This is a genomic window from Flavobacterium procerum (assembly GCF_042431625.1).
Taxonomy (GTDB): Bacteria; Bacteroidota; Bacteroidia; order Flavobacteriales; family Flavobacteriaceae; genus Flavobacterium; species Flavobacterium procerum.
In genome coordinates this window covers 1-115,343 of sequence record NZ_JBHLYW010000001.1, presented here as the reverse complement: position 1 = coordinate 115,343, position 115,343 = coordinate 1, and the positions used below count along the sequence as shown (strand labels likewise).

General features: G+C 34.6%; 92 protein-coding genes (1 of these 92 running past the window's edge). 46 read left to right on the top strand and 46 right to left on the bottom strand.

Features of this window, described 5'->3' with window-relative positions; genetic code table 11:
* From uvrC to ACFFLS_RS00370, 19 genes are all read left to right on the top strand, one after another.
* A protein-coding gene (gene uvrC / locus ACFFLS_RS00460; protein ID WP_379683843.1) for an excinuclease ABC subunit UvrC crosses the window boundary here: on the top strand, window positions 1-792 show its 3' end. 1,014 nt of this gene lie to the left of the window's left edge; only the last 792 of its 1,806 coding nucleotides appear in the window; the start codon falls outside the window, past its left edge; the stop codon is at window positions 790-792.
* Window positions 789-1,295 carry an XAC2610-related protein gene (locus ACFFLS_RS00455; RefSeq protein ID WP_379683844.1) on the top strand — a complete coding sequence of 169 codons (507 nt, stop codon included), beginning with the start codon at window positions 789-791 and terminating at the stop codon, window positions 1,293-1,295. Before uvrC ends, ACFFLS_RS00455 begins: the two co-directional genes overlap by 4 nt.
* A gap of 75 nt (window positions 1,296-1,370) precedes the next feature.
* Window positions 1,371-3,728 carry a patatin-like phospholipase family protein gene (locus tag ACFFLS_RS00450; RefSeq protein ID WP_379683845.1) on the top strand — a complete coding sequence of 786 codons (2,358 nt, stop codon included), beginning with the start codon at window positions 1,371-1,373 and terminating at the stop codon, window positions 3,726-3,728.
* A gap of 286 nt (window positions 3,729-4,014) precedes the next feature.
* A complete protein-coding gene (locus ACFFLS_RS00445; protein ID WP_379683846.1) occupies window positions 4,015-5,172 on the top strand; it encodes a homogentisate 1,2-dioxygenase in 1,158 nt (385 codons plus the stop codon).
* A gap of 161 nt (window positions 5,173-5,333) precedes the next feature.
* Window positions 5,334-6,494 (top strand): 4-hydroxyphenylpyruvate dioxygenase, encoded by a 1,161-nt coding sequence (hppD, locus tag ACFFLS_RS00440; protein ID WP_379689071.1) that lies wholly within the window; start codon window positions 5,334-5,336, stop codon window positions 6,492-6,494.
* Window positions 6,495-6,785: 291 nt separating this feature from the next.
* Window positions 6,786-7,556: a DUF3108 domain-containing protein gene (locus tag ACFFLS_RS00435; RefSeq protein ID WP_379683847.1), complete on the top strand. Its 771-nt coding sequence runs from the start codon at window positions 6,786-6,788 to the stop codon at window positions 7,554-7,556.
* Window positions 7,556-8,497 (top strand): tryptophan 2,3-dioxygenase family protein, encoded by a 942-nt coding sequence (locus ACFFLS_RS00430; RefSeq protein ID WP_379683848.1) that lies wholly within the window; start codon window positions 7,556-7,558, stop codon window positions 8,495-8,497. The genes ACFFLS_RS00435 and ACFFLS_RS00430 overlap by 1 nt, the downstream gene beginning before the upstream one ends.
* 25 nt (window positions 8,498-8,522) lie before the next feature.
* A complete protein-coding gene (locus tag ACFFLS_RS00425; RefSeq protein WP_379683849.1) occupies window positions 8,523-9,746 on the top strand; it encodes a M23 family metallopeptidase in 1,224 nt (407 codons plus the stop codon).
* Between the two features lie 38 nt (window positions 9,747-9,784).
* Window positions 9,785-10,405: a hypothetical protein gene (locus ACFFLS_RS00420; RefSeq protein ID WP_379689069.1), complete on the top strand. Its 621-nt coding sequence runs from the start codon at window positions 9,785-9,787 to the stop codon at window positions 10,403-10,405.
* 92 nt (window positions 10,406-10,497) lie between these two features.
* The gene (locus ACFFLS_RS00415; RefSeq protein WP_379683852.1) at window positions 10,498-11,166 is read left to right on the top strand and encodes a hypothetical protein; all 669 of its coding nucleotides are present in this window, start codon (window positions 10,498-10,500) and stop codon (window positions 11,164-11,166) included.
* Window positions 11,167-11,327: 161 nt separating this feature from the next.
* On the top strand, window positions 11,328-12,971 hold the full coding sequence (gene pgi, locus ACFFLS_RS00410) for a glucose-6-phosphate isomerase (protein ID WP_379683853.1): 1,644 nt from the start codon (window positions 11,328-11,330) through the stop codon (window positions 12,969-12,971).
* A gap of 330 nt (window positions 12,972-13,301) precedes the next feature.
* Window positions 13,302-15,956 carry a TonB-dependent receptor gene (locus ACFFLS_RS00405; protein ID WP_379683854.1) on the top strand — a complete coding sequence of 885 codons (2,655 nt, stop codon included), beginning with the start codon at window positions 13,302-13,304 and terminating at the stop codon, window positions 15,954-15,956.
* A gap of 108 nt (window positions 15,957-16,064) precedes the next feature.
* Window positions 16,065-16,496: a hypothetical protein gene (locus ACFFLS_RS00400; RefSeq protein WP_379683855.1), complete on the top strand. Its 432-nt coding sequence runs from the start codon at window positions 16,065-16,067 to the stop codon at window positions 16,494-16,496.
* Window positions 16,497-16,574: 78 nt separating this feature from the next.
* Window positions 16,575-17,060, top strand: coding sequence for a septal ring lytic transglycosylase RlpA family protein (locus ACFFLS_RS00395; protein WP_379683856.1), 486 nt, complete (start codon window positions 16,575-16,577; stop codon window positions 17,058-17,060).
* Between the two features lie 201 nt (window positions 17,061-17,261).
* Window positions 17,262-18,008 carry a nucleotidyltransferase domain-containing protein gene (locus ACFFLS_RS00390; protein ID WP_379683857.1) on the top strand — a complete coding sequence of 249 codons (747 nt, stop codon included), beginning with the start codon at window positions 17,262-17,264 and terminating at the stop codon, window positions 18,006-18,008.
* A gap of 45 nt (window positions 18,009-18,053) precedes the next feature.
* Window positions 18,054-18,353, top strand: coding sequence for a hypothetical protein (locus tag ACFFLS_RS00385; RefSeq protein WP_379683858.1), 300 nt, complete (start codon window positions 18,054-18,056; stop codon window positions 18,351-18,353).
* Between the two features lie 74 nt (window positions 18,354-18,427).
* Window positions 18,428-19,582 (top strand): lanthionine synthetase LanC family protein, encoded by a 1,155-nt coding sequence (locus tag ACFFLS_RS00380; protein ID WP_379683859.1) that lies wholly within the window; start codon window positions 18,428-18,430, stop codon window positions 19,580-19,582.
* 54 nt (window positions 19,583-19,636) lie between these two features.
* Window positions 19,637-21,868, top strand: coding sequence for a lantibiotic dehydratase family protein (locus ACFFLS_RS00375; RefSeq protein WP_379683860.1), 2,232 nt, complete (start codon window positions 19,637-19,639; stop codon window positions 21,866-21,868).
* 5 nt (window positions 21,869-21,873) lie between these two features.
* Entirely contained in the window at window positions 21,874-22,743 is an 870-nt protein-coding gene (locus tag ACFFLS_RS00370) for a thiopeptide-type bacteriocin biosynthesis protein (RefSeq protein WP_379683861.1), read from the top strand.
* A gap of 66 nt (window positions 22,744-22,809) precedes the next feature.
* Here the strand turns inward: ACFFLS_RS00370 and ACFFLS_RS00365 are convergent, their stop codons facing one another.
* A complete protein-coding gene (locus tag ACFFLS_RS00365) occupies window positions 22,810-23,265 on the bottom strand; it encodes a DinB family protein (RefSeq protein WP_379683862.1) in 456 nt (151 codons plus the stop codon).
* A gap of 77 nt (window positions 23,266-23,342) precedes the next feature.
* Between ACFFLS_RS00365 and ACFFLS_RS00360 the strand changes: the two genes are divergently transcribed.
* The 5 genes from ACFFLS_RS00360 (at window position 23,343) to nadD (ending at window position 26,490) form a co-directional block, all read left to right on the top strand.
* Window positions 23,343-23,693 carry an arsenate reductase family protein gene (locus tag ACFFLS_RS00360; RefSeq protein WP_379683863.1) on the top strand — a complete coding sequence of 117 codons (351 nt, stop codon included), beginning with the start codon at window positions 23,343-23,345 and terminating at the stop codon, window positions 23,691-23,693.
* Window positions 23,694-23,900: 207 nt separating this feature from the next.
* Entirely contained in the window at window positions 23,901-24,761 is an 861-nt protein-coding gene (locus tag ACFFLS_RS00355; protein ID WP_379683864.1) for a YicC/YloC family endoribonuclease, read from the top strand.
* Window positions 24,762-24,816: 55 nt separating this feature from the next.
* Window positions 24,817-25,389, top strand: coding sequence for a guanylate kinase (gene gmk, locus ACFFLS_RS00350; protein ID WP_379683865.1), 573 nt, complete (start codon window positions 24,817-24,819; stop codon window positions 25,387-25,389).
* Between the two features lie 70 nt (window positions 25,390-25,459).
* Window positions 25,460-25,825, top strand: coding sequence for a four helix bundle protein (locus ACFFLS_RS00345; protein WP_379683866.1), 366 nt, complete (start codon window positions 25,460-25,462; stop codon window positions 25,823-25,825).
* An 83-nt stretch (window positions 25,826-25,908) separates the two neighbouring features.
* On the top strand, window positions 25,909-26,490 hold the full coding sequence (gene nadD / locus ACFFLS_RS00340; RefSeq protein WP_379683867.1) for a nicotinate (nicotinamide) nucleotide adenylyltransferase: 582 nt from the start codon (window positions 25,909-25,911) through the stop codon (window positions 26,488-26,490).
* Window positions 26,491-26,713: 223 nt separating this feature from the next.
* Here nadD and ACFFLS_RS00335 read toward each other — a convergent pair whose 3' ends face one another.
* The 19 genes from ACFFLS_RS00335 to ACFFLS_RS00245 all read right to left on the bottom strand — a co-directional run bounded on the left by ACFFLS_RS00335 (window position 26,714) and on the right by ACFFLS_RS00245 (window position 41,707).
* Window positions 26,714-28,183: a nicotinate phosphoribosyltransferase gene (locus ACFFLS_RS00335; protein WP_379683868.1), complete on the bottom strand. Its 1,470-nt coding sequence runs from the start codon at window positions 28,181-28,183 to the stop codon at window positions 26,714-26,716.
* Between the two features lie 9 nt (window positions 28,184-28,192).
* Window positions 28,193-28,504: a hypothetical protein gene (locus tag ACFFLS_RS00330; protein WP_379683869.1), complete on the bottom strand. Its 312-nt coding sequence runs from the start codon at window positions 28,502-28,504 to the stop codon at window positions 28,193-28,195.
* Window positions 28,505-29,446 carry an ADP-ribosylglycohydrolase family protein gene (locus ACFFLS_RS00325; RefSeq protein ID WP_379683870.1) on the bottom strand — a complete coding sequence of 314 codons (942 nt, stop codon included), beginning with the start codon at window positions 29,444-29,446 and terminating at the stop codon, window positions 28,505-28,507.
* Entirely contained in the window at window positions 29,443-30,174 is a 732-nt protein-coding gene (locus ACFFLS_RS00320) for a metallophosphoesterase family protein (protein ID WP_379683871.1), read from the bottom strand. Before ACFFLS_RS00320 ends, ACFFLS_RS00325 begins: the two co-directional genes overlap by 4 nt.
* A 3-nt stretch (window positions 30,175-30,177) precedes the next feature.
* Entirely contained in the window at window positions 30,178-30,738 is a 561-nt protein-coding gene (locus ACFFLS_RS00315) for a 2OG-Fe(II) oxygenase (RefSeq protein ID WP_379683872.1), read from the bottom strand.
* A gap of 152 nt (window positions 30,739-30,890) precedes the next feature.
* Window positions 30,891-31,493, bottom strand: a complete 603-nt coding sequence (locus tag ACFFLS_RS00310) for a macro domain-containing protein (protein ID WP_379683873.1) — start codon at window positions 31,491-31,493, stop codon at window positions 30,891-30,893.
* 8 nt (window positions 31,494-31,501) lie between these two features.
* Entirely contained in the window at window positions 31,502-32,044 is a 543-nt protein-coding gene (locus tag ACFFLS_RS00305) for an RNA 2'-phosphotransferase (protein WP_379683874.1), read from the bottom strand.
* Window positions 32,037-32,684: a DUF4291 domain-containing protein gene (locus tag ACFFLS_RS00300; RefSeq protein WP_379683875.1), complete on the bottom strand. Its 648-nt coding sequence runs from the start codon at window positions 32,682-32,684 to the stop codon at window positions 32,037-32,039. Before ACFFLS_RS00300 ends, ACFFLS_RS00305 begins: the two co-directional genes overlap by 8 nt.
* A 56-nt stretch (window positions 32,685-32,740) precedes the next feature.
* Complete coding sequence (locus ACFFLS_RS00295) at window positions 32,741-33,211, bottom strand: macro domain-containing protein (RefSeq protein ID WP_379683876.1); 471 nt, start codon at window positions 33,209-33,211, stop codon at window positions 32,741-32,743.
* An 89-nt stretch (window positions 33,212-33,300) separates the two neighbouring features.
* Window positions 33,301-34,338, bottom strand: a complete 1,038-nt coding sequence (locus tag ACFFLS_RS00290) for a DUF2971 domain-containing protein (RefSeq protein WP_379683877.1) — start codon at window positions 34,336-34,338, stop codon at window positions 33,301-33,303.
* A 45-nt stretch (window positions 34,339-34,383) separates the two neighbouring features.
* A complete protein-coding gene (gene ybiA, locus ACFFLS_RS00285) occupies window positions 34,384-34,911 on the bottom strand; it encodes a riboflavin biosynthesis intermediates N-glycosidase (RefSeq protein WP_379683878.1) in 528 nt (175 codons plus the stop codon).
* A gap of 9 nt (window positions 34,912-34,920) precedes the next feature.
* A complete protein-coding gene (locus ACFFLS_RS00280) occupies window positions 34,921-36,003 on the bottom strand; it encodes an adenylosuccinate synthetase (RefSeq protein WP_379683879.1) in 1,083 nt (360 codons plus the stop codon).
* A gap of 450 nt (window positions 36,004-36,453) precedes the next feature.
* A complete protein-coding gene (locus ACFFLS_RS00275) occupies window positions 36,454-37,329 on the bottom strand; it encodes a hypothetical protein (protein ID WP_379683880.1) in 876 nt (291 codons plus the stop codon).
* 2 nt (window positions 37,330-37,331) lie between these two features.
* Window positions 37,332-37,667, bottom strand: a complete 336-nt coding sequence (locus ACFFLS_RS00270; RefSeq protein WP_163395432.1) for a hypothetical protein — start codon at window positions 37,665-37,667, stop codon at window positions 37,332-37,334.
* A 169-nt stretch (window positions 37,668-37,836) separates the two neighbouring features.
* Complete coding sequence (locus ACFFLS_RS00265; protein ID WP_379683882.1) at window positions 37,837-38,649, bottom strand: TIGR02452 family protein; 813 nt, start codon at window positions 38,647-38,649, stop codon at window positions 37,837-37,839.
* The gene (gene prs / locus ACFFLS_RS00260) at window positions 38,646-39,473 is read right to left on the bottom strand and encodes a ribose-phosphate diphosphokinase (protein ID WP_379683883.1); all 828 of its coding nucleotides are present in this window, start codon (window positions 39,471-39,473) and stop codon (window positions 38,646-38,648) included. Before prs ends, ACFFLS_RS00265 begins: the two co-directional genes overlap by 4 nt.
* 74 nt (window positions 39,474-39,547) lie before the next feature.
* Window positions 39,548-40,240, bottom strand: a complete 693-nt coding sequence (locus tag ACFFLS_RS00255; RefSeq protein ID WP_379683884.1) for an NUDIX hydrolase — start codon at window positions 40,238-40,240, stop codon at window positions 39,548-39,550.
* Window positions 40,241-40,353: 113 nt separating this feature from the next.
* A complete protein-coding gene (locus ACFFLS_RS00250) occupies window positions 40,354-40,707 on the bottom strand; it encodes a PKD domain-containing protein (RefSeq protein WP_379683885.1) in 354 nt (117 codons plus the stop codon).
* Window positions 40,708-40,801: 94 nt separating this feature from the next.
* Complete coding sequence (locus ACFFLS_RS00245) at window positions 40,802-41,707, bottom strand: LysR family transcriptional regulator (RefSeq protein WP_379683886.1); 906 nt, start codon at window positions 41,705-41,707, stop codon at window positions 40,802-40,804.
* A gap of 85 nt (window positions 41,708-41,792) precedes the next feature.
* Between ACFFLS_RS00245 and ACFFLS_RS00240 the strand changes: the two genes are divergently transcribed.
* Together ACFFLS_RS00240 and ACFFLS_RS00235 are read left to right on the top strand one after the other, a co-directional pair.
* The gene (locus ACFFLS_RS00240; protein ID WP_379683887.1) at window positions 41,793-42,554 is read left to right on the top strand and encodes a type 1 glutamine amidotransferase domain-containing protein; all 762 of its coding nucleotides are present in this window, start codon (window positions 41,793-41,795) and stop codon (window positions 42,552-42,554) included.
* Between the two features lie 143 nt (window positions 42,555-42,697).
* Window positions 42,698-43,855 carry an iron-containing alcohol dehydrogenase gene (locus ACFFLS_RS00235; protein ID WP_379683888.1) on the top strand — a complete coding sequence of 386 codons (1,158 nt, stop codon included), beginning with the start codon at window positions 42,698-42,700 and terminating at the stop codon, window positions 43,853-43,855.
* Between the two features lie 254 nt (window positions 43,856-44,109).
* On the opposite strand, the gene ACFFLS_RS00230 is transcribed toward ACFFLS_RS00235, so the two are convergent.
* A complete protein-coding gene (locus ACFFLS_RS00230; protein WP_379683889.1) occupies window positions 44,110-46,602 on the bottom strand; it encodes a toxin-antitoxin system YwqK family antitoxin in 2,493 nt (830 codons plus the stop codon).
* Window positions 46,603-46,781: 179 nt separating this feature from the next.
* Here ACFFLS_RS00230 and ACFFLS_RS00225 point away from each other — a divergent pair, with 179 nt between their 5' ends.
* From ACFFLS_RS00225 to ACFFLS_RS00205, 5 genes are all read left to right on the top strand, one after another.
* The gene (locus tag ACFFLS_RS00225) at window positions 46,782-47,777 is read left to right on the top strand and encodes an NAD(P)H-dependent glycerol-3-phosphate dehydrogenase (protein WP_379683890.1); all 996 of its coding nucleotides are present in this window, start codon (window positions 46,782-46,784) and stop codon (window positions 47,775-47,777) included.
* Between the two features lie 409 nt (window positions 47,778-48,186).
* The gene (locus ACFFLS_RS00220; protein ID WP_379683891.1) at window positions 48,187-50,859 is read left to right on the top strand and encodes a TonB-dependent receptor; all 2,673 of its coding nucleotides are present in this window, start codon (window positions 48,187-48,189) and stop codon (window positions 50,857-50,859) included.
* A gap of 12 nt (window positions 50,860-50,871) precedes the next feature.
* Window positions 50,872-52,182: a DUF4876 domain-containing protein gene (locus tag ACFFLS_RS00215; protein WP_379683892.1), complete on the top strand. Its 1,311-nt coding sequence runs from the start codon at window positions 50,872-50,874 to the stop codon at window positions 52,180-52,182.
* Between the two features lie 11 nt (window positions 52,183-52,193).
* Window positions 52,194-53,783, top strand: coding sequence for a DUF6850 family outer membrane beta-barrel protein (locus ACFFLS_RS00210; protein WP_379683893.1), 1,590 nt, complete (start codon window positions 52,194-52,196; stop codon window positions 53,781-53,783).
* Window positions 53,784-53,786: 3 nt separating this feature from the next.
* Window positions 53,787-54,926, top strand: a complete 1,140-nt coding sequence (locus ACFFLS_RS00205) for a cytochrome-c peroxidase (RefSeq protein ID WP_379683894.1) — start codon at window positions 53,787-53,789, stop codon at window positions 54,924-54,926.
* A gap of 131 nt (window positions 54,927-55,057) precedes the next feature.
* Here the strand turns inward: ACFFLS_RS00205 and ACFFLS_RS00200 are convergent, their stop codons facing one another.
* The 4 genes from ACFFLS_RS00200 to ACFFLS_RS00185 all read right to left on the bottom strand — a co-directional run bounded on the left by ACFFLS_RS00200 (window position 55,058) and on the right by ACFFLS_RS00185 (window position 57,735).
* A complete protein-coding gene (locus tag ACFFLS_RS00200; RefSeq protein WP_379683895.1) occupies window positions 55,058-55,465 on the bottom strand; it encodes a hypothetical protein in 408 nt (135 codons plus the stop codon).
* Window positions 55,466-55,578: 113 nt separating this feature from the next.
* Window positions 55,579-56,598, bottom strand: a complete 1,020-nt coding sequence (gene pheS / locus ACFFLS_RS00195) for a phenylalanine--tRNA ligase subunit alpha (RefSeq protein ID WP_379683896.1) — start codon at window positions 56,596-56,598, stop codon at window positions 55,579-55,581.
* A 153-nt stretch (window positions 56,599-56,751) separates the two neighbouring features.
* A complete protein-coding gene (locus tag ACFFLS_RS00190) occupies window positions 56,752-57,276 on the bottom strand; it encodes a hypothetical protein (protein WP_379683897.1) in 525 nt (174 codons plus the stop codon).
* Between the two features lie 102 nt (window positions 57,277-57,378).
* A complete protein-coding gene (locus tag ACFFLS_RS00185) occupies window positions 57,379-57,735 on the bottom strand; it encodes a hypothetical protein (RefSeq protein ID WP_379683898.1) in 357 nt (118 codons plus the stop codon).
* Window positions 57,736-57,978: 243 nt separating this feature from the next.
* On the opposite strand from ACFFLS_RS00185, the gene ACFFLS_RS00180 reads away from it, so the two are divergent.
* The 4 genes from ACFFLS_RS00180 to ACFFLS_RS00165 all read left to right on the top strand — a co-directional run bounded on the left by ACFFLS_RS00180 (window position 57,979) and on the right by ACFFLS_RS00165 (window position 61,838).
* Entirely contained in the window at window positions 57,979-58,524 is a 546-nt protein-coding gene (locus ACFFLS_RS00180) for a CvpA family protein (RefSeq protein WP_379683899.1), read from the top strand.
* A gap of 284 nt (window positions 58,525-58,808) precedes the next feature.
* On the top strand, window positions 58,809-59,909 hold the full coding sequence (locus ACFFLS_RS00175) for an AraC family transcriptional regulator (RefSeq protein ID WP_379683900.1): 1,101 nt from the start codon (window positions 58,809-58,811) through the stop codon (window positions 59,907-59,909).
* A gap of 255 nt (window positions 59,910-60,164) precedes the next feature.
* Window positions 60,165-61,157 carry an alpha/beta hydrolase gene (locus tag ACFFLS_RS00170; RefSeq protein WP_379683901.1) on the top strand — a complete coding sequence of 331 codons (993 nt, stop codon included), beginning with the start codon at window positions 60,165-60,167 and terminating at the stop codon, window positions 61,155-61,157.
* A 6-nt stretch (window positions 61,158-61,163) separates the two neighbouring features.
* Entirely contained in the window at window positions 61,164-61,838 is a 675-nt protein-coding gene (locus tag ACFFLS_RS00165) for a hypothetical protein (RefSeq protein WP_379683902.1), read from the top strand.
* A 402-nt stretch (window positions 61,839-62,240) separates the two neighbouring features.
* Here ACFFLS_RS00165 and ACFFLS_RS00160 read toward each other — a convergent pair whose 3' ends face one another.
* The 11 genes from ACFFLS_RS00160 to ACFFLS_RS00110 form a co-directional block, all read right to left on the bottom strand.
* On the bottom strand, window positions 62,241-64,649 hold the full coding sequence (locus ACFFLS_RS00160) for a glycoside hydrolase family 95 protein (RefSeq protein ID WP_379683903.1): 2,409 nt from the start codon (window positions 64,647-64,649) through the stop codon (window positions 62,241-62,243).
* Between the two features lie 196 nt (window positions 64,650-64,845).
* Window positions 64,846-66,792, bottom strand: a complete 1,947-nt coding sequence (locus tag ACFFLS_RS00155) for a sialate O-acetylesterase (protein WP_379683904.1) — start codon at window positions 66,790-66,792, stop codon at window positions 64,846-64,848.
* 114 nt (window positions 66,793-66,906) lie between these two features.
* On the bottom strand, window positions 66,907-68,412 hold the full coding sequence (locus ACFFLS_RS00150; protein WP_379683905.1) for a cellulase family glycosylhydrolase: 1,506 nt from the start codon (window positions 68,410-68,412) through the stop codon (window positions 66,907-66,909).
* 89 nt (window positions 68,413-68,501) lie between these two features.
* Complete coding sequence (locus ACFFLS_RS00145; RefSeq protein WP_379683906.1) at window positions 68,502-70,739, bottom strand: glycoside hydrolase family 3 C-terminal domain-containing protein; 2,238 nt, start codon at window positions 70,737-70,739, stop codon at window positions 68,502-68,504.
* An 86-nt stretch (window positions 70,740-70,825) separates the two neighbouring features.
* A complete protein-coding gene (locus tag ACFFLS_RS00140) occupies window positions 70,826-72,391 on the bottom strand; it encodes a GH39 family glycosyl hydrolase (protein ID WP_379683907.1) in 1,566 nt (521 codons plus the stop codon).
* 324 nt (window positions 72,392-72,715) lie between these two features.
* On the bottom strand, window positions 72,716-74,722 hold the full coding sequence (locus ACFFLS_RS00135; RefSeq protein WP_379683908.1) for a glycoside hydrolase family 97 protein: 2,007 nt from the start codon (window positions 74,720-74,722) through the stop codon (window positions 72,716-72,718).
* 368 nt (window positions 74,723-75,090) lie between these two features.
* Complete coding sequence (locus tag ACFFLS_RS00130; RefSeq protein ID WP_379683909.1) at window positions 75,091-77,490, bottom strand: glycoside hydrolase family 31 protein; 2,400 nt, start codon at window positions 77,488-77,490, stop codon at window positions 75,091-75,093.
* 233 nt (window positions 77,491-77,723) lie between these two features.
* Window positions 77,724-80,150: a glycoside hydrolase family 2 TIM barrel-domain containing protein gene (locus ACFFLS_RS00125; protein WP_379683910.1), complete on the bottom strand. Its 2,427-nt coding sequence runs from the start codon at window positions 80,148-80,150 to the stop codon at window positions 77,724-77,726.
* A 132-nt stretch (window positions 80,151-80,282) separates the two neighbouring features.
* Complete coding sequence (locus tag ACFFLS_RS00120; protein WP_379683911.1) at window positions 80,283-81,650, bottom strand: hypothetical protein; 1,368 nt, start codon at window positions 81,648-81,650, stop codon at window positions 80,283-80,285.
* A 23-nt stretch (window positions 81,651-81,673) separates the two neighbouring features.
* Window positions 81,674-83,248, bottom strand: coding sequence for a RagB/SusD family nutrient uptake outer membrane protein (locus tag ACFFLS_RS00115; protein WP_379683912.1), 1,575 nt, complete (start codon window positions 83,246-83,248; stop codon window positions 81,674-81,676).
* A gap of 13 nt (window positions 83,249-83,261) precedes the next feature.
* On the bottom strand, window positions 83,262-86,393 hold the full coding sequence (locus tag ACFFLS_RS00110) for a SusC/RagA family TonB-linked outer membrane protein (protein ID WP_379683913.1): 3,132 nt from the start codon (window positions 86,391-86,393) through the stop codon (window positions 83,262-83,264).
* Window positions 86,394-87,005: 612 nt separating this feature from the next.
* On the opposite strand from ACFFLS_RS00110, the gene ACFFLS_RS00105 reads away from it, so the two are divergent.
* The 3 genes from ACFFLS_RS00105 to lepA all read left to right on the top strand — a co-directional run bounded on the left by ACFFLS_RS00105 (window position 87,006) and on the right by lepA (window position 90,415).
* A complete protein-coding gene (locus ACFFLS_RS00105) occupies window positions 87,006-87,722 on the top strand; it encodes an NUDIX hydrolase (protein WP_379689066.1) in 717 nt (238 codons plus the stop codon).
* A 44-nt stretch (window positions 87,723-87,766) separates the two neighbouring features.
* Window positions 87,767-88,456, top strand: a complete 690-nt coding sequence (locus ACFFLS_RS00100) for an NUDIX hydrolase (RefSeq protein ID WP_379689065.1) — start codon at window positions 87,767-87,769, stop codon at window positions 88,454-88,456.
* A gap of 162 nt (window positions 88,457-88,618) precedes the next feature.
* On the top strand, window positions 88,619-90,415 hold the full coding sequence (lepA, locus tag ACFFLS_RS00095) for a translation elongation factor 4 (RefSeq protein WP_379689064.1): 1,797 nt from the start codon (window positions 88,619-88,621) through the stop codon (window positions 90,413-90,415).
* A gap of 92 nt (window positions 90,416-90,507) precedes the next feature.
* Here lepA and ACFFLS_RS00090 read toward each other — a convergent pair whose 3' ends face one another.
* Window positions 90,508-91,002: a hypothetical protein gene (locus ACFFLS_RS00090; protein ID WP_379683916.1), complete on the bottom strand. Its 495-nt coding sequence runs from the start codon at window positions 91,000-91,002 to the stop codon at window positions 90,508-90,510.
* A gap of 6 nt (window positions 91,003-91,008) precedes the next feature.
* Window positions 91,009-91,530 carry a hypothetical protein gene (locus tag ACFFLS_RS00085; RefSeq protein ID WP_379683917.1) on the bottom strand — a complete coding sequence of 174 codons (522 nt, stop codon included), beginning with the start codon at window positions 91,528-91,530 and terminating at the stop codon, window positions 91,009-91,011.
* Between the two features lie 149 nt (window positions 91,531-91,679).
* On the opposite strand from ACFFLS_RS00085, the gene ACFFLS_RS00080 reads away from it, so the two are divergent.
* The gene (locus ACFFLS_RS00080; RefSeq protein ID WP_379683918.1) at window positions 91,680-92,639 is read left to right on the top strand and encodes a helix-turn-helix transcriptional regulator; all 960 of its coding nucleotides are present in this window, start codon (window positions 91,680-91,682) and stop codon (window positions 92,637-92,639) included.
* A 56-nt stretch (window positions 92,640-92,695) separates the two neighbouring features.
* On the opposite strand, the gene ACFFLS_RS00075 is transcribed toward ACFFLS_RS00080, so the two are convergent.
* On the bottom strand, window positions 92,696-93,175 hold the full coding sequence (locus tag ACFFLS_RS00075; RefSeq protein ID WP_379683919.1) for a DinB family protein: 480 nt from the start codon (window positions 93,173-93,175) through the stop codon (window positions 92,696-92,698).
* Window positions 93,176-93,491: 316 nt separating this feature from the next.
* On the opposite strand from ACFFLS_RS00075, the gene ACFFLS_RS00070 reads away from it, so the two are divergent.
* Entirely contained in the window at window positions 93,492-97,547 is a 4,056-nt protein-coding gene (locus tag ACFFLS_RS00070; protein ID WP_379683920.1) for a T9SS type B sorting domain-containing protein, read from the top strand.
* Window positions 97,548-97,867: 320 nt separating this feature from the next.
* On the top strand, window positions 97,868-98,914 hold the full coding sequence (thiL, locus tag ACFFLS_RS00065; protein ID WP_379683921.1) for a thiamine-phosphate kinase: 1,047 nt from the start codon (window positions 97,868-97,870) through the stop codon (window positions 98,912-98,914).
* A gap of 83 nt (window positions 98,915-98,997) precedes the next feature.
* On the opposite strand, the gene ACFFLS_RS00060 is transcribed toward thiL, so the two are convergent.
* The 5 genes from ACFFLS_RS00060 to ACFFLS_RS00040 form a co-directional block, all read right to left on the bottom strand.
* On the bottom strand, window positions 98,998-99,696 hold the full coding sequence (locus tag ACFFLS_RS00060; RefSeq protein WP_379689062.1) for a response regulator: 699 nt from the start codon (window positions 99,694-99,696) through the stop codon (window positions 98,998-99,000).
* Complete coding sequence (locus ACFFLS_RS00055; protein ID WP_379683923.1) at window positions 99,686-101,743, bottom strand: tetratricopeptide repeat-containing sensor histidine kinase; 2,058 nt, start codon at window positions 101,741-101,743, stop codon at window positions 99,686-99,688. The genes ACFFLS_RS00060 and ACFFLS_RS00055 overlap by 11 nt, the downstream gene beginning before the upstream one ends.
* Before the next feature lie 93 nt (window positions 101,744-101,836).
* Window positions 101,837-102,088, bottom strand: a complete 252-nt coding sequence (locus ACFFLS_RS00050; protein ID WP_379683924.1) for a hypothetical protein — start codon at window positions 102,086-102,088, stop codon at window positions 101,837-101,839.
* A 176-nt stretch (window positions 102,089-102,264) separates the two neighbouring features.
* A complete protein-coding gene (locus tag ACFFLS_RS00045; protein ID WP_379683925.1) occupies window positions 102,265-103,074 on the bottom strand; it encodes a LytR/AlgR family response regulator transcription factor in 810 nt (269 codons plus the stop codon).
* A 286-nt stretch (window positions 103,075-103,360) separates the two neighbouring features.
* Complete coding sequence (locus tag ACFFLS_RS00040; RefSeq protein WP_379683926.1) at window positions 103,361-104,902, bottom strand: glycine--tRNA ligase; 1,542 nt, start codon at window positions 104,900-104,902, stop codon at window positions 103,361-103,363.
* 161 nt (window positions 104,903-105,063) lie between these two features.
* On the opposite strand from ACFFLS_RS00040, the gene ACFFLS_RS00035 reads away from it, so the two are divergent.
* Window positions 105,064-105,681 carry a ComF family protein gene (locus ACFFLS_RS00035; RefSeq protein WP_379683927.1) on the top strand — a complete coding sequence of 206 codons (618 nt, stop codon included), beginning with the start codon at window positions 105,064-105,066 and terminating at the stop codon, window positions 105,679-105,681.
* 63 nt (window positions 105,682-105,744) lie between these two features.
* Here the strand turns inward: ACFFLS_RS00035 and ACFFLS_RS00030 are convergent, their stop codons facing one another.
* Window positions 105,745-108,429, bottom strand: coding sequence for a zinc-dependent metalloprotease (locus tag ACFFLS_RS00030; RefSeq protein WP_379683928.1), 2,685 nt, complete (start codon window positions 108,427-108,429; stop codon window positions 105,745-105,747).
* A gap of 196 nt (window positions 108,430-108,625) precedes the next feature.
* On the opposite strand from ACFFLS_RS00030, the gene ACFFLS_RS00025 reads away from it, so the two are divergent.
* The 4 genes from ACFFLS_RS00025 (at window position 108,626) to ACFFLS_RS00010 (ending at window position 112,319) form a co-directional block, all read left to right on the top strand.
* Window positions 108,626-109,558 (top strand): bifunctional riboflavin kinase/FAD synthetase, encoded by a 933-nt coding sequence (locus ACFFLS_RS00025; RefSeq protein ID WP_379683929.1) that lies wholly within the window; start codon window positions 108,626-108,628, stop codon window positions 109,556-109,558.
* Window positions 109,559-109,673: 115 nt separating this feature from the next.
* The gene (locus ACFFLS_RS00020) at window positions 109,674-110,111 is read left to right on the top strand and encodes a hypothetical protein (RefSeq protein ID WP_133526082.1); all 438 of its coding nucleotides are present in this window, start codon (window positions 109,674-109,676) and stop codon (window positions 110,109-110,111) included.
* Between the two features lie 169 nt (window positions 110,112-110,280).
* Complete coding sequence (gene bioB, locus ACFFLS_RS00015; RefSeq protein ID WP_379683931.1) at window positions 110,281-111,369, top strand: biotin synthase BioB; 1,089 nt, start codon at window positions 110,281-110,283, stop codon at window positions 111,367-111,369.
* Window positions 111,370-111,452: 83 nt separating this feature from the next.
* A complete protein-coding gene (locus ACFFLS_RS00010) occupies window positions 111,453-112,319 on the top strand; it encodes a cupin-like domain-containing protein (RefSeq protein ID WP_379683933.1) in 867 nt (288 codons plus the stop codon).
* A gap of 56 nt (window positions 112,320-112,375) precedes the next feature.
* Here the strand turns inward: ACFFLS_RS00010 and ACFFLS_RS00005 are convergent.
* Window positions 112,376-115,343, bottom strand: a 2,968-nt coding sequence (locus ACFFLS_RS00005; protein WP_379689059.1) for a RemA C-terminal-like gliding motility protein, incomplete at its 5' end; no start/stop codon positions are given.

Here is a 115,343-nt window from a genome sequence, read left to right as displayed (position 1 = left end):
GATAAAAAACAGATTTTAGATTTATCGATTCGAAATGCCAAATTTTATCGTATCGAACAATTGAAGCAATTACAAATTGTAGATCCTGATCGTCATGTTAAACGAATTATGGCACAGATGCAGAAAGATTTACGTCTTCCTTCTGAGCCAAGGCATATAGAATGTTTTGATAACTCGAACATTCAGGGAACCAATCCGGTTGCGGCTTGCGTAGTTTTTAAAGACGGAAAACCGAGCAAAAAAGATTACCGCCATTTTAATGTAAAAACCGTTGAAGGTCCGAACGACTTTGCTTCGATGACCGAAATTGTGTACCGTCGTTACAAGAGATTATTAGACGAAAACGAACCGTTACCGCAATTAATTATTATTGACGGTGGAAAAGGACAGCTTTCGGCAGCCTTAAAAAGTATTGACGATTTAGGATTACGCGGAAAAGTTGCCATTATCGGAATTGCAAAACGTTTGGAAGAATTGTTTTATCCAGGCGATTCGATCCCCCTTTATTTAGACAAAAAATCAGAAACTCTAAAAGTAATCCAGCATCTGCGAAACGAAGCACACCGATTCGGAATCACTTTTCATCGTGACAAACGAAGCAAATCGGCGCTCAATTCTTCTGTAGAAAGCATTCCCGGAATCGGAGAAAAAACAATGCTCTCACTGATTCAGCATTTCAAAAGTGTCAAAAGATTAAAATTGGCAACCGAAAAAGAAATTTCAGAAGTTGTAGGAGTTTCTAAAGCCAAAAAAATAGTAAATTTTTATCACAATAATCAGTCACAAGAATGAAAATAGCTGTATGGAACATTCTTATATTATTTGCGGTAAACTGTTTTGGCCAAAACAATGTTGAATTTTATCAAAAAGATAAAACCAAAATAAGACTAAAACTGCTTGTTGATTCAGAAAAATTAGAAGTATACACTTCCAAGAATAACAAATCACAGGTTTTACACAACATCGAAATTTCGACTTCGATTACGGACAACCGTACAAATATTGAAGTAGAAGATTATAACTTTGACGGCTATAAAGATTTCAGCGTGTATCATACAGATGACGGAATGGGAGTTTACACAGTTTATCAAATCTTTATTTACAACCCGGCAACCGCTCAGTTTAAAGAAGTAAAAATGCCTTCAGACTCTGCTGCTAAATGTGGCGAATTTTCTGATGTCGAAATAAATAAAAAGAATAAAACATTTGAATCCACCTGTAGAGGTGCTGCACAATGGCACACCGACAAATGGAAATTTAATAAAAACAATAAGTTGGTATTATTGAAAAACTAAAGTGATTTAATCCAAAATCGAAATAGTTAAGTTCAATAATATTTCCGACTTTTACAAAAACGAATTAAAGTATTTATGCGCCTAATCCAGCTGTACATTTCAAATACTCGGTCAAAAGGATTTTTTTCCAATCCCAAAAAAGGATCTTCTTGGGTCGCTCTTTTTTGGCAGGAAAAAATAACCTTTTGCCTCTCGCAGTTTTCCATTTCCATCTGGGGCGTGTCGACACTCTTTTTCATAACCACTTTTTTATTTTCGCAGCAAGCATTTTCGCAAGAAATAAAAAAAGACAGCATCAAAAGACCCAAAATCGGATTGGTTCTAAGCGGCGGAGGCGCCAAAGGATTTGCGCATATCGGAGTTTTAAAAGTACTGGAAGAAGCCGGAATCAAAATCGATTATATTGGCGGAACCAGCATGGGCTCTATAATCGGAGGTCTTTATGCTTCGGGATACAATGCCTCACAAATTGATTCTATTTTCAAAAAAACCAATTTTGACGAATTAATAAACGATTATATTCCACGTTCGTCTAAAAACTTTTATGGCAAAAAAAATGACGAATTGTACGCCATCGTTTTGCCTTTCAGCAATTTGAGAGTAGGAATTCCAGAAGCGCTTTCTAAAGGAATGTACAACTATAATTTATTAAGCGATCTAACTCGAAATGTTCGTCATGTACGTGATTTCAATAAACTTCCGACACCTTTTCTATGCATCGGAACCAATATTGAAACCGGAGAAGAAGTTTTGCTCAACAAAGGAAATCTGGTTCAGGCCATGATGGCAAGTGCGGCTTTTCCTTCGTTGTTTACTCCTGTAGAAATAGACGGTAATTTATTAGTAGACGGTGGTGTTGTAAACAATTATCCGATAAAAGAAGTACGCAATCTTGGAGCCGACATTATTATTGGCGTTGATGTTCAGGATGATTTGATGAAACGAAAAAACCTTAAAAATGCCACTAGGATTTTGGTTCAGATTACGAACCTTCAGTCTATTGACAAAATGAAAAACAAAATCAAAAACACCGATGTATATATCAAACCGGATATTCGCGATTATGGTGTTATTTCGTTTGACAAAGGAGAAGAAATCATTCGAAAAGGAGAAGAAGCCGCTTTTGCAGTTTATGAAAAAATCAAAGCGCTGGTTCCTGAAACCGAGTATTACAAAAAGCCGAAACTCAAATTAGCTACAGATACTTTACAAATCAAAAAAATAAACACCGACCAGCTTGATAATTATACAAAAGAGTACATTCGCGGAAAACTGCGATTCAAGCCCGGAAGCACTATTACCTATGATGATTTAAAAACTGGAATCAATAATCTGAATGCAACACAGAACTTCAGTGCGATTTCGTATTGTCTGCAACCAGATGAAGGTCAGGATGATTTGGATTTGGTTTTAAAAGAAAATCCGACACAAACTCATTTAAAACTTGGACTTCATTACGACGGACTTTATAAAAGTGCTGTTTTACTTAATCTTACGCATAAAAAAACATTCTTGAAAAATGATGTCACTTCACTTGATATTATTTTAGGAGATAATTTCAGATACGATTTTAATTATTATGTTGAAAACGGATTCAACATCAGTTTTGGTTTTCGATCTAGATTAAATCAGTTTAACAGAAATGTGACCACAAGCTTAAGCAATATTATTTCGCAAAATCCAAATTTTGGCCTTATCAATGTAGATTTTATGGATTTGAGCAATCAAGCCTATTTTCAGACCATTTTTGTACAGAAGTTTTTAATGGGCGGTGGTCTGGAATACAAGTATTTAAAAATAAACTCGCCAACGCTTATCAACGAAGAAAACATAATAGACAAAAGCAGCTATGTAAGCGCTTTCGGTTATCTAAAATACGACTCTTTTGACGATAAATATTATCCAAGTTCTGGTGTGTATTTTTCTACAGATTTGCAGACTTATTTGGCTTCTTCGGATTATACCAAAAAATTCCAACCGTTTTCTATTGCCAAAGCAGAACTGGGTTTTGTAAGAACCTTATTTAGAAAAGCAACTGTAAAAATTGGAGCAGATGCCGGATTTAATATAGGAAGTGACAGCGTGCCTTATTTCGATTTTATATTTGGAGGTTACGGATACAACAAAATCAATAATTTCAATTATTTCTACGGGTATGACTTTTTAAGTATTTCTGGAAACAGTTTTATAAAAACAGACATTACCTTGGATTATGAAATTTTTAAAAAGAATCATATTAATTTTTCTGCCAATTTTGCCAATTTAGGAGACGATATTTTCACCTCTGTAGATTGGATATCCATGCCAAAATATACAGGTTATGCTTTGGGTTACGGATTAGAAACTATCATCGGACCAATAGAAATCAAGCAGTCATGGTCGCCAGAAATGTCAAAAAGTTTTACGTGGTTCAGTATCGGTTTCTTATTTTAGCAATAAACATTTTTCCCATATATTTGGCTGAATAAAAAAGCATCTTGAATTAATTTAATGCTAAAAAAATGTAATTTGTAATTTCAATTAATAAAAATTACGATATTTGCTGTGATGAAAACTAAATGGACAGGTTTATTAGAGTATCTTCAATTCTTAATCAAGAGAAATCCTGAATAATGACTCTATCGAATTGAGATAAATTAGTCAATTAAAAATTGGCTATAGACTCTGCAATTCCAATTTTCGATTTATCTAATTTACAAATTATCTAATTGAAAAAGCCATGCCACTATATCACAAACTTGGGGATTTCCCTCAAAAAAGACACACCCAATTCGAAAAACCAAACGGCGGATTTTACTACGAACAGTTATTTGGAACAGAAGGTTTCCATGGACATTCGTCATTATCTTATCATGTTCACAGACCAACTCAGGTTAAAGAAATTCTAAATTCTTATTCGGTTGAGCCAAAAATTGCAATCGGAAAAAACATAAAATCACTTCTTTTTAAAGGTTTTGAATTGAAACCAGAAAACGACTTTTTAGATAGCCGAAAAGCAATGTTAGTAAATAAAGACTGTATTATTGGTTTGGCTGCGCCGAAAGAATCACTTCGAAATTATTTCTACAAAAATGCCGATGCCGATGAAATGCTTTTCATCCATAAAGGAAAAGGAAAATTAAGAACCATGTTAGGAAATATTCCGTTTGAATATGGCGATTATTTAATTATTCCGCGTGGCATTATTTACCAAATTGAATTTGAAACAGAAGAAAACAGACTGTTTTATGTAGAATCGTATTCTCCATTTTATACTCCAAAACGTTATAAAAACCAATCTGGACAACATTTAGAGCATTCTCCATTTTGTGAGCGTGATTTTATTTTGCCAAACGAATTGGAAACACACGACGAAAAAGGTGACTTTTTAATTAAAATCAAAAAAGAAGGCATGATTCACGAAGTGGTTTATGCAACGCATCCTTTTGATGTTGTGGGTTGGGATGGATATAATTTCCCATACGGATTTTCAATTCACAATTTCGAACCTATAACGGGACGTGTTCACCAACCGCCTCCGGTACACCAAACTTTTGAAACGGCCACTTTTGTCGTTTGTTCTTTCTGCCCTAGACTTTACGATTATCATCCGAAAGCAATTCCGGCGCCATACAATCACAGCAATATAGATTCTGACGAAGTACTCTATTATGTAGATGGCGATTTTATGAGTCGTAACAATATTGAGCAAGGTCATATTACTTTACATCCAAAAGGAATTCCACACGGTCCCGCGCCAGGTGCAATGGAACGTAGTATTGGTCATAAAGAAACTCAGGAATTAGCTGTAATGGTTGATACTTTCAGACCTTTGATGGTTACGGAAGAAGCAATGGGATTAGATGACGGTCAGTATTACAAATCTTGGTGTGAATAAACTTCACTTTCGATCTAACCGCAAAGTTCGCAAGGATTTTACGCAAAGATCGCTATAAAAAAACTTTGCGAACTTTGCGATTTTCTTAGCGCCTTTGCGGTTAAAAAAAACAAACACAACACTTCGGTTTTATCAAATAACCGATTAAACAAATAAACATCATGTCAAAAGAAGTAAAATCAGTAGAATACGGATTAGAGAAAATATTTGAAGGAGCACAAGATTTCCTTCCATTATTAGGTACAGATTATGTAGAATTTTACGTAGGGAATGCAAAACAATCTGCACATTATTACAAAACAGCTTTCGGATATCAGTCATTGGCTTACGCCGGATTAGAAACTGGAGTAAAAGACAGAGCCTCTTACGTTATCAAACAAGATAAAATCAGAATTGTTTTGACAACGCCATTAACTGCTGATTCTCCAATCAACGAACATTTGAAAAAACACGGCGACGGAGTAAAAGTGGCCGCACTTTGGGTTGAAGATGCTACAAAATCTTACGAAGAAACAATGAAACGTGGTGCGCGTTCTTTTATGGAACCAACTGTTGAGGAAGATGAGTTTGGACAAGTTGTTCGTTCTGGAATTTACACTTACGGAGAAACGGTTCATATTTTCGTAGAAAGAAAAAACTATAACGGAGTTTTCTTGCCAGGTTATAAAGAATGGAAATCAGACTACAATCCAGAACCAACCGGATTAAAATACATCGATCACATGGTTGGAAATGTAGGCTGGAATGAAATGAATACTTGGGTAAAATTTTACGAAGACGTAATGGGATTTGTGAATTTCCTTTCTTTTGATGACAAACAAATTACTACAGAATATTCTGCTTTGATGAGTAAAGTAATGTCAAATGGAAACGGAAGAATCAAATTCCCAATCAACGAACCGGCCGAAGGAAAGAAAAAATCACAAATTGAAGAATATTTAGATTTCTACGGTGGACCTGGAATTCAGCATATCGCTATTGCGACAGATGATATTATTAAAACAGTATCTCAATTAAGAGCACGTGGCGTTGAATTTTTGTCAGCTCCTCCTCATACATATTACGAAGCAATCCCAGAAAGATTAGGTGTTCACATGGATATGATGAAAGAAGATTTAAACGAAATCGAAAAATTGGCCATCATGGTTGATGCCGATGAAGATGGTTACCTTTTACAAATATTTACCAAGCCAGTTCAGGACCGACCGACGCTTTTCTTCGAAATTATTCAAAGAATGGGTGCAAAAGGGTTCGGTGCAGGTAACTTTAAAGCCCTTTTTGAGTCGATTGAAAGAGAGCAAGAATTGCGAGGAACACTGTAAAATGTTAATTTTCACTCACAAAACCGTATAATTCTCCAAAAAACGATGCTTTTTTTGCAAATGTTATGTTAAACTTGACTTTTGCTATTTGATTTTTGAACTTTCTATCTATCTTTGCACCGCAAAACAAGAAGGGGTGGTTTCCTTCTTAATTGATATAAATTTCATAATTTATAGTTTTTTGGTTAGTTAATAGCATAAAAACTCAGTCAGTACTTGACTGAGTTTTTTTGTTTTGGTAAATTTGGAATAGAATTTGCCTTTAATACAAATAAACAGACAAATGTAATTATGAAAAAACTCATTCTCATTATATTAATCCTTACAACATTTAGTTTCGATTCTCAAAAAGAAGATGCTTTTAACACAGGAGAATATTTTAAATTCCGAATTCATTACGGAATAGTAAATGCCGGCTACGCCACTCTCGAGATTAAAGACGCCACCATCAGTAATAAAAAAGTTCATCACGCCGTGGGTAAAGGTTACACAACCGGTATGTCTAAATTCTTTTTTAAGGTCGAAGATTTATACGAAAGTTACTTTGACAAAGAAACCGGAAGTCCCTATCGTTTTGTTCGAAAAATAGACGAAGGCGGTTACACCAAAAATCAGGAAGGTTTTTTTAACCAGACTGAAAACAAGGTTCTGGTTAAAGACTACAAACGAAAATCAGAAAAAACAATTGTAGTTACAGAAAACGTACAAGACATTGTATCCTCTTTTTACTATTTAAGAAATCATCCGAATATTGACAAACTTAAGTCTGGAGAGGCGATAATTATTGATATGTTTTTTGATGACGAAATCACAAAATTTAAGTTAAAATATGTAGGTCGTCAAGATATTACAACTAAATTTGGAAAAATTTCAACAATGGTTTTTAAACCATCTGTCCAAACTGGAAGAGTATTTAAAGAAGAAGAAAGTCTAACGCTTTGGATTACAAATGATGTCAACAAAGTTCCCATTAGAATCAAAGCAGATTTAGCAGTCGGATCTTTAAAAGCAGACCTTGACGATTATAAAGGATTACAAAGTCCACTTAAAGTAAAAAAATAATGAATACTACGGATCATTCTGAAGAGATCTTAAAAGAAATTGATTTAAAATATCAAGCCATCAAACAAAAAACTGATGTACAATTAGAAGGATTGCTTTGGGCTAAACCAATCACTTATTGGGATTATATTCAAACCGACGCTCTTTTAAATTTACAAATACAACGCACTACACTTCCTGATGAAATGGTATTCATTATGTACCATCAGGTAAATGAATTGATTTTCAAAATGATTTTGTGGGAAATCGACCAAATTGCCGAAAAAGAAAATATCGAAGTTGCTTTTTTCAGCGAAAGATTATCAAGAATTACGAGATATTTTGACATGCTTACCAATTCGTTCAGTATTATGGAAAACGGAATGGAAGTTGACCAATATATGAAATTCAGAAATACACTTACACCTGCAAGTGGTTTTCAAAGCGCACAATATCGAATGATTGAATTTGCATCTACTGATGTTATCAATTTAACCGATCGCAGATACAAGGCAAATTTTGACGAAAACACCGATATCGAAACCAGTTTCGAACATCTATATTGGCAGGCTGCCGGAAAAGATTATCACACTGGCGAGAAATCATACCTGCTTCAAGAATTCGAAAACAAATACAAAGTTTCGTTTTTGAGACAAATGTCAACTTTCAAGACAAAAAATATCTGGCAGAAATTTTCTCAGCTTCCAGAAAAAGACCAACAAAATCCAGAACTAATTTCGGCAATGCGCCATTACGATAAAACCGTGAATATCACTTGGGTTATGCAGCATCTTAATACTGCTAGAAAGTACATTTTGGAAAGCGGAAAAGGCAATGGAGAAGCTACAGGAGGAAGTGACTGGCAAAAATATATGCATCCAAAATACCAAAGACGCATCTTTTTTCCTAAATTGTGGACCGAAGAAGAATTGTCCAATTGGGGAAATGAAACCGACGTTTAATTTCTCCACATAAAATCCAAATAGTTTGAAAAAAGCAGTCGTAATTTTAATTGTCTTGTTTTCGATTTTCTCCTGCAATAAAAAAGAAGAAACCATAGTAGAGAACAAAATTACCAAACCAAAAACCAAAAAAGTAGAATTCGGTTTTAATTACGCTGATTTTAATGTTGTAAATGATACCATTTCAAAAGGAGATTCTTTCGGTTCTATTTTACAGAGCCAGAACATCGGAGATAAAAAAGTCCATAACATTGTAGAACAAGTTAAAGATTCTTTCAATGTGCGTTCTATCCGCTACAACAAACCTTTTACTTTACTAAGAGCAAAAAACAAAACGAATAATTTACAGGTTTTTATTTACCAGCCAGACGCTTTAACGTATTATGTTGTCGATTTGCGAGATAGCGTCGCAAAAGCTTATAGAAGAATAAAACCGGTTACACTAAAACGAAAAATAATCGGAGGGGTTTTAAAAAGCTCTTTGTCTGAAACTTTAGGAAACGAAAGCGTTGAAGCCGCACTTGCTGGCAGAATTACAAAAGTGTTTTCTTGGTCTATTGACTTCTTCAAACTTAAAAAAGGAGATCGTTACGGATTAATCTTCACAGAAAGATTCATCAACAACAAAACCTATGACGGCGTTGAAGATCTTGAAGCCGCTTTTTTTGAATACAAAGGCAAAATCGTTTATGCATTCCCTTTTCAAAAAGATACCATTTCTGGGAAAATAGAATATTATGATGATGAAGGAAAAACACTGAAAAACTTTTTCTTGAAAACGCCAATTAAATTCAGCCGAATCACTTCTCGATTTACTATGAATCGTTTTCATCCGGTACAGCATACCTGGAAAGCACACAAAGGAACGGATTATGCAGCGCCAACCGGAACTCCGATTTCGACCACAGCTTCGGGAATTGTGGAAACAACCGGATATACAGCAGGAAACGGAAACTTTGTAAAAGTAAAACACAACGGAACCTACTCTACGCAATATTTACACATGTCTAAAATCCTCGTTCGTCGTGGACAGCGCGTAACGCAAGGCCAGACCATCGGTTTGGTTGGAAGTACAGGTTTGGCTTCTGGTCCCCACGTATGTTACCGCTTCTGGAAAAATGGCGTTCAAGTTGATGCACTTCGTTTGAATCTTCCAACAGGAGAATCACTTACAGGAAATGACAGAACTCGTTTTCTGAGTCAGATTGAACCTTTGAAGAGAGAATTGGATAGTATTGGGAATTTGTAAATAAATCTTCTTTATAAGTTTTATAAAATCCAAAAGTTATGAAGAGTACACGTTTAAGAACGACTTACCACGAAACTTTTTCTGGTCTAAAACTATTTTACAGAGACACCAATCTCTCTGAAAATATAATTTCAAATTATAAAATCGGACAGATTATTCAAGAAAAAGGTTTTACTGATATGAGTTCGATTGGCGGCGGACTTTCTGGAAATTTAAGATATCTAATTGCTAGCGCTCACGCGAAAGATTTATCAAAATTCAATCCGGATTCTGCTAAAATTGGCCATTATCTTTTAGACTCTATTGCTTATTTTAAGGTTTTGGACATACAGAAAAGTGGAGACAAAACTCAGGTTTTTCTTTTGAACATTCCTGATAACTCATTGACGCTTTTCAAAAATTCAACTTCTAATTTAGAAGAAGAAATTATCGAAAAAGCCCGAAAAAAGTTTAGTGATAAAAAAGATAGCGCACTAATTTCGGAATTGCAGACAGAAAGCTGGAAAGAGAGAACCAAGCTTCCAATCGGAATGGATGAAAATGGAGAATTGTTTTTTGACGATTCAAAAATCAAGAGCGAGTCCTTCAAAAAAATAGAAATTGATATTGCTAAGAAAATTATTCATGTGAATAAAAAACCTTGGTGGAAGTTTTGGTAACATAAATTTAGAATCCAAAACAGTAATCAATTTCATTTACTGCCTTAAGGGAAATTTTTAATTACATTTATCCCCTCAAAATCAAATCATAAATGACTGAAAACTTTATCACTTTTAGAAAATTATCAACACTGTCTCAAGCAAAAGAACTTGAATTATTATTAAATCTGAATCATATCAAAACTGTTTTAGGAGATAATATTCCGCCAGTTGATATTACTTTTTCTGGAAGCACCGTTCAAAATCAATATGAAGTAAAAATAGACCCCTCAGATTTTGAAAAAGCAGAAGCCATTCTTGAAAAAGACACCGAAAAACTTCTGAATGAGATAGACAGCGATTATTATTTGCTAAGTTTTACAAACGAAGAATTGTATGAAGTTCTTCTAAAAGCAGATGAGTGGAATGTTTTCGATTATAAATTAGCTCAAAAACTCTTAACCGAACGAGGCAAAAATATTGACCCCGAAATGCTGCAGTCTTTAAAAAACGAACGTCTAAAGATTCTAGCAAAACCCGAAGAAAACCAAAAACCATGGATTATTGCTGGATATCTATTTTCGCTTTTGGGAGGCGGTATCGGAATTGTAATTGGTTATTCTCTTTGGACTTCTAAAAAAACACTTCCAAATGGAGAACGAATCTATTCTTACAATACGGTAGACAGAAGTCATGGCAAAACTATATTTATCATTGGCTGCATTGTTTTTCCGCTTGCGATTCTGCTTAAAATTTTAGCGAAAACGAGTGGCGAGATCTAAAACTGTCGTTTATAAATAAACAGTTTTTCGAATTACGTCTTAAGGTTCAATTCATAAAACGTTTTCGCAACTAATTGTTATATAATCGTGAACCTTTAAGCTATTAAAAGTAATTTCAGTATTTTTGTTCTTTCAAAAAACAAACTCAATTATATATAAAAATGGCTTTAAACACAACCAACCCAACCGGGACTGAAGCGTGGAAAAATCTGCAAAACCATTACAACGCAATTCACAAAACCACAATACAAGAATTGTTTCAACAAGATAATGACCGTGCAGCAAAATTTAACCTGCAGTGGAATGACTTTTTGGTAGATTATTCTAAAAACAATATCAGTCAGGAAACCATTTCTCTTTTACTGGAATTGGCAAATTCAATTGGACTAAAAGATGCCATTGATGCTTATTTCGGAGGAGACCTGATTAACCAGACAGAAAACCGTGCTGTTTTGCACACCGCTTTGCGCGCGCCAAAAACGGCAGTTATAAAAGTTGACGGAGAAAATGTGATTCCGGAAGTTTACGAAGTAAAAAACAAAATCAAACAATTTACTGAAGAAGTAATTTCTGGTCAAAGAAAAGGTTTTACAGGAAAAGCTTTTACTGATGTTGTAAACATTGGAATTGGTGGTTCTGACCTTGGGCCAGTTATGGCAGTTGAAGCTTTACAGTTTTACAAAAACCACTTAAACACACATTTTGTTTCGAATGTTGACGGAGATCATGTCAATGAGATAATCAAAAAATTAAATCCTGAAACTACTCTTTTTGTAATCGTTTCTAAAACCTTTACAACTCAGGAAACATTGACCAATTCTGAAACCATAAAAGAATGGTTTTTGAAATCGGCTAAACAGGAAGATATAGCAAAACATTTTGCTGCGGTTTCTACAAACATTCAAAAAGTAACCGAATTCGGAATTAATCCAGACAATGTTTTCCCAATGTGGGACTGGGTTGGAGGAAGATTTTCTTTATGGAGTGCTGTTGGATTGAGTATTGCATTGGCAATTGGTTTTGACAATTACAATGACTTACTGAAAGGCGCTAACGAAACAGACGAACATTTCAAATCGGCAGAATTTGACAAAAACATTCCAGTAATTTTGGCTTTATTAAGCGTTTGGTACAATAATTTTTATGGTGCTGAAAGCGAGGCTTTAATTCCATACACACAATATTTATCTAAACTGGCTCCATACTTGCAACAAGCGACTATGGAAAGTAACGGAAAAAGTGTTGGACGTGACGGAAAACCTGTAAATTACCAAACCGGAACTATTATTTGGGGAGAACCAGGAACCAATTCGCAACATGCATTTTTCCAGCTGATTCATCAGGGAACTAAAATAATTCCGACTGATTTTATCGGATTCATCAAACCTTTGTATGGAAACGACAATCACCACGACAAATTAATGTCGAACTTTTTTGCACAAACAGAAGCCTTAATGAGCGGAAAAACGGAAGCTCAGGTGCAAGCAGAATTTGACAAACAAGTACTTGCGGCAGACAAAGCAGCCTACTTGAAGCCTTTTAAAGTTTTTACAGGAAACAAACCAACGAATACCATTTTAATCCAGAAACTGACACCAAAAAGTTTAGGTTCGCTGATTGCTTTGTACGAACATAAAATCTTTGTTCAAGGTGTTATCTGGAATATTTTCAGTTTTGACCAATGGGGAGTTGAATTAGGAAAACAGCTTGCGAACTCAATCTTAGAAGAAATTAACACAAAAAGCGTTAAAAATCATGACAGCTCTACTTCATTTTTGCTAAATCATTTTTTGCAAAACAAGTAAAACAATAATTTAAACATACAATAATATTTACGAAACGCCTTAATCTTGATTTGATTAAGGCGTTTTTTCGTATAAATTTATAACGAAAACAGAAAAATAAGTCTTTTTTGTGAGTTTTTACGTATATTCAAATAAAAATCATTATCGATTTAACAAAAAACATTAACGAAAATTCAATTAAACTTTATTTTTTTTAATAAAAAAAGAAGAAATCATTTTAATACGCAACATAAAAGACAAAACTTGCTTTTCTTAACATTTCGATAACACTAACTGATTAATTTGTTATAATTTTGCCAAAAACAATAAACGAAAAAACAAATGAAGAAAATGAAAAATTGGTTACTGACTGGACTATTCTTTATGATAGTTTCGACCGTATTTTCTCAAGGAAAAATTTCTGGAACAATTACAGATGGGACAAATTCATTACCAGGTGCTAATGCAGCTGTAAAAGGAAGCTCAGATGCAGCAACTAGTGATTTTGACGGTAAATTTACAATTACTACTTCGGCTACTTCTGGAGAAATTGTAATTTCTTACTTAGGTTACGAAACAAAAACAGTTTCTTTTACCGTTTCAAATGGCGGTACAGTTAATCTTGGAACTATTATTTTAAGTTCTGATGACAACCAGCTAGAAGAAATTGTAGTTATGGGTAAGGGAATTATCGACTTAGCAAAAGACAGAAAAACGCCTATTGCAGTTTCTACAATTAAAGCAGCTGATATTCAGGCAAAAGTTGGTACTGCAGACGTTACTCAAACAATGGTAAATACACCTTCTGTATATGTAGCAGGACAAGCTGGTGGATATGGAGATTCAAGAATCACAGTTCGTGGTTTTGCTCAAGACAACACAGCTTTCTTATTAAATGGTCAGCCAATTAACGGAATGGAAGACGGTAAAATGTACTGGTCTAACTGGTCTGGTATGTCTGACATTGCAAATGCAATTCAAATTCAAAGAGGTCTTGGTTCATCTAAATTAGCAATTTCTTCAGTAGGAGGGACAGTTAACTTTATTACAAAAGCTACTGACAAACAAGAAGGAGGTTTTGTTTCTTTAGGTGTTGCAAATGACAACTACTTTAAAACTACTGCTGCTTACAATACAGGTATGAGCAAAAGCGGATGGGGAACAAGCGTAATGTTATCTCACTGGCAAGGTGACGGATACAATGACGGGACAAGAGGAGAAGGTCAAACTTACTTTATCTCTGTTGGTTATAAAGCAAATGACAAACACAGTTTCAACTTTTTGTTAACAGGTGCTCCACAATGGCACGATCAAAACTTTACAAAATCTGTTGACAGTTATTTGAAATACGGAAGAAAATACAACAATAACTGGGGATACTTAGACGGAAAATACAAGTCTGAGAGAACTAACTACTACCACAAACCAGTTGCTAACTTGAACTGGGATTATGATATCAGCGATAAAACACAACTTTCTACTGTCCTATACGGATCTTGGGGAAGAGGTGGAGGAACCGGAAACTACGGTACAAAACCTACAACACCAGCTGGAGGACAAATCAACTTTGACGGAATCTACGCGAGCAACCAAGGTATTGTTGACGGAACAGGAAATGCTGATGGAAGAAGTACAAACGGCGCATACGTAATTAGAGCAAGTGTTAACAACCATGCTTGGTACGGATTAGTATCTAACTTAAAAAATCAGTTAACTGACAATTTAGCTTTAAACATTGGTCTTGATTTAAGAACTTACAAAGGAACTCACTTCAGACAAGTTGCTGACTTCGTAGGATTATCAAGTTGGACAGACACAAGAGTTCTTAAAAATGGAAATAGCGAACCAAGCGGTATCTCAAAAAGTAACTACGTTACTGAAATTGGAAGAGCATTACCTTGGCCAGCAACTTTCAAAACACTAGGAGAAGATCAGAGAATTGATTACGATTATGGAGAAACTATTTCTTATGGTGGTGTATTTGGTCAATTAGAATATTCTAACGATAGCTTCTCTGCTTTCTTCCAAGGATCACTTTCTAATCAGTCACACCAAAGAGTTGACAGATTTGATTACTTACCAGAGAATCAAGATTCTAAAAAAGTAAACAATGTTGGATATAATGTTAAAGGAGGTACAAGCTATAAATTTGCTGAAAATCATAGTATTTATGCAAATGCTGGTTACTACAACCGTCAGCCTTACCACGATAACATCTACTTGAACTTTACAAATGCTGTTAACCCTTTAACAGAAAATGAAAAAATCTTCGGTCTTGAGGCTGGATATACTTTCTCATCAAGAGTAATTACTGCAAGTGTAAATGCTTACAGAACTTCTTGGAAAGACAGAGTTACAACATCATCTACTACAGCTCTTGCTGCTGATGTTACTAAATACCCTTCTCTTCAATTAGGAGATTTGATCTACAGAACAAACGAAGGTACAGAACAAGTACACACTGGTGTTGAGTTAGATTTTGCGGCTAAACCAATAAAAGATCTTAGCTTAACAGGATTCCTATCTATCGGAGACTGGCAGTACCAAGGTAATGTTGTTACTACTACAAGAGATGAAAGTTTAGCAACTTTAGACAGAGTACAACAAGATGTTGATGGCGGAAAAGTTGGAGATGGTGCTCAAGTAAGCTACGGTTTAGGATTTAGATATGAAATCGTTAAAAATCTATCTGTAGATTCAGACTGGAGATACTATGACAAATTATACTCAAATGTTGGAGCTGTAAAAAACAACTTAGAATTACCAAGCTACGATTTAGTTGATGCAGGTATTTCATACAAATTGTTCATTGGAAAAGGAAAACACGATTCTATCGGATTCAGAGTAAACGTTAACAACGTATTTGATGAAGTTTATTTATCTGAATTAACTACAGCTACTGCTGTAACACCTACTTCAGTTAACTATAAAGGAATTAACGTTGCTAATACTGGTTTCTTTGGTTTAGGAAGAACTTGGAACTTTAGTTTACGCTACAACTTCTAAGAATTTAGAATCTAAATAAATAATAAAAACGGCATTGACTTTTAAGGTTAATGCCGTTTTTTTATGGTCATTTTTGCTATATTTGTTTGAAACAAAAAACAACCGTTTATGTATAATTTTATAAAACACCTCCATTCGGGATGGGCATACCTTGCCTTATTGCTTTTGCTTATCGCGGTGGTAAATTCAGTAATTGGTTTAACTTCAAAAAGGGATTTTTTTGCTAAAGACCGTAAAATTGCCTTATTCGCCCTTATTGGAACACATACACAATTTCTGATTGGAATTATTATCTATTTTGTATCTCCTAGCGGATTTGCACTTTTAGGAAACATGCAACCTGAAGCTCGCTTAACTTCTTTGGAGCATCCAACAATTAATTTAATCGCGATTGCCCTTATCACTATTGGGTGGTCTAAACATAAAAAGCTAATCAACAGCGAAGCAAAATTCAAGACTTTCGCTATATTTTACGGATTAGGATTGTTGCTTATTTTAAGCAGAATTCCGTGGACCCTTTGGTTCGCAAAAACCAACTAAAAGCCCTAAATTCAGGGTTTTTTTTATCTCGGCATATTATTTGTACAAACTCCCCCAAGTCTGAAAAAAAAATAACCTATGAGAAATAAAAAAAATATTTTATTCGCCACAATTGCATTACTTTTAATAAGCAGCTTTACTTACAGCCAGACAAAATCTGCTGCTGAACCAAAAACCAATCAGGACACCGCAAAAATTATTAGACCCAATATACTTGCTATTCCGACAGACTCTATTTTTACCGACAAAGGTCTGGTTCTGAAACCTTACAAAAAAAATGCTCACGCCTCTTATTACTCCGATAAATTTAACGGAAGAAAGACCGCAAACGGAAGCAGATTCAACAATAACAAATACACTGCGGCACACAAAAAACTTCCTTTCGGAACTCGTGTAAAAGTAACCAACGAAGCCAACGGTAAATTTGTAATCGTAAAAATCACGGATCGTGGCCCATTCGTAAAAACACGCGAAATTGACCTTTCAAAAAGAGCTTTTATGGAAATCACCAAACACAAAGGTGCAGGTGCGATGAAAGTAACAATTGAAACCATTATAGAATAAAAAAAATCCCGCTCTAAAGCGGGATTTTTTTTTATTCTTGTTTTATCTTAAAAATTACATTATCAATGAACTACAAAATTGGCAGTTTGTAAAAACAAAAAATTACTGATTTAACCCAGACATTACGTAAGAATTTATCTTTGTTTTAAAAATTATATCTATATTTATCTCCATATCATTTAAAAGATATTTTTTTAATAAATGGAGCTATCACTAAATAAGTTTCTTGAAAATTGGACAAACAATCCAGACGTAATTGCCATCCTTTTGACAGGCAGTTATGCAATTGAATTGAATCATGAAAACTCTGACATAGATATTCGAATAATATTGGATAAAAATTGTCAAACTACAAAAGGTTTAATCGAAATTGACGGTTATAAATTTTCATATTTAGCAAGAAGTTATGACAACATAGAAAATCGCATTAAAAGAGAATTTGTGATCAATTGTAAATTTGAAGCGAATGTCATCCGAATTGGTAAAATTCTCTTTCAAAAAAACAATATTGTAAACGACTTAAAAAAAACTGCCGATTATTATCATGAAAGTAATTTCATAACCCGAACCATTTCTGATGATGATTTAAAAACAAATATGTATCATTTGTACAACTACAAAAGCTACTTGGAAACTTTAGAAGATGATTCCCCTTTCTTCATTTATTCTTATATCTCTTTTATGAAACTCGCTTTAAATTTCTATTCTAGGTTTTTAAATATCGAACTTTTTACTGATTTGAAAGTTGAAAAACTGTTAACAAATAAGTTATATCGTGAAAAATCTGGCTGGAGTGAGTTTCCTGATAAAGATTTTTCAAATCTTTGGCAAAATGCTCTTTCTTTAAAAAATATTAACAAAAACAATCTCAGCGAAGTTTTTAATTATTTACAAATTAAAATAATAAATTTTAACGAAAAAAACTATATAATGATTAGACAAGAATAATTTTTTATACATTCGTAATATAAATCTTAAATATAAATTAAAATTATGAAAACTAATCTTAAGTTATCAAAAATTACTATTTCAAAACTTGACAATCTTAATTTTAAACCGTTAGAAAATGGAGAATTAATAAACTTAAAAGGTGGCGGAGGAGATCCTATCAACACAGGAACAAGCACAGTACCTTATGGACCATCTCAAACAAGTCCAGTTAGCGTTGGCCCTGTCATTATATATACTGCTGGTGGCTCGACAGGTTACAACGACACCACGCATCTTTCCAGTTGTCAAGTAGACATAGAAGGGAACTATTCTTATACAGAGTGTATTGGAAGAGACTCTTAACAAGGGAAACAGTATAAAACTTTTAAAATCCAAAACTAAAAAGTTTTGGATTTTTTATTATATTTTTTAAATCAATGAGACTTATAGAAGAAAAAATTCACTTAATAAATGAAAAAATAACTTCTGATTTTAAAACCATCTCTGATGTAGGAGCATTGAATGGATTAGGAGGTTTAGCACTTTTTACTTTTCATTATTCAAAAGCCTTTAACGTTGAAGATAAAACAGGCCGATTAATTTTAGAAAATTGTATCGAAAAAATCAACGATGGATATGACAACCCAACATACTGTAATGGCATAATTGGACTCGGATGGGTTCTAAATTATTTAATTAAAGAAAAGCTTATTAACGAATCGAATAATGAAATCCTTCCCGATATTGATAAATATGCCTATTATTGTTTACAAGAGTCTATAAAAGAAAACAATTTTGATTTTCTACATGGCGCGATAGGTTACGCAAATTACCTAATTGAAAGACTAGAAAATTCAACAGATTCAAATCGAGAGGTAATCGAACAATTACTTTTCCTTTTAATCGAATATTTCGAAACTTTATTTAATAATATACAATTATTCTCAAGAGATCCGAAAGTTATCGTTAAAATGAGTTTTGAAAATAAAGTTGTTTTTGGATTAGCGCATGGAATTTCAAGCATTATATTCATACTCAACAAAATCTCTAAAATACCTAGCTTCAATAAAAAGTCTATATTGTTAGCCATTCAGTATACTGATCATTTACTTAAATACTACAGCCCGGAAAAAAAAGGGATTTCTTTATTTCCAAATTACGAAGATGTTGAAGGAGTTGTCAAATATTGCAGCGCGCTTTCCTGGTGTTCTGGAGATTTAGGAATTGGTTTTAATTTATTAAATACTTCAGTTCGATATAACCATAACGATAATTATAAAAAATTAGGAATTCAAATACTAAAGCATGCTGCAGAAAGGCAAACCTTAGAAGACACTTTACTGCAGTCTACGGGTATCTGTCATGGTTATTTTGGGGCGTATAAAATTTTTTCAAATACATATAAAATAACCAATGACAGTGATTTTGATACCGCAAGCAAATATTGGCTAAACAAAGGACTAGAAAACCTAGAAATAAGCACTAAGTTGGATTTATCTATTTTGTACGGATTATCAGGTATAGGCTTAACACTACTTGAAGTTTTTAAATCGCAACAACTTAATTGGGATAAATCCCTTTTTCTTCACTAAATCTCTTCTTCATACCAAACAGTTAAGCATCATAACCTACATTAAAATTACTAAATGAGCGTTTTTCCATATAAATTATTCACAAATTACATCCTGCGTACCCCTTTGTATCCAGTATCAGACTTATTTGCTTTTTATAAAGAAATTGAAAATAACGAATCTGTCTTCAAAGAAAAATTCAGCAACAATTTAATACAAGAAGCAATTTTTCTTTCTTCACCACCTTTATATTTTTCTTTAAAAAATTGGCTCGACGGAAATCTATCCGATCCAAAAAAAATTGAAAAATTAAAAAATTCACTCACCAAGTATTTAACAAGAATGTCTTCTAGATGTACTCCTTTTGGATTATATGCAGGTTACTCTATCGGGGCTTTTTCTTCAGAAAACAATATAACAGTCGGCCAGTCTAGTGATCATACAAGATACACAAAACTTGACATGTATTATTTAGTCTCTCTTGTTAATGATTTAATTCAAGATTCTAGAATTCGAGATAATATACATTTCTCTTCCAATTCGACTCTCTATCATGTTAATAACGAATTGAGATACATCGAGTATAAATATTTTGGATTAAAAAGATCCCATGAAATTGTATCTGTTGAAAAAACAGATGTTTTAGATTTCGTTTTATCTTTTTCAAAAAATGGAAAACTACTTTCGGAAATTGCTGATGAACTCATAAATAAATTTACAGATGTTGATTATAACGATGCTATAGAATTTATAAATGAATTATCAAAAAATCAATTACTGATAAGTGAGTTAGAGCCCTTGTTAATAGGAAATGACTATTTTACTCAATTACAACAAATAATAGCAAAAATTGATAATATTGATGACATAAAAGCGACCATTAAAGATATTGCTTATAGAGTTGAAAATTTAGACTCAAAATTTGAAAATCAAATTTCAGATTATACAAATATACATGAACTATTAAAAGGGTTTAAAACTGCATTTGATTCAAGATTTTTGTTTCAAACCGATTTAAAAATCGAAACAATCGAAAACACTTTAAACAAAAACATAATCAAGGATATCCGAGAAGGAATTATGATTTTAAATCATGTATCACCTTCTGATCAAAGCTATTCGCTGTCAAATTTCAAAAAACAGTTTATAGAAAAATTTGGTGAATCAGAAATTCCGCTATCGCTAGCGTTAGACTCTGAATTTGGTATAGCTTATACTGATAATAGTTTTCATAACATTTTACCAGATGATTCATTTATCAATCATATCGTACTAAATAGGCAAAATGCCTCTTCAGACATAAGACTAAACAAAATTGATGCTTATCTACACCAAAAAATTAGTGACGCATACCGAAAAAACGAACAAAAAATTATTATTGATAAAGATAAACTACCACAAATCAATGACAACTGGAATAATCTTCCCGAAACCATGTCGTTTATAACTGAGTTTATATTTACTGATGGTGAACAAAAAATATTACTAAATGGAGGCGGAGGTTCTACTGCTGCAAATCTTATAGGCAGATTTACCATTGCAGATCGAGAAATTCGCAATTATGCAGAACATATAACTTCGATTGATAAAAATTTTAACGAAGATGTGATATTGGCAGAAATCACACATTTATCAGATGCAAGAGTAGGAAATATTACTTCTAGATCCAATTTATATGAATATGAAATTCCTTATTTGGCCAAATCTGCAAAAAAGACAGAAAATCAAATAACCATAAGTGATTTAGCAGTTTCTGTTAATCATTCTGGAGAAATTATTCTTCGATCGATATCAAAGAATAAAAAAGTAATACCAAGATTAATCAATGCTCATAATTATAGCTATAACAACACCCCTATCTACGTTTTTTTATGTGAATTACAATTAGCAGAAAAAAGAAGATCTATCCAATTAGATTTAGCCAATATTTCTAAGCTATATAAGTTTATTCCAAGAATAGAATATAAAAATATAATCTTTAAAAAGGCTTCTTGGAATTTCAATAAAGAGGACTTAAATAGTCTTTTAAAAATAAAAGATCAAAATCAGCTTTTTATCGCTATAAACGACCTAAGAAAAGAATGGAAAATTCCTCGATACATTAGTTTAATTGAAGCAGATAATGAATTGTTGATTGATTTAGAAAGCAAAAGATCAATTAGTGTAATGCTAGATGTCATTTCAAAAAAAGAAAAAGTAACTTTTGAAGAATTCCTTTTCTCAGATAGAAATCAGATTGTTAAAAGAGGAGAAAGCAATTTTACTAACCAAGTGATTATATCAATTTATAAAGATCAAAAAAACTAACCTCAATGAACAAAGAGATAAAAAAGCGCTTTTTTCCTGGCGACGAATGGCTGTACTACAAAATATATTGTGGTTATAAAATATCTGACACTTTACTGATTGAAATCATCAAGCCTTTTACTGAAGAACTTATTAAAGAAAATTATATAAAAAAATGGTTCTTTATTAGGTATAACGACCCAAACTATCACATTCGGTTTCGACTTGAAGTTACCGATAAACAAAACATCGGGCACATTATAAACAAGTTCAGTAATTTAGCACAAGCATATATAGAGTCTAGATCTGTGTGGATGCTTCAAATCGATTGCTATGATCGAGAAGTAGACCGTTATGGATTAAGTACGATGGAATTATCAGAAGACATATTTTTTAATGATAGTTTAGAAATTACCAATTATCTTTCGAAACATAGAAATGGAGAAACAGAGGACAATTTGATTTCAAAATCTATTTTCAGTCTTACTTTAATTGACTTTTACTTGAGTAATTTTAAATTATCTGATACTCAGAAATTAAAACTTATGGAAAGATTTAGGGATTCTTTTTACAAAGAATTTGATATTAACAAATACAATAAAAAACAAATAGAAAGAATTTATCTTACCCAAAAAGAAACTATTTATAAAGAGCTCCTTGATCCTTCGAATGCAATAAGTAGTATTGCATTAAAAAGAAATATAGAAGAGATTTTAAAAGTCGTTGATCAAAATTCAATAACAGAAAATAAAGTATTTTATTTAATATCAAGTCTCATACACATGTCACTTAATAGACTGTATTATTCTAACAATCGAATTCACGAATTAGTGTGTTATGATGTAATGTGGAAGTTTTATAAATCTAAAATCAGTAGAAACCAATCTCCTGTTTAAGATCCATAAAAATTTAGCCTCAGCTAAAAAACTGAGGCTAAATTTTAAAAAAGAATTATTTAATAATTAAACTAATTTTCGTTGCGCCATTATGATTCCCGTATGAAGTCCTTCATGATAATTATTAAAATCTAAGGCACCTTGAACATGACGAAGCGTAAATCCGATACTTGTAGTGTATTCATGATAATCTACAAAAAGTCCGCTTTCGAAATCATTTTTTGTTTTTTCTAGTGTGGTAGAAAGCAATGTTCTAATTTCATCAACCTCAGCTTGAGAAACATCCCCTTCTGGTTTTGTCCCTTTTTTGTATTTGGCAATAAAATCTTCCGAAACCATTGTTGGAAGACCCGATAATTTATAAACCAAAACTTGCTGCGAAGAAATGCAATGGCCTATATTCCAAATAATATTGTTGTTGAAACCAGCTGGAACTTTATTTAATTGTTCTAACGAATGGCTGTCTAAGATTTTTAAAAGAATTTCTCTAATTGTTTTCTGTACATCAAAAACTGAACTCATAATTTTATTTTTTTCTAAAATTAGTCATTTTTAAGTTTTAAATGGATTTTCTTTGTATTCTAACAAATCATAAAATCATGAACAAAATATATTATTTAGCTTCTTGCGATACCTGTCGCAAAATCATCAAGAGTCTTCCTGAAAATGATTTGGTCTTTCAGGATATCAGACAAGATCCTATTACCGAAGAACAATTGGAAGAAATGCATAAACTTGCTGGAAGTTACGAAGCTTTATTCAGCAGAAAAGCACAATTGTACAAGTCAATGGATTTGAAAAACAAAGATCTTAAAGAAGCTGATTTTAAGAAATACATACTGGAACATTATACTTTTTTAAGCCGTCCGGTTTTTATTATTGACAATAAAATATACATTGGCAACAGCCAAAAAAATGTAGCCGAAGTTATCAAAGCTTTGGCAAATTAATAAAACTAGGTGTCTGAAACGTTCTGACGCGTTAGGGATGGAAGTGGAAATCCTTTTTTTGTCTCGTTTTTTACGAGACAAAAAAAGATTGAAACGGACAGCCCGACCGTAGGGAACGCCCAAAACCTTTTAAAAACTCCGCTCTAAGCAACTATAAAACCTGACTGTAAAGTTTTTTAGTATCTTTGCGCCTTTATACTCAATTATATGATACAATCTATGACAGGGTTCGGCAAAGCATCTCTGCAATTGCCTTCAAAAAAAATTACCGTTGAAGTAAAATCTCTAAACAGTAAAGGTTTAGATTTAAACGTAAGAATGCCTTCTGTTTATCGCGAAATGGAATTAGGTTTGCGAACGCAGATTTCGACCAAACTCGAAAGAGGAAAAATTGATTTTGCTATTTATGTAGAAAGCACTGCCGAACAGACTTCAACTAAAGTAAATGTACCTGTCGTAAAAGCTTATATTGCACAATTGAGAGAGGTTTATGCAGATGCAGATGAAACGGAATTAATGAAAATGGCCGTTCGCATGCCCGACACCCTAAAAACGGAGCGCGAGGAAATTGACGAGAATGACTGGGAGCAAATTCAAGTTATTATTGATGAAGCGCTGCAAAATATTGCTACTTTTAGAAAAGATGAAGGTGCGTCTCTTGAAAGAGAATTCAATTTACGAATCGGAAATATCCGTCAGTTTATGAATGATACACTGGCACTTGATCCAGAACGCATACAAGCTATTAAAGATCGTCTGCAGACTGCCATTTCAGAATTGCAAGTTAATGTAGATGAAAACCGTTTTGAGCAGGAATTGATCTATTATTTAGAAAAATTAGATATTACGGAAGAAAAAGTGCGTTTAGGAAATCATTTAGACTACTTTTTGGAAACGTTAAATGGTTCTGAAGCCAATGGTAGAAAATTAGGTTTTATCACTCAGGAAATGGGACGTGAAATCAACACCATGGGTTCAAAATCGAATCACGCTCAGATGCAGAAACTGGTTGTGATGATGAAGGATGAATTGGAGAAGATTAAGGAACAGGTTCTGAATGTTTTGTAAATACAACATAAAATTAAAGCTCTAGGTATATTACTTAAAGCCAAAAGCATACGCAATGAACAAAGGAAAACTAATTGTTTTTTCGGCCCCTTCAGGATCAGGAAAAACAACGATCGTAAAACATTTATTAGGACAGGAAGATTTAAATCTTGAATTTTCAATCTCAGCTGCCTCACGCGACCCGCGCGGAGAAGAAGTTCACGGAAAAGATTATTATTTTATTTCGTTAGAAGAATTCAAAAAACACATTAAAGCTGAAGATTTCCTAGAATGGGAAGAAGTCTATCGCGATAACTTCTACGGTACTTTGAAATCGGAAATCGAACGTATTTGGGCTTTAGGAAAAAATGTCATTTTTGATATTGATGTTGCGGGCGGACTACGTATTAAACATAAATTCCCAGAACAGACTTTAGCTGTTTTTGTAAAACCACCAAGTGTAGACGAACTGAAAAGAAGATTGAAAGAACGCTCTACAGAAAGCGATGACAAAATCAATATGCGTATTGCAAAAGCTTCTGTAGAATTGGCAACTGCTCCACAATTTGATGTGATTATCAAAAACTACGATTTACCAGTCGCTTTGGAAGAAGCGCATCAATTGGTAAAAGAATTTGTTTCTAAATAGTTAGTAGTCCTTAGTTGTTAGTCCTTAGTGTCTAGCTAATAGTCTATAAACATCAAACTGTAAAATTTAAATGAGCGGTATTAAATCCTATAAAGAATTATTCATTTGGCAAAAAGGAATAAAACTGGTTGTTCTTGTTTATAAACTTACTAAAAGCTTTCCTAAAGAAGAAATATATGCTTTAACAAGTCAGTTAAAAAGAGCCAGCATATCCGTTCCGTCAAATATTGCTGAAGGTTTTGGACGTCAAACGGACAAGTCATTTAATCATTTTCTGAATATTTCCAGAGGTTCTTTGAATGAGATAGAAACACAATTAATTATTGCAAAAGAATTAGAATTTATTTCTGATGATAATTTGTTTAATGAAATTATGTTGTTAATTGAAGAAGAAAGCAAAATGATAAGCGCTTTCGCAAAAAACTTAAAAAACTAAAAATTTAGTACTTAGTGATTAGTCCTTAGTTCTTAGCACTAAAAACTAGGGACTAACCACTAAGAACTAAGCACTAAAACAAAATGAAAATAGGCCTTTATTTCGGAACATATAACCCTATTCATGTTGGTCATTTAATTATTGCCAATCACATGGCAGAATATGCTGATTTGGATCAGATTTGGATGGTGGTTACGCCACATAATCCGTTGAAGAAAAAGGCGACTTTATTAGACGACCAACAGCGCCTTCAAATGGTTTTTCTGGCAACTGAAGATTATCCAAAGATAAAACCTTCGGATATTGAGTTTAAATTACCTCAGCCGAGTTATACTGTTATTACACTCGAACATTTAAAAGAAAAATATCCCAATCATGAGTTTTCTTTGATTATGGGTGAAGACAATCTAAAAACACTTCATAAGTGGAGAAACTACGACGTGATTCTCGAAAATCATGATATTTATGTGTATCCAAGAATTTCCGATGAACCTGAAAATGCGGAATTAAAATCGCATCCAAAAATTCATGTAATTGATGCGCCGATTGTCGAGATTTCTTCGACTTTTATTCGAAATAACATTAAAGAAGGCAAAAATATTCAGCCTTTGCTTCCTCCAAAGGTTTGGGAATATATTGATCATAATAATTTTTATAAGAAATAAACAATTTGAATTGCCTCCAGTTAAAACTGGAGTTTTTTTGTTTCTCAAAGGAATAATTGAACATAATCTTGTCATTTCGACCGAAGGGAGAAATCACACTCGGTATTCGACAAAGATTGGCGATATTCTGTGCGGAGTTTCTAGTGTGATTTCTCCCTTCGGTCGAAATGACAACATTATATAAAAAAGCCTGAACTTTACATTCAGGCTTTCGTTTTTATAATTAAGCTTCGATACTTACTTTACTTTTTACTCTCGTTCTGATTTCACTTAACGATTGATTGATTAAAAGTTTTCCATCTCTGAAAACTTCTTTCAATTCGCCTTGTTTTTCTTCTTCCCAGGAAACATTATCACTTAAATGATACTTTCCATCAATCAATTCGATTTTCATCAATCCTTTGGCTGATTTTTTAGTTCCGTCATCAGTAATCGGATCTTTGAAGATGGCTCTTCCTTCTTCGTTTACTTCTCCGTAAGTTGCTTTCATCGCAAATCCGAAAGTATCTCTGGTGTTGTATTGGTATGTGAAAGATCCGATTCCTAAAACAACGTTTGTAGAAGCAAATCCTTTTTCTTTTAATCTTTCGCAGATTTGAGTGGCTCTTGCTACGGTAATACTGTCTCCATAAATAGCACCGATTTGTGGCACCAATTCTTTGAATCCTTTTGCATTTGTTGTTCCACCAAAAACGTCCCAAAGCAATTCGATAACTCCTTTTTTCTCTTGTTCTGTTTTTCCATCAGGGTTTCCGCAGATAATTAGAATTGGGTCACCACTGTCAGGACGAATTACGACTTTTCCTTCTCTTGAAACAATAGTTTCTTTTAGACGAGGCAGATAATCGGTCAAAACTTTCCATAAATCCCACGTATCTGAAACAATAGAAACGATTCCTTTTGGATATACTTCTGTGATTAATCTTTTGAAAGTTTCGTATTCGCCTTCTGTTGTTCCCATACACATAACAGAATGCTCCGTCGCAGCAACTGAACCGGCAACCAATTCCTGATCTGAATTGGCGTTGTAATATTCCTCGAAGAAATCAACGGCTGGAATAGTATCTGATCCTGTAAAACTTAATAAATGTCCAGCTGCAGATGTTAAAGAAGCTTCAATTCCGCCCATTCCTCTCATAGAGAAATCGTGCGCTTGCCAATCTACAAATTCTGGAACAGAAGAAGTTTCTGCAGCATATTTGTCTAATACTTTTCTGTATTCTTTTGCAATTGTCGCTGAGTTACAAGGCAACCAGATTACAGCTGAAAGCAAAGTTTCAAAATAATTCGTCAGCCAGAAAAACTCTGGAATGGTATTATACATGGTAAACATTGGCACTCTTAATGGAACGCTTGCTCCTTCTGGCAATGCTTTAAAAACCATCGGAATATATCCTAAATCGTGCAAATCTTCGATATGTTTGGTACCAACCTGATTTTCGCCTAAATAATTATTGATTCTTCGGGCGTATTTCGCAACAACTTCTTCTTTTGATTTTTTAAAGAAATACTCTTCAAAATCATGAATGATATATTTTTTGATGAAATACTGCAATCCAAAAAAGATTACTTCGTCAACTTCTTCAATTCTTGATTTTCTAGGTGTCCAGTTAGAATATACTAATGTGGTTCCGTCTGGGTATTGTCTTCTGTGGTCAACTTTATAACCGTCGGTTAATAGTAATGGGTTCATATATTTTTATTAGGTTTTTAAAATTTTGTACAATGTATCAAATTCTGAGGACAAATTCATATATTCCTGAATCCATTCGTTCTGCATAGAAATTTCCTGTAAAGTTCCAGTTGGCGCAAATAAATATCCTAAAAGTTCTAAAGCTTTATTGTTTTTCTCCCTTAGCAAATTCTCAATTTCATTTATTTCCGTAGTTAATTCTTCTACCGAATTATAACTTGTCCACAGCAAATCTGTTTCCACAGTAATTTTAGACTTAACTGCTTCCAATATTTTTATTACAGCATTCCAGTCGCCATCTGTGTTTCTATCTGAAATCATTTAGAGTAATTTTTTAGACAATCTTTTTGCTAAATCTTTTATATCATTAGATTTGACTAAATTATCAATCCACTTTTGTGGGATATTTTCAATTCCATAATAAATTCCCGCCAATCCTCCCGTAATTGCTCCAGTTGTATCGGTATCCTCTCCTAAATTGACTGCTTTTAAAACCGCTTCTTCATAAGAATTAGAATTTAGAAAACACCAAAAACTGGCCTGCAAACTATCCAATACATAACCTGAAGAATGAATATTATTTTCCGGATATTTTGAAATGTCATTTTTCAGAATCCTATCAAATAAATCAATCTCGGCAGGATTAAAGCTTTTATCTTTCAGAAATTCAAAAACAGCCTCCTGCATGTTTTTATAAGCTTCGAATTTATCTTTAACTTTTAAAATTTCCAAACAATAAACAACATAAATAAAACAGGCAAATACCGAGCGAAAATGCGCATGTGTAATTGATGAAACTTCTTTTGCTTTCTGATAAACAACTTCAATGTCATTTTCATTTTGAAGATAAAAAACCAAGGGCAAAATACGCATTAAAGAGCCATTACCATTATCGCTTTCAGAAAAACCGCCACATAAATCGGGCTGATAGCCTTTTGCAATATTAAGAATGGCATGCCTGGTTGCGATTCCGATATCAAAAACTTGTCCGTGTGGTGTCCAAAAATTGCCACTGTACCATTTAACAAAATTCCTTGCGATATCCTTTAAATCATAACCTGAGCATAAACTTTCTGTCAGACAAAAAGCAAGCGAACTATCATCGCTCCATGTTCCTGTTGGCTGATGATGCGTTCCAAAACCAAACATTTCAGTAACAGGATTTTCTTTTAAATAAGTTCTGGATTCAAACTCAACCGGAACCCCTAAAGCGTCGCCAATAGCTAATCCAAATAATGCAGCTTCTATTTTACTTTTCATCATTTATTTCTTCCTTTTTCTTTTGGATAAAATGTCTGCACAACATCACTTTGCCAAAATTCTTTCGTTTCGACATCCAAACAAGTTAATTTCCCATAAAAACCAGCTCCGGTATCAATGTTCCAAACATTACAGCCTTGCATTGGAATTTCTACATTATAATGCAATGTTGGTGTATGACCTATATAAATTTCATTAAAAAGCAGTAATCTTTTTGGGTATAAAAGCGAATCTTTTTTAATACGCTTATCCATTATCAAAGCCATTTCCCACAATGTTCTATCCCACGAAAAATTGGTTTGATAATGTTCTTTTTCTGGTCCGTGCATCGATGAAAAACCTGCGTGAATGAATAAATTATTATTTTCATCTACAAAATAATCTTTCATTGAATTAAAAAAATTATGATGTTTTTCTTTTTGAGAATAATCAATTCCAGTATAACTTTCTATGGTTGATTTTCCTCCATGCAGGAACCAAATATCGTTTATGGTGTTTTCTTCCAGCCATTCTTGACACCAGGCATCGTGATTTCCTTTTATGAAAATGCATTCCTGTTTTTGAGACAACTCCATAAGAAAATCAATAATCTGTGCCGATTCACTCCAACCATCTACATAATCTCCCAGAAAGACAAAACGGTCATTTACTGAGTAATCGATTCTTTCCAATAACTGAATTAAAGCTTTTAATCCGCCATGAATATCTCCAAAAACTAAAGTTCTTTTCATGAATTAGATACTTTCTTTAAGCTTATACATAATATCGCTTCTTAAAACATACTTGATTCCCGAAATCAAGGAGGCTCCTTCATGTCGCTGTTTATGTTCAAAAATAAGTGCTGTTCCTGTTTTGGGTTGGATAATTTCACCCGATGCAAATTTTGTTTCACCGCCTTCATATCCATCATTCAAATAAATCATAAATGTATAATAACTGAATTCAGATTCATTGCGTTTATAACTTCCGTCAAGATGCATTTTAAATCGCTGACTCGGGTTGTATTTGTAAAATCGGAACATTTCGTTTAATCCGATTGCTCTACTATTTCCTACTTCAGGTTTAACATAAGGTTCCAATTTCTGCCATAACAAATAGGCATATTCATCATCCTGATACATGATACGCTCGTTATTGCGTACCATTTTCATCATTTTTTGTGCGCCGTCAACATTTACTCCTGCTTCTTCAAAGCCGATTTGTTCACTTTTATCTATCAATTCATTACATTCTTCAACACTAAGAAAATTATCAATGGTATAAATTTCTGTTGTTTTGTTAATAATGGTTAGCATAATTATACATTTTTAAACCCGTTTGGGTGTAATTTTAAAAAAAACTTTAACACATAGAGACATAGATTTTTGTGTTGAAAATAATTGCATCCGATGTGGTTACTGATTACTAAAATATTTTTTATTATAAATGAAGTAGTATTTTTTATTACTTAATAATCCCAGATTAATCCTTTTTCGTTTAGTCTATACTGGTACTTTTGGGTATCACCGAAAGTTTTATAATCTTTGTAATGTTTATTTATAATTTCATCATAAGCCAAAAACATTTGATTAGAAGCAATATGAAAAGGCATTCTTCCGCATCCAGTACATAGCCCCGGAATTGTGACTGTTTCTATTTTAGGATTATTTATACAGGCAATCAAAATTGCTTTCATCGCTAGAAAGGCATTTACTGAAGTTGCAATATTAAAGCTCATTGGAACTCGCATAGTTGGAGCTGAGATTAAAAAAGGAATTTCGCTATCTCCTGTTTCTAATGTGATTGATTTTCCAATTAAGAGTTCTTTTTCATCAAGTTGAGCAATTTTTGCTTGAAGTTCATCCTGCAAATGCCATCCAAATCTTTCTGATAAATGCCAATCTAATCCGCCGTCCATGAATCCAAATGAATTTGCCGGACTTACTACTGCATCAGACTTTATTTTTGTAATATCCCCTTTTATTATACTAAGATTCTCGCATCCTGAAAAATCATTTCTCCATGAATTGCCAAGTTCATCTTCTAAGTAAACTAATTTTATATGCAGCATATTTTGAATTAAAATTGAATATACTTCGACGGAACTTCATCAGTCAGCCAGACATTGTTTTCGGATAAATAAAATTTAAATCCGTCTCTAAACATGGCGCCGCTTCTAACAGTTAAAATTTGCGGAGTTCCTCTTCTGCTTCCTACTTTTGTCGCGGTTTCTTTGTCTTTGGAAAGATGTACATGCTGACGGCTCATTTTTTTCAAACCTTCATTTCGGATACTTTCCATAAACTTTCCAACGGTTCCGTGATACAAATATTCTAAAGGTTCTGTTTCGGCTAAATTTAATTCAACCGAAATAGAATGTCCCTGACTTGCACGGATTTTGGTTTTATCTTCGTTATAAGCAAAACGTTTTTTATCATTATTTTCTACAACATAATCCAAAAGTTCAGCGTCCATGCGATTCCCTTTTTTATTACATTTTGCTATTAATTCCTTGACATCTGCCCAACCGTTTTCGTCTAATTTTAATCCGATTTTTTCTGGCGAATGTCTGAGCACTAGGCTTAAAAATTTACTTACTGTTTTTGCTGTATTTTCATTCATGATTTCCAGAAATTTTAAGTTTTACATTCAGTTTTTCGTCGGCAAATAAGAACGGTTTTTCAGCTGGAATCAAAAGATTCTCTAATTGTTTTTTCTTAACAAACTCATATTGTTCTTTTACAAAGGCTGAAATATCTTCAATCAACAATACATCATCTTTCGCAAAAGATCTTGTAAATTCATTTCGCAGCCCAATTTGTATCGCTCTTCGCTCTAACTTATTTCCGTATGGATCATGATCTGGATCCCACTGCAATCGCACTGAAGAGGATTTTACATCGGTCTGCCATTCTTCATAACTCATTTTCAAATCTGTGTTATAAGAAGAATAAACGGCATTTTGGAGATATTTCTCAAATGCGTTTCTCTTAAGATGAATCGCCAGTACTACTTCCTGATCTTCTTTCGTTCCCCAGCCGTTTCTGTACATCATCCAGAGGAAATTCGGTTTTATCCAAGTCATTCTATCAAGACTGAAAGCGCCTCCAAAAAACTGATTTTTAACTGCAAACTCTCCTATTTCTTTTCGATACGACTGATAGACTATTATTTCTTCATCGTCATACTGAGCCATTATATGATGACCTGATTTTGGCCATTCCTGTAGCTGCTCACTATATTTTTTTAATTCTATTTTCATTTTATTAGAACACAATAACGTGATTGTGTTTTGTTTTTAATTAATTCTTTGGTGGTCTAAAAATCATAAACCACTACTTCAATTTCCTTTTCAGAAAGTGTTTTCTTGATAATCGGTTCAATCATTTCCCATTTCCCACCTGCTAATCCGCATCCAATTCTAGGCATATGAATAGATGCATTATTGGTTTTTGCAAAATCAGAAACCGTTTTTAATCCCTCTTCAATAGCATTATATCGAATTGGAGCTTCGCCGTTTTCGTCTTTATTGATTTTATGCTGTCCAATTAAATTGGCTACCCATAAATCTTCTTCAACTTGAACAAACTGCACTTTGCCTAATTCAAAATTATCTTTCGATTTAAACCATTCGCGATATTGTTTTTCAGGTTCTTTCCATCTTTTTGAAATGGCCATCACAAATCCTTTTCCCCATCCGCCAATGTCATTGCAAACGTGAACAATTATTTTGTTTCCTGATGTTTGAGGCGATGTTGCATCGCCTTTTGTATATTGAATGTCTTTCATTTTTTATTCATTTTAATCAAACGTTCCAATGAAACGTAAATACAATCTGGCAACATTTTTTTCTACCGATGAAATGTTCCGACGGAACATTATTGTTGTCTGAGAAAATCATTAATTAAAACTTCAATATTATCATTTAGGATATGTGAAGTTGCCCAAGCAAAATCATCTCTTTCTTGACCTTTTAAATAATAGAAAATAAAAATCTTTTCGGCTCCATAAAAAAGATGATTCTTAATCATATTTGCTAGCCATCTAATTTCATAATCAGAAATACTAGATTCCAGTTCAATACTTATATTTCCTTTTTTATTTAATTTATAATATTTTTTTTCAAAAATCTCGTATTTAATAGGTTTGTCAGTAGTAACTCCTAATGGAATTTCTTTAAAGTAAGATATATTTGAAAAGTCTATATCCTTTATCAAAATAGCCTGCAAACTATAATCATTAGATATTGTCTCTATCTGATAAAACTTAATAGATCGACCTTCCAATCTTTTTATTACTTCTCTTTTTTGATAATCTGGCATCTTCATACCAAAATAAATTGATTTTACTGCCTCAAAATCATAGTTATGTAATCCAGAATCATTAGTTACTATTCTATATTCTTTTTCATATTCCCATTCTTTAGATTTACAAGCAAATATTTTTTGCAATAAAGAATTGTCTCTTGCCGAAGTTTCCGAAATATTTCCCAATTCTAGCTCCGTTGGTTTTTCATTGTATAACACTGGGAAATGACTTTTACTCTCATAAATATAGCTATCAACAAGTTTGTCCAAATCATATTCAATACAAAATCCTTTATGAGAATTAGCATAATGAGCCCATAGAAGTTTATCTTTGAAAGATGTAGAGAGAGAATAGATTCCAACTCTTTCATTATGTGACAATAAATCATCTAAACATTGATTTACCATTGAGAGATTGCTATTAACTTTTCCTGAAAATAAATTATCAAAAATCTTTGATTGCTTAACAAACTTATCAGTGCTAACCATATTTTCCTGAGGATCGTTCAAATTCCGTAAACTGGAACTCCAAAAACAATTCTTTTCAAGTGACTCTAAATCTCTTTCAAAAATTTTATCATCTCCTCCTCTATATTTATAAACTAACATGTGACTAAAATTTTAAATGTTGATATTCTTTATAAACAATTCAATTTACATCAATTCATCCCTAACTTCCATCAAAGCAAAACCTAACAAATTCAAGCCTTTCCATTTTTCAGGATTAAAAACATCTTTGTGATCTCCCGCCATTCCAATTCCCCAAATTGGATCTACGGGACTTGCTTCTACAATAATTCTGTGGTATGTATTTAGCAGAAAAATCTTCAAATCAGGGTTTTGACTGAATTTGTGGTAGTTTCCTTCTTTTACAATTCCAAATCGGTTTTCCAACCAGATTTTGTCGTCGTAATTTCTCACTTTTCGGCCTAATTTTTTGGCTTCTGCTGGAGAATTGCATTTTATGATTTTTTCTAAGATTTCCTGATCTTTGAATAATTCGGCTTTCTTTGCCATCATCCAATGTTCCGCTGTCTTATAGGTTACTTCATTTACTTGAAAAGAACTTAACCACCATTGGCTGAAGCAGGTTTTCGTAATCGTTCCGTCTTTACTTGCCTGATGTCCCCAGAAAAATAAAAACTTACTTTCTGGAGCTATATTTTCTATATTGTATTTCATTTTTTCTATTTATTGATACAAAGACGTTATGTTTTTAAAATCTTTAGAATCGGGTGAAAATGATCCGTAAATCGTATTGAAATCTGTTGTCAACTTTTCAAATTCATATTCTTTTTCTAACTGATCCATACAGGTTACGACCAAATTTCGTTTTGCATTCGAACTGTAAGCAGCATCTAATTTTAAAGCGTAATTCAACAAATCGTAATCCAGATCCCCAAATCTGAGCTGTTTTTGGTATTCGTTGAAAACACAGGTTTCTTCTTCGTTGTTTTTTAATTCTATTTCTCTTTCATTTGGCATCCAGCCATGACCGTGTCTTGTGGTGTAACTTCTAGTTGCGTAATAAATTTCTACCTCTTCAATCTTCAGTTTACTACAGATTTCAATTGCATTTTTTGAAGTGGTATTAGCATAAGTCACATTTGGGAAAACACCGTGATCCATGTCGAGAAGAATTCCCTGGCTTCCTTCAAAAATTAAATTATTATACTTTGAAAGGAAACTGTAATCCACAATATTCCATACTAATTTACCAACTGCATCTAGATACGCCTGAACTTCCTCATCGATATCCGGTTCGTTTAAAAAACCGTAGTAATAGGCTATTTGGTTTAACTTTTCTAAAAGCATTTCTCGAGGCGCAATCAAATCAATCGCAAACAATTTGTAGGGCCCTTCGTTTCTTTTCATGGTTGAACCAATGCCTTTTCCACAGGTTCCGTGATCTATGTTTCTTACATTTCCTCTGTTGTGCCAAACATCAAACGGAGTAGTTACTTTTGCCAACGGATGAATGTATAAATCCAGATTAGCGTTTTTTTCCTTTAATTCTTCCCTTTCATTGAATAAAAAGAGCGGATGAATTGTACAGTGTTCGCTGTAATAAGATGGAAGTCCTCGTAACGCACCACTCGCAAAGCTGGAATGAACGTGTTTTTGATCGCCAATCATAACCGTATGCGCAGCCTGCTGTCCTCCCGAAAACCGAATAACCATAGATTCAGGATTTTGTTTTGCCAGAAAATCTGTTGTTATTCCTTTTCCTTCATCACCAAATCCTAAACCTATAACTATTTGTGCTGTTTTCATTTTGTTGTTCTTTATTTTAATCTCGCAGAGTCGCGAAGTCGCAAAGGATTTTCTTTTTGAAGCCACAGATTACTAAGATTAAAAAGATTTTTTTAATGCAGATGCAAAAAGATTTCATCTAAAATTTTAGAAATGAAAAATCTACGTTTATCTGCTTAAATCGTTTTAAATCTGCATAAAAAATCTTTGCGACTCTGCGCCTTTGCGAACAAATATCTCGCTACTAAAAAAATGCTTTATGCTTTAATCTCGCAAAGGCGCAGAGGCGCAAAGTTTCTAAAGATTAGTGTCTTTATTGTTTTAAACACATAGAAACATAGATTTTTCGAAACTTAAAAAAGACGTTTCACTTGCATCAATACACATAGTTGCTATGTGTTAGAAACTAGTTTCTTTTTGTTTTCTTTTTATTCACAAACAAAAACCTATGTTTCTATGTGTTTAAAAAATTTAAAGCATTTCTATACTGTCTAAACTGCTATCACTTGTACCAGAAACTGGTATTGTTCCTAAATCTGAACCTGAACTTTTATGTTTATCGCAGATGATTTTCTTGATTACATTTGGAATTTCTCTATGATCTTCTATTGATAGACAATTTTGTCCTAACAATTCTTTCCATTCCACATCGGCATTAATCGCTTGTCCAGAATGCAAAACACTGATGTGATAAACATCGTATTTTTTCTGCGCTTCTGCCAATAATTCAAGATGCGTATACGTCTGTTGTCCTTGCCCCATAATTTCTTTGATGGCTGATGCCGGAAGTGTTTTTAAACCTGGTTCATCTCCTACTGTAAACAACAATCCTTTTTGCCCTCTTTTTTCGAAAGCATCAGTTTTGGTATGAAATGCTGCGAAATACCAAGCTAAAAGATAACTTTCTCCAGCGTTTCCTCCGCCTCCTCCTTCAATATAAGTTCTTGTCAGCCACATATCCAGTTCTTCATCGCCAGATTCAAACTGTCCAATCTGAAGCGGATATCTGTCGCATTCGTGATCTCCAATTCCTAAAAATAAAAGTGCCGGATCTGGAACGCCCCCTTGAATAATGCCCCCCATTAATTTTGGAAGCCCTTCTTTTATCAGTTCGTGTGGAATATGTCCCATACTTCCTGTTACATCCAATCCTAAAATGATTGGAACGGTATTAGGATGAACCTCTGAATCTCTCGCTTCTCTAAAAATCACTCCATTTGGATTCATAGATTCATGCGCCATTCTTAGTGCATTCTGTGTAAATATTTCGCTAGCTGATTTGCTTGCATAACCTACTTTTTTTGCTCTGTCTTCACGAGCTCCGAAATCATATCTTGTACCTCCCATGATTAAAATGTTTTACCAAATAAATACTCAAATCTTTTTTTTGTTACTTCAAACTGGATATTCAAATTTCTGATGGTCAGCGAAAGCTCCATATCTTTTTGTACAAAAGCTTCTGGCTGAAAATCGGCAAAGGTTAAACTGTTTTTATCCAGCGGACTAATATCGATCAGTCCTTCTTGTTCTCTTTCGAGTCTTTTTATTTTTAATTCGATGTCTTCGACTCTTCGTCTGTATATTAATTCTGAATCCTCACCAATTACTTTGGCTCTGTCTTCTCTAATCTGATCATTGTTTCTTTTTAAAGACTCAATGAATCTTGGTTTTAAATCATCACTCATAACTTTTTGGTTGTTTTTGTTTCAGGTTTAAAGTTTCAAGTTGTGCACTGAACTTAAAATTTGGGTTTTAAACTTGAAACGGTTAATAGATTTCTTTTTTTCTGATTTCAAGTTTCACGTTCTCAACAACAACTTGAAACCTGAAACTTGAAACTTGAAACTTTTTAAACTAATTAAAAACATCTTCAAACTGCTCGAAATTTGCATTTTTGTCAGAGTAAATGGCAAAAACAATCTTTTTAAAAGCACCTGAATATTTTTCTTCAATAATTTCTTTGAACAAATGCGCTACATCTTTGGCTTCATTTCTAAAAACGCCGCATCCCCAAGCTCCTAAAATTAAGGTGTCACATTTTTGCTTTGCAGCAATGGCTAATACTTTATCCATTCTTTTTTTGAAAACGTCTTCTGTAGCAGCAATTTCTTCTTTCCTGTTATGCTGAATCATTGCACCTTTATTTGGCGCTGGTGCTGTAATTATATCTACAACCAATGGTTTTTCAAAATAATCTCCATTATCATCATTCCAAAACAGAACATTCGGACTATAAATCATGTAATCTGAATATAAAAACGAAGACTGATTTCTGTTAAAGTCATACATCGTTTTGTCTTTGATCTGCGTTTCATAAAGACTGGAAGATCTTGCCAAACTTTCTTCCTGAGCCGAAGCACCACCTAAAAATCCACCCCCAGGATTCTTTGCGGAAGCGAAATTCAAAACACAGATTCTGTCATTTTCTTCCTCAACAATTGCCTCGATTGTCGAACAGATTTTGGTAACAATTTCAGTTTCAAAATTATTTTCAACTGGCATTTTCAAAATTGCATCCCAATCATTTGGTGCAATGGTAAACGTATTTTTTATGGACTCTTCGAGTTCGTTTTTTATGTCAATCTTTTTTCCTTTGTAATCATAGAAACCATTTTTTATGATTTCCAAAGTTTTATTTGCTATTTCTACTCTATAATTTTTATTCATAATTTTAATTTTACAACCTCAACCGTTTCACCGTCAAAGTCTTTAAAAGAGTTCGTTGTAAAAATGCCATCAAAGCAATTTAAAACTTCGAAACCTTTATTGAAAATTCCGTGGCTTACGGCCAAGTACAGTTTTCCTGCATTTTTCTTTTTCAATTCTTCGGCCAAACCAACAAAGGTTCCGCCACCGTCGCAGATATCATCTACAATTAAACAATCCATTCCCTGCAAATCCTCTTCGTAAACTTTAAATCCAGACAGTTTTCCTGTTTTTACATCTCGGCTTTTACTGCATTCTACAACCTCAACACCGCCTAAATATTCAGAAACTTTATAGATTTTCTTCAAAGCACCTCCGTCTGGAGAAATCAATTTTACGTTCTGACCTATTTTATTTAAAACTTCTTTGATAAAAGTATAGTTCGGGATTACAGTACTGTTATTCAACAAAGCCGGAGTTACTTCAGAGTGTGCATCAAAAACAAAGACTTTATTCAATTGCATGGCATTGATAATGTCTGCGTACACTTTTACAGAAAGCGGTTCTCCCGGAATCATAACACGATCTTGTCTTGCAGCTGGGAAGTACGGAATAAAAAGATCGATAATCTTAACGTCCATTCTGCGTAACGCATCTACTGTGATACACAATAAACCTAAATCGTTGAATGAATTCAATCTGTGTGTAATCGTTACTTTCTGATTAACATCAAAATCCGGATTGATTTTAATGTGCGGTTCTCCGCCAGAAAATGTAAAACTTTGAAATTTGATTTCTTCCTGATTTTGAATCGGAGCGAATTTTGGGTCGAGATTTAGTATCATAGTGTTGTGGTTTGCGTTAATTATACGCAAATGTAGAATTAAATTTTAAATAAACAATTTATTTTGTGTAAAAATTACGCAAACTTTATTTCAAAATGAAAGCCTTCCTTACTTAATTCTTTGTACTTCAATTTATTAAATCGAAATAATTTTGCTGGTCGACCTGTTTTTATTGGAGAATAATTTTCAGTTTCTTCGACAATTCCAAAACTGAGTATTTTTTTTCGGAAGTTTCGACGTTCGATTTCCTTTTCTAAAATAGTGCAATATAAATTTTCAAGTTCCGAAAAAAGGAATTCTTTTGGAAGCAAATCGAAACCAATTGGCTCATAAGTCAGCTTTGCTTTTAGGCGTTCAACTGCTTGTTTGAGAATTATATTATGATCAAATGCCAATTTTGGAATTTCATCTATCTTAAACCATTGTACTTTCTCAGCATCAGAATCGGCTTTGATCTCTAATTTTGAAGGATCAACCAAAGCAAAATAGGCCACAGAAATAACACGGTTTCTAGGATCTCTTTCGACATCGTCGCCAAACGTAAACAATTGTTCAAAATAGTCAACATCTACATTGGTTTCTTCTTTCAATTCTCTTTTTACTGCATCTTTTAATGGTTCATCATTTTTTACCAATCCGCCCGGCAAAGCCCAGTACGAATTGGTAGAACCAAACTTCTGCTGAATCAATAATACATACAATTGACTGTTTTGGTAACCAAAAACAATCGCATCCACCGCAATTCTAATATTTTGTAACTTTTCCATAATCCTAAATCATATCAAACAAATATAACGAATGAGAGTCAATTTTATAATCTAATGCACAAGCTTAAATTATAAAATTGACTCTCAATAAATATTCTTTTCTTTTTGTTTTTCTAGTTTACTGTCACACTTCGTTTTGGACTTGAAGTACAATTTGATCCATCTTTTTTAACGGTTACCTCGGCGGTTGCTTCATAAGTACCTGCAGTTGCATAAGTGTGAGTAACCACAGCACCTGTTGCTGAAGTCCCGTCTCCAAAGTTCCATTTTACAGAACTTAGAGTTCCAGTTCCGGTGTACTCGACTGAGTAATTCATCAACTTTGGATTAGTTGCGTCGGTAGAGTTGTGCAATTTGACAAAAATAGCTTCTCCAAGACAATCTACAATAGATTCTTCTGCTTTACTGCAAGAAACAGCAATAAAGATTACTGTCATTACTACTAAAATTTTTGATACTCTTTTCATAATTGGAAATTTAGTGGTTGTTCACTCAAAAATAACCATTTAAAAGCAAAACAGAAGAAGAAAAGAAAGAATTTTCACATAAAAAATCTATCGTTTACAACCTATTCCCAAAAAACAATTTAAGTTCCTTTTCAATTATATCAAAAAACGATTTCAAATTATTGTTTTTTGGAGTTAGCAAATACACGAATTCTTCTGGAACGTGAAAACTGTTCCAGACCAACTGCAATTTATTTTCCTTAATGTGATTTCTCGCATTACAATTCCATGTTACCGCTACTCCATCATTTTTGGCTAAAAGACGAAGCATTTCAGATTCTGATGGAATAATATAATTGGGAACCATGGATGGTCTTTTTTTATTGAAAGCGTGAAGCCAAAATACTTTTATATGTGGAATTCTTGCATCGTGACTGTACCATTTTTGTGCGTTGAGCCACTGTTCGATTTCGGTAAAGTTATCTGATTTTAGTTTTTGGCGGAATTCGGTTATATCTAAAGAAGTTGGAGCAACCAATATCAATTTAATTTTTCCGACAATTTCATAAGCAGTATCAAAAGTATCAAATCGTTTTGTGGTTATGGCAAAATCCAGTTTTTTGGCATCAACCAAAGCAAAAAGTTCGTCATTTTCTGCGAAAGTAAAATCAATCAAATCAAACTTCGAAATCAATAAGTTTCCAACACAATCAAAAAGATGTTTCGAGATTCCGACAGAAATTAATCGGGTGGCATCTTCTGCTTTTGCTCTAAAACCTGACTCAACACTTTCAAGACGATCAAGCGCATCTATTATTAAATTATTCAGTAACTTAGCGTATTCGGTTGGTTCTACCCCTTTTGATTTTCGATTAAATAATTTATTTCCAACGTGAGCTTCCAGCATCGAAATCTGCTGACTAACGGCGGGCTGACTCATAAAAAGCTCTTTTGCAGCAACCGAAAAATTACCATTTTTATATACTGCCTTAAATGTTCTGTACCATTCTAGATTTACCATGATATAAATTTGTTTATAACAAACATAGTTTATTTTATTTTTACTGATATCACTTAAGGCGTAAATTTGTTAAAAATTTAATCTTATGAAGAAAATAGCATTATTCGCAATAACTGCATTTACAGCTGTAAGCTTTTCGGCTGAGGCTCAAAAATCAAATAAAAAAGGAATGAAAAAAGTATTATTTGTTGTTACCAGCAACGATAAGCTGGGCAATACCGGAGAAAAAACTGGATTCTGGTCTGAAGAATTCGCTGCACCTTATTATGAATTATTAGATCAAGGAGTTGAGATTACAATTGCTTCTCCAAAAGGAGGACAGCCGCCGATTGATCCAAAAAGTGCAGATCCTGCTTCGGCAACAGAAGACACCAAACGTTTTGATGCTGATAAAGTTTTACAGGAAAAATTAAAAAACACTTTAAAGCTATCAACTGTTAACCAAAAAGATTATGACGCCGTTTTTTATCCAGGAGGTCACGGTCCGCTTTGGGATTTAGTAGAAGATAAAAATTCTATAGCGTTGATTGAATCTTTTTACACACACAATAAACCTGTTGCTTTTGTATGTCATGCGCCTGCCGTTTTGAAAAACGTAAAAGTGAAAGGTAATTATTTAGTAAAAGGTAAAAAAGTAACCGGATTTACTAATGACGAAGAAGAAGCGGTTGGCTTAACTAAAGTGGTTCCGTTTTTATTGGAAAATGCTTTAGCTTCAAACGGAGGTATTTTTTCTAAAGGACCAAACTGGCAACCTTATGCTGTAGAAGACGGACTTTTAATTACTGGTCAAAACCCAGCATCATCTAAATTGGTCGCTGGAAAATTATTACAGAAATTGGATTAAAAGATGCTAAGATACTAAGTTGCTAAGGGACTAAGTTTTTCTTTTAGCAACTTAGATTTTTTTCAAAAATTAAAATAATAAAATCAACCCGATGCTAAAAAACTTAGAATCTCAGTTTCTTAGCATCTTAGAAACTATAAAATATGCTGAACTTTGAATTATACAATCCGACAAACTTGGTTTTCGGAAAAGGACAAATTGAAAAACTTTCGACTCTTGTTCCGAAAAATGCCAAAATACTTTTGGCTTACGGCGGTGGAAGTATCTTTAAAAACGGAATTTACGATCAGGTAATCGCGAACTTAAAAGGTTTTGAAATCGTGGAATTTGGCGGTATTGAACCAAATCCAAGATTTGAAACTTTAATGAAAGCGGTTGATGTGATTAAAGCTGAAAAAATCGACTTTATTTTGGCTGTCGGCGGTGGATCTGTGATTGATGGTGTGAAATTTATTTCGGCTGCCGTTAATTTTGATGGAAATCCAATTGATATTCTTCAAAAAAGAATTTTGATTAAAGAAAATGCTATGCCGTTTGGAACTGTTTTAACACTTCCGGCAACGGGAAGCGAAATGAATTCGGGATACGTCGTAACAATTGAAGCAACTCAAGAAAAACTATCTTCTGGCGGAAGCGCTTTGTTTCCTCAATTCTCTATTTGTGATCCAACCGTAATTGCCTCTTTACCAAAAAGACAACTCGAAAATGGTGTTGTAGATGCTTACACGCACGTGATGGAACAATATTTAACGTATCCAACAGATGCTTTTTTACAAGACAGAATTGCCGAAGGAATTCTACAGACTTTAATTGAAGTTGGGCCAGGTGTTGTTAAAAATCCAACCGATTATACTTTGGCTTCAAACTTTATGTGGAGCTGTACAATGGCTTTAAACGGATTAATTCAGAAAGGAGTTCCAAGCGATTGGGCAACACATATGATTGGTCACGAACTAACAGCACTTTACGAAATTGACCATGCTAGAACTTTGGCTATTATTGGCCCAAGTCTGTACACTGTAATGTTCGAAACCAAAAAAGAAAAACTGGCACAATATGGAAGACGTATTTTCAACTTAACCGGTTCTGACGAAGAAGTGGCAAAAGAGGCCATCAATAAAACTGTTGAATTTTTCCATACTATGGGAATGGACACAAAACTTTCTCAATACACAGAAGACTACAGCAAAACAGCAGATTTTATTGTTAAACGTTTTGACGAAAGAGGATGGAAAGGTCTGGGAGAAAAACAACTTGTAACTTTAGACAAAGTAAAATCTATTGTGGAGCTTAGTTATTAATGGATAAATTCCAAATTTTAAAATTCCAAATTCCAAGTCTTGTAGCATTGGGATTTGGAATTTTTAATTTGGTGCTTTCAATAAAAAAAGGCGCTCTAAAAGCTCACGAACGCCTTTTATAATACTAAAACAAAACTAACTAACTCAAATTTTGTGAAAATCATAAAATTTAAATTTATAAAGTCTTAAAACGAAAGGCGTTAAACTTTATTGCGTTGTTTTTAAAATATTTTTAATGTTATTTTAATTTTGTTTTAATATTTAAAATTTTCATTCATTTTCTTTTCCAATGCCGCTTTTAAGATTTCAATTTCATTGTTGATACCTTTAAAATCAACATTTTTTCTTGCGTTTAAAACTTTTCCTTCGAAATACGATTTTAAGTCATACGCATTATTTGCAGTTTTTAAAATCAGAATTCCCGTATCTGGTTTCTTGTTTTTAAACCATAAACTGGCCAATGTCTCTTTTTCTTCTTCTCTTCGTAATAAAGTTTCTAAACGTTTATCTTTTGAAAAATCATCTGCTATTCTTTTAAAATTTCCTTCGATTGTTTCGTTATCATCTATACTAGAAAGAAACAAATTGATAACAATCCTAAATTCTTGGCTGTTTTCTTGTTCATTAAAATCGTTTTCTTCTTGTTTTTCTCTACTAATGGTTTTTGCCTTAACTTCATTATTTGATTGATAATACAAAATAGTTCCTATCATATTTGGTATCGTATTCTCAATTTCAAATGATGATTTCGACAGTACGACTTTATTTTCAATAATGAGTTTACTGCTATTTTTCCCGTCTTGTTTTTCTATAACAATACTGGCTTTTTTCTGATTGTGAAATATTGTGATTTCAATAGTTTTATTTTTCAATTCAAAATGAAAGCGTCTAAAATAATGCATCCCAAACAAATCAATATCGTAACTTGTTAGCACTCCATTTTTCCAATGTTTCGACACCAATTGTTTATCTGATTTTATGTATTCTACGCCATCTACTATTTTTCCCTCTTTATAAGTTGATTTTATATCGTATTTAGTAGGAGGCATAAAATTTCCTTCATTCTCTAAAAAGTCATTGGAATATTGGAATTTAATTTCGCCTTTTTCATAATAATCTACATGATTAAACTCGTTGAAATCTGTTTCAAAATAGCCCGAATAAGGTTTATCGTCTTTATAAATTCCAACATAAGAATCTTTCTTGACCATCGGAATCAGAAAAGAACGATTTTCCATTTTAGTCCGTTTTCCGTTCTCAAAATAAACAGATTTCAAGATATTGTTTTGATAAGTTGTTTGGTATCTATATTGATAATAAATCTCTTTTGTTACATTTCCTTTTTTATAAATCGTGCTTTTACCGGTTTCAACCAATGTTCCTTCATAAGGAAGGCCTTTTCTGTATTCAAGTTTCCCTTTAACTTTTCCAGCCTCATAAAAAATAGTTTTACCCTCAAGTACATCGTTTACACACATATAAGTTCTGAGAACGTTATCAATATTATAACTAAAAACCGTCTGTAATTCGTTTTTCTTAAAATTCACGACTTGAATCAATTCGTGCTGATCAATTCCTTTTTCTACAATAAAAGTTCCGTTATAAGGTTTGTCATCTTTGTAGATTCCCTTAGCAACTATACTGTCTTTTCCAGAGGTTTTTGCAATTGCTTCACCCTCTTTTAATCCGTTATTATAATTTAAGTTGACATACAAGCTTCCAGAAAAATCTTCATCAAAATTTCCTTGTAGTGGCCGTTCATTTCCAAAAGTACGACTTGCTTTTACCGATCCGTCTTCATTGTACTCTATTTCTTCTCCTTCTAAATCACCTTCAAAATATTGAGTGGTTTTTGAGATTTTTCCATTAGGATAATAATAAATCTCTTCTCCATGTTTCCTTCCATTCTTAAAAATAGTTTTCGATTTAACCGCAACTGCAAATTTGTTTTGAATGTAATAATTGAATAAAACACCATTTAAAAGTGTATTCCCATATGGTTGTAAATCTTTTTCGGTGATTGTCTGCAAAATTGTACCTGACTTATCGTAGTCAATCTGCTTAAAAGATTCCATATAATTGGCCAAATCATACCAAATTTCCTGAGCTGGCTGTTTGGAGTTAATCCAGAATGTCTTTTTCTTTATAATTTGCCTTTTAGGTTCGTCGCCAATCTCATTGCTTACAATTACTTCATCGGTTGTACGGATTGGTTCTTCTCTTTGTGCTTCGTTATCTGACTTGTTTAATCTGTAATCTGTTCCATCTAAAACCTCATCAAAATCACCGCTAACTGGTTTTCCAGCTTTGTATTTTCCTTTCATCAATATTGTTCCGTCTTCATGATAAACAATAGTTTCGCCTTCTTTTCTTCCGTTTTTGTATTGAATTGACTTAAATTTTTTTCCATTTGGATAATAATAAATCAAAGTCGATACATCAGAAAAATTATAATATTGATAAGAAGAAGAATCGAAACCATTCTCATCAAACCAAACTACATCACCCACATAATCATCTTCACTATCCTGTAAAACATATCCTTGAGATTGAGGTATATTATTGATGTAGAAATCTTCAATCAAAATCAAGTTTCCCAATTTTTTAGAAGGCATTTTTCTGTAAAAAGAAGCATTTTCTTGAGTCGTAGCTTTCCAGTTAGCATCAAAATAAAGTTTTTCTATATTTTGAGAATATGAAAATGGCATTGTAAGAATAAAAATAAAAGCTGCGAATTGATTTTTCATGATTGAAAGAAATTTCTCGAAAATACAATTTTTAAATTTTCAAGCGAAGTTTATTGTGAGATTCAAATACTTTTTATTGAAAGAAACCCATGGCTCCAAATCTTTAACAAAATTTCTTAAAAGAGAACTATATGTTATTATTACTTTATTAAGTACTTTTGTTTTAAATTAATAAAATAATGAGCGAAAAGTTAAAATTTGCAGTAATTGGAGGAGGAAGCTGGGCAACGGCAATTGCAAAAATGTTATGTGTTAATCTATCAGAAATTGCTTGGTATATGCGTAATGATTCTGCAATCGAACATATTGAGAAATACAAACACAATCCGAATTACTTAAGTTCTGTTGAATTTGACACCAACAAACTCAAATTAACTAATAACATAAACGAAGCAATAGAATATGCAGATTATATCATTTTTGCTATTCCGTCTGCTTTCTTAGATGCCGAGTTGAAAAACATGACGGTTTCTTTATCTAATAAAATTATCTTTTCTGCCATTAAAGGAATTGTTCCTGAAACGAGTTTAATTGTCGGCGAGCATTTCCACATTCAATATGATATTCCATACTACAATATCGGAGTAATTACAGGTCCTTGCCACGCCGAAGAAGTGGCATTGGAAAGACTTTCTTACTTAACTATCGCCTGTGGTGATCCTGATAAAGCGAAAACGGTTGCCAAATCGCTTTCTGGAAATTACATTAAAGCTAAAATCTCTGACGATATTATTGGTACCGAATATGCCGCAATGCTGAAAAACATCTATTCTATCGCTGCCGGAATCGCACATGGTTTAGGTTATGGAGATAACTTCCAGTCGGTTTTGATGAGTAATGCGATTCGCGAAATGAAGAAATTCATTAGAAAAGTACATAAAATGAAACGAAACATTAATGATTCTGCCTATTTGGGCGATTTATTGGTTACGGGATATTCGGTTTTCTCGAGAAACAGAATGTTCGGAAATATGATTGGTAAAGGTTACACCGTAAAAAGCGCCATGATGGAAATGAGCATGGTTGCAGAAGGTTATTATGCAACAAAAAGTGCTTATAAACTAAATCAGGGTTATGGAGCTAAAACACCAATTATCGATGCGGTTTATGCGGTTTTATATGAAGGAAAAGATGCTAAATCTGTTTTCAGAAAATTGACTGAATCTCTTGATTAATTGTTTTTAGAGAATAGAAATAGAGTAAAGAATATAGAGTAAAGAGAATAGATAAATTCGATATAAAAGAGCTGGAAAATTTATTTCTGGCTCTTTTTTTTATTTGTTTGAATTGCAAAAAAATAAAATAACTTTCTAAAATTTTTCAATTAACAGGAAATAACTTTATTAACAATACATCAAACCTACATCTTCTTAAAAAAATTTCATCTACTTAGTCTTACAAAATCAAAAAGAACACATTCCGCTGTTAATCAATAACATAAATTACTGTATTGGAAAATTTCAGGGCTTGTTTTTCTCACAAAGTGATGTATTTCTAATTTTACAAACCCTTATTTTACATTGCTTCGAAGAGAATTATTGATAGATTTGCATTTCTTATTTTTATTTATTCTAATTAAGCACAATGCGTTCTATTTTGTTTTTTCTTCTCCTTTCAAGCACTGTTTTTTCTCAAAGAGTAATTACAGGAAAAGTGATAGATAAAGAAAACTCCGTTTCTTTAGCAGGAGTTTTAATTCAGGACACAAAAACAGATAACTGGACGATATCTGACAAAGAGGGTAATTTTAAAATTACACTAGCTTATTATCAAGATGTTGTCTTAAATTTTTCCATTCTTGGAAAGAAAGACATTGATCAGACTTTACAAAACGATCAAAATTTTATAACCATTTTTTTAGAAGATAATACGCTTCATCTGAAAGAAGTAACCGTTACAGCCAATAAAGAACGTAAATATTCTGAACTAACTTTAGGAACCAATGCCATAAATAACGTTCAGGCATTTTCTTTGGATGATGTTTTGCAACAACTTCCTGGGCAGACGACTACAACTTTTGATCTTAATAAATATAAAAACATTGTTTTTAGAACTGCTTCAATCCATACAGATGCCAAGGCTTTTGGAACTTCCTTTATGATAAATGACATTCCTGTTTCCAATAATGAAAATATGCAGGCATTAAGTCCAAATACACCTTCTGGAGTAGCCAATGATTTTGGAAAAGGTCAAAATAGATTCAGTAATCCAAATTTGGGTGTCGATCTTAGAGAAATTTCAACCAATACTATTGAAGAGATAAAAGTTATTCAAGGAATTCCTTCTGCAAAATATGGAGATTTAACTTCAGGATTGGTTTTGATTACTACTAAGGTTGGAAATAGTCCGTATAGAGTTTCGGCTTCAATTAGAGATGCAACAAGCGAATTAAATTTAACAAAAGGAGTCAAACTAAATGAAAATAACTCTATGAATTTTGGAGTCAATTTTCTGGATTCCAAAGCAGATCCTAGAGATAATTTAATGAATTATCAACGTGTGAGCGGAAGTTTAGCATGGAAAACTACAGATAAATATTCTAAAGTAAAAAACACCCTAAATCTATCTTTGAGATCCAATATTGATGATGTAAAACATGATCCAGATAAAATTGCTGCGGATGTGGTAAAAAATGAAAAACAAGGAATTTCTATCTCTAATAATTTGATGTGGAAACCATCGAATCTGTGGCTGGACGGTATCAATATAAATAGTGGTTTTTCTTATGACAGACAATTCTCTAGAAGAGAAAGATGGATCAATAGAGCTTTAACAGCAGCAACTGACTCTAAAGAAGAAGGAATTCACGAAGCTTATATTCTTCCATCGCAATATACCAGTATCAGTACGGTAGAGGGAATTCCGATTTCAACTTTCGTCAACCTTGAAACCACAAAAACAATTACCAATAAAGCCAATTGGATTCACAGCTTGTCATTTGGAGTATCCGGAAGATCAAGTTCCAACAAAGGAGAAGGAAGAAAAAGCAGCGCAGTAGGTTTATTAAATTATTATGTTCTTGATGATGGAGGCGACACCAAACTTGGCTATAGAGATTATGACTTTAATAGAACCAGAACTGAAACGCAATTTTCTGCCTACCTAGAAGACCGAGTATATAAAAAATTTGAAGAAAACAGAATCTTAAATGTTGATTACGGAGTTCGATATGAAAACCAGTCTGGCAACATATCATTACAACCTCGTATCAACTCATCATATTCTTTCAACAAAACCTTTAGAATAAGAGGTGGATTTGGATTATCATCTAAAGCCCCTTCACTCAATCAATTATATACCGGAGATCGTTATTTAGACAGATTGTTAGGCAACGGAATTTATGTAAATCCTGGTGTTTACCAAAAAGCATGGATTTTAACTGTAGTGACTTCTGGCGATAACCTGAATTTAAAACCTTCAAAATCCTACAAAACAGAAGGCGGTGTAGATGTCAATCTTCCTTTTGCTAATATAAACTTGACCGGATATTATAACAAACTGACCAATGGTTTTACAGGCCAGCAGGTTCCTGTTTCTAAAGAGATACCAAAAGTAAATATCACTACCAACGGAACAGAAATGCCAACGTATGAGATTGTTGGGACTGACAATTTATATTATCTAACAAACAGCATTCAAAACAATACCAATTCTGAAGATATGGGTATTGAAACCATAATAAATTTTAGAAAAATCAAAGCACTTAATCTTGACGTCAGCGTGAATGCAGGTTATGTCAGATCTAAAGATTTTAGTAAAACGATTACTTATTATGCTTCTACCAATGTCTTATCTAGTGAAAGATACGGGGTATATCCTTCGCTGCCAACCACAAATGAGAATTTCACAGCAAGTTTTAACTTCAGTTATCATATCCCAAAAGCAGGTTTGTTATTGTCACTAAGAAGCGATCATTTTATTATGCGTACTTCCTATATTCCTACGAGTAATTTTCCAAATGGTTACTTAGACACTCAACTGGTTTACCATGAAATTCCAGAAGCAGATCGTACAAATTCACAAAAATACGGACACATAACTCGCGATGCAATTAGTGACTCACAAAACAAACTTGATACCATGCTTCATAACTTTCATCTGCGACTTTCTAAAGATTTCTTAAACGGATTTAGTGTTTCATTTTATTCCACCAACTTTTTAAATCTAAAGCCTTATTTCGAGAGCAATAATGTTAGAAGTGCTTATGACTATTACGCAAAATTCTCGTTTGGAACCCGACTTAATTATCAATTTTAAATCTATATACCTATGAAAAAAACACTCTCTATTTTAATATTGCTTTTTGCATTAATAATTCAATCTTGTAGCAATGATGATAACGAAAGTGAAGCATTAAAACCAGTTGACTTCAGCGTTTCTCTTAAATATGATGTTACTTTTAACAGTCAAGTTGTAAAAAAAGCAAGTGTTACAATTGTGAATACAGAAACTGCTAATAAATATACCGTAGAATCTGACGAAAGCGGTGTAGCAACTTTCAAACAGATTTTACCGGGAACCTATTCTATTACTGCAACAAAAGTAATTGCTTCTGCTGAATTTACAGAGACTTTTGGTTACACGCCGACAGAAACTGAAATTAATTTTAATGGTGCAGAAAGCAGTGTTATTGTAAATGCAACAACGCTTGCAAGCAACATCGAAATGAAAACTTCTAAGGTAGGTGATTTCGTTATTAAACAAATTTACTACGCTGGATCTGACACTAAAAAAGGCGCTATTTTTAGAGACCAATTTATAGAAATTTACAACAACTCTAATACCGTTCAGTATGCAGATGGCTTATACTTGGCGCTGTTGACTGGATCTACATCTACTACCGTTTTGGCCTACTCTTTACCAAATGGACAATTTGATTGGAGTAAATCTGAAGGTATGACAGGTGGCAGTACTGCAAATACCGATTATGTTTATGCATTAAATATCATTAAAATTCCAGGAAGCGGGACTCAATATCCTGTACAACCTGGAACAAGTATTGTAATTGCACAAAATGCTATTAACCATAAAGCAAACTATGTTGACAATAATGGTAAAACCGTTAGTATTGTAAGCCCTGAGTTGACTGTAGATTTAAGTACTGCAGACTTCGAATCATTCCTAGGAAATCATTCAGGTGATTTGTATCAATATGACATCCAAAATCCTGCTGTTCCCGATGTAAGCATCGCATATTGGGGAAATAGCAACAACGATATGATCTTTGATTCATTAGGAAGACATAGTTATGTTATTTTCAAAATGACTGATGCAGAGTTTGCTGCTTTGAAAAAATACAAAAACCCTAAAGGAGATGCTAACCAATCGCTTCAAATTCCAGTTTCTGTTTTAATTGATGGTGTTGACACTACGAGAGATTTAGGTTCAAACTTAGTTCCTAAAAAACTGCCTTCTCAAATTGATGGAGGAAATACATACATCCCTTCTGGAGCGTATTCTTCAAAATCGGTAATGAGAAAAACTAAAACTACAATTGCTGGCCGAATTGTGCTTCAGGATACCAATAACTCTACAAATGATTTTGTAGAAGTAACAGCAAATCCTAGAGGATTCAACTAAAATTTTCTTTAATGAAAATCAATAAAATCAAAATACAAAACATTAAAAGTAATGCTTGGAAATCCCAGGCATTACTTCTTTTGTTGTTTTCTTTCGTTTTTACTGTCAATGCACAAGATACTATAAAAGTGCAAAATCATCTTATTGATAATCAAATCAAAAATCAGATTTTCAACTATCCAATTGCCTACACAAATTCAAATATTAAAGATTTTACATTTACCGAAGTTTCGTATGAACATCAGCAAAATGAATTTGCAAGAAAACAAATTGCTAACGAGATCAATACGTATCAATTTTTAGCACAAGGGTATTTTACAACAAAATCGAAATGGAAGCTATTTGGAGATTTGTCAATCAAAAAAATACTGGAAAAAGATCTCGGCTGGGTGCTTACTGATAATCGCTCCGAAGAGCAGGAAGTTATTGCACCTCATTATTTTTATGTTCCCAGAAAAGCCAATTGGGACAATCAAGTTTATGCTTTAAGCGGCGGTTTCTCTAAAGACATTACCAATCATTTATCTGTTGCTGTGAAAGCCAATTTTGGTGCTGAAAAATTTAGCAGAACTTTAGATGCAAGATCTCAAATCACTAACAGAAATTTGGGAGGTGAATTACAAATTGGCTATCAAATAACAAAAAATCAAAAAGCTTTTGTTTTAGGAAGTTATGCCGAAAACCAAAAAGATTTTAACTTTAAGTACAATAACACAAGTTTAAACTACGAAGTATATCCAGAAACCTACTTACGTTTTAACGCTGGGTACGGCAGAATATTGAATTCTTTTAAATCTTCTGGATCTGGTTATTTGTATCAGGATATTGTAGATAAAATTGGATTAGGCTATACGATTAAAGGCAAAAATTCCATTTTTACTGCCTTATATTATTCTCAGAATTCCAATACTATTTTTTATACCAGTAATCTTGATTTAAGAGAAAATGAAAGAATGAAAATCAAAACAAAAAGCAACCGTGCAGAATTGTTTGCATTTCATAAATGGAATAAAAAAGAAATACAGTCAACTTTAAAATTCGATCAAAGTGATGCGAAAAATTTTGACAAACAAAGCAATGGCTACAACTATACCAACTCATTAAATAAAATAAACTGGACAACCTCTCTTTCTAAAAAAACAGATTCTAAAATCGATTACTTAGTTGGTTTAGATTTACTTTATCAACAAAATGAGTATGATGATGTTTTGGCTACAACACATCTCGAACTAAATTCATTAAACACAGGAATATTCGGAAGTAAAGATTTTGCTTTCAATAAAAGTAAATTAAATACAACTGTGAGTTTCAATATGTACTTCCCGCTTCCGTCAAAACTAGATTATTATGATACGTCTGGCGGAACAAATATTAGATTTTTTGATGAAGTGATTATTTACGATTACGCTGTAAACACCACAAATTATTTTGCTCCAGCATTGCGTTTACAATACAGCTATCCAACAAAAAAGAACAAAACAGTGGTTTTCTTTACCAATTTAAAAGAGAAAATCGCACTAAAAAAACAAACTGATTATCCAGTCAGCATTAATACCAATACCACCTATTGGATTCAAATGGGTGTACAATTAAATTATTAAAGAATGAAAACGAAATTAATTGCCATTTGGGTAATGTTATTTTCACTAATCCTATTATCTTATTCTAAAATCGAACCTCAATTTTCGATTTCAGAATTAAAAGCACTTTACAGCAGTGGCGATTATCAAAAATGGCCAAAGCCTGAAGTAGACTCTATAGTTTATGCTCAGGGATTTGAAGACATTGGAATTTTAGGAAAACCTGAATTTCCCGAAAACAATCCGTATAGCGAAGAAAAAGCCGAATTGGGCAAAGTACTCTTCTTTGACCCGAGATTATCCAAATCTGGGCAGATTTCATGTGCTAATTGCCACGATCCGGAATTAAATTGGGGCGATGCCAGAAAAGTATCCTACGGAGAAGACAGACAACAAGGAACACGAAATGCGCCAAGCTTACTAAACATTGCCTATTCTAAAGTTTTCTTTTGGGATGGAAGAGCAAAATCTCTAGAAGATCAAGCCAGTTTCCCGATACAAGATGCTAAAGAAATGAATTTTCACATTGACTTAGCTACAAAACGATTAAATAAAATTAAAGGTTATAAACCGTATTTTAAGAAAGCTTTCGGAAAAGAAAAACTGACACAAGAAGAAATCCTAAAAGCTATCGCCACTTTCGAAAGAACCTTAATTAGTCCGAAAAGTAAATTTGATAGATTTATTGAAGGTGATTCAACTCAATTAACAAACAGACAAGTTCAAGGATTGCATTTATTCCGAACTAAAGCGCGTTGCATCAACTGTCATAATACGGCCAATTTTGCCGATAATAAATTTCATAATGTTGGGTTGACGTATTACGGAAGACAATATGAAGATTTAGGAAGATACAATGTAACAGGAAAAGCAGAAAATGTTGGCGAATTTAAAACGCAATCTTTACGTGGAGCTTCGCAAAATGCGCCATATATGCACAATGGTTTATTTCCCAATTTAAGAGGCGTTTTAAACATTTACAATGCCGGAATGCCTCAACCCAAACGAAAAGAGAATCAGTTAAACGATACTTTGTTTCCAACGACTTCTAAGCTCATTCAGAAATTAGATTTGAGTCAATCGGAACTAGTTGCTTTAGAAGATTTTATTATGAGTTTATCAAGTGGAACGTATAGAATGAAACAGCCTGTTTTACCTCAGTAATTTTAGTGGTCAGGTTTTTAGTATTCAGTGTAGTTACTTAAAAAATAAAAAATCAGGAGAGAATAATCTTCCTGACTTTTTGTTTTTGTTTAATGTCTGTAACTGACCACTAAAAACCTGACCACTGACCACTACTTTACCATTACCCCTTCCACAAACAAAATCGGCACTTCTTCCGTTTTGTTTTCGTCAAGCGAATTGGCTTTAAAAATAAACTTCTTATCGTACAATGTATTTCCGATGAAGAACGTTACCATGAACTCGTTATTCATAACCAAAAGGCTTTTCTCTATCATTTCAATTTTTACAACAGAAACCGCAGGAACCTCAACAAAAGCATGACGCAGAATCGAAGTTTTTTTCATTTCGCCGTCAATTGTTCCAAATGCTTTTGAAACCACCATAACGCTGTCTAAGTTAAAATCGCTGTCGTTTATTAAGTAAGCGTACCATACTTTTTCCATAAAATCGTCGCTCCATTCCTGCACTGCGGCAAGAAATACGTTTTCTACTTCTGGAATTATTATATCTTTTTTCATGTATTAAATTTTAAAAACCTTTGTCAAAGTCTGAAACTTCAACAAAGGTTTGTTGCTATAATTGTGATTTAGAATTCAGAATTAATCTAAAATCTAAAATCAGAAATCTAAAATTATATATTAGCTTTAAACTGCTCTAAGAAACGAACATCATTTTCGTAGAACATACGGATATCTCCAATTTGGTACAAAAGCATCGCAATACGCTCTACTCCCATTCCGAAAGCAAAACCGTTGTATTCGTCTGGATTGATATCACAGTTTTTTAGAACGTTTGGATCTACCATTCCGCAACCTCCAATTTCTAACCAGCCTGTTCCTTTTGTGATACGGTAATCGGTTTCTGTTTTTAGTCCCCAATAAATATCAATTTCGGCACTTGGCTCTGTAAATGGGAAATACGACGGACGAAGACGAATCTTAGATTTTCCGAACATTTCTTTTGTGAAATACAGTAACGTCTGTTTCAAATCGGCGAAAGACACATCTTTGTCAATGTATAATCCTTCCACTTGATGGAAAATACAGTGCGAACGAGATGAAATCGCTTCGTTACGGAAAACACGTCCCGGAGAAATAGTACGAATTGGCGGTTTATGATTTTCCATATAACGCACCTGAACAGATGATGTATGTGTACGCAACAACACATCAGGATTGGTCTGAATGAAAAACGTATCCTGCATATCACGCGCTGGATGGTATTCTGGCAAGTTCAATGCGGTAAAATTATGCCAGTCGTCTTCGATTTCTGGACCTTCAGAAACGTTGAATCCGACGTTGGCAAAAATATCGATAATCTGATTTTTAACAATTGAAATCGGATGGCGAGAACCAATAAGTACCGGTTCTGCAGCACGTGTTAAATCGCCAAAAACTCCTTTTGATTCTTCTTTGCTCTCTAAAGCTTCAGCAATAGTTTTAACTTTATCTTCGGCCGTATCTTTTAAAGCGTTTACTACCTGACCGAATTCTTTTTTCTGATCGTTTGGAACATTTCTAAATTCGGCGAAAAAATCATTTAAAATTCCTTTTTTTCCTAAGAATTTTATACGGAATGCTTCTAGTTCTGCTGCGTTTTCAGTTGAAAAAGCTTGTGCTTCGCCAATATATTCTTTAATCTTATCTATCATTTTCATTCGTTTCTTGAGAATACAAATTTAAGTATTTTGTTTAAAGTTTAATGTTTAAAGTTCAAAGTTTCCTTTCTAGCTGTAAAACAGAATCTTTAGACCATAATACCATTCGTTAAATCTGTAAAATTGTCTGCTTCTGACTGTTTAAAATTATTTTATGAGGTTTAGTTTTTCTTCGATTTTTTTAACCTTTTCATGCCAATAATCTAAACCTTCCTGATTGGTAACTATTTCTTTGTTATAATTAGAAGAAACCCTTCCTAATTCGTGCCAGTTTTTATTGGCATCACGTTCTTTTTCTTTTTTGGTTGATGGCTCAATTCTGTTGCGCCAAAAATCCAATTTTTTCAGATACGTTTCTTTTATCTCTTCAAAATACTCAATTAATTTTTCTTTTGAATTCGGAATGTAACCCGGACCGCTGCAACCACAGGAGTGAAATGTGATTCCAACTGAATACAAACTTTTAATATGTTCCCATTTTTTTAAATCGTCTTTTTTAGGCGATTCAAAATCCAGTCCCATGTCAGCCGTTAATTCCCCACATTGCGGACATTTAGCTTCACAACCAGATTCTCCAGTTTTTATATCTTTAAAGAGTCTTCTCTTAAATGTTTTTCGACAATTAAAACAAGCGTTATGAGGTTTGTAAGTTGTTAATCCGTATCTACACATTTTTTTAGTGTTCAGTATTTTTAATGTTCAGTGGTCAGTTGGCTTACTTAGCCACAGTTAGAACTGAATACTAAATATCTGACCACTGAATACTAGAAAAATCTAATCAATCAATTTCCTTTCTAAAAAATAACTCACAATCGCTTCTTTCATCAAAACAGATTGTTCGCCAGCTTTTAATGATGGCAATTGTTCTTTTACTTTGTAATGCGGCCAGCCTTCTTCGTCAAAATATTCGAATTCATAAAATCCGTAAGGTTCCAACAATCTGCAAATGGCAATATGCATGAGGTTCAGTTTTTCGTCTTTTTTGTATTGACGATGCACTTTTCCATATTCTTGAACTCCGATTAAATAAATAATAGAATCCAAATCTAAATCTTCGCCTTGCGAAAATTGATTTGAAAGCATATCGACGAGCTTTTCCCAGCGCTCTTTTAGTTGTATATCTCTAGACATTATATGATTTTAGATTGTTGATTTTAGATATTAGATTACTGAAAAACTGATTCTGAAGGGGGCAGAATCGCAATCTGATTTCTAAACTTTGATTTGCAAAGATACATAGTTCAAGACATTGCACCCAAAAAAATAAATACACAGAAAAAAGAAAGTCCTAAAAACCTTTGTCTCTTTAGCACTCTGAACCTCTGAACCTCAAAAAAACCTATCTTTGCGCCTCATTAAACACCAAACCAGAACATGAGTTTTTTTGACATTATCGTTGCCGCACTTTTGGCTTTTAGCTTGTATAAAGGAATTAAGAACGGGCTTTTTGTTGAAGTTGCTTCTTTTATTTCGTTGCTTTTAGGAATTTACATTGCGATTAAGTTTTCTTCATTCATGACCGAAATGATTTCAAAACATGTTTCTTGGAATCCCGTCAATATTCAGATTACAGCTTTTATTCTGACTTTCATCCTGGTTGTAATCGGTGTTTATTTACTAGCAAAAATGCTAACCGGAATTGCCGATTTTGCTATGCTGGGTTGGTTGAACAAACTCGGAGGAGGATTTTTCAGGGTTCTAAAAACCATTCTCATTTTGAGTATTTTTATTGCTTTGTTTGAGAAAATAAACTTCAATAATACTTTTGCAAAAAAGGAAACTTTAGACAATTATATTTTTTATAATCCCATAAAAAAAGTTGCTGGCTTCGTTTATCCGTCTATTGAAAAATGGTACGAAAATTTTAAAAACGAGCATTCTGAGAAACCAAAAGAAGAAAAAGAACAGGCAGACAAATAATAGTTACATCGTCTAGAATTAAACCCGACAGGTTTTTAAAACCTGTCGGGTTTGTTGTTCAAAAGCTTCAGAGAAACGAAATATTTATAGAAATTAAATCGTGCGAATGCAAAAGAGCTCCAGTGGAGCTTTAGGTTGTAAATCTTATCATTTCTTATAAATATGTCGTTTCTCCGAAGCTTTTTAATTAATACATACAAAACATCACACTTTCAAATATTTGCAGGAAATATTTTATCTTGCTCTTTATTTCCAACAAATCGATTTAACCAAAAATCTAAACTATGTTATATCTGGCAGGTATAATTATTACTTTTTTTCTGGTTGTTATTCTCACCAGTAAAAAGAACAAAAGTGAAGCCGATAAAATTCTGGCGCTTTGGCTATTTTTTACGGGTTTTCACTTGTTTTTATATTACCTGCATTATAAAAATGATTTTTCTTCCTTCCCATTTTCATTAGGTCTTGAGCTTCCTATGCCGTTGCTACAAGGTCCTTTTTTGTATTTGTACACATCGGCTTTGACCCATCAGAATGAAAATAAAAAATATAATTTATTGCATTTTCTGCCTTTTGCAATTGCTATTTTATTTTTGATGCCTTTTTTCTCTCTTTCGTTTCAGGAAAAACTAAAAGTCTTTCAGAATGAAGGGAAAGGTTATGAAAACTTAATTCTGGTCTTATACGGCGTAATTCTACTTTCAGGAATTGCGTATGCTTTTCTTTCGCTCAGAAAACTTTCAAAACACCGAAAAAACATTTCAAATCAATTTTCATTTAATGAAAAAATAAACTTGCGCTGGCTTCAGTATTTAATTCTGGGGTCGAGCATTATCTGGTTGGTGGTGATTTTTTATGAAGAGGAGTATATCTTTTCAGTTGTTGTTTTTTATCTGATGTTTATTGGTTATTTCGGAATCAAACAAGTTGGAATTTTTACCAATCAAGCGATTTCTGCAAATAATATTTTGAGTCTTCCTTTAATCGAAAACGATGAAATTGAAACTGTTTCAGAAAAAATAAAATATGAGAAATCTGGTTTAAGTAATACAGAACTTCAATCCATTCATCAAAAATTAATTGAACTTATGAAGAATCAAAAACTGTATAAAAATCCTGATTTGACTTTAACCGAATTATCTCAAAAGCTGAATGTTCATTCAAATGTTCTGTCTCAAGTTATCAATTCAGCCGAAGAAAAAAACTTTTACGATTACATCAATTCACAGCGTGTCGAAGAATTTAAAAAATTGATTCTTTTACCCGAAAATCAAAAGTTTACTTTATTATCTATTGCTTTCGAATGTGGTTTTAATTCGAAAACGGCTTTTAATCGAAATTTCAAAAAAGTCACTGGACTTTCTCCATCAGAATATTTGAAATAATTATTTTAATCTTGCAAAGTTTTTTTGTTTCACGCAGATTTTGCAGATTTAAACAGATTTTTTCATCATTTTAAAAATCTGTAATAGAAAAAACTTTGTGACTTTGCGACTTTGCGATCAAATTTCCACACAAAAAAGCTTAGCAACTTAGCTTCTTAGTAACTTAGCCCCTTAAAAAAAGAACCACCTTACAAGTTGGGGCGACCCACATTAGCCTAAAACACATCTTTGCATAAAACTTTAAAAACTTATGCAATGAAAAACAAAGTATTCCATTCGGCTGTAACTGCCATTTCGGTTTTCTTTTTCCTAGGATGTGAAACAGAAAATGACATTAATCAAATTGGAAATTTAGTTCCAAAAACCGTTGACCAAGATTCCAGTCTTCCATCAATTCCAATTAACGGAACGCAACTTCATGTCGAGACTTTTGGAAATCCGAATGACCCGATGGTTGTTTTTCTTCACGGTGGTCCCGGCGCCGATTATCGAAATGCTTTAAATGTAAAAGAACTTGCAAAAGATGGTTTTTATGTTGTGTTTTACGACCAGCGTGGTTCGGGATTATCCAAAAGACATGACAAAAACACTTATTCTATTCAATTGGTTTTGGATGATTTGACATCTGTAATTGCACATTATAAAACTTCTACCAATCAAAAGATTTTTCTTTTTGGCCATTCATGGGGTGCCATGCTCGCTACTGCTTACATCAATTCTTATCCAAATAAAATCAACGGAATAATTCTGGCCGAACCAGGTGGCATCAACAAAAAGTTGCTTGATGAATACGGCGAATCAAGCCGAAAAATCAATTTGCTTTCTGAGATAACTAGCAATCTTTTTTATATCGATCAGTTTTTGACTGGAAAAGAAAACCAGCATGCGATTTTAGATTATAAAATGGGAATCTCATCGAGCTTTTCGTATGCCAAAGGAAATGACGAAGGCATAGAAGGGCCTTCTCCTTTCTGGCGCATGGGTACCGCAGTTTTAGACGGATTTGTTAGTATTTCAGAAAATGAAGGATTTGATTTCACCACGAACTTAATGAAATACAATACCAAAGTTTTGTTCTTATTTGGAGAAATGAATAAATCATACGGCTACAGTTTTGCGCGAAAAGAAGCCATGTATTTCAGGAATGCACAAATCGAAGAAGTAAAAGGAACTGGACACGAAATGATTTATTTTAAATGGGAAAATGTCCATCCGATTGTGTTGTTTTATTTAAATGAATTAAAATAATCCGTTATGAAAATTTTAGTTTTACTGATCACATTTATTCTTTCGTTTCTAAACGCTCAAATTTTACAAGCTCAAACCTTAAATTGGGAAAACCTGAAAAAAGAAGAAAAGCATATTCTTAATGCAAATATCGGTTGGGAACACGGCATGGTTTTAGGCTTAAATTACAATTATCATTTTCGCACAGAAATTCCGCTTATGGCAGAAATCACACTTTCGATTCCGTCAGGAAGTGATTTTTTGGATGATTTTAAGACCAAATTAGGCGGGCAAATCAATTTTTACAAAACCGATAATTTCCGTTTCAATGCCTCGCTTCATGCAATTTATCGCCGTTACGAAAATCCGCTCGTTGTACTGCAAAATTTTGGAGCCGATGCCGCATTGGTTCTCGGATATTATAAACCAAGATGGTTTGTAGCAGGTGAATTTGGTTTTGACAAAGCGATTGCAACTCGTTTCAAACATTTGGAAATTTATAAAGAAGTTTATCCTGAAGCCAAAAATGGCTGGTACGAGCCTGCAACGGGAGGTAATTTCAATTTCGGAATTCAGAGCGGTTATTCTTTCAGCGAAAGCGAATTGATTTTACGAGCTGGAAAAGCAATGACACAGGATTTTAAAACGACACCCTTGATTCCATTTTATTTACAATTAGGATATAATTACAAATTGGATTGATAAAAATAAAGATCCAGAAGAGCAACATATTTATAGAAATTCGACCCAAAAAATGGAAAAAGCTCCATCGGAGCAAAATGTTTATAGCAAAACAAAACGTCAAAAATAGAAAAGCTCCAGCGGAGCGAAATGTTTATAGAAAATGTTTAACGCATTAATGAAAAAGCTCCAGCGGAGCAAAATGTTTATAGCAAAACAAAACGTCAAAAATAGAAGAGCTCCAGCGGAGCGACACATTCAGGGTACGAGCAAATTTATAGGTCGCTCCGCTGGAGCTCAATCATGAATGCCTAATTTTTGCTATAAACATGTCGCTTCTCTGAAGCTTTACAAAAAAACCGATAGGTTTTAAAACCTATCGGGATTTTATTGGACTGCAATAAAGCTCCGCTGGAGCTTGTTTTACAAACTAATTTCTTTCTTTTCTCCTTTTTTCAAAACGATTTCTTTTTTTTTATCTCCAACAATCAAAGTTGTTTTTCCTCCAATTTTAGAAGAAACAATCACTTTTTGCGGTTTTTTATTGCTCCAGTCCATTTCGATTTCGAAACCGCCTCTAGCACAGATTCCTTTTACAGAACCTTCTTCCCAAGCATCTGGCAAAGCAGGAAGTAATCTTATTTCGTTTTCATTAGATTGTACTAACATTTCAGCGACTGCGGCGGCTCCTCCAAAATTACCATCGATTTGGAATGGCGGATGCGCATCGAATAAATTCGGATACGTTCCTCCTCCTCGTCTTGGTTTTTCTGTTTTTTTACCATCCGGATCAACATATCGCAATAATTCTCGATACATTTTATACGCTCGGTTTCCATCCCAAAGTCTTGCCCAAAGATTGATTCTCCAACCTTTAGACCAACCTGTAGTTTCATCTCCTTTTATTTCAAGAGTTTTTCTCGAAGCTTCGGCTAAATCTGGTGTTTTTAAAGGCGTGATATGATCTCCTGGAAAAAGCCCAAACAAATGCGATTGATGACGATGCTTAGGATCCTTATCTTCCCAGTCAAAATACCATTCTTGTAAATTCCCATTTTTGCCAATTTGATACGGATGAAGTTTCACCAATGCTTTTTCTAATTTATCTCTAAAAGCTACATCAATATTCAGCACTTTAGAAGCTTTTATTGTTTTGTCAAAACATTCGCGAATCATCGCCAAATCAGCTGTTCCTCCATATAATGTGGCTCCAACAAAACCGTCAGTCAATTTATATTGGTTTTCTGGAGAAGTTGAAGGCGATGTAATTAGATTTCCGTTTTTATCTGTTATCATCCAATCCAGACAGAATTCGGCCGCGCCTTTCATTAACGGATAACCTTCTTTCTTCAGATAATTTTGGTCTTTTGTAAAAATATAATGTTCCCAAATATGTGTACTCAACCAAGCCTGTGCCATTGGCCAGCAAGCCCACATTGGGTCTTCTTTTCCAAATTGTCCAACCGGATTGGTCATTGCCCAAATATCAGAATTATGTCCGGCTGCCCAGCCTTTATCTACTCCATAAAATGTCTTTGCGGTGACTTTCCCAGTTACCGAAAGATTCTTAATGAAACTTAAAAGCGACGAATGCATTTCTGAAAGATTGGTGTTTTCTGCCAACCAGTAATTCTCTTCGACATTAATGTTCATCGTATAATTACTGCTCCAAGGCGGACTCAAATGCGGATTCCAAAGTCCTTGTAAATTTGCCGGAACAGCAGTTGTTCTCGATGAACTAATCAATAAATATCTTCCGAAATTGAAATATAGGATTTCGAGGTTTTTATCTTCTTTTCCTTCAGCGTAGCGCAATAAACGTTCGTCTGTTGGCAAATCTGGAGCGGTTGTTTTTCCTAAATCTAAAGCAACACGATTGAAGAATTTTTGATAATCGGCGATATGAGATTCTTTTAGTTTATCGAATGCTTTTGCGTAGGCGTTATTCAGATTTTGCAAAGCGATTGATACGTCGTCTAAACCTTCTGATGCCGGATTTTTGTCAAAACCATTAAAACTGGTTGCAACAGAAACGAAGATGATAGCTTCTGTAGCATTTTTTAAAGTTAAGTTTTCTCTGGAACTTGTAATCGTTCCGTCTGTTTTTTTGATTTGAACTAAACCTGTAAATCGTGTTCCTCTTTCTTTCAGATTCAAATATTTCGGAACAACATTATATCCTGCATTTTCATTAATTGGCGCAGAACCTGTCAATACCAAAATATTATTTCGCACTTCAACATTCGATTTTAAAAGGCTTTTCAAATTAATGTCAAAATTTAAAGCTCCTTTTTGATCGGCTGTTAATTTGATAATCATTACCTTATCTGGAGCAGATACGAAATATTCTCTAGTATATTTTATACCCGCCATTTCGTAACTCACTTTTGAAATCGCATCCGAAAGATCCAACTCTCGATGGTAATTTACCGCTTTTCCTTTTTCTGAATTATTGATTTCTAATGTTCCTAATGGCGCATACTTCTCTGAGTTTTTTCCTTGAACTTTTTTATTGAGTTCTTCAGCCAGTTTGTAGTTTTCGTTTTGTAAAGCCTCACGAATGGCAGGAATGTTCTTGTACGCTTCTGGACTCATATTCGCATTTACGGGTTCGCCCGACCAAAGCGTAATATCATTCAAATAAATTTTATCTGAATTGGCGCCTCCAAAAACAGTTGCTCCCATTTTTCCATTTCCTAAAACCAAGCTTTCTTCAAAGAATTCTGCTGGCTGTTTGTACCATAAAACACTTTTGGACTGCGCAGAAAGACTCTTACAATACAATGAAAGAAATAAAATAAAGATTGTTTTTTTAATAATGTGTGGTTTCATAGGCGGATAGTTTTTATTTGATGCTAATATAAAAAAATGTGACATTCCGAGGGAAAATTATCTTGACATTCTTTATTAAACAACTAATTTAAAAACGGATTTTATCCGTTGCTACCGATGAAATGTTCCTAGCGGAACATATATCGTTGTGAGTTTTTTAGTTTTTTACTAGAGACTGAGAGCTAATCACTAATGACTATTTACTCACTTTATATATCTCATTTGCCGTAATCATCTCCCAATTATCGGTCCTGAATGGTGATGCAGGAAATTTTTCTTTGTTGTAAAGATTAATTGCCGTATCATCATCTGCCCAGCCGTAATGTACCGCAACTGGATTTTGAACTTTGTCGCTCGAAACGATTATTTTATTGTCTTTGATTATCGCTTTCGCGGAATGAAAAATTTTGTCTTTACCTGCGATTTCGAAACCTTTCAATTCATCGTTATTTAGCGTTGATAATCCACTTCCGATGTTATCGAAAGTTAAAATGATTTGGTTTCCTTTTATTTCCTGTGATTTATAAGTTGGGCCAATGTGAACTTGTTTTTTGCCGTAAATATTGTTTAGCGCTGTTGCTGCCAAACGCAAACCAATGTCTTGTTTGTTGGTTGGATGAATGTCTTTTGCATTTCCGATATCTGTTGTCACAGCCATTCCGGTGTTTGGTAATTTTAAAGTTTCAGATTGTGCTTCACGAAGTTCTGCCCAACGGCTTCCTTTCTGGCTGTTTCCTCCAAATTCATCAAAAGTGGACAACTGAACGAAATAAAAAGGGAAATTTCCTTGTTTGAATTTTGTTCTCCAATCGGTAATCATTAACGGAAATGATTTTTTGTATTCTGCTGCTCTCCAAACATTGGCTTCGCCCTGATACCACAAAACACCTTGCATCGCATAAGGCACTAACGGATTTACCATGGCATTGTACAATAATGACGGATAACTGTTTGGCGAAACTTCGATTCTTACTTTTATTACGTTGAATTTCCAAAGTCCTTCTAATGAAAGATTCGAATCTTTAAAATCAATTTTTAGATCTTGCGGATCTCCGTAGATACCGCCTCCACCGCTGTAATCTGTAATTCTTACGGCGATTACGTTTGTTCCTTCTTTTAAGACATTTGCCGGGATTTTGTAAATTCTTTTGACATCCCAAAGATTGTTTGTTCCAATTTGAACGCCGTTTACAAATGTCTGGTCTTCGTCATCGACTTTTGCTAAATGTAAAGTGGCTTCTTTTTTGGCTTGTTCAGCGGTTAAAACAATGGTTTTGCGCATCCAAACAATTCCATCAATATTTCCAATCTGTTGATTTTCCCAAAGTGATGGCACTTTTATTTCAGGCCAGTTTTTGTCTTGAAAAGTTGGATTTTTAAATTGCTCTTCGTTTTCCATTGAAACATCAAAACCCTGCACTTTTTTCAAATTGTCTAAAACCGATTTTTTATAGGTTTCAAAAATGGCATTGATATCTACAGTTGGAACATCGGCAATCATAGCTTTAAAATCGGCACTGTTTTCAAAAGCTTCACGGCTTGTCCAGGTTTCCACATTAGTCCCACCCCAAGATGTATTGATGATTCCGATTGGAATTTTTAGTTCAGCATACAGTTTTCTGGCAAAATAATATCCAACTGCTGTGAAGTTGCCCACATTTTCTTTGTTGGCGACTTCCCATTTTCCTTGTTTTAAATCGTCTTTTGGAGTTCCACTTAAATCCTGCGCTACGCCAAAATGACGAATCATTGGATAATTAGCATCTGCAATTTCTTTTTCGGCATTCATGGTTTTGAAAACCTGAAATTCCATATTTGATTGTCCACTGCAAATCCAGACTTCTCCAACCAAAACATTTTTGATTGTGATTTTATTTTTTCCGATGATGATTAATTCGAATGGCCCTCCTGCTTTTTCAGCATTTAAATTTACCGTCCATTTTCCGTTTTTATCGGCTGTTGTTTTCTTAATTTGTTTGTTGAAATGAACTTCTACGCTTTCATTCGCATCAGCAAAACCCCAAATCGGGATTTGCTTGTCTCTTTGAAGTACCATTCCATCAGAAAATATTAAAGGCATTCTTACATTAGCATTACACACCTGACTTAATATCAATAAAATAAAAAGAATTACTTTTTTCATTTTTTTCAATTTTAATATTTTTAAACCATATAAGTGATATAAGATATTTTAAGTTTTTATTTACTACTTCGCTTAAATTTACTTATATCACTTATATGGTTTAAACTAAATTTTTTACTTTAATCCGTCTATTAAAGCGTTCAAAGCTTGTGTGTCGAAGACGGTATTATTGGTTCTGTTCATAATTCCGAAACCGTTGTTTCCTAGACTTCCTTCGTCCCAATAAAAAGGTAATAATCCGTTTGCTTTTGCTGTTTTGACTACCGTTTTTAAATAATAGGCTCTTGAATTTAAATGTAAAGTCAGCGCATCTCCCGTTAAAGTCGTTCTTCTAATTGCTCCAAATTCTCCCAATAAAACTGGAATTCCTTTGTCAACAAATTGGGTTTTCATCAATTTGAAATTCTTTTCTAAATCGGCTTCTTCTCCCCAAGTAGCATTTCGTTCTGTATCGGTTGTAGAATGGAAACCATTTCCCCAATAATAGAACATTTTCCCCCAAGTTTCATCTTTCGTTAAACCGGCAAAATTCCAAGGTGAATAATAATGAACCTCAACCATCATTCTGCCTGAGACTTTATCCGTTGGCAATGTAGTCATTAATTTGTTTGTTTTTTCGATATCTGTTGTTGGGCCTTGAACGACTAAAACACGAGTCGCGTTTTTTCCTCCTGTAGAACGAACTGCATCGATAAAAGTTTGATGATACGAATTTAAAACTGCCATTTGAGCGGCATCTTCAACCGCTGGTTCGTTGGCGCTGGCAAAAAGTAAATGTTCGTCGAAACCTCTTAAATGTGTTGCAATTTGTTCCCAGAACGCTTTTTGTTTCGCATTGTTTTCTACTTTTTTAGCTTCTGTAATATTGTTTTCCAGCCAGCCGCCGTCCCAGTGAATGTTCACTACAACATACATATCGTTATCAACACAATACTGGACAACTTCTTTCACTCGGTTTAACCAATCCACTTTGATTTTTGCTGTTGCAGCATTTTCTAAATTCTGATTCCAAGAACACGGAATTCTAATGGCATTAAAACCATTAGCTTTTACAGCATCTATTAAAGCTTTTGTCACTTTTGGATTTCCCCAAGCAGTTTCTCCTCCGGTTGCTTCCAAAGTATTTCCGATATTCCATCCTAATTTAATTTTTGCTGCCAATTCAACCGCAGAACTTCCCATTCCAGAGGCATCAGCTGCAATCGGATTGGTATTGTAACTTGGATATAAACCAGCAACAACTGTTGCAGCAGTTTGCGAAACTGCTATCGTAACCGTTTTTGCTTCATTTGAACTTAAAGTGATTGAAGCCATTCTGGCAGTAGTTTCTGTATTTGCTGAAGCCGTTACTCGAACAATGATACTACCTTTAGTTCCAGTTGTCTGACTCACTTTTACCCAGCTTGCTGAACTGGCCAAAGTCCAAGCTGCGGCTTCTGAATTAATAGTAACATCTGAAGTATTTTCTTTGCTGTCAAAATCAATTTTACTAGTATTTGCAGTAAGTACTTTTATGGTTGTTTCAGGTGTGCTTTCTTTGTCTGAACTGCAAGCCAAAACGCCTAAAAAAACAAAGGATAAAATAAAAGTCAATAAGTAATCTTTGAGTGGTTTTTTCATTTTATTTGGTTTAAGTTTTTAAAATCAACGCCAGCTTTTAAATGGCCGGCGTTAATTGATAGTTAGGTTTTATTATATAAAGAGAACAGTTATTTTACTGTTACCTGAATTTCTTTTTTAATGTCTCTAGAAGATGTTCCCAATTTGATAGTGTATTTTCCTGGTTCAACTGTCCATTTTTTTGAGGCAACATCATAGTAAGCCAATTCTTTAACTGGTAATTTGATGGTTACTTTTTCTGAACTTCCAGCTTTTACAGCCGCTTTTTTGAATCCTTTTAATTCTTGAGCCGCACGAGTAATTTTAGAATCCGGTTTAGAAGTATATAACTGAACAACTTCTTTTCCGTCAACTTTTCCTGTGTTTTTAACGTCAACTGTAACTTCAATTACATCGTTTTGAGCGTAAGAATCTTTATTTGCTTTTGCATTATCAAGCGCGAAAGTTGTGTATGATAATCCGTAACCAAAAGGATATAATGGTGCTACATTTTTAGTATCAAACCAACGGTATCCAATCAAAATTCCTTCAGCATAATTAACTGCTTTATCTCCAGGGAAACTGTTTGTGGCATGCGCAGGAGAATCTTTTAAAGCAACCGGCATTGTCCAAGGCAATTTTCCTGACGGATTTACTTTTCCTAAAATTACATCGGCTAAAGCATTTCCACCTTCAGAACCGTTGAACCAGCTCCAAACTACAGCAGAAGATTTTTTGCTTACTTCATTAATATCAAATGGAGCTCCAGCAATAAAAACCACAATAGTTTTTGGATTTACTGCCAATACTTGTTTAATCAATTCTTCTTGTCCAAATGGCAAGTGTAAATCTCGTCTATCTGAAGCTTCTGTTTCATAATCACGGTTTGAACCTGCAAAAATGATTGCCACATCTGAGTTTTTAGCTGCTTCTACTGCTTCCTTAACTTTTGCTTCGTCTAATTTATCAATTGTAACTGGCCCAGTAGAAGTAATATTTCCTAAATTTCCTTTATTTTTCTCGTCGTAACGCTCTAAATATCCTTCTGCATAATTGATTTTAACTGATGAAGGCAATCTGTTTTTAAGACCTTCAAGTGGCGTAACTTCTCTTTTTGTTTTTACTCCAGCTCCAAATCCGCCTAAAGCATTTTTCTTAGTCGCATTGTTTCCAATAACGGCTATAGATTTAACTCCGTCTAATTTTAATGGCAATGCATTATTTTCGTTTTTCAACAATACGATTGCTTCCGCAGCGATTTTGTAAGCGTCTTGGTAATGTGCTTCGGTCGCAATGCTTCCTTTTGCACGTGTTCCACCACCCATTGCCTTAACTTGAAACAATGTTCTCAAAATTCTTTTTACATGCAAGTCAATTTCTTTCTCAGAAACTTCTCCAGATTTAACGGCTGCAATTAATTTATCGGCCAAGAAAAATTCGTTGAAAGGTTTTGGTGTTCCCATTTCAATATCTAAACCATTTTTCAAAGATTTTGCTGTAGAATGCACCGCTGCCCAATCTGAAACTACGATTCCTTTAAATCCCCATTCATCACGAAGGATTTTATTCAGCATATAATCATTCTCACATAAATATTCTCCTCTAAATTTATTGTAAGCGCCCATTATGCTGTATGCTTTTGCTTCTTTTACCGAAGCCTCGAAAGCTGGAAGATAAATTTCGCGAAGTGTACGCTCGTCAATTTGCACATCAACAAAATCACGATTTGTTTCTTGATTGTTTGCCGCGTAATGTTTTACACACGCCATTACGTCTTTTTCTTGTAAACCAACAATTAATGGCACTGCGATTTTTTTGTTCAAAAACGGATCTTCAGACATGTATTCATACGTTCTTCCTCCAAGCGGTGTTCTCACCATATTGATGGCTGGCGAAAGCAACATGTCTTTGTCTCTTGCACGCAATTCTTCTCCTAAACTAGTTCCGAAAGTATGCGCCATTTCTGCATTCCAAGTTGCTGCCAAAGCACCTCCAGCAGGATAATAAGTCGCAAAATCGTTTGTCCATCCTGCCGGAGCCCAATTGTCTCTTGAAATTTCCTCACGAACTCCCAATGGACCATCGGCCATTTTTAATTCTGGAATTCCTAAACGTTTTACGCCTGAGTTAGCAAACATACTGTTTCCGTGAAGCATTCCGATTTTTTCTTCTAATGTCATCTGCGAAATCAGTTTGTCGATTTCTGCATCATAATCTGTGCTTATTTCTTTTCCAACATATTCTTCAATCTCCGCTGAATTTGAAGCTGAAGTCTGTGCATCATTTTTACAAGAAGTAAACAATGCAAAAACCAAAGCTGCCGAAAGGAATATCATTTTGTTTTTCATAGATAGTTAGGTGTTTTGATTTAAAGATTTTTGATTCCTCACCTATTATCTTTAAATTCAGTTAATATTATGTTTGTGGTTCTTTTTTATTGTTTAATTAAATTCAGCATCACAACATCATTTTCATTGATTTTGAATTCTCTGCTGAAAGTCCCTTTTCCGTCAATCGTAATTTTTTCTGTCGAAATGGGTGCGCCGTTATTTTTCTCTTTTATAGAATTAACTTGCTGACGCGTTAACTGACTTGGTTTATTCATCGCTAAATAATCCGCGTAAGCGTCGTTTACTTTATAGCCAACTTTGTAAATTTCCAATACATATTTCCCTTTCTGAATTCCGTCGATTTCCACTTTTACTTTTCCTTTTTCTTTTGATGGAAGATCTTTTATGTAATAGGTTTGATTCAACTCTTTATCGCCTGGATGCGTATTCGTAAAATCCCACAATAAAACCTGAACATCTCCTTTTGCATTTTTCGAAGTCCAAGAAGCTTCGTCTGAATTCTGAAGTTCTGTTTCTCCTAATTTATTCATTAAATAATAAGAGAAATAAGCCGGTTTTTTGATTCCCTGTGTATTCAATAATCCAAAACCGCCGTGAAAAGGAGTAAATCTTGGCCCAGCTTCTTCAAAAATATCCGTAAAAACCCAATAGGACATGGAGTTTGCAGCATTGCCAACTTGCTTTAATTTCTGCAAAATATAAGCTGCCGAATGATAGCTATCGTGAATTGGATCTGCTGGCGTGTAAGAAGAACTCCACTCTGTATAATGCAATTCTAAATTCGGTTTAGCCGACTCCGTAATCAATTTTCTAGAATGAATAATTTCACCGCTTACACTCCATTCGTCCTGATTTAAAATCGTTCCCGAAGTTCCGAATTCGTCCAGATAACCATGTTTTACTCCGTAAGTATGTGTCGAAACAAAATCCATTGGAACATTATTCTTCGCACAAAAATCAATAGTTTCAGAAACCCAAGCTGAACCTGCCGTTGCTGGCCCGCCGACTTTGTAAGCTGGATTTACTGCTTTTACACCTCGAGCTGCGTAATCGTATAATTTATAATATTCTTCCTGAGTGCTACTCCAGAATCCAGGTGATAAATTCGGTTCGTTCCAAACTTCAAAATACCACGTTTTTACTTCATCATCTCCGTAACGTTCTTTAAAATGCTGAGTTAAATTTCTAATTAAATCTTCCCATTTTTTATAATCTTTCGGTGGTGTTACGTTGCCTTTCCACCAAAAAATAGTTTCTTTTCCACTTGCTAAAGTATTCGGCATAAAACCTAATTCTACAAAGGGTTTCATTTTCAGACTTACAATAAAATCGAACAGAACATCTACATATTGGTAATTATATTCTGGATTTCCTTTTTCGTCTTCGCGATAAACGGCCATATCATCAGACAATAAACCATGAAAGCGGATGTATTTGAAATCGCATTCTTTTTTAACCAATGCCAATTGCTGTTGCCAGTCAGCTCTCAAACCTTCGTTTGCTCTTCCGGCACCGATGCATTCTTTAAACATGGTGTTTAGTTTTCCAGCAGTTTTATTGAAATCTACTTTTATGGTTCTGCTTTCATTTTGTCCAAACAAATGAATTGAACTAAATAAGAATGTTGCTATGATTAAAAATTTTTTCATCTGAAAATGGTTTTGTTTATTTTTTGCCACTCCCGATAGCTATCGGGATAATAGGACTCTTTTCTTTTTCTCCTCTCGCAGATTTAGCAGATCAAGCAAATTTTTTATTTTTTCAATCTGCAAAAAAATATGCCACAGATTAAAAGAATTAAAAAGATTAAATCTGTACACTCGAGCGATAGCGAACAGGCGAAGCAATCTGCCAAATCTGCGAGAGAAAAAGAAAAAATCCTTTTCAATCCTTTTAATCTGTGGCTAAATATTTTATTTTCTAACTACTATGTTAGACGCACTGCAGTGCGTCTCTACAGAAATCTTTACGGATTACAATTTTTTGAATCTCACTGCTCCACCGCCAGCTCCGCCTAATTTCAATTGTAATTTATCGGATGATTTTACTGTTTTCTTAGAAATTGCAACTGCTTCCGGATTATGTGTTTGATCTGTTCCTTCAGCATCTACATAAATCTGTGCTTCGTAAGTCGCGTTTGGATCTAAGAATGATAATGAAACCTCAACATTTCTTGGTTTTTCATTAGTTAAAGTTCCTAAATACCAATCAGCACTATTTCTGTCTTTTCGAGCAGTTGTGATGTATTCACCAATTTTACCTTCTAAGATTTTAGTGTCTTCCCAATCTGTTGGAACATCTTTTAAGAATTGCAACGCTGGTTTTCCTTCATAATTTTCTGGAAGATCAGCCAACATTTGAATTGGAGAATAAATTGTTACATATAATGCCAACTGCTGTCCTACTGTTCCTTGAATTCTTTTTCCAGGATAACCTTGTTTTACCTCAACATCAAAAATTCCAGGCGTAAAATCCATTGGACCAGAAAGCAATCTTGTAAACGGAATAATACTCAAGTGATTTGGCGGATTTCCTTCGCTCCAAGCGTTATATTCTTGTCCGCGTGCTGCTTCTCTCGAAACCATATTTGGGAAAGTTCTTCTTTCTCCTGTATCTTTTATTGATTCGTGATATAAAACCGCTAAATCGTATTGTGCCGCTTTTTCTAAAATATATCTGAAATAATTTACTCCAAACTGCCCGAAGTGCATTTGTTTCATATTCAGTTTCGAACCTACGTGACCAATTTTTACGGTATGAATTCCCATTTTTTTGTACAAAGCAAAACCTTCGTCAACTTCTTTTAAATAGTTAATTAAGTTTGAACCTGTTTCGTGGTATCCGATTAATTCGATATTCTTTTTCTTTCCGTATTCCACTACTTTTTCTAAATCGAAATTGTCAGCGCTTTTCGTAAAGCTGAACATGTGCATGCGGTTTTCATACCAACCTGGAGTCCAACCTTTGTTCCAGCCTTCAATTAATAAATGATGGAAACCTTCTTTTGCTGTAAAATCGATATATTCTTCGGCGTGTTTAGTCGTTGCGCCTTGTTTGTCGCTTTCCCAAAAAGTATATTTCCCGATGTGCATTCCCCACCAAATTCCTAAATATTTATAAGGTTTGAAATAACTTGCCGTATTCTTTAATTTGTTCGGTTCGTTTAAGTTTAAAACCAAATAAGAAGTAATCAATTCTCCTGGATTTTCTCCAATTTGAAGTGTTCTCCATGAAGAAGTAAAAGTATCTTTTACGCGAACTTTAACTCCATCAGGCCATGGAACCAAATCCGATTTTAATTCTGTTCCTCTATTGTTCACCAAAGTCATACTGGCGAAATCAATCAGGTTTGCTTCGTGGAAACTTAACGCTAATCCGCTTTTGCTTTCAATTGTTAGTGGAGTTAAAACGGTATCCAAAGTACTTACCGGCGCATCTTTAAAAAGATATTCGTCACGGTTTTCTCTGTTTGCTGGAATCCACCACGCTTTTCCATCTTCTTTTAAGTTGAAAGTCGTTTTTTCATCCATGATGAAAATACTATCTTTTACATTTTGTTTTGGATACACATATCTAAAAGCTACTCCATCATCAAAAGCACGAAACTGAATCTGCAGTTTTCTTTTGTTTCCTGTTTTCTGCTGTAAATCGACTACCAATTGATTGTAGTGATTTCTGATGTTTTTCTTTTCTCCCCAAACTTGTTCCCAAGTTTCGTCAAACGTAGAAGTTTTTGCTCCTTTTATTTCAAAGTTTGAACTTAAGTCTTCGTTTCCTTTCAATACAAATCCCATATCTGACGGAGAAATGACTTCTGTCTTTCCGTGAGAAACGGCATATTTTGGAGCGTTTTTTACCAGCTCAAATTTGATTTTGTTTTTTCCGTTTGGCGATGCCAGTTCGTAAGCGCTTTTCGTTTTTTGACTGTAGCCTATTGCTATCGAAAACAATACGGCTGGGAGAATTAGATAGTTTTTCATGTTTTTTGGTATTATATTTTTTTTAGCCACAGATTTAAAGGATTATATGAATTTTAAAACTGTGGCTATATTTTTTAAACACATAGAGACATAGCTCATTAGAAACCTAAAAAAAGGCGTTTCACTTGTATAAATGCACATAGCTTTTCTATGTGTTAGAAACTAGTTTCTTTCTAACTTCTTTTATTCACAAACAAAAATCTATGTTTCTATGTGTTTAATTTTTTTTTTTCACGCAGATTCGGCAGATTTAAGCAGATTTTAATCCTTTTAATCTGTGTAATCTGTGGCTTTATTTTTTCACCACAAATTCCGCAAATTATCACAAATTCAATTCGTGAAAATTCGTGCAATTCGTGTTTAAATCTTTATTTTGCCCACTCGGTTTTAAAAATGGTTTTTCCATTTAATGGATTTGCTGTTACCTCGAAATTGTTTCCAGTTTTGTTCACTTTTATTTCTTGTACGGCATCGCCTTCCGGTAAAAATACTTTGGCTGTCGCCGAAGTGGTTTTGTCACTTGCAAATACTTTTAAAGTCAATTTGCTCCAATCCATATCTTTTGTAGACTGTGCTAAACCAATGTGTGGAATTGCAGTTCCGTCTTTAACCAAAACAATAATTGGAATTTCACCAGCTTTGATTTTATGCCATCCTGCATGATATACTTTTTTAGTTTGGTAATCAATCCAAGTTCCTTCCGGAAGGTAAACATCTCTTTCTTCAACTTCTTCAAAAAGTGGTGCAACCAACATACTTGAACCAAACAAATATTGATTATCAACCAACCAAGCTCCCGGATCGTTTGGATATTCTACAAATAAAGCACGCATCATTGGTAAACCTTTTTGAGAACTTTCTTTTGCCTGAGCGTAGATATACGGCATTAATTCGTAACGCATATTATCTGCTTTTCTAAATCCTTCTAAGAAATCTTTGCTGTATAACCAAGGTTCGCGAGGTGGTTCTCCGTGGCTTCTTACGTGTGAAGTCAACATTCCGAACGGTGTCCATCTTCTGTAAATATTCTCAGGAGATTTTGTTGCGAAACCTCCAACATCGTGACTCCAGAAACTGAATCCTGAAAGACCTAATGAAAGTCCACCACGTAATTCTGCCGACATTGCTCCGTTTGTAGTTTCAGAATCTCCTCCCCAATGCAAAGGATAACGTTGCGAACCTGCCCAAGTACTTCTAGCCCAGATTAAAGTATATCCTTTTTCTTTCTGAGTAATTTCGGCGACAGCCTTATTATATCGTAACGGATATAAATTATGCTCGTAGAAACCAGTTCTTCCAGAATGGTAAATTCCGTCTGGCGGAGCAGCTTCGCCAAAATCAACTTTGAAAACTGCTACACCTTCGTCAAATAATTTTTTCAATTTTCCTTGGTACCAAGTGATTGTCTCTGGGTTTGAGAAATCCAAAACAGCATCTTCGTAAGGAAGATTTCCTTTTTTGTCTCTTACTGCTAAGTTTTTATCCATGATTTCAGGAAACAAAGTATTCTTTGGCGTGAAATAAGGCAGCTGCCAAAGACAAACTTGGAAACCATCTTTCTTTAAATCAGCCATCATTTTTGTGGCGTCCGGGAAACGAGATTTTGCAAACTCGTAATTGTTTCTCCAATCTACATCAAACCAGCCTGTGTCAAAGTGAATAACATCGGTTGGGATTTTGTATTTACGTAAATCTCTTGCTACTTCACGTCCTTCTTTTTCAGAGAAATAGGTAATTCTACTCATCCAGAAACCGAAAGACCAAAGTGGTGGCATTGCCGCTTTCCCAGTTAGGTTCGTATATTGATCTAAGATGTCTTTTGGTTCTCCGATGAAGAAAAACAAATCGGCTTCGTCATCTCCAATGTACATTTCGTTGGCACTTGAAAAATATTTTCCGAAGTCCACTGTAATTGGTGTTGAATGATGCATGAAAACTCCGTAACCACGACTGCTCATGTAAAACGGAATCGGTTTGTACATCGTTTCATTTTGGATTCCGTTAGCGTCATCTGTCCATAAAACTACTTTTGAACCGCGTTTGTTGAATTGTGTAAATGATTCACCACATCCAAATATTTTTTCGTCTGGTTCTAAACTGAAAGCCGCGCCCATACTTCTTGAATAATCGCTGTTTCTGCGAACGTAAGAAAATGGAAGTGTCGGCGTGTATGTATTTTTAAAGTCGGTATCGTGAAGTGTACTTGTCAGTAATTTTCCTTTTTCATCGTAGATTTTTACGTGCCAAGGTTTTGTCAAAATTTCAACTCGTCCATGTTTACTTGTGTAACTGTGACCACCTTCTATTTTAGCATATTTCCATAATTCAGGATGATTTGGTGCAACACCGTCAACCAACATTAAAGATTCTTTCTGCGGATGAAACTGTGGTCCAGAAGTCGTTTTGATTCTAACCGTTCTATCTGAAACAAACTGAATTTCGAAAGGCAAAACAGGATATTCTGCATATTCTGTTGTTGGAAATTCGTTTGCTTTTTCCACATCTGGTTTCATCATCATGTTGTTGAAAGCCTGACGTGTTTTATAATTGTATCGCAGATATTTAATCGTTCCTTTTCCTGTTGCGGGATCAAAAGAAGCTAGTTCGTCTGCAAAATAAAAAGTATTCAGATAGTTCTGAAAATCTTTACTGATATCGATTGGTGCGTTCAGCACATCTGCATTTTGAATTTGCGCTGATGCATTTGGAACTGTAAGAAGTCCGAAAGCGCAGATCGAAAACAAGGTTTTTAAATGTGATTTTTTCATTAGTTAGTTATTTTTTGCCACAGATTAAAAGGATTCGAAAGGATTTTTTCTTTTTCTTTTCTCTCGCAGATTGAGCAGATTTAAATCTTTTTAATCCTTTAATCTGTGGCCATTTTTCTGTCACAGATTTGGAAAAAATAATCTGCATGATCTGCTAAATCTGCGGGAGTATAAAATCTTTTAATGCTTTTAAACTGCTGTATCTATATTTAAAATTCCAAAAATTAGAAAACTTATTCTGCTGTAATTACAATTGTGGCTTGTTTTAAACCATTCGCTTTAGCGGTTAATTCCAATCTTCCTGATTTATCTCCAGATTGTACAACAACCAAACATTTTCCAGCTAAAGCCGTATGCTTATTTCCTTTAAATGATTCGTGGCTAACTGGGTCTCCGCTGCAAACCCCAACAATTTTTCCGTTTCCTTTTAGAGAGAAATTAATTTCATTGTTGGCATTTGGAGCCAAAGTTCCATTAGCATCTAAAATATCAACTGTTACAAAAGACAAATCATTTTTATCGGCTTTTATTGTACTTCTGTCTGCTGTTAGTTTTAATTGAGATGGATTTCCGGCTGTTTTAATTTCTTTTTCTAAAACCACTTTTCCATCTTTACGAGAAATGGCTTTTAGAGTTCCCGCCTCAAAAGGAATTCTCCACATAACATGCAAATCATCTCCTTTTTTGCTTCTTTTTCCAACTGATATTCCGTTTACGAAAAGCTCCACCTCATCAGCTTTGTTGTAGTATGCCCAAACATCAACTGTTTGTCCTGCTTTCCAATTCCAATGCGGAAAAACATGAAGAATGGTTTTGTCTGTCCATTCGCTTTTGTACATATAATAGACGTCTTTCGGAAAACCAGCTAAATCTACAATTCCGAAATATGAACTTACCGATGGCCATTCGTACGGTGTTGGTTCTCCGATATAATCGAAACCTGTCCAAACGTACATTCCTGCCAAGAAATCATGTTTTTTAATAATTTTCCAAGTTGCTTCGTGCGTAGATCCCCAAGGCGTCTGCACCTGATCGTAAGCTGAAACGGTATTTCCAGGATTTCCTCCTTCAAATTTTTTATCCCAACTAACCGGCCATTTTTTTATAGTATCAGAAACAGCATCATAATAACCTCTTGTCTGCAAACCTGAAGTTGTTTCCGTTGCAATGAAAGGCGTGTTTGGAAAGTTTTTCAAATGATGTTCAAATGTCTGATGTGCATAATTGTATCCAATTAAATCTAAAACACCAGATCCGGCAAGCGGATTAATCGATACATTTTTTTTCTCAAATTGTAAAGTCACCGCATCAATATTCATATTTACCGGCGGATTCATTCCTGCAGTAAGTGGTCGCGTTTTATCGTATTGACGTGTAATTGCAGCTAATTCTTTGGCGATTTCAATTCCGGTTTCATTCCATTGTTCCGGGATTTCATTTCCGATACTCCACATAAAAATACTCGCATGATTTCGGTCGCGCAACAATTGATCAATTAAATCTTGTTTGTGCCAGTTATCCCAATCATTTGCATAATCATATTTGGTTTTAGCTTGTTTCCACATATCGAAAGCTTCATCCATGACAATGAAACCCATTTTATCACATAAATCTAAAAGCTCTGGAGCAGGCGGATTATGAGAAGTTCTGATTCCGTTTACACCCATTTCTTTCAGGATTTCCAATTGACGCTCGATGGCACGAGTATTAATCGCAGATCCTAACGGACCTAAATCATGATGCATACAAACTCCTTTTATTTTGACTTGTTTTCCATTCAAAATAAAACCTTTGTTCAAGTCAAATTTAAAATCTCTGATTCCGAAATTGGTTTTGTATTCATCGATGATTTTATCGTCAAGCGAAATTTGTGTAACTGCTGTGTACAATTCCGGTTTTTCAACTGACCATAAAATAGGACTTTCAACTTCTGCAGACTGATTCAGCGTTTGATTTTCGTTGGCATTGATTGTTATATCTTGAGTAACCGATGTTACTTTTTTATCTTCTTTAAAAATAGTAGTCTTTATAGTAGCTTTCTTACTTTCTTTGTATTGATTTTTAATTGTTGTTTCAATACTTACTGAAGCTTTTTCAGCCGTAACTTTTGGAGTCGTAATATAAGTTCCCCATTGTTCTACATGAAGTTTATCTGTAGTTTCGATCCAGACATTTCTAAAAATTCCCGAACCCGAATACCAACGTGAATTGGGTTGTTTTGAATTGTCAACCTTAACAATTATTTCGTTGTTTTTGTCTCCGTAATTTAAATACGGCGTAATTTCATATTGAAAACCAATATATCCGTTTGGACGTTTTCCTAAATAATGTCCGTTTACCCAAACTTCGCTGTTTCTGTAAACGCCATCAAAAGTAATTGAAGTTATTTTTGTGCTGTCTTCTGCAGCGACTTTGAATGTTTTTTTGTACCAGCCTAAACCTCCGTTAAGCGATCCTCCACCATATCCGGCCGGACTTTTTTCATCAAACTTTCCTTCGATGCTCCAATCATGAGGTACATCTAAAGTTCTCCATTTTGTAGAATTCCCGATAGTGTCTTTATCAACCAAACTATCATTAAGATGAAAACTCCAATCAGCATTAAAAGAAACTTTTCGTTTATTAAATTGTTCGTCTGTTGATTTTTTGCATGCTGTCATTAGAAGAAAGCCTGCTAAAAGTAATCCTATTTTTTTTAATGAAGTCAGCTGCACCATAGCATTATAAATTTTAAAATAACCTGAAAGTAATTACTACTTTCAGGTTATTGTGAACTAAAAAACTAGTGTAAATTAAGGTATTATGTAATGGAAAACAAACCATTCATCTTTACCTGCATCATAAGATGTTCCGAACCAAATACCTTTTGTTTGATAGTCATTATTGAATGCCTTGACTACTTTAATAACATTGACGGTCGGATTCATCCAGCTTCCTGTATTTTGAATCAGTGTGTTTGTTCCTAAATTGATTTCGTTCTTTTCTTCATCAATAGTAAACAAACCTGTTGTCACTACGCCATTCTGACTTCTTGTATAATTAAGTTTTCCTCCAAACTGATCAAAGCGAATCCAAGAATTACCTGCAGCAGTAGCCCAATCATCACTCCAACCCCAGTTGTATGAACTTGAAGCACCAGTTGTCCAACCTTTTCCTTTTCCAATCCAGTCAACCGGATTTCCATTTGCATCTAAAGCCCAAACTCTTCCTGTACCAACGCCACCAGTAAGCATTTTCAACAATTCACCAGAAGCAAAAGTCGGATCGAAACCTTCATCGTAGTTTGGTCCTGTAACAGGCGGTACATAATTATCTGCATATTCTTTAGAAACGAAATTCCAGATATACCACCATGGCCCTTCGCTGTTGGTTCTTAGTATCGCAATTCTCAACTGATTTTCAGTAAGCTTTAAAATCTTAACATTATTGGTCCAGTTGCTTGCATTTGCGATATAATTATCTGGTCTTAAAATTGTCGCACCCGTTGTAGTTAAAGTATGGGTATTAATATCTAAGAAATAAGTACCGCTTTCTTTAAGCGTACCGTCAGCTTCATTCACTTTCATAAATGGCCCACCCTCAAGGCTGAAAGTCATGGTTCTTCCCCAGTGCATATCTGCATCTGTACTTGAATTTGCATTACCTTCTGGTTCCCAGTTTGGTGTAAAATTACCCCATTCAACCGTTGTGCTTGGATCAGCATACGACATCGCTCCTGGAGCCATACCGTATTTACCATTATCAGCTATCCATACTTTTTGTTTGCCTACACCTCCAGACAAAGCCGTCCAAAGCGGATCGTTTACATAGTTTAAGTTATCCTGAGTTACGGTTATGGTTACTGGATCTAACTCTACAATCCCGCCTCCTGTAACTGCTGAAACTTTAATGGTATAATTTCCTTTAAAAGCATACTGAACAGTTTCTACTGCCTTATCTGATTTTCCTGTTACATAATCCCAGTTTAGTATAACTCCCGGAGTTGTGTTTTTTAAGATTACGGTATTTCCTCCTGGATCTTTTACTAAATCCTGGGTAATTTCAAAATGTATATCCGATTTACTAATCGGGCCGTCTAGTGAATACGAGTCCGGCGAACAAGATGATATCAGCATTGCCAATACCAAAAATGAGGTCATTAAGAATTTAATATTTTTCATTTTCTTTGATTTTTAGTTTAAAATTACCAGCCGGCATTTTGTTTTAAAACTCCATTAGACAAGGTAATCTGCGTGTTTGGAATTTGCTGCAATCCTTTTGTTTTTTCGATATTACCCGCAGAAATTGTTTTTGTTGCCTGAGCACCTCCATTAAGTACTGTAGCTGTTTCTGCAATACTTGTAGCTGCTTTGCTCACTCCCTGACGAAGTAAATCCCAATATCTGATTCCTTCTAACGCAAACTCTAAATGTCTTTCATTCATAATATTATCCTGAGTAACAGGTATAGAAGTAAAAGCTGCTTTATAAGCTCTTCTTCTCACCTGATCAAAATAGCCTTGCGCACTTCCGCTTCCTAATTCGGCAGCCATTAACAATACGTCAGCATATCTTAATACCGTATAATCCTGATACTGGCTGATATCCCAAAACTGGCTTCCTAGAACAATTGGCATATCTACTCCATTTCTATCCACCATTGGTGAATATTTTTTATTGTAATAACCTGTATACTCACGTTGGTTGTTTATTTTAGTAAATGGTATTTTTTCTTCTGTAATTCCAATCATAGTTGAAACTCGTCTTGTGTCGTTAGCAGCATAGGCATTCCATAATTTAGAATTTACTGTAACACCCCAGCCACGTCCGTAAGGATAAGATGAAAACTCTCTCATTCCGAACATTACCAACCAATGGTTACCATCTGTATTTCCGTCGTAATCACTAGTGAAAGTATATTTTATTGAAAATACTACTTCTCTATTGCTTTCTCCTGCATATTTATCTACAGAAGCAGCAGGCCAAAGTGTTGAGAAATCGTCTAATAAACCGTGCCCGCTTGAAGCAACAACATCTTCTAAATGTCCTAAAGCCTGTGCTTTTGTCACAACTCCCGCCAAATCGCCTTTACCGTAGTAACCTGTGTAATACAAGAAAACACGTCCAAGTAAAGATTTTGCAGCCCATTTAGTAACACGTCCACTTACGGTAGCATTATAAGCTACTGAAGGCAAGTTGTTTGAAGCAAAAACTAAATCTTCTGCAATTAGCTTATAAACTTCTTCGGGTGCTGCCTGTGGTACATTTTCAGTTGAAGGTGCTGTCAATAAAGGAATATTCCCCCAAAGGCGTACCATTTCAAAATACAAATAAGCTCTTATGAATTTTGTTTCAGATTCGTATGTATTTCTTAATGACGGGTCTTTTCCCCAGTCAATCTGATCCATTTTAGACAATAAAACATTGCAACGATAAAGCGCTTTATAGTAAGCAATCCAGTTATCATTAAACATATCTACCTCAGCAGGAGCACGAGAAATATCAAACTCATCTATTGCTGCATAATCGTATTTATCTGAATTACCAGTTCCGCCAAAACAATCATCAGACATGATTTCTGTCACAACAGGTACTCCTTTTCCAGCACCTCCCGTAGCTACCTGCATTCCGTCATAACAACCTACAAGAGCAGTATAAGCATCGGCCGCGTCTTTATAAAAGTTTCCCTCCGTTTGTTGAGTTAAAGGTTCTGTCTCCAAACTACAAGATCCCAGAGTTAACAAACTCAAACAGAAAATATATAAATAGGTATTTTTCATTTTTTTTTATGTATTAAAGTTTAACGTTTAGACCTAACATGAATGTTCTTGGTCTTGGATAGTACCCCACATCAACACCTGATGAAAACTTCTGGTCATCATTTGAAGAACCGAATCCGATTTCTGGATCCATACCGTTGTATTTCGTAAAAGTGTAAAGATTTAGTACAGAGAAATACACTCTAAACTGACTTGCAAAAAATGGTTTTGATTGTCTCATTTTTGCTAAATCAAATCCTAATGTTACTGTGTTAATTCTAAGGAAATCACCATTCTGAATATATAAGTCTGAAAACTGTGTAAAGTTTCTGTTGTCTTCTGTTACTCTAGGCACTGTATTAGAAGAACCTTCACCATGCCAACGGTTTAAAATTGCCGATGTATAATTACCATATGTTCCTACTTGGTTTCTATAAGACTGAACCAATTGGTTTCCTGCCACACCATTTGCATTTAAAGAGAAATCAAAAGCTTTGTAACTAGCCGATAGAGAAAAACCGTACGTAAAATCAGGATTTGGATTTCCGATATTTGTTTTATCAGTAGCATCTATTTTATCGTCTCCGTTTGTGTTTACATAAATGATATCTCCAGGCGCTGCATTTGGTTGTAACACCACTCCATTTGCCGATTTATAATTATCAATCTGCGCTTGATTTTGAAAAACCCCTCCTGTTTTATACCCCCAGAAATAACCTAATGGATATCCGTTTTGTGCTCTATAAAACTCTCCTGAATTATCATAAAGTTCACCGTTTAACCCGTGAATGATTCCATCTGCATTTGGAATTTTTCCAACTGTATTTTTGTTGTAAGCTCCATTTGCACTTATGCTGTAATTGAAATCTCCAATTTTATTTTGGTAATTTAAGCTTAACTCAACCCCTTTGTTTTCTACATTTCCACCATTAATAAATGGAGCATCTGCACCAGAAGTTGCCAAAATAGGAGCCAGAATCAACCAGTCTTTATTTGTCTTTTTGTAAACATCAAAGTTTACGCTCAAAGCATTGTTTAGAAATCTGGCATCAAAACCAAGGTCAATTTGCTCTGAAGTTTCCCATTTCAAATTAGGGTTTGATAAATTTTTCAAATAGGCTCCTGGCGTTAACTCTCCTTCTTTGTCGCCAAAACTATAATTAACAGCCTTTGATTGCACATTTGCTAAAAATTGGAACGATCTTATACTTTGGTTACCCACCTGTCCCCAGCTTGCACGTAATTTGAAAAAGTTGAATACTTTCGAATCTTTTAGAAATTCTTCATTAGAAACAACCCATCCTCCAGATACCGATGGAAAATAACCCCATTGATTTCCTGCTGCAAATTTTGATGAACCGTCTGCTCTAAGAGTCGCGTTTAATAAATACTTTTCTTTGTAGTTGTAATTTAATCTTCCGAAATAAGACATTAAGATGTTTTCGAACTTATTTCCTTCTAATGAAATTCTTGCACCGTCTTTGTTTGTTGTTGTATCTAACCAAGCATGTTCTAAATCACTAAAAACGGAATCAGCGTTTGAAACATCAATTAAAGTTTTGTCGTATTTAATATAAGATGTACCTAACAACGCTTCAAATTGATGACTGTCTGCCACATTGAATTTATAAGTTAACAAGTTATCCCAGTTAATGCTCTTGCTTTTATCCATATTCTGTCTCACTTTATCAAAAGCAGTATTTGCATAAATTGATAATCGATAAACAGGAGTATAAGAATGTCCTTCGTTTACATTATAGTCAAGCCCTAAAGTGGTTTTAAAAGTTAGATTTTTTATTGGCTGAATCTGTAAATAAACATTTCCTAATAATTTCTGGCTGTTATTTTCATTTTGGTTATTGTAAACCATTAATGCGTACGGATTGGCAACACCAGCCAACCAAGGTTCTGTACTGTTTGATGTATCAAAATAGTTTCCGTTATCATCATACATTGGCAATAAAGGCGTAACCTGAAAAGCACTTCTCAACGAGTTATTGTACTGATTTCCTACTCCAATTCCGTTTTTATTAACATAAGCAAAACTTAAGTTTTCACCTATGGTAACAACATCTTTATAAAGTTTATGCTCTGAGTTGAATCTGAAATTGTAACGTTCGTAATTCGATAAATCTTTTCCTCCAACAACTCCTTCTTGCCCTAAATAAGACAAAGCAGTAGAATAAACCGAAGTTTCTGAACCACCTGAAGCGCCAAAAGAGAAATTTTTTGTTGCAGCATTGTCTGTCAACATCTTATCCATCCAGTTTGTTCCAGAACCCATTCCAGCGATTTGGTCATTTGTAAAATAAGGATTTTTACCAGAGTTCACCGCTGCCTCGTTTAAGATTGTTGCATATTCTCTAGCATCTAGCAAGTCAACTTTTCTAGCCACAGATTGTACGCCATAATACTGGTCAAAAGTAATTTGCCCCGATGCACCTCTTTTTCCTTTTTTCGTAGTTACCAAAACAACTCCGTTTGAAGCCTGCGAACCATAAATTGCCGCCGAAGCCGCATCTTTTAAAACAGAAATAGATTCGATATCTGAATTGTTCAAATACGAAATATCTCCTGTAAGAATACCATCAACCACATATAGCGGGGTGCTTCCTGCCGTAGATCCGACACCACGAATCACAACATTCAAACCTTCACCTGGCTGTCCTGAAGTAGAAGTCACCTGAAGACCTGCTGCCTGACCCTGAAGTGCTTGCAAAGCATTTACAGTATTGGTTTTAGTCAAACTTTCACCGCTTACCTGAGTAATAGCATTGGTCACAAGACTTTTCTTTTGCGATCCGTATCCGATTACGACAACTTCTTTTAATTCTGCTGTTTCTTCTTGTAAAGTAACATTGATTGTTCTTTGAGTTCCGACTGTTACTGTTTGAGTTTTGAATCCGATAAAAGTAAACACAAGTACATCACCTGCTTTTGCTTCAATCTTGTAATTCCCATCAAAATCAGATGCGGCACCTGTTTTGGTTCCCTGTACAGCAACGCTTGCTCCTGGAACTCCCATCCCGTCGACAGCGGAGAGAATCTTTCCGCTTACAGTTTTGGACTGATCCTGTGCAAATCCGGACTGTATCATAAATACGCTAAGCAGCAGCGCCATAAAAAATGGAAGCTTTTTTGTTTTAATACAATTTTTGCTTTTCATAGTAATTAAGAATTGGTTAATTTAAGTTAGTAATTTTTCTAAATAGAGTTGGTTGTGAAGACTGAATCACACAGTCTTCGAGAGTTTGAGTTTTAAATTTTATATTATTTTTAATTCAGGATTTATTGAGCGGTCAGCAACCAAGAAAAGCTTTTTCTGAACCCTTTGCTGTTTTTTGTTTTTTGTAAAAGTGCCTTCTGAATCAATTCCTAAAAAAAACATTTGCGATATTTTAAGTTAATTGTAGATTTGTCTTTCTTAAACTTATAGTCAATATGAATTTATCTTATGGTAAATTTGACTACAAGTGTAAAACAAATTTTCTATATTAACAAAATATTAGGGTTAATTTTTTTCAATTCTAATATTTAGTTAATCATTTTTATTAATGCTTTAAAAACGGAATTAAAAAAACATCCAACAACATCAAAAAATTAAGGCTTTAGCAAATTGACAATCAGCATTTTAAAAACAAAGGTTTTCAAAACGGCTTTTTAATAATTTTTCAAAACACTGATTATCAGTCTTTTTGTTTCGTTAAAAAAAATATAAAGCTTCTATAAAAGCTTTTAAAGATTTAATTTGTTTAATTTGTCAAAATTTATCGTGAATATGATTGAAAATGTCGACGACAAACCTGCCTTAAAAAGCGAACAAAGCGCTATGAACGCCATCACGATTGACTGCGTCATATTCGGTTTTGATAAAGGAAGTCTGGAAGTACTGCTGGTACAACATGCGGAGGGAATCAGTAAAGGAAAATGGGGACTTCCCGGTGGATGGATTTACAAAAAAGAAAGTACCGATAATGCCGCGCATCGACTTCTTAACGAACTGACCGGCCTTGATAATATCTATCTTGAACAGTTAAAAGCATTTGGAGAACCAGACCGTTTTCCGCTCAGAAGGGTAATCACAATTGGTTATTATGCTTTGGTTAAAAGAGAAGATTACAATATCAAAGCAGGTTTTACAGCCGCCGATGCAAAATGGTATAAAATAGACAGTATTCCGAATCTGATTTACGATCATAACGAAATTCTGGCTTATAGCTTGAAACATCTTCGTCAGCGAGTTCGCCAAGCCCCGATTGGTTTTAATCTATTGCCTAAAAAATTTACTTTATTGCAACTCATGCAGCTTTACGAAGAAATTTTAGGCGTTGAAATGGATAAATCTAATTTTAGAAGAAAAATTCTGCATATGAAATTATTGGCTGCTTTAGACGAAAAACAGCAAGATGTTTCGCACAGGGCCGCACAGCTTTATAAATTTGAACCCGAAATCTACAAACAACTAACAGAGAAAGGATTTAATTTTGAATTTTAACAGCAAAACTAGGTTCGAATTTTTAAAAATAATACCGCTTTAAATTGACAGAAATAAATAAACCCGCAGTAGAAGGAATCACAATTGACTGCGTTTTCTTCGGATTTAATAAAGAAAGCTTAGAAGTGCTTCTGGTGCAGCATGCACAGGGAGAAAGTATGGGACAATGGGGACTTTTGGGAGGCTGGCTTCAGAGAGACGAAAGTGCAGACGATGCAGCACAGCGTATTCTTCATGACCTTACCGGTTTAGAAAATATTTATCTCGAACAACTCAAAGCATTTACCAACCCGAAACGTGTTGCCGAAAGACGTGTAGTTACCATTGGCTACTATACTTTGGTAAGCAGAGAAGACTATAACATTAAGTCGAGTTTAAAGGTTATCGAAGCAAAATGGTACAAAATCAGCGAAATTCCCGATTTGATTTTTGATCATAACGAAATCCTTAATTTCAGTTTATTACAGCTTCGCAACCGCGTGCGTCAGGCTCCAATTGGATTTAATCTTCTTCCTGAAAAATTTACCTTACTGCAGCTGATGCATTTATATGAAGAAATTTTAGGAATTGAACTCGATAAATCAAACTTTAGAAGAAAAATTCTGCACATGAAACTGTTGGTAGCTCTTGATGAAAAACAAAAAGATGTGTCGCATAGAGCCGCAAAACTGTATAAATTTGATGATGAAATCTATCAAAAACTGACTGAAAAAGGCTTTAATTTTGAATTTTAAAGCGCTATTTTATTGTAAGCCGTCAACTATCGAACTTCATCATTCCAGAATCCAAAACTTTGCGCTATCTTTGCGCCTTAGTTACACGCATTAAAGCATTTGCTTGAGCGTAAAATTATACCCAAAAAATACTAAAACTCTTTAGAGAACTGATATATTAAAATGAAGAAGATACGTAACTTTTGCATTATTGCACACATTGATCACGGTAAAAGTACATTGGCGGACAGATTATTAGGCGCGACACAAACCGTTACAGCTCGTGAAGAAAAAGCACAATTGCTTGACAACATGGACTTGGAACGTGAACGTGGAATTACCATTAAGAGTCACGCCATCCAAATGGAATACAAGTACAAGGGAGAAGAATATATCTTAAACTTAATTGACACTCCAGGACACGTAGATTTTTCGTATGAAGTTTCGAGATCGATTGCTGCATGCGAAGGCGCACTTCTAATCGTTGATGCGGCACAGAGTATCCAAGCGCAAACCATTTCAAATTTATATTTAGCTTTAGAAAATGACTTGGAAATTATTCCAGTTTTGAATAAAGTCGATTTGCCAAGTGCAAATCCAGAAGAAGTTAGTGATGATATTATCGATTTATTAGGATGTAAATTGGAAGATATTATTCATGCTTCTGGAAAAACTGGTTTTGGTGTTGAAAATATATTAGCAGCAATTATTGAAAAAATTCCTGCTCCAAAAGGAAATCCAGAAGAGCCGTTACAAGCTTTGATTTTTGACTCAGTTTACAATCCGTTCCGCGGAATTGAGGTAATCTTTAGAGTTGTAAACGGTGAAATCAAAAAAGGCCAGAAAATTAAATTCATGGCTACTGACAATGAATATTTTGCTGACGAAATTGGAACTTTAAAACTAAATCAAGTTCCTAAAAATGTGGTTTCGGCAGGAGATGTTGGATATTTGATTTCGGGAATTAAAGAAGCTCGCGAAGTAAAAGTTGGTGATACGATTACAGATGCAAAAGTACCAACAACCAATATGATTACAGGTTTTGAGGACGTAAAACCAATGGTATTCGCTGGTATTTATCCAGTTGATACAGAAGATTACGAAGATTTACGTTCTTCAATGGAAAAATTACAATTGAATGATGCTTCATTAGTTTTCGCTCCTGAAAGTTCTGCGGCATTAGGATTTGGTTTCCGTTGTGGATTCTTAGGAATGCTTCACATGGAAATCATCCAAGAACGTTTAGAACGTGAGTTCGACATGACTGTAATTACTACAGTTCCTAACGTTTCGTATTTAGCTTACACTAAGAAACATCCAGAAACTCCATTAGTAGTAAACAATCCATCAGATTTACCTGAGCCTTCAAAACTAGACAGAGTTGAAGAGCCATTCATCAAAGCAACTATTATTACGAAATCTGACTTTGTTGGAAACGTAATGAGTTTATGTATCGAAAAACGCGGTTTAATTACCAATCAAACGTATTTGACAACTGAGCGTGTTGAATTGAATTTTGATATGCCATTGGCGGAAATTGTATTCGATTTTTACGATCGCCTAAAAACAGTTTCTAAAGGTTATGCTTCTTTCGATTATTCACCAATCGGAATGAGAACTTCTAAATTGGTTAAATTGGACGTTCTTTTGAATGCACAAACTGTCGATGCGCTTTCTGCATTGATTCACGAAGATAACGCATACAACATTGGTAAAAAAATGACCGAGAAATTACGCGAATTGATTCCAAGACAGCAATTCGACATTCCGATTCAGGCTGCGATTGGAGCAAAAATTATCGCTCGTGAAACGATTAAAGCACTTCGTAAAGACGTTACCGCAAAATGTTATGGTGGAGATATTTCGCGTAAGCGTAAATTGCTTGAAAAACAGAAAAAAGGTAAAAAACGTATGCGTCAAGTAGGAAACGTTGAGATTCCGCAAGAAGCATTTATGGCTGTTTTGAAACTTAACGATTAAGCTCTTTTTTAGAAAATAGAAGAAAGAACATAAAATATAGAAAACCCCAATAACTTGCGTTATTGGGGTTGTTTTTTTAATAATTTACGATTCTAAGCAGTTGGCTGTTTAAACGACCATCCTGCCAATACAAGATCGCGTACTACCTCATTGGTTTCTGCACCGTCTCTTTTGGTGTAGATATCATGATTGGCCACAAATGTCTCTGTCAATTTCTGTGAGCCGAAAACCGCTCCAAAAATAACGGCAAAAAAACCTATTATAGTTACCATTGGCGGGAGACTCATAAAATTATAGACTAAAAAAGCTATTCCAGCTATGGCCACTCCGACTCCAATCCATATTGCTTTTGAAGATGATGTTTCATGAATGTTTCTACACGAAGAACATCTCGGAATACCTATCAAAATTTTTGAATAACTTACAGAACTGTAAACTATGATGTTGGTTCTGTCATTGGTAACAAAAAGCGGAATAAAATAGCAGTCCTGCATAGTTTTCATATGTGCTTCACCGCAATAAGTACACTTTGTTTCGTGTGGTTCAAACCTTTTGTAGGGTTCGTTAAAAGAGTAATTTTCAATCATAAGCTGTTATTCATTTGAGGACAATAATCTAGACAATCCATATTTAATTAGTAAACCTGGTCCGAATGCGATAAAATACGGAATCAGAATTTCGAGATTTAAAAAAGTGCTTCTTCCTTTGAAATAATAACCACAGGCAAAAGGCATAATCATGGCCGCAACGGTGTAACCTACCATGCCGGGAAGTGGATCCTGAGGATTTCCAAAGTAACCACAGGCAAGAGCCGCTAAAATTACGAATAATACCACTGTACCATCAGTTCCTCCAAACATTCCAAAAAATATTGCAATCATGGTTATTGCAAAAAGCGAAATATTACTTCTTTCGTCGGATTTTTCTTTTTCTTTGGCCTCATTAAAAAGGTCTTCTTTATGGCTTTTAATCAGATTTACCAATAAATCTTTTGCCGTAACAGGATCAAATCCTAAACGTATTAATTCTGCAAGTTCTAAATTGCTGTCAAAAGTTCCGATTCTTAACTTTCTTTTTAATTCTTCTATTTGTTTATATGTTAATTCATTAAGCATTTTATACTGTTTTAAATCGGTTTAAATGTACATTATTTTTTAAATTGACCATAAACAAACATAAAATAATTAACAAGTCAATTTTTAAAATAAAATTTTCACAACCTTTGTATTTCTAAAACCTCAGTAATTCAAAATTTCATACCAAAATGCTTGACGAAACCCCAAAACGATTTGACCGTATTGTCGCTATCCTGATTCAGCTGCAATCTAAAAAAATTGTAAAAGCACAGGAATTGGCTGATCGTTTTGAGTGCAGTTTGAGAACTATCTACAGAGATATTCGAACACTCGAAGCATCTGGCGTACCCATTTATAGCGAAGCGGGCGTTGGTTATGCTTTAATGGAAGGTTACAGATTGCCTCCCGTAATGTTTACACGCGAAGAGGTAAGCAGTTTTATTGCCGCTGAAAAATTGATGCAGAAATTTACCGATCCGTCTCTAGGGACTAATTATGCCTCTGCGATGTACAAATTGAAATCGGTTTTGCGAAGCGCCGATAAAGATTATCTAGCCAATATTGAATCGAGAGTGGTCATGAACACTGCCGAACCAATGTTTAATCATAATTCGCCTAATACTTTGGCAGTTCTTTTTGAAGGAATTGCCGAGAAAAAACAAATCTTACTCTCGTACAAAACTTTTAGCAAAGAAGAAACTACACAACGAAACATAGAACCAGTAGGCGTTTTTCACGATAATAACAACTGGTATTTTTTGGGATATTGTCACTTGAGACAAGATTACCGTCAATTTAGAACAGACCGAATTCTTGGAATCCAGAAAACGGAATCTGATTTTTCCATTGAACATGAAGCCTTAGAAACTTATTTAAAAAAAACAGAAAATTGCCCGACAACTAAAGTTAGAATTTTGGTCGAAAAGAAAATCGCAAGATATCTGGCATCTGAAAGAAAATACCATGGTTTTGTGACAGAAAAAGAAATCGGAGATAAGATCGAAATGACTTTTATGTGCCGTAGCATGGAAGACGGTTTTCCTCGATGGTTCTTAATGTTTGGAGATTATGCCACAATCCTAGAGCCGGAAAGTTTGAAAACAAGAATTTTAGAATTACTAGAAATCAACAGACAAAGACTTATATAAAAAAAACTCTCAAAGAGAATTTTCTTCTTTGAGAGTTTTTTTATCGTTATTTGAAATTATCTTTCCCAGAAAAACGGTGGTTCAATATTTAAAGCTCTTAAATAAACATATGCTTGTCCTCTGTGATGGACTTCGTTATCAATAAAATACAAAACATTCTGGATAATAGGAAATTCATACTGTCCGAAAAGATTAAAATTTTCGCTAAAATCTTCAATAGACAATTGTTCCCAGTATTTATTGATTTCTGCTGTCGCTTCGTCCCATTTTTCAAGATACTGCGCTTTAAAAATCAATTTTTCTTCTCCTTCTGAGAATGCTTCGACTTGTTTTGTTACAATTCCTTTAAGTCCTGGAACTGCAATAGCCAAAAGTTCATCAACCAGTTTTGCAAAAGGGCGCATTCCTCCTATTGAAAATTCGAAGAAATCTTTCTCTGGAAAAACTTCAATCAAACGACGTGTAAGAGCGCGATGTCCTTGCCAGTGTTTCAATAAATCTTCTTGTGTAATTACTTGTGCAGTTAATGTTTTCATGATTTTAAAGTTTAAATATTTTTAATACTCCAAAAGTAGAATGGGCCGGTGACAACAGTTTGTCAGTAGGAAAAAATATTTTTAGAAATCTTTTAATATTCTGTCTTTAGTCATACAAAAAATAAGTTTTTCTTTTTTGTTTTTAAACGATTGCAATCCTTTATGCACTAGAGGTTTCCGAAGAATTTAACAAAATCAAAATTATCTTGCATTTTTGCTTAAACTGCACTTATAAATCATAAAATACTGACAGTCATAATTTTAACAATAAATAATTTCGTAATTTTAAATAACCCAACGAATAAAAATAGGAATCATGAGAGCTGCTCTACTTCTGCTTTTATTATTTTGTTCGGCTATATCTTCATCACAAGGAATCATAGTCGACACTACAACCTTGGGCATACCGGAACTAGTTCGAGCCGAATTGATGCAAAATGGCTGTTCCAACGAAAGTAATTTCAAATTCTCATCGCATCAAGGAATCGGTAAATTCACCAGCACTAATCCAAACTTTCCGATTTCAAGCGGCATCATCATACGAAACGGAATTGCTAAATATACTGAAGGACCGTACAGTGGCAATAACGAAAGCAGTAAACTGAATAATGCTACAGATAGCGATTTACAGCAAATCAGCGACAGCAACGGACAAGTTGTGCCCGTTACAGATGTCAGTTTTCTTCAATTTGATTTTACGCCATTATCAAGCAATTTTAGTTTTGATTTTTTGTTTGCTTCAAATGAATACGGAGAATTTCAATGTGGTTTTAGTGATGTTTTTGCTTTTATCTTGACGGATTTAACAACTGGCATTTCTATAAATCTTGCCGTAGTGCCGGGAACAACAACTCCCGTTTCGGTCAAAAATATTAGAGATCAGCAATATAATTCGTCTTGTTTATCTGCCAACGCTAATTTGTTTGACCGTTACAATGTTGCAAATCCTGCTGAGTCAGCTATCAATATGAGAGGCGAAACCAAAATTTTAACCGCTTCTTCAACTGTAATTCCAAACCGAACTTATCGTATAAAATTGGCGATTGGCGATTATAACGACAGCAATTATGATTCGGCAGTTTTTATAAAAGGCGGCAGTTTTATGACTACTATGGATTTAGGCCCAAACAGAACCATTTGCCAAGGCGAAAAAATCACACTTAAATCTGATCTCGTGGGGAATTTCAGCTATGTCTGGACACTAAACGGAACTGTAATCCCAAACGAAACCAGCAATTCTTTGATTGTTGACAAAGCAGGAACTTACGGGGTTACCGCAACACTTTCGGGCTGTGTGGTTAAAGACGAAGTTATCATTAAAGATCTAACTGTCAAATCTCCTAAAAATCTAACGGCCTGTTTTAGCACAAGTGGTACTTATCAATATGATTTGACACAAAACAACTTAACCGAATTAGGGATTGATCCTGCCGAACATACAATTTACTATTTTGAATCATTAGCTGCAGCGAATGCAAACGGCCCAGTTATACCCGAAAATCAATTAAAATCTTATGTAAGTTCAGGCAATCAAACCCTATACATAAAAGTGGTGCCCGTTTATGATAAAACTTTCTTTTGCAACAATGCAATTTCATTCAATTTATTGGTAACCGATCCAATAAATGTTGTAAAACCACCAGACTTAAACGTTTGTGATATTATTTCTAAAAACGTAACTGTTGATTTAACGGTTCAGGAAAAACTCATCCTAAATGGATTAAATTCTTCGCAATACAAAATCAGATATTACACCAGCGAAACAGATGCAAATCTAGCTAGAAACAATATTGCAGATCCGAAAGTGTTTATTACATCTTTAGCACAATCGCCGAAAACAATCTGGGTTCGTATTGAAAATACCTCGAACACGGTTTGTCATACAACAGTTAATTTCAGTATCATTATTAATTCACTCCCAGCGGTTGATAAAATTCAGAATGTGATTGCCTGTAATAGTTATACTTTGCCTCCAATAACAAATGGCGAATACAACACAGCGCAAAACGGAACAGGAACGAAATTAAGTCCCGGAGATGTAATTACAAAAAGCGGCACTTACTATATTTACACAGGTCCAAATACGAACAATTGTACCAATGAAAGCAGTTTTAATGTAACCCTGATTTATGAAATTGGTTTCAAAAAAGAAGCCTGCGGTCAATACATAGTCCCAAGAGTACCTGCAGGTGGTTTTTTCACACAGCCAGGAGGACATGGAGATGTCATTCCAGACGGAACAGCCTTTACAACCAGCCAAACTATTTATTATTATGCCGTAATTAATGGATCTGTATGTCGAGACATCGCAGTACCATTTACCGTATATCCTTTGCCAGAAGTAGACAAACCTACCAATGTCGTTACTTGTGATTCGTACACACTGCCACCTTTGACAAACGGAAATTATTTTACATTATCAGGTGGTTTAGGCAAAGCTATGAAAGCTGGAGATAAAATAACTTCTAGCCAGACTGTATTTGTTTTTGTGAATGACGGAAGATGTACCAACGAAAATTCTTTTAGAATTGATATTGTTAATTCTTCGATTTTTGTTCCAATTTCGCGTTGTGGCAGTTTTACGTTGCCTTCAATTGCCGTTGGCGGTTATTATGAAAGTCCAGGCGGTCAAGGCAAAAACATTCCAGCTGGAACTGTTATTACCAATTCGCAAACTGTATATTATTATGCAGCAACAACAACTTCACCCAACTGTACCGAAAATCTCAAATATGTAATTACGATAAAACCGCTTCCTCCTGTAGATACTCCAGCCAATAGACTAGAATGCGCACGCTATATTTTACCACCATTGGTAAACGGAAACTATTTTACAAAAACCAACGGCGGCGGAACACGACTAAAAGCAGGTGACATTATAACCACAACACAAACAATTTATGTGTATTCAGTGGGTCCCGAATGCACAAACGAACATAGTTTTACCATTCAAATAAAACCGCTTCCACTCGTTGATAGTTTTACGGATGTTGTAACCTGTACCGATTTTAAACTTCCAAAACTAAAAAACGGAAAATATTACACCGCTACGGGAGGTCCACAGGGCTTGGGAACTCAGTTAATTGAAGGAACAGCTATCAATACCACTCAGACTATTTATATTTACAACGAATGGGCTGATTTTACTTCATGTAATAATGAAACTTTCTTTAAAGTAAATTACATCGGAATAGATGTCGGCAATTTCAGCAACATAAATGTTTGCGATAGCTACACATTACCTCCGTTGAAACTGGGAAATTATTATGCACAACTGGGCGGAAAAGGTCCTATTATTCCAGTCGGAACCATCTTAAAAAACTCGCAAACTGTTTACGTTTATGCCGTTTCGGGCAATCGACTCACCTGCGTTAGCGAAAAGAGTTTTTCGGTTACGATTTCCCAAACTCCCGTATTAATCAATACTCCAGATGTTGCGATTTGCGAAAACTACACTTTGCCTTCTTTAGCAGTTGGAAATTATTACAGTGCTCCTAATGGAACTGGAATTTTATTTACTGCTGGTCAAAAAATAAATACTAGTCAAAGATTGTATATCTATGCGGCATCGCCTACAAATCCTAACTGTTTTGCTCAGGATGATTTTTACATTACTATTTATCCTTTAAAAAATTTCTCTTTACAAAACGGAGTCATCTGTGTTGATTATCAAACTGGAAAATTATTAAATCCTGTTGTATTGAATTCCGGAATTAATTCACCCGATTATGCTGTTGAATGGTATTTTAATAACAATAAAATAAGTACAGGACCAACATATACTGCAACTCAAGAAGGAGTTTACACTGTTGTTCCCATCAAAAACGTACCTGATGTTGGTAACGACTGCGGTTATAATCCAGCTACTGTGACCGTAGAAAAGTCAAGTCCGGCGATTGCAACCGTAACGGTGTCGGATGAGTTTGAAGATAATATTGATATCATCGTAAACCTTACAAATGGCTTTGGAACTTATGAATACCAGTTGGACGATGGAGATTTTCAAAGCTCCAATATATTTCAAAATGTTGATTCTGGGGAACACGCTATTACAATAAGAGATATCAAAGCAAATTGTGACAATATTATTTTGTTTGCCAAAGTGCTCAAATATCCTAAGTTTTTTACCCCAAACAACGATGGTTACAACGATACCTGGAACATTCCTGATCTCGCTGATCAGCCAGATGCCGTCATCACTATTTATGACCGTTATGGTAAATTCATAAAAATGATTAAACCTTCTGGCGTGGGCTGGGACGGAAATTTTAATGGTGGCCCGCTTCCTTCTTCCGATTATTGGTTTCAGGTTACTTACACTAAAAACGGTGTTATTCAGGAATTCAAAGCTCATTTTAGCATGAAAAGATAATTCATTCTTTTGGCGTGTCACCATGCCGACAAGAGGGCAAACTTAGATTGCGCTTATTCGCCCTCTTGTCGGCATGCTGTCAGGCTGTCCGCGTTACTTCGGTAACTTGCTCCCATCCTTCACGCAGTACAAAAAGAACGTTTTTTGGGAAATTATAATTGAATATCTGTCTGGAAACACTTTGCACAGACGCACTGCAGTGCGTCTCTACAGAATAAACATTCTAGAAAAAACTTAGACCCTTAGCATCTCAGAATCTTAGCATCTTTAAAAAAAACCTTTGTACCTTTGCAGCTTACAAACTTTGGAACTCAGAAAAAATGATAGAAGATAAAAATCCGCAGCGAACCAGTATAGCGCAATTGGGCGAATTCGGTTTAATAGACCATTTAACCAAAAACTTTGATGTTACTCAGGAATCGACTTTAAAAAGTATTGGCGACGATGCCGCTGTTCTTGATTTTAAGAATAAAAAAGTCGTTGTTTCGACTGATTTATTGATAGAAGGTGTTCATTTTGATTTGGCTTATATGCCTTTGAAGCATTTGGGATACAAAGCTGTTGTGGTAAACGTTTCTGATATCTGTGCAATGAATGCGAAACCAACACAAATTACGGTTTCAGTAGCAGTTTCTAACCGTTTTCCGTTGGAAGCTCTTGAAGAATTGTTTGATGGAATTACACATGCCGCAAAAGAATATAAAGTAGACGTTATTGGTGGTGACACAACCTCATCTCAAAAAGGTTTGATTATCAGTATTACTGCAATTGGAGAAGCTGACGAAAATGAATTGGTTTACAGAAACGGAGCCAAACAAACCGATTTATTAGTAGTAACCGGAGATATTGGTGCCGCTTACATGGGATTACAGGTTTTGGAACGCGAAAAACAAGTTTTTCAGGTTAATCCAAACAACCAACCCGATTTAGACCCTTACACCTATTTGGTCGAAAGGCAACTAAAACCAGAAGCTCGCAAAGATGTTCGTACGCTTTTGCATGCTCTTGAAATAAAACCAACCGCGATGATTGATATTTCAGACGGTCTTTCTTCAGAAATCATGCATATCTGCAAACAGTCAAAAGTGGGTTGTAATTTATATGAAGATAAACTTCCTTTAGATCCGCAGTTTATTTCTACTTGCGAAGAATTTAATATCGACAGTACAACAGTTGCCATAAATGGCGGCGAAGATTACGAACTTTTGTTTACCATCGATATTAATGATTTTGACAAAATAAAAGGAAACCCTAATTTCTCTGTTATAGGCCATATGACAGAAGAAAACGAAGGAACTCATCTTGTAACCCGCGCCAATACAAAAATTGCCTTAAAAGCTCGCGGATGGGATGCTTTGAGTGAATAAATTTTTAAAAAATCCAATAAAAAAATTCCAAATTCCAACAGTTACAAACATTGGAATTTGGAATTTGCTTTTTGGAATTCCCTTTAGAAAAGTCCCTTGCTTTTTGCTTCTTTGATTAAATCTTCGTCTGAGCCGCTTTTTATTTTGAGGAGTTCTTTCATGCTTTTTTTTCGTTTTTCAATGGCTGAGAACGAAATGGGAATATATTTTGGCATGGCGTCAGACTCTGTTCCATTTGACAAATGAACCAAAATCTGTTTGTCGAATTCATCTATTTCGATAGCATTGTGAGTAGTCTGATTCAGCATTTTTATTACTGACTGACTGTAATACTTTTCATTTTTCATGATCTGGTCTAGCGCAAAAAGCAATTCATCAAAAGTCAAATCATTTTTGATGATCAAACCGTTGGGCTGAATCGTTCTGATGATGGTTTTAATTTTCAGGAGTTCAGTGTACATCGTTAAAAGTACGATTCTGCATCCTGGGATTTTTTTCATCAAAAGTTTGGCTAAATCTTCTCCTGAAAATATTTCTTTTTCTTCGTAAGCAGGCATACTGATATCCAAAAAAGCAATATCAAAAAGTGGCACATTTGGACTTTCGATTAAATCGTAAGCCGATCTGCAGTCGTGCGCCTGAGAAATTGCAAACTCATACTCTTTTGGGTTGTAGCGAGTAATCGCATTTTTGTATCCCTCTATTATAAAGGGATGGTCGTCTACGATTAAAACATTTCGCCTGATTAAGTTTGATGTTGATTTGGGGTTGTCAAATATCATTGTGATTCAGGTTTATATTTTGGTCAATGGGAATTTTCACCTTAAGTGTCGTACCTTCTGCTTTTACAGATTCTATTGTCACAATACCTTTAGATTCGGCTGTACGGTATTCAATGTTATGAAGTCCGATTCCGTTTTTAGTTCTTCTAATATCAAATCCAATTCCGTCATCAGCAATTCTAACGACTAAAAAATCATTCTCAATTTTCAATTCAACTGTAATAATATCTGCTTCTGCATATTTGTTACAATTCTGAAGTCCCTCTTGTATAATTCGATACAAATTAATCTTATCGATATTACTGATTAATTCCCATTTGATATTGGGATCAAAAGTGGTAATTAATTTTGACGAATAAGTATTTTTCTGATTTTCAAACAGTTTCTTTAATATCGCTACAAAATTATTAATTAATTCTGACTTTTCCCTGTTCAGGTCGTGAGAAATTTCTCGAATATCCTGCTCGATATTTTTGAGTTCGTTCAAGTATTTTTTTCTTTTTTCTGCTGCCTGCGCTTCATCCATTTTATCAAGACTGTCCAGGCTTATTCGTATTCCGAACATTCTTCCTAATACTCCGTCATGAAGTTCCTGTGCTACTTTTTTCTTTTCTTTAATGCGGGTTTGTTCGATTTCATTTTGCTGCGAAATCATTAAATTATAAATATCTTCATTGGCAACCTGTTGCTGTTGTTTAAAAATCAGTTCGCGGTTTTTTGCCTGCTGGGTTTTATAAACATAAAAAAACAAACCAATCAAAGTGCAGATACTGAAAACATAAATAAGCGTTTTATTCTTTTCCTGAAGATTAGAATTCTGGTCTTTGATTTCGTTGGTTTCATATTCTATCCTCGAAAACTTCTCTCCCATTTTACGTTCAGCTTTTAGCATTTTTTCGTTAAGGTGAATATATTCTCTCGAATATTTAGAAGCATTTTTAGGATCAACCGCCGCAGTTTGTTTCAGCGCTTCGAGCGTATTGATAAGTTTTGTTGAACCTCTTGATAAAGTCAAGGCTTGTTTTGAGAACTGAAATGCCCTAAAAGTATCTTTTTTAAAAGCAAAATATTCCGATAAATGGATTTTACTAGAAACTACGCCAGAGGTAAGGTCAAGGCTGTCTCTGATTCTCAAAGATTCGAAAAACAAATCTGGTAATTGATCCGATTCGTTCAATTTGAATTTGCTGTACCCTAAATTATCCAGTAAAATTGCATAGAGACTTGTTCTATCGATAAAAAGATTCTTTTCCTGCAGTCCTTTTTCAAAAAAGCCTTTTGCTTTTCTGTAATTGTTCATGTGCATGTAGATAAAACCAATATTGTTTAAAGAGGCTGCTTTGTACTGATATGCCGAAGCTATGGTTTTATCATTCAAAATATTCAAAGCTTTGGTCTGAAACTCTAGAGCTTTGTTATATTCTTCTCTTTCGTTGTATAAAATTCCGAGCAGGTTATTACTTTCATACAAAAGCTCATTTACATTTTTTTGCTTTTTTAGAATACTCAAAGCTTTAAAAACAGCTATTTCACTTTCAAAAAAATCACCTTCATTGTATTGCAGGTTTGCTTTGTTTAAAAAAGTTTTGGCAAGATTGATTTGATCATTGATTTTCAGATACGTTTTTTCTGCTTTATAATAATTCATAAAAGCACTATCTGGCACAGATTGAGACAAATAATAATCGCCTAAATAGGTGTAAGCCTTTCCCATATGAACAGAATCCTTAGACTTTTCTGCTCTTTCAAGAATCAATTTTGTGGTTTCGAGATACGATTTCCAATCGCTCATATTGTAATAGCGATTAGCAACTTTAAATAGATTGACCTTATTGAGTGAATCGTCTTTTTGGCTTAAAATAATATTGAGTGCTTTCTGATTGTATTTTTGCTTGATTTTTAAAGGAAGGTTATTCTCTTTGGCCAACGAAAGAAAAGTCGGCAGGCTGTCTATTGCAGCAACAGTATCCTGATCTGACCCCGTTTTCTTGGTGCAGGCCAATAAAACAAGAAATAAAAGGAATAGTATTTTGTTTTTTTTCTTCAATTGTGTTTCAGAATTTTCTCAAAAATACTAAAAAATAGATACAAAAAAAGCTGTCAGAATCTGACAGCTTTAATTTGTATTTTGATGTGTAGCTTAGTCTACTTTTTTATCGTGTCCAAAAGATTGGTTAACGTTTGCAAAATTCATGTGATTGCTTCTTTGCAATTCAGTGTTAGATCCATGAAAATCTTGTTTTTTAATAACACCACCTGCAGCACCACCGTCGATTGGTAATGTTTTAATAGAATCGTTTGCTGCTAAATAAACTGGAGCTTCTGGAGCTGCAAAAGAAGTTGCTACTGTTACTAAAGAGAATAATCCGAATGTTAATGCTGTTTTTTTCATGACCTTGAGATGTTAATTTTGTTTTAATATTTTTGGAGAATCATTGCTTTTTGTTGCAAATCATGGTGTAAAACTACTACCGTAATCAAAAAAAATTTATACAAAAAAATAGGTTTATGGTAGATCATACCCAATTGATAGTCAATGGACGTCAAATTAATGTAAACGCTTAATTTTTAGACCTCTAGGTAATTTCCAGCTGCAAAATCGGCAATAATTAGATCAACATTTGCCTTATAAGTTTTAGAAAAAGGGATTTTTTTGGAGGAGTTTTTTATGTAACACATTGAGTTTCCGCTATGAATCCTCGAAATGTAATTTCTGTTGATAACATAACTGTTATGAATCCGGATAAAAGGAAATGTCAAAACACTCTCAAAAAGCTTCAATGTTTTAAATGCTGTGATCATTTCACCGCTATTCAGATAAATATCTGTTGAATTATTATCGGCTTGAAAATAGCAGATATCTTCTGCATTTATATAACGATAATCTCCATAAGATTTAATACAAATAATGAGAGGCTCTGCTATACGTTGCGCCATTCTTGCAAACGGAACGGCAGAAGTCGTAATTTCATTTTTGATTTTGATTGATTCTGATGCCAAAGTGCTTTTGTCTAATTTCAAAATCAGCTTGAGTAAGTCTATCTGTATTACAGGTTTTACGATATAATCAAAAACATCATATTTGATGGCTTCAAAAGCCAAATCTTTTTTTGGAGTTGTAATAATGATTTTTGGAACCGTAGATAAATACCTATACAATTCATTAATAAAAGAAAATGATAAATTACTGGGAATGTTTTGTGGAGCAATTTCTAAAAATATCAATGCTGGTTGTTGTTCCAAAACCAATGCAAGCCCTTCTTCGTAATCAGATGCCGACCCAAAAAAACTTAATTCCGAAAAGCCATCTGCAACTGTTCTAGTGTTTACAGCACTTTCGGGGTCATCATCAATTATAATATACGAATACTTTTTCAATTTTAAGTTTTAGTTGTTTTCACCGAATTCATCCAGACTATCATTTCTTTTTGATAAAGAAACAATTATTTGCGAACACTTAGAAAAAAATTTGGATTTAGTATTTTACTTATACTTAAAATTACGAATATTTAAAACTGAAACTACTCATTGTTAATACATTAATATCAAATGTTAAAATTTTGAAGTTTAAAAATATAAATGAGAATCAAATGCTATTCGTTAAACAAAAAAATCCCAAATTCAGAATTCTGAATTTGGGATTTTGAATAATATGGAGAAAAAATTACATCTTCATTAACCAGTTTTTCATCGAAACTTCGTTTTCAATGATACCTCTTAAGTCAGCTATTTTTACACGGTCTTGTTTCATTGTATCTCTATGACGAATCGTTACTGTTTCGTCTTCCAGAGTCTGATGATCTACGGTGATACAGAAAGGCGTTCCTAAAGCATCTTGTCTTCTGTAACGACGTCCTACAGCATCTTTCTCATCATAAGCAACATTGAAATCCCATTTCAAATCTTCAATGATTTTTCTTGAAATTTCAGGCAAACCATCTTTTTTCACTAACGGTAAAACCGCTGCCTTGGTCGGAGCTAAAACTGCTGGCAATTTTAAAACCGTTCTTTCAGAACCGTCTTCTAATGTTTCTTCTTTTAGCGAAGTAGCAAAAACAGCCAAGAACATACGATCTAAACCAACAGAAGTTTCTACTACATAAGGAACGTAATTTTCGTTTAATTCAGGATCAAAGTATTGTAATTTTCTTCCTGAATATTCTTCGTGTGCTTTTAAGTCGAAATCAGTTCTAGAGTGAATTCCTTCTAATTCTTTAAATCCGAATGGGAAATTAAATTCGATATCAGCTGCTGCGTTTGCGTAGTGAGCCAATTTCTCATGATCGTGAAAACGGTAGTTTTCTTTTCCTAATCCTAAAGATAAATGCCATTTCAAACGAGTTTCTTTCCAGTACTCGTATGATTTCATTTCTTCTCCCGGACGCACAAAAAACTGCATTTCCATTTGTTCGAACTCACGCATACGGAAAATAAATTGTCTTGCCACAATCTCGTTTCTGAATGCTTTACCCGTTTGAGCAATTCCAAAGGGAACTTTCATACGACCTGATTTCTGAACATTTAAGAAGTTCACAAAAATACCTTGAGCTGTTTCTGGACGTAAATATAAGTCCATTGCGTTTTCTGCAGAAGCACCCAATTTTGTTCCGAACATTAAGTTGAACTGCTTTACATCTGTCCAGTTTTTAGAACCGGTTTCAGGATCAGCGATTTCAAGTTCTTCGATCAAAGCTTTAACATCTTCTAAATCTCCAGCACCTAAAGAACGTCCTAAACGCTCTCTGATTTCTTTTTCTCTAGCCAAATATTCAATTACACGAGCATTTGTCGTTACAAATTCCTGTTCGTTGAATGCATCACCAAAGCGAGCTTTTGCTTTATCAATTTCTTTTTGCGCTTTTTGATGAATTTTTTCAGCAAAATCTTCAACTAAAACGTCAGCTCTATATCTTTTTTTAGAATCTTTATTATCAATTAATGGATCATTGAATGCATCAACGTGGCCCGAAGCTTTCCAGGTCGTCGGATGCATCAATATTGCAGCATCAAGGCCGACAATATTTTCATTCATCTGAACCATTGATTTCCACCAATATTCACGGATATTCTTTTTTAATTCGACACCGTTTTGTGCGTAATCATATACAGCACTTAAACCATCGTAAACTTCGCTTGACGGAAAAATAAATCCGTACTCTTTTGCGTGCGAAACCACATTCTTAAATATATCTTCTTGTTTTGCCATAGTGATGCAAAAATATAAAAAGTACCTTTAAAAAAAAGAAAAATTATAAAGTTTGAAACGGGTTTTTGGTTATTTTTGTAAATAAATTCCTCTATTTTGTGATTAATTCTCTTTTAAACCTCTTTTTTCCGAAAGTATGCAGCGGTTGCCACAAGATTCTGATGTCTAACGAAATGGTTTTCTGCACAATCTGCCGCCACGAAATGCCTTTGACGTATTATCATTTGGACCCAAAAAATGAAGCTTCGAAAAAGTTCTACGGAAAGATTGACATGCCTCATGTTTCGACATTTTTATATTTTAATAAAAGAGGAATTGTTCAGGAACTCATACATAACTTAAAATACAAAGGTCATCAGGAAATCGGAACGGTTTTAGGAAACTGGTATGCAGAAGACCTTAAAGAACTTCAGTTTAGCAAGCCTTTTGAGGTTGTGATTCCTGTACCGCTTCACAAAAGAAAACTAAAAGAAAGAGGCTACAATCAAACCGTGACTTTTGGAAAAGCGATTGCCGAAGGCTTAAACCTCGAGTATAATGATACCATTTTGTATCGAAAAAAATATTCCAAAACACAGTCAAAAAAGAATCTTTTAGGCCGGTCTGAAAATATCGAAAACATTTTTGATATTCAGTTTACAGAAACCGACCACAACAAACATTTCGTTCTTGTAGATGATGTCCTGACTACTGGTGCTACTCTGGAAGCCTGCTCTCGAGCATTATTAAAAATTCCGGGAGCCACAATAAGCGTAATCTGCATAGCAATAGCTCATTGACTTTTAAGTTTTAAGCTGATGAGCTTTTTGACATTAAAAAACAGTACTTTCTAATTTCGAAAATTAGTTGACTACTATTTTCTTTACCGTTCTTTTTTCTCCGTCGATAATCGTTACAAGATAAACTCCTGAAGCAACATTTGGAAGCTGAATGTTCTGATTGAAATTGGCTGTCGCCGCAAACTCTGCATTGTAAACCGTTCTTCCTAAAATATCATGCACAAAAACTTTTACTCCTGTATTGGAATTACTTTCGAACTGAATCGTAAAATTACCTTTGTTTGGATTTGGATAAAGCGCAAAATTTAGATTTTCAAAATCTGACGTTCCTAAAGTATAGGTTTTATTACAAATATTTAGTGAAGCCGAATTTATAGTTCCGAAAGCGCCCGTGACATTATCACGAACACTAAAAGTCCAGTTTCCTTGAGGATTTTCTCCATTAAAAGCGGTTAAAGCATCAACTGGAAGTACAATCTGGTTTGTAGTTGTGCCACAGCTTAAAGTTGTCCCTTCATCATCAAACTGCAATGATAATGTCGAGTTTGTACTGCCACAGCTTTTGTTGAATAAACGCACTATTGTGCCACTCGGACTTACAAGCTGCATTTCTAAATCAGAAAATCTAGCATGCGTTACATTTACTGAAACATTTACATCTGAAATAGTACCCGTAGAAGCAGGAACACTTATAGTTTTATCTAAATAAGTTGAGCCGAACGGAATGCTATAGGCATTACCAACACTATACGATGTGCAATCAGTAGAAACACTATAGCCAACTGCAAAAGGTTTGCTGTTTATTGCATAATAAATGTTTCCTACAGGTTCTACCAAGACTCTGCAGTTGTTAGAGACATTTATTCCGGTTGGCACCAAAATGGTTTCAGAACCATCGTTTGGAGTATTAGAAGCCAGTACTACAGGGAAAGTTAAACCACCATCTAAAGACAATTTAATATTAACATTGGCCGAACCCGAAAGTGTATTGGTACTATTAACACTCCACGTAATAGTTTGAGAAGATCCTCTTTCCCATCCTACATTATCGGTATTTTGCGAAGTTACTGCAAAAGGCCCTATGGTGGCGCTTACTGTAACAACCATAGCGTCTGTTCCAGTTTGTGCCGTGCCTTCGGCTGCATTGTCTCTTCCGGTAAGGGTAAAATTCATTGTTCTGGCAACTGAAGAAACCGATTCCCATGTTGTTGTCAACACATTATTCAGAACAGAACTTAAGGCTGGCATATAACGAATAGGAGAAGTACTCGGCGCAATCGATCTAAACATTGGGCCGTCTGGTTTTGCGGCGTAAGCTACCGAGTTTGAATTAAATGTTGTAACAGCACTGTCAAACTGCTCCCATGTATAGGTTATTGAATCACCTTCTGCATCTGTTGCCGTTCCGGTTAAAATAAAAGGAGTGCTTTTTGGAATTGTATAATCGAAACCAGCATTCATAACTGGAGGATTGTTTGCAATTGCAGTAGTGACTGGGCAAGATTTTCCGGCAAGATTGGTCTGGATTTGAAGAATGCTTCCGTACGAAAAATAATCATCCGAATAATTCTGAACATCATAATTTCTTGTTACACCTGCGTATCCCATAATTGTGGAACCGCTTCCAGGCTCGTATTGTGTTCCCGTACCTTCACTTGTGTGAGAAAATGTATGAGTACCACCTAATTGATGCCCCATTTCGTGTGCTACAAAATCGATATCAAAAGTATCTCCCTGCGGTCTTGCATCAGCTGGAGAGGTATAAGCACTTCCTTTTGCTAATGGATCACCTGTTGTTGGGTTTACACATACGCAACCGATACAATTGGCATTTCCGCCACCGCCCGAAGCTCCGAACAAATGTCCAATATCATAATTAGCATTTCCGATTACCGAGGTTAAAGTGCTCTGAACTTCTTGCCCCCAAGTCGGATTCGTGCTGGACGCACCAGCAGATGCATTAGAATACGGATCGGTTGAAGCATTGGTATAAATAATTGCATCGTTATTGGCAATGAGAACCACTTTTACTGCGAGATCTCTTCCGAATATGCCATTGACACGTGATAAAGTTGCGTTCATTCCCGCAAGGGCACCTGCTTTTGTACCGCCGTAAAATGCAGTATATTCTCCAGTACATGATAATGCCAGACGAAGCGTTTTAAACTGTTTTGTACTGGCAGCCGTTTTGGCGGTTTTTGATGAAAACCCATCCGCTAGACTTAAATTTGCCGTTTTACAATCTAAACGCATTTTTGTATCTGCATTGTCCGTAGATTTAAAAACAACATATTCTGAAGTATTTTCTGGATTCTGCTCAATATACTCCGTCGATTTTGCTGGACGAAAAACCATAGTCTGTACACCAATCGGCGCTACACTGAAATGAACTTTAGCCGATTTATCATCAATTCCTCTTCCTTCGTAAGCTCTAATCTCGGGATATTTTGACTGTAGTTCGGGATCAAAATTCGAAGATTCCCAAACTGAAAATCGTTCTAAAACTCCTTCACTGTTCGGAATTGTAATTTCAGTCGGATTACCTGCTGCGTTCAACGTCGTTGCTAAAGCAAGTTTTTCTTTTAAAGAGTTTGTATTTAAGGTATAATACTTTTTACCTGAATCTACGGCTATGGTGCTTTTTCTAAAAGAAGAAGCAGAACTTACCTGTTGCCACAAATTATCATTTTGCGCAAAAACAGCAGCGCCGCAAGAAAAAAGGAAAATAAAAAGTAATAGTTTTTTCATGTTTTGAAAATTGATAATCAAAAATAAATCAATTAAATCAAATTCTTACATTATATACGACAATTAATCCTTTTTTGTCGACGAGTACATTAATTCAGACGAAAAGAAAAGTTTTATTAGACAAAAATCGGAGACAGATTACTTTTAAATTTAAAATAGAATAGTATAAATTTGCAGCATCTTTAAATAATTTGTTTTGAAGCTCTTCAATTCTATAAACGATTTTCAGTCTGCCAAGAAAACCATTTTAACTCTGGGCACTTTTGATGGCGTTCATATTGGTCATAAAAAAATTCTGGAACGAATTACCCAGCAAACTGAAAATGGAAAATACGAAAGCCTTGTACTTACTTTTTTTCCGCATCCAAGAATGGTTCTTCAGGAAAAATCAGAAATCAAACTTTTAAATACGATTTCTGAAAAGACAAAACTTCTTGAAAAAACCGGAATCGAAAATCTTGTCATTCATCCGTTTAACGAAAATTTTTCAAGATTGACGGCAGAAGAATTTGTTCATTCTATATTGGTCGATCAGTTCAAAATTCATAAAATTATTATTGGGCACGACCATCGTTTTGGCCGAAACAGAACGGCTAACATCGATCATCTAATCGCTTTTGGTGCCGAATACGGTTTTGAAGTGGAGCAGATTTCGGCACAGGAAATTCAAGATGTATCGGTAAGTTCAACCAAAATCAGAAAAGCACTTAACGAAGGAAATATGGCTTTGGCAAATGAATATCTAGGCTACAATTATTTCCTAACTGGAAAAGTGGTAAAAGGGAAACAACTTGGAAGAACAATTGGTTTTCCGACCGCGAATATTCAGATAGAAGAAGAATACAAACTGATTCCAAAAACGGGCGTTTATGCTGTAAAAGCAACTGTTAGTGGAGGAACTGTTTTCGGGATGATGAATATCGGTTTCAATCCGACAGTAAATGGCGATCGCCAGACTATAGAAGTACACCTTTTTGACTTTAACGAAGACATTTACGACCAAGAAATTGAAGTTTCTCTTTTGCATTACATTCGTGAAGAACAAAAATTCGGATCAGTAGAATTGTTGAAAAGCCAATTAGGTCAAGATCAGTCATCGGCTTTAGATTTTATTTCAAAAATCGCATAGTTCGGCTGTAGACTTTTTGTCTATTTTTAAATCATCGTAGTTATTTTTTTAGTAAATTTGATACAGAACTCTGTTTTTCAAATATTTACTATTAACTTCTTTAAAAATAACCACTATGAAATTACCTAAAGAAATTACCAACGGTTTTTTGATTTTTCTCGGAATTGGCATTTATTTTTTATTGATGAATGTACTGGGATTAGCAGATTTATTTTACCTAAGAACACTTAATGTTTTCTTTATATTTTATGGTGTAAACAGGACAATGCAGATGAATCTTCACGAAGGTGAAACCAATTTTGTTTCTAATGCTGTTTCTGCAATGGCGACGTCGGTTGTTGGTGTGTCAATGAGTGTATTTGGGTTATTGGTTTATAGTTATGCCCGAGGCGGAGATGCTTATGTAAAAACACTTTCTGAAACTTTTATGTTTGGAGGCAATCCTTCTGTTCCTACTTATTGTATCTGTTTATTGTTTGAAGGAATTGCTTCTTCTGTAATCGTTACGCTAATGATGATGCTGTATTGGAACAACAAATATGCAGCTGACTAATTTTCTAAATAAATATTAAAATAGCGGCACTTTAAAATCATAGAAAAACATTTTATGATTTTAAAGTGTTTCTTTTTTAAAAAGACCAACTAATCTTCAATTCAAAATATTCAGTATTGCTGATTAGAACAATTTAGTTACTTTTGAAACTTCAAAAAACAATGTATCAATGAGCATTACAAAACACAACTGGACCAAAGACGAAATAATCGCCATATATAACAAACCTTTAATGGACCTGCTTTATGAAGCGGCAACCATTCACAGACAACAACACGATCCAAATGTTGTTCAGGTTTCTACTTTACTTTCTATTAAAACAGGAGGATGTCCTGAAGACTGCGGTTACTGCCCGCAAGCTGCGCGTTACAACACCGGAGTTGAAGGAAATGATTTAATGACCGTAAGCCAAGTAAAAGCTCAAGCTTTGAGAGCAAAATCAAGCGGATCTTCAAGAGTATGTATGGGAGCTGCATGGAGAAACGTAAAAGATGGTGAGGAATTTGATCAGGTTTTAGAAATGGTGCGCACCATCAACAAACTGGATATGGAGGTTTGCTGTACACTTGGAATGCTTACCGAAAATCAGGCAAAACGTCTTGCAGAGGCTGGTTTGTATGCCTACAATCATAACTTAGATACTTCTGAGGAATATTATAAAGATGTTATTTCGACACGCGGATTCGAAGATCGTTTACAGACTATTGAGAATGTACGTAAAACAAACGTTACGGTTTGCAGTGGCGGAATTATCGGAATGGGCGAGAGCATCGAAGACAGAGCAGGAATGCTTGTGGCGCTTTCAACTTTAAATCCGCAACCAGAATCAGTGCCTATTAATGCATTGGTTGCAGTTGAAGGAACTCCAATGGAAGAAGAAAAACCAGTAGAAATCTGGGAAATGATCCGTATGGTGGCAACTACCCGAATTGTAATGCCAGAAACACAGGTTCGTTTATCTGCAGGAAGAACCAATATGTCTCGTGAAGGACAAGCAATGTGCTTTTTTGCAGGAGCTAATTCTATTTTTGCAGGTGACAAACTATTAACTACACCAAATCCTGATGTTAACGAAGACATGAAAATGTTTGAGACCTTGGGAATGGTTCCTCAAAAACCTTTTATTAAAATCATGCAGCCAAAAACGGTTGAAGCCGCAGATTCTGAATATACTTCTTTAGGTGAAAAACCAAAATGGTCAAGGCCAGGACATACAATTGAAAGAAATCTTGACGCATCGATTAAAGCAAAAATTTAAGCAAAAGAGTTAATAACTCTCGATAAGTATTTTTAAATTGCTTATAACTCAAAATGTTATAAGCAATTTTTGTTATTTATCAAATGAAACTAAAACAAATAGAACGGCTAAAAAAAATCTCGAAAGAAGATTTTGTTTCGCACTACGTAAAACATCAAATTCCAGTTGTTATAGAAGAACTGACCGAAGATTGGCCTGCCTATACTAAATGGAAATTATCTTATATGAAAGAAATTGCAGGTCATCTAACTGTACCTTTGTACGATGACAGGCCTGTTAATCATGAAGACGCTTTCAATGAGGCGCATACTCATATGAAAATGAACGAGTATATTAATCTTTTGGAAGAAAAGCCAACCAATTATCGTATCTTTTTGTACAACCTCATGAAACAGGCACCTTCTCTAAAAAATGATTTTTTGTGGCCTGATATTGGCTTAAAACTTGTCAAACAGCTGCCGATGATATTTTTTGGAGGAGAAAACTCAAAGGTCTTCATGCATTATGATATTGACTATTCGAACATTCTACACTTTCATTTTCATGGAGAAAAACAATGCATGATTTTTGCTCCAAGTCAGTCAAAATATATGTACAAAGTACCGCATGCACTTATTTCACGTGAAGATATCGATTTTGACAATCCAGACTACGAAAAATTTCCAGCGCTTAAGAATGCAGAAGGCTTTATTACTAATTTAAAACACGGAGAAATGCTATATATGCCCGAAGGCTATTGGCATTATATGAAATATTTAACACCCGGATTTTCGATGAGTCTGCGTTCTTTCCCTAAAAACATCAGCAATTTATCAAAAGCGGCGTATAATGTTTTAATAATGCGCCATTTTGATGTAATGATGCGAAAAATCAAAGGTCAGAAATGGATTGATTATAAAAACGAAAAAGCCATCCGAAATACACACCAGCATTTAGAAAAGACTTTTTAAAAGTAAAAAACCATCCTTTTACGGATGGTTTTTTATAACTATAATTTTAAAATTATCTATCGAAATATAATTTTCTTCGTATTGATCCTTCCATTGTCTAAAGTAATTTTCAAAATCAAAACCTGTTCGGCAGACTGTAAATTTGAAATCTGATATTGAGCACCTCCTATATTCTTTTTGTCATAAAGCAGTTTTCCAGAAATATCAAACACGGCAATATCTTTTAGATTTTCATTAAAAGCTTCAGAATTGACTGTGATTATTTTGTCTTTCACAGAAACATAAATAAGGTTGTCGGTTTTCTCAAAATCATCGGTATCTAAATTGACTAATCCAAAACTAAGCTCGAAACGGTCTGGAAAAACACCTGTATTACTTGTAAAAGTATAATTGCTTTTTTGCAGGTTGTGAGTAACACCAGTCATTTTATCTTTAAGGAATACTGGAATAACATTTAAATGACCATCTGCATGATCAATTTCAATAAAAAACTCACCGTTTATGCTTAGTTTGTATCCAAGCGGAATAACATCAAGACCTGTAAAAGGCAATGCACGTCCCTGAATAACTAATTTTTTGTCTTCCATTATACTATAAAAATCAAGATATTTATTACCATCCATGGTAACAGCATCATAATTGGTATCCCAGCTGTTTGTTGCGCCTTCTATATAACCTATCAGAATTTGTTTAAAAGCGCCTTCTTTATTCCTTAAATTAATCCATACTCTGTGTCTTTCAATAGCTGCAGAAGATGTAGTCTTAAAGAACTGGCTATTGCTTCCGGGAACACGCATAGAATTCGTAAAAACAGCTGAGGACGCATTTTTAGATTGCACAAAAAATGATTGTCCTGCAGCAATATATCCCAGAGGCTGAGCTTGATTTCCCGGAGACGAAGCGCCAGTACCAATCATATTACCAACAGTTGTACTACCGCTTAAATTGTAGAGGGCATAATCGTTTGAGGTATAGTTATTCTGTGCATTTCCTGGCACTGAACCGCTTGGAAGCGAATTATGAGTCCAAAAAGAAAGAGTTCCATGTAAATTTGCTGCATTGTCTACAATAAACTGATCCGCATAAACAGCAGACGGATAAGGATTTCCAATAAGATTCCATTTATCCAAACCTCCAAGCGGCACAGTAACTGGTCCGTTATTTGGAACACCAATAAACTCTGCATTGTATACCGTTGCAATTGTTGTACTATGACTCTGAGGCGCCCTAACATTATAACCAACTCCTTTTGCCATTTCTTCTGTTCCATAATTAATGATAACCCAACGGTCTCCCGCAGCATTGTATTTATAATATTTATCCAATAACGTACCAGGAGAAAGATTTTGCAATGTAAACGCTGGCACACGGGTAACTGGCGATGACCAATAAGTAAAATCGAAACGACGTACTGGCATCGTATTTCTTCTATAAATAATATTCCCTGTATTGACAGCATCAGTTGTCTGATAAAGACTCGAATTATTTTCGAAGATAAAACTTCCTCCACTATTGGTTATCGAATTTGTAATGGTTAATGTATGATTAGAATTTACAGTAACGGTTACACCTGAATCTACAACGCAAGAACATCCACTTAAATTTCCGGTTGTTGAATAATTTCCTGTAAATCGAATCGCATCTGTAATAGTCGGCTCACTTCCTTTAGACCAGCTGGTTCCATTCCATATATTGGTACTGGGAGCAGCTATTTCAAGATTTGCGGTAGAATTAGAAAGACAAATTGCTACATTATGTACTGTAAAAGTATAATTTCCAGGAGCAAGATTACTTATGGTATAACTTGTCCCCGAAGAAGTATAAGTCTGATTTACTGTTCCTGTTTGAGTAATTGTCCAGTTAGGACTAGACGGCAAACCATTTAGAACAACACTTCCTGTTGAATTAACACAAGTTGGCTGTACAATTGTTCCAAATACGGGTGTAGAAGGTTTTGGCTCGATATCAATTCTAGTTTCAATAGAAGCTTCTTCCGTACAAGATCCGTTTTTAACAACTGCACGGTAGCTGGTACTTGTTGTTAATATTCCTGGCTGATAGGTACTGTTAGTATGACTAATTGGCTGCCATACATACGGAATCGCTTCTGCATATTCCCATCTTACAATAGTTCCTGTATAGCCGCTTAGAGTCAATAACGGACTTGGGCTACCGCTACAAATATGGTCACCGCCATTGACTATACCTCTTACTGTTGTTATTACTGTCGTTGTATTTGATGCACTCACAGTCGAAGGACATCCAATCGATGTATATCCAACGGTAACTGTTTTACTACCCGTTGTAAGCCATTCTAGTGTTACTGAATTGCTAGTACCAGAAAGATTACCAGAAACTACATTATAATCAGTCCCCAGCGTTCCAGGAACTGACCAGATATAATTTGACTGTCCTGCCTGAGTAGTATAAGTTGCAGATGTATTTACACATACTGATGTCACGGGTTGAGCAGTAAAAGATGGTGTCGGAGTCGGATTTACGATAATGGTTGCTGAACCTCCCGTAAAACCGCTGCTTCTGGAACAGGTATTCGAGCCTGTTACTGAAACCAAGGTATAGGTCGTTGTAGATGTGACTGGAGTAGTGAAAGTCGCGAACGGAGTTCCGCTTACTACGCTATTAACTGTACGGTCGGCAGTACCGTCATTATAGACAACCGTATAAGGCCCGGTTCCTGTGGTTGCAGTAAAGGTCAATTGCCCTGCGCCTGTTGCACAGAACGGGCCGTTTGCCGTAAGGCTTCCCTGTGGCAGCGGATTTACCGTAATGGTCGCAGAAGCTCCCGTAAAACCGCTGCTTCTGGAACAGGTATTCGAACCGGTTACCGAAACCAAGGTATAGGTCGTTGTAGACGTGACTGGAGTGGTGAAAGTCGCGAACGGCGTTCCGCTGGAAACATTATTGGCTGTCCGGTTGGCCGTTCCGTCATTATAAATAACCGTATAAGGTCCTGTTCCGGCGGTTTCCGTAAAGGTCAGCTGGCCGGTGCCTGTCGCACAGAAC

Bases quoted from the DNA above. Each gene is read 5' to 3' on its own strand.
- nadD (WP_379683867.1), top strand. From the start codon at position 25,909: ATGAAAATAGGCCTTTATTTCGGAACATATAACCCTATTCATGTTGGT.
- ACFFLS_RS00400 (WP_379683855.1), top strand. From the start codon at position 16,065: ATGTATAATTTTATAAAACACCTCCATTCGGGATGGGCATACCTTGCC.
- ACFFLS_RS00165 (WP_379683902.1), top strand. From the start codon at position 61,164: ATGAAAATTTTAGTTTTACTGATCACATTTATTCTTTCGTTTCTAAAC.
- ACFFLS_RS00060 (WP_379689062.1), bottom strand. From the start codon at position 99,696: ATGATATTTGACAACCCCAAATCAACATCAAACTTAATCAGGCGAAAT.
- ACFFLS_RS00090 (WP_379683916.1), bottom strand. From the start codon at position 91,002: ATGATTGAAAATTACTCTTTTAACGAACCCTACAAAAGGTTTGAACCA.
- ACFFLS_RS00085 (WP_379683917.1), bottom strand. From the start codon at position 91,530: ATGCTTAATGAATTAACATATAAACAAATAGAAGAATTAAAAAGAAAG.
- ACFFLS_RS00130 (WP_379683909.1), bottom strand. From the start codon at position 77,490: ATGAAAAAATCACATTTAAAAACCTTGTTTTCGATCTGCGCTTTCGGA.
- ACFFLS_RS00415 (WP_379683852.1), top strand. From the start codon at position 10,498: ATGACTGAAAACTTTATCACTTTTAGAAAATTATCAACACTGTCTCAA.
- lepA (WP_379689064.1), top strand. From the start codon at position 88,619: ATGAAGAAGATACGTAACTTTTGCATTATTGCACACATTGATCACGGT.
- ACFFLS_RS00370 (WP_379683861.1), top strand. From the start codon at position 21,874: ATGAACAAAGAGATAAAAAAGCGCTTTTTTCCTGGCGACGAATGGCTG.
- ACFFLS_RS00105 (WP_379689066.1), top strand. From the start codon at position 87,006: ATGATTGAAAATGTCGACGACAAACCTGCCTTAAAAAGCGAACAAAGC.
- ACFFLS_RS00330 (WP_379683869.1), bottom strand. From the start codon at position 28,504: ATGATTTCAGATAGAAACACAGATGGCGACTGGAATGCTGTAATAAAA.
- ACFFLS_RS00290 (WP_379683877.1), bottom strand. From the start codon at position 34,338: ATGTTAGTTTATAAATATAGAGGAGGAGATGATAAAATTTTTGAAAGA.
- prs (WP_379683883.1), bottom strand. From the start codon at position 39,473: ATGATACTAAATCTCGACCCAAAATTCGCTCCGATTCAAAATCAGGAA.
- ACFFLS_RS00335 (WP_379683868.1), bottom strand. From the start codon at position 28,183: ATGAACCCATTACTATTAACCGACGGTTATAAAGTTGACCACAGAAGA.
- ACFFLS_RS00070 (WP_379683920.1), top strand. From the start codon at position 93,492: ATGAGAGCTGCTCTACTTCTGCTTTTATTATTTTGTTCGGCTATATCT.
- ACFFLS_RS00245 (WP_379683886.1), bottom strand. From the start codon at position 41,707: ATGGTAAATCTAGAATGGTACAGAACATTTAAGGCAGTATATAAAAAT.
- ACFFLS_RS00235 (WP_379683888.1), top strand. From the start codon at position 42,698: ATGCTGAACTTTGAATTATACAATCCGACAAACTTGGTTTTCGGAAAA.
- ACFFLS_RS00355 (WP_379683864.1), top strand. From the start codon at position 23,901: ATGATACAATCTATGACAGGGTTCGGCAAAGCATCTCTGCAATTGCCT.
- ACFFLS_RS00175 (WP_379683900.1), top strand. From the start codon at position 58,809: ATGTTATATCTGGCAGGTATAATTATTACTTTTTTTCTGGTTGTTATT.
- ACFFLS_RS00205 (WP_379683894.1), top strand. From the start codon at position 53,787: ATGAAAACGAAATTAATTGCCATTTGGGTAATGTTATTTTCACTAATC.
- ACFFLS_RS00075 (WP_379683919.1), bottom strand. From the start codon at position 93,175: ATGAAAACATTAACTGCACAAGTAATTACACAAGAAGATTTATTGAAA.
- ACFFLS_RS00040 (WP_379683926.1), bottom strand. From the start codon at position 104,902: ATGGCAAAACAAGAAGATATATTTAAGAATGTGGTTTCGCACGCAAAA.
- ACFFLS_RS00020 (WP_133526082.1), top strand. From the start codon at position 109,674: ATGAAATTACCTAAAGAAATTACCAACGGTTTTTTGATTTTTCTCGGA.
- ybiA (WP_379683878.1), bottom strand. From the start codon at position 34,911: ATGAAATACAATATAGAAAATATAGCTCCAGAAAGTAAGTTTTTATTT.
- ACFFLS_RS00295 (WP_379683876.1), bottom strand. From the start codon at position 33,211: ATGAAAGACATTCAATATACAAAAGGCGATGCAACATCGCCTCAAACA.
- ACFFLS_RS00150 (WP_379683905.1), bottom strand. From the start codon at position 68,412: ATGAAAAAACCACTCAAAGATTACTTATTGACTTTTATTTTATCCTTT.
- ACFFLS_RS00080 (WP_379683918.1), top strand. From the start codon at position 91,680: ATGCTTGACGAAACCCCAAAACGATTTGACCGTATTGTCGCTATCCTG.
- ACFFLS_RS00310 (WP_379683873.1), bottom strand. From the start codon at position 31,493: ATGCTGCATATAAAATTAGTTTACTTAGAAGATGAACTTGGCAATTCA.
- ACFFLS_RS00270 (WP_163395432.1), bottom strand. From the start codon at position 37,667: ATGAGTGATGATTTAAAACCAAGATTCATTGAGTCTTTAAAAAGAAAC.
- ACFFLS_RS00420 (WP_379689069.1), top strand. From the start codon at position 9,785: ATGAAGAGTACACGTTTAAGAACGACTTACCACGAAACTTTTTCTGGT.
- ACFFLS_RS00445 (WP_379683846.1), top strand. From the start codon at position 4,015: ATGCCACTATATCACAAACTTGGGGATTTCCCTCAAAAAAGACACACC.
- ACFFLS_RS00435 (WP_379683847.1), top strand. From the start codon at position 6,786: ATGAAAAAACTCATTCTCATTATATTAATCCTTACAACATTTAGTTTC.
- ACFFLS_RS00250 (WP_379683885.1), bottom strand. From the start codon at position 40,707: ATGAAAAGAGTATCAAAAATTTTAGTAGTAATGACAGTAATCTTTATT.
- ACFFLS_RS00230 (WP_379683889.1), bottom strand. From the start codon at position 46,602: ATGAAAAATCAATTCGCAGCTTTTATTTTTATTCTTACAATGCCATTT.
- ACFFLS_RS00120 (WP_379683911.1), bottom strand. From the start codon at position 81,650: ATGAAAAATATTAAATTCTTAATGACCTCATTTTTGGTATTGGCAATG.
- ACFFLS_RS00160 (WP_379683903.1), bottom strand. From the start codon at position 64,649: ATGAAACCACACATTATTAAAAAAACAATCTTTATTTTATTTCTTTCA.
- ACFFLS_RS00155 (WP_379683904.1), bottom strand. From the start codon at position 66,792: ATGAAAAAAGTAATTCTTTTTATTTTATTGATATTAAGTCAGGTGTGT.
- ACFFLS_RS00185 (WP_379683898.1), bottom strand. From the start codon at position 57,735: ATGTCTAGAGATATACAACTAAAAGAGCGCTGGGAAAAGCTCGTCGAT.
- ACFFLS_RS00380 (WP_379683859.1), top strand. From the start codon at position 18,428: ATGAGACTTATAGAAGAAAAAATTCACTTAATAAATGAAAAAATAACT.
- bioB (WP_379683931.1), top strand. From the start codon at position 110,281: ATGAGCATTACAAAACACAACTGGACCAAAGACGAAATAATCGCCATA.
- ACFFLS_RS00365 (WP_379683862.1), bottom strand. From the start codon at position 23,265: ATGAGTTCAGTTTTTGATGTACAGAAAACAATTAGAGAAATTCTTTTA.
- pheS (WP_379683896.1), bottom strand. From the start codon at position 56,598: ATGATAGATAAGATTAAAGAATATATTGGCGAAGCACAAGCTTTTTCA.
- ACFFLS_RS00300 (WP_379683875.1), bottom strand. From the start codon at position 32,684: ATGAAAATAGAATTAAAAAAATATAGTGAGCAGCTACAGGAATGGCCA.
- ACFFLS_RS00110 (WP_379683913.1), bottom strand. From the start codon at position 86,393: ATGAAAAGCAAAAATTGTATTAAAACAAAAAAGCTTCCATTTTTTATG.
- ACFFLS_RS00220 (WP_379683891.1), top strand. From the start codon at position 48,187: ATGCGTTCTATTTTGTTTTTTCTTCTCCTTTCAAGCACTGTTTTTTCT.
- ACFFLS_RS00170 (WP_379683901.1), top strand. From the start codon at position 60,165: ATGAAAAACAAAGTATTCCATTCGGCTGTAACTGCCATTTCGGTTTTC.
- ACFFLS_RS00030 (WP_379683928.1), bottom strand. From the start codon at position 108,429: ATGAAAAAACTATTACTTTTTATTTTCCTTTTTTCTTGCGGCGCTGCT.
- ACFFLS_RS00430 (WP_379683848.1), top strand. From the start codon at position 7,556: ATGAATACTACGGATCATTCTGAAGAGATCTTAAAAGAAATTGATTTA.
- ACFFLS_RS00375 (WP_379683860.1), top strand. From the start codon at position 19,637: ATGAGCGTTTTTCCATATAAATTATTCACAAATTACATCCTGCGTACC.
- ACFFLS_RS00390 (WP_379683857.1), top strand. From the start codon at position 17,262: ATGGAGCTATCACTAAATAAGTTTCTTGAAAATTGGACAAACAATCCA.
- ACFFLS_RS00345 (WP_379683866.1), top strand. From the start codon at position 25,460: ATGAGCGGTATTAAATCCTATAAAGAATTATTCATTTGGCAAAAAGGA.
- ACFFLS_RS00215 (WP_379683892.1), top strand. From the start codon at position 50,872: ATGAAAAAAACACTCTCTATTTTAATATTGCTTTTTGCATTAATAATT.
- ACFFLS_RS00050 (WP_379683924.1), bottom strand. From the start codon at position 102,088: ATGAAAAAAACAGCATTAACATTCGGATTATTCTCTTTAGTAACAGTA.
- ACFFLS_RS00140 (WP_379683907.1), bottom strand. From the start codon at position 72,391: ATGAAAAAATTTTTAATCATAGCAACATTCTTATTTAGTTCAATTCAT.
- ACFFLS_RS00305 (WP_379683874.1), bottom strand. From the start codon at position 32,044: ATGAATGAAAATACAGCAAAAACAGTAAGTAAATTTTTAAGCCTAGTG.
- pgi (WP_379683853.1), top strand. From the start codon at position 11,328: ATGGCTTTAAACACAACCAACCCAACCGGGACTGAAGCGTGGAAAAAT.
- thiL (WP_379683921.1), top strand. From the start codon at position 97,868: ATGATAGAAGATAAAAATCCGCAGCGAACCAGTATAGCGCAATTGGGC.
- ACFFLS_RS00115 (WP_379683912.1), bottom strand. From the start codon at position 83,248: ATGAAAAATACCTATTTATATATTTTCTGTTTGAGTTTGTTAACTCTG.
- ACFFLS_RS00360 (WP_379683863.1), top strand. From the start codon at position 23,343: ATGAACAAAATATATTATTTAGCTTCTTGCGATACCTGTCGCAAAATC.
- hppD (WP_379689071.1), top strand. From the start codon at position 5,334: ATGTCAAAAGAAGTAAAATCAGTAGAATACGGATTAGAGAAAATATTT.
- ACFFLS_RS00190 (WP_379683897.1), bottom strand. From the start codon at position 57,276: ATGTGTAGATACGGATTAACAACTTACAAACCTCATAACGCTTGTTTT.
- ACFFLS_RS00280 (WP_379683879.1), bottom strand. From the start codon at position 36,003: ATGAAAACAGCACAAATAGTTATAGGTTTAGGATTTGGTGATGAAGGA.
- ACFFLS_RS00450 (WP_379683845.1), top strand. From the start codon at position 1,371: ATGCGCCTAATCCAGCTGTACATTTCAAATACTCGGTCAAAAGGATTT.
- ACFFLS_RS00225 (WP_379683890.1), top strand. From the start codon at position 46,782: ATGAGCGAAAAGTTAAAATTTGCAGTAATTGGAGGAGGAAGCTGGGCA.
- ACFFLS_RS00315 (WP_379683872.1), bottom strand. From the start codon at position 30,738: ATGCTAACCATTATTAACAAAACAACAGAAATTTATACCATTGATAAT.
- ACFFLS_RS00035 (WP_379683927.1), top strand. From the start codon at position 105,064: ATGTCTAACGAAATGGTTTTCTGCACAATCTGCCGCCACGAAATGCCT.
- ACFFLS_RS00320 (WP_379683871.1), bottom strand. From the start codon at position 30,174: ATGAAAAGAACTTTAGTTTTTGGAGATATTCATGGCGGATTAAAAGCT.
- ACFFLS_RS00240 (WP_379683887.1), top strand. From the start codon at position 41,793: ATGAAGAAAATAGCATTATTCGCAATAACTGCATTTACAGCTGTAAGC.
- ACFFLS_RS00265 (WP_379683882.1), bottom strand. From the start codon at position 38,649: ATGAATAAAAATTATAGAGTAGAAATAGCAAATAAAACTTTGGAAATC.
- gmk (WP_379683865.1), top strand. From the start codon at position 24,817: ATGAACAAAGGAAAACTAATTGTTTTTTCGGCCCCTTCAGGATCAGGA.
- ACFFLS_RS00385 (WP_379683858.1), top strand. From the start codon at position 18,054: ATGAAAACTAATCTTAAGTTATCAAAAATTACTATTTCAAAACTTGAC.
- ACFFLS_RS00180 (WP_379683899.1), top strand. From the start codon at position 57,979: ATGAGTTTTTTTGACATTATCGTTGCCGCACTTTTGGCTTTTAGCTTG.
- ACFFLS_RS00200 (WP_379683895.1), bottom strand. From the start codon at position 55,465: ATGAAAAAAGATATAATAATTCCAGAAGTAGAAAACGTATTTCTTGCC.
- ACFFLS_RS00275 (WP_379683880.1), bottom strand. From the start codon at position 37,329: ATGGGAGGTACAAGATATGATTTCGGAGCTCGTGAAGACAGAGCAAAA.
- ACFFLS_RS00255 (WP_379683884.1), bottom strand. From the start codon at position 40,240: ATGGAAAAGTTACAAAATATTAGAATTGCGGTGGATGCGATTGTTTTT.
- ACFFLS_RS00395 (WP_379683856.1), top strand. From the start codon at position 16,575: ATGAGAAATAAAAAAAATATTTTATTCGCCACAATTGCATTACTTTTA.
- ACFFLS_RS00405 (WP_379683854.1), top strand. From the start codon at position 13,302: ATGAAAAATTGGTTACTGACTGGACTATTCTTTATGATAGTTTCGACC.
- ACFFLS_RS00145 (WP_379683906.1), bottom strand. From the start codon at position 70,739: ATGAAAAACAAAATGATATTCCTTTCGGCAGCTTTGGTTTTTGCATTG.
- ACFFLS_RS00210 (WP_379683893.1), top strand. From the start codon at position 52,194: ATGAAAATCAATAAAATCAAAATACAAAACATTAAAAGTAATGCTTGG.
- ACFFLS_RS00010 (WP_379683933.1), top strand. From the start codon at position 111,453: ATGAAACTAAAACAAATAGAACGGCTAAAAAAAATCTCGAAAGAAGAT.
- ACFFLS_RS00325 (WP_379683870.1), bottom strand. From the start codon at position 29,446: ATGATGAAAAGTAAAATAGAAGCTGCATTATTTGGATTAGCTATTGGC.
- ACFFLS_RS00135 (WP_379683908.1), bottom strand. From the start codon at position 74,722: ATGAAAAACTATCTAATTCTCCCAGCCGTATTGTTTTCGATAGCAATA.
- ACFFLS_RS00455 (WP_379683844.1), top strand. From the start codon at position 789: ATGAAAATAGCTGTATGGAACATTCTTATATTATTTGCGGTAAACTGT.
- ACFFLS_RS00125 (WP_379683910.1), bottom strand. From the start codon at position 80,150: ATGACAGCATGCAAAAAATCAACAGACGAACAATTTAATAAACGAAAA.